General features: G+C 45.7%; 97 protein-coding genes and 4 tRNA genes (1 of these 101 running past the window's edge). 55 read left to right on the top strand and 46 right to left on the bottom strand.

What is annotated here, in order from left to right:
- From C943_RS16185 to C943_RS16175, 3 genes are all read left to right on the top strand, one after another.
- Positions 1–536, top strand: partial view of a LytR/AlgR family response regulator transcription factor gene (locus C943_RS16185; protein ID WP_008629950.1) — the 3' portion only. The gene continues 280 nt to the left of window position 1, outside the view; only the last 536 of its 816 coding nucleotides appear in the window; its start codon lies off the left edge, out of view; the stop codon is at positions 534–536.
- Positions 537–668: 132 nt separating this feature from the next.
- Entirely contained in the window at positions 669–1,331 is a 663-nt protein-coding gene (locus C943_RS16180; protein WP_008629948.1) for a DUF2306 domain-containing protein, read from the top strand.
- Between the two features lie 91 nt (positions 1,332–1,422).
- Positions 1,423–2,271 (top strand): carboxypeptidase-like regulatory domain-containing protein, encoded by an 849-nt coding sequence (locus tag C943_RS16175; RefSeq protein ID WP_008629947.1) that lies wholly within the window; start codon positions 1,423–1,425, stop codon positions 2,269–2,271.
- Positions 2,272–2,355: 84 nt separating this feature from the next.
- On the opposite strand, the gene C943_RS16170 is transcribed toward C943_RS16175, so the two are convergent.
- Both C943_RS16170 and C943_RS16165 read right to left on the bottom strand, forming a co-directional pair.
- Positions 2,356–2,682: a hypothetical protein gene (locus C943_RS16170; RefSeq protein WP_008629946.1), complete on the bottom strand. Its 327-nt coding sequence runs from the start codon at positions 2,680–2,682 to the stop codon at positions 2,356–2,358.
- A 34-nt stretch (positions 2,683–2,716) separates the two neighbouring features.
- On the bottom strand, positions 2,717–3,625 hold the full coding sequence (locus C943_RS16165; protein WP_008629945.1) for a sulfurtransferase: 909 nt from the start codon (positions 3,623–3,625) through the stop codon (positions 2,717–2,719).
- 180 nt (positions 3,626–3,805) lie between these two features.
- Between C943_RS16165 and C943_RS16160 the strand changes: the two genes are divergently transcribed.
- Positions 3,806–4,672 (top strand): alpha/beta hydrolase, encoded by an 867-nt coding sequence (locus tag C943_RS16160; RefSeq protein ID WP_008629943.1) that lies wholly within the window; start codon positions 3,806–3,808, stop codon positions 4,670–4,672.
- Positions 4,673–4,918: 246 nt separating this feature from the next.
- On the top strand, positions 4,919–7,672 hold the full coding sequence (locus C943_RS16155) for an outer membrane beta-barrel protein (RefSeq protein ID WP_040481038.1): 2,754 nt from the start codon (positions 4,919–4,921) through the stop codon (positions 7,670–7,672).
- 97 nt (positions 7,673–7,769) lie between these two features.
- Here the strand turns inward: C943_RS16155 and pfkA are convergent, their stop codons facing one another.
- Both pfkA and C943_RS16145 read right to left on the bottom strand, forming a co-directional pair.
- A complete protein-coding gene (gene pfkA, locus C943_RS16150) occupies positions 7,770–8,756 on the bottom strand; it encodes a 6-phosphofructokinase (RefSeq protein ID WP_008629940.1) in 987 nt (328 codons plus the stop codon).
- On the bottom strand, positions 8,756–9,130 hold the full coding sequence (locus tag C943_RS16145) for a methylglyoxal synthase (protein ID WP_008629939.1): 375 nt from the start codon (positions 9,128–9,130) through the stop codon (positions 8,756–8,758). Before C943_RS16145 ends, pfkA begins: the two co-directional genes overlap by 1 nt.
- Before the next feature lie 225 nt (positions 9,131–9,355).
- On the opposite strand from C943_RS16145, the gene mscL reads away from it, so the two are divergent.
- Positions 9,356–9,754: a large-conductance mechanosensitive channel protein MscL gene (gene mscL / locus C943_RS16140; RefSeq protein ID WP_008629938.1), complete on the top strand. Its 399-nt coding sequence runs from the start codon at positions 9,356–9,358 to the stop codon at positions 9,752–9,754.
- Positions 9,755–9,804: 50 nt separating this feature from the next.
- On the opposite strand, the gene C943_RS16135 is transcribed toward mscL, so the two are convergent.
- The 8 genes from C943_RS16135 to C943_RS16100 all read right to left on the bottom strand — a co-directional run bounded on the left by C943_RS16135 (position 9,805) and on the right by C943_RS16100 (position 18,478).
- Entirely contained in the window at positions 9,805–10,269 is a 465-nt protein-coding gene (locus C943_RS16135) for a Spy/CpxP family protein refolding chaperone (RefSeq protein WP_040481036.1), read from the bottom strand.
- Between the two features lie 10 nt (positions 10,270–10,279).
- Positions 10,280–10,651, bottom strand: a complete 372-nt coding sequence (locus tag C943_RS16130; protein ID WP_008629936.1) for a hypothetical protein — start codon at positions 10,649–10,651, stop codon at positions 10,280–10,282.
- A gap of 36 nt (positions 10,652–10,687) precedes the next feature.
- Complete coding sequence (locus C943_RS16125; protein ID WP_040481034.1) at positions 10,688–11,233, bottom strand: RNA polymerase sigma factor; 546 nt, start codon at positions 11,231–11,233, stop codon at positions 10,688–10,690.
- 121 nt (positions 11,234–11,354) lie between these two features.
- On the bottom strand, positions 11,355–12,278 hold the full coding sequence (locus C943_RS16120) for a universal stress protein (protein ID WP_008629933.1): 924 nt from the start codon (positions 12,276–12,278) through the stop codon (positions 11,355–11,357).
- Positions 12,279–12,808: 530 nt separating this feature from the next.
- Positions 12,809–14,287 (bottom strand): lipopolysaccharide biosynthesis protein, encoded by a 1,479-nt coding sequence (locus C943_RS16115; protein WP_008629929.1) that lies wholly within the window; start codon positions 14,285–14,287, stop codon positions 12,809–12,811.
- Positions 14,288–15,316 carry a glycosyltransferase family 4 protein gene (locus tag C943_RS16110; protein ID WP_008629928.1) on the bottom strand — a complete coding sequence of 343 codons (1,029 nt, stop codon included), beginning with the start codon at positions 15,314–15,316 and terminating at the stop codon, positions 14,288–14,290.
- Between the two features lie 25 nt (positions 15,317–15,341).
- On the bottom strand, positions 15,342–16,055 hold the full coding sequence (locus tag C943_RS16105) for a class I SAM-dependent methyltransferase (protein WP_008629927.1): 714 nt from the start codon (positions 16,053–16,055) through the stop codon (positions 15,342–15,344).
- The gene (locus C943_RS16100) at positions 16,052–18,478 is read right to left on the bottom strand and encodes a YfhO family protein (RefSeq protein WP_008629887.1); all 2,427 of its coding nucleotides are present in this window, start codon (positions 18,476–18,478) and stop codon (positions 16,052–16,054) included. Before C943_RS16100 ends, C943_RS16105 begins: the two co-directional genes overlap by 4 nt.
- A 211-nt stretch (positions 18,479–18,689) precedes the next feature.
- On the opposite strand from C943_RS16100, the gene ffh reads away from it, so the two are divergent.
- Positions 18,690–20,027: a signal recognition particle protein gene (gene ffh / locus C943_RS16095; protein WP_008629885.1), complete on the top strand. Its 1,338-nt coding sequence runs from the start codon at positions 18,690–18,692 to the stop codon at positions 20,025–20,027.
- Between the two features lie 62 nt (positions 20,028–20,089).
- Here the strand turns inward: ffh and dprA are convergent, their stop codons facing one another.
- From dprA to C943_RS16070, 5 genes are all read right to left on the bottom strand, one after another.
- A complete protein-coding gene (gene dprA / locus C943_RS16090; protein WP_008629884.1) occupies positions 20,090–21,211 on the bottom strand; it encodes a DNA-processing protein DprA in 1,122 nt (373 codons plus the stop codon).
- Complete coding sequence (locus C943_RS16085; protein ID WP_008629883.1) at positions 21,192–21,545, bottom strand: MerR family transcriptional regulator; 354 nt, start codon at positions 21,543–21,545, stop codon at positions 21,192–21,194. The genes dprA and C943_RS16085 overlap by 20 nt, the downstream gene beginning before the upstream one ends.
- 47 nt (positions 21,546–21,592) lie before the next feature.
- Positions 21,593–21,925: an L-rhamnose mutarotase gene (locus C943_RS16080; protein WP_040481031.1), complete on the bottom strand. Its 333-nt coding sequence runs from the start codon at positions 21,923–21,925 to the stop codon at positions 21,593–21,595.
- A 93-nt stretch (positions 21,926–22,018) separates the two neighbouring features.
- Positions 22,019–23,530: a flotillin family protein gene (locus C943_RS16075; RefSeq protein ID WP_008629881.1), complete on the bottom strand. Its 1,512-nt coding sequence runs from the start codon at positions 23,528–23,530 to the stop codon at positions 22,019–22,021.
- A gap of 15 nt (positions 23,531–23,545) precedes the next feature.
- Positions 23,546–24,112, bottom strand: a complete 567-nt coding sequence (locus tag C943_RS16070) for an NfeD family protein (protein WP_008629880.1) — start codon at positions 24,110–24,112, stop codon at positions 23,546–23,548.
- A gap of 412 nt (positions 24,113–24,524) precedes the next feature.
- Here C943_RS16070 and C943_RS16065 point away from each other — a divergent pair, with 412 nt between their 5' ends.
- The 9 genes from C943_RS16065 (at position 24,525) to C943_RS16020 (ending at position 35,723) form a co-directional block, all read left to right on the top strand.
- A complete protein-coding gene (locus C943_RS16065; RefSeq protein ID WP_008629879.1) occupies positions 24,525–27,653 on the top strand; it encodes a PKD domain-containing protein in 3,129 nt (1,042 codons plus the stop codon).
- A 127-nt stretch (positions 27,654–27,780) separates the two neighbouring features.
- Complete coding sequence (locus tag C943_RS16060; protein ID WP_008629877.1) at positions 27,781–30,918, top strand: PKD domain-containing protein; 3,138 nt, start codon at positions 27,781–27,783, stop codon at positions 30,916–30,918.
- A gap of 84 nt (positions 30,919–31,002) precedes the next feature.
- Entirely contained in the window at positions 31,003–32,025 is a 1,023-nt protein-coding gene (gene galE, locus C943_RS16055; RefSeq protein ID WP_040481029.1) for a UDP-glucose 4-epimerase GalE, read from the top strand.
- A gap of 118 nt (positions 32,026–32,143) precedes the next feature.
- Positions 32,144–32,217: transfer RNA gene (locus tag C943_RS16050), tRNA-Asp, on the top strand.
- Positions 32,218–32,242: 25 nt separating this feature from the next.
- A tRNA-Asp gene (locus C943_RS16045) sits at positions 32,243–32,316 on the top strand.
- Between the two features lie 186 nt (positions 32,317–32,502).
- Positions 32,503–33,450: an acetyl-CoA carboxylase carboxyltransferase subunit alpha gene (locus C943_RS16035; RefSeq protein WP_008629874.1), complete on the top strand. Its 948-nt coding sequence runs from the start codon at positions 32,503–32,505 to the stop codon at positions 33,448–33,450.
- Between the two features lie 83 nt (positions 33,451–33,533).
- On the top strand, positions 33,534–34,373 hold the full coding sequence (locus C943_RS16030) for an MBL fold metallo-hydrolase (protein ID WP_040481065.1): 840 nt from the start codon (positions 33,534–33,536) through the stop codon (positions 34,371–34,373).
- A complete protein-coding gene (locus tag C943_RS16025; RefSeq protein ID WP_008629872.1) occupies positions 34,363–35,166 on the top strand; it encodes a patatin-like phospholipase family protein in 804 nt (267 codons plus the stop codon). The genes C943_RS16030 and C943_RS16025 overlap by 11 nt, the downstream gene beginning before the upstream one ends.
- The gene (locus C943_RS16020) at positions 35,163–35,723 is read left to right on the top strand and encodes a 1-acyl-sn-glycerol-3-phosphate acyltransferase (RefSeq protein WP_008629871.1); all 561 of its coding nucleotides are present in this window, start codon (positions 35,163–35,165) and stop codon (positions 35,721–35,723) included. The genes C943_RS16025 and C943_RS16020 overlap by 4 nt, the downstream gene beginning before the upstream one ends.
- On the opposite strand, the gene C943_RS16015 is transcribed toward C943_RS16020, so the two are convergent.
- A complete protein-coding gene (locus tag C943_RS16015; protein WP_040481025.1) occupies positions 35,720–36,301 on the bottom strand; it encodes a hypothetical protein in 582 nt (193 codons plus the stop codon). The two genes, C943_RS16020 and C943_RS16015, sit on opposite strands and share 4 nt — an antisense overlap.
- Before the next feature lie 131 nt (positions 36,302–36,432).
- Here C943_RS16015 and C943_RS16010 point away from each other — a divergent pair, with 131 nt between their 5' ends.
- Entirely contained in the window at positions 36,433–37,302 is an 870-nt protein-coding gene (locus tag C943_RS16010) for a bile acid:sodium symporter family protein (protein WP_008629857.1), read from the top strand.
- Here the strand turns inward: C943_RS16010 and C943_RS16005 are convergent.
- A complete protein-coding gene (locus C943_RS16005; RefSeq protein ID WP_040481063.1) occupies positions 37,289–38,002 on the bottom strand; it encodes a pseudouridine synthase in 714 nt (237 codons plus the stop codon). The genes C943_RS16010 and C943_RS16005 overlap by 14 nt on opposite strands.
- 195 nt (positions 38,003–38,197) lie before the next feature.
- Between C943_RS16005 and C943_RS16000 the strand changes: the two genes are divergently transcribed.
- Positions 38,198–39,679, top strand: coding sequence for a S10 family peptidase (locus C943_RS16000; RefSeq protein WP_008629854.1), 1,482 nt, complete (start codon positions 38,198–38,200; stop codon positions 39,677–39,679).
- A 93-nt stretch (positions 39,680–39,772) separates the two neighbouring features.
- Here C943_RS16000 and C943_RS15995 read toward each other — a convergent pair whose 3' ends face one another.
- Together C943_RS15995 and C943_RS15990 are read right to left on the bottom strand one after the other, a co-directional pair.
- Positions 39,773–40,774 (bottom strand): helix-turn-helix domain-containing protein, encoded by a 1,002-nt coding sequence (locus C943_RS15995; protein ID WP_008629850.1) that lies wholly within the window; start codon positions 40,772–40,774, stop codon positions 39,773–39,775.
- 413 nt (positions 40,775–41,187) lie between these two features.
- Positions 41,188–41,733, bottom strand: coding sequence for a ferritin (locus tag C943_RS15990; RefSeq protein ID WP_008629849.1), 546 nt, complete (start codon positions 41,731–41,733; stop codon positions 41,188–41,190).
- A 257-nt stretch (positions 41,734–41,990) separates the two neighbouring features.
- Here C943_RS15990 and C943_RS15985 point away from each other — a divergent pair, with 257 nt between their 5' ends.
- Entirely contained in the window at positions 41,991–43,331 is a 1,341-nt protein-coding gene (locus C943_RS15985; protein ID WP_008629846.1) for a Gfo/Idh/MocA family protein, read from the top strand.
- A 2-nt stretch (positions 43,332–43,333) separates the two neighbouring features.
- Here C943_RS15985 and C943_RS15980 read toward each other — a convergent pair whose 3' ends face one another.
- The 3 genes from C943_RS15980 to C943_RS15970 are packed head-to-tail and all read right to left on the bottom strand — an operon-like array spanning position 43,334 to position 45,646.
- Positions 43,334–43,942, bottom strand: a complete 609-nt coding sequence (locus tag C943_RS15980) for a hypothetical protein (RefSeq protein WP_157198581.1) — start codon at positions 43,940–43,942, stop codon at positions 43,334–43,336.
- 17 nt (positions 43,943–43,959) lie between these two features.
- Positions 43,960–44,520: a GNAT family N-acetyltransferase gene (locus C943_RS15975; protein ID WP_008629844.1), complete on the bottom strand. Its 561-nt coding sequence runs from the start codon at positions 44,518–44,520 to the stop codon at positions 43,960–43,962.
- Position 44,521: 1 nt separating this feature from the next.
- On the bottom strand, positions 44,522–45,646 hold the full coding sequence (locus C943_RS15970) for a pyridoxal phosphate-dependent aminotransferase (protein ID WP_008629843.1): 1,125 nt from the start codon (positions 45,644–45,646) through the stop codon (positions 44,522–44,524).
- Between the two features lie 225 nt (positions 45,647–45,871).
- Between C943_RS15970 and C943_RS15965 the strand changes: the two genes are divergently transcribed.
- Positions 45,872–46,663, top strand: a complete 792-nt coding sequence (locus tag C943_RS15965; protein ID WP_040481021.1) for a hypothetical protein — start codon at positions 45,872–45,874, stop codon at positions 46,661–46,663.
- A gap of 63 nt (positions 46,664–46,726) precedes the next feature.
- Here C943_RS15965 and mgrA read toward each other — a convergent pair whose 3' ends face one another.
- The 5 genes from mgrA to topA form a co-directional block, all read right to left on the bottom strand.
- The gene (gene mgrA, locus C943_RS15960) at positions 46,727–47,746 is read right to left on the bottom strand and encodes an L-glyceraldehyde 3-phosphate reductase (protein WP_008629841.1); all 1,020 of its coding nucleotides are present in this window, start codon (positions 47,744–47,746) and stop codon (positions 46,727–46,729) included.
- Positions 47,747–47,798: 52 nt separating this feature from the next.
- Entirely contained in the window at positions 47,799–49,139 is a 1,341-nt protein-coding gene (locus tag C943_RS15955) for a YfcC family protein (RefSeq protein WP_008629840.1), read from the bottom strand.
- A 25-nt stretch (positions 49,140–49,164) separates the two neighbouring features.
- On the bottom strand, positions 49,165–50,499 hold the full coding sequence (locus C943_RS15950) for a flavin-containing monooxygenase (protein WP_008629839.1): 1,335 nt from the start codon (positions 50,497–50,499) through the stop codon (positions 49,165–49,167).
- Positions 50,492–51,184 (bottom strand): SIR2 family NAD-dependent protein deacylase, encoded by a 693-nt coding sequence (locus C943_RS15945; protein WP_008629838.1) that lies wholly within the window; start codon positions 51,182–51,184, stop codon positions 50,492–50,494. Before C943_RS15945 ends, C943_RS15950 begins: the two co-directional genes overlap by 8 nt.
- A 148-nt stretch (positions 51,185–51,332) precedes the next feature.
- The gene (gene topA, locus C943_RS15940) at positions 51,333–53,660 is read right to left on the bottom strand and encodes a type I DNA topoisomerase (RefSeq protein WP_008629835.1); all 2,328 of its coding nucleotides are present in this window, start codon (positions 53,658–53,660) and stop codon (positions 51,333–51,335) included.
- A 151-nt stretch (positions 53,661–53,811) separates the two neighbouring features.
- Between topA and C943_RS15935 the strand changes: the two genes are divergently transcribed.
- Complete coding sequence (locus C943_RS15935; RefSeq protein WP_040481019.1) at positions 53,812–54,285, top strand: SixA phosphatase family protein; 474 nt, start codon at positions 53,812–53,814, stop codon at positions 54,283–54,285.
- Positions 54,286–54,311: 26 nt separating this feature from the next.
- Here the strand turns inward: C943_RS15935 and C943_RS15930 are convergent, their stop codons facing one another.
- The 3 genes from C943_RS15930 to C943_RS15915 form a co-directional block, all read right to left on the bottom strand.
- Entirely contained in the window at positions 54,312–55,850 is a 1,539-nt protein-coding gene (locus tag C943_RS15930) for a M56 family metallopeptidase (RefSeq protein ID WP_008629831.1), read from the bottom strand.
- 3 nt (positions 55,851–55,853) lie between these two features.
- Positions 55,854–56,219: a BlaI/MecI/CopY family transcriptional regulator gene (locus C943_RS15925; RefSeq protein WP_008629829.1), complete on the bottom strand. Its 366-nt coding sequence runs from the start codon at positions 56,217–56,219 to the stop codon at positions 55,854–55,856.
- 298 nt (positions 56,220–56,517) lie between these two features.
- A complete protein-coding gene (locus tag C943_RS15915) occupies positions 56,518–57,267 on the bottom strand; it encodes an acyl-CoA desaturase (RefSeq protein WP_040481015.1) in 750 nt (249 codons plus the stop codon).
- Between the two features lie 305 nt (positions 57,268–57,572).
- On the opposite strand from C943_RS15915, the gene C943_RS15910 reads away from it, so the two are divergent.
- Positions 57,573–57,917 carry a phage holin family protein gene (locus C943_RS15910; protein WP_008629825.1) on the top strand — a complete coding sequence of 115 codons (345 nt, stop codon included), beginning with the start codon at positions 57,573–57,575 and terminating at the stop codon, positions 57,915–57,917.
- Here the strand turns inward: C943_RS15910 and C943_RS15905 are convergent.
- Positions 57,877–58,338, bottom strand: coding sequence for an AlbA family DNA-binding domain-containing protein (locus C943_RS15905; protein WP_008629824.1), 462 nt, complete (start codon positions 58,336–58,338; stop codon positions 57,877–57,879). The genes C943_RS15910 and C943_RS15905 overlap by 41 nt on opposite strands.
- A 128-nt stretch (positions 58,339–58,466) precedes the next feature.
- On the opposite strand from C943_RS15905, the gene C943_RS15900 reads away from it, so the two are divergent.
- The 8 genes from C943_RS15900 to C943_RS15860 all read left to right on the top strand — a co-directional run bounded on the left by C943_RS15900 (position 58,467) and on the right by C943_RS15860 (position 67,502).
- The gene (locus C943_RS15900) at positions 58,467–59,027 is read left to right on the top strand and encodes a hypothetical protein (RefSeq protein WP_008629822.1); all 561 of its coding nucleotides are present in this window, start codon (positions 58,467–58,469) and stop codon (positions 59,025–59,027) included.
- A gap of 65 nt (positions 59,028–59,092) precedes the next feature.
- A complete protein-coding gene (locus tag C943_RS15895) occupies positions 59,093–59,995 on the top strand; it encodes a histone deacetylase family protein (RefSeq protein WP_040481011.1) in 903 nt (300 codons plus the stop codon).
- A gap of 165 nt (positions 59,996–60,160) precedes the next feature.
- On the top strand, positions 60,161–60,784 hold the full coding sequence (locus C943_RS15890) for an OmpH/Skp family outer membrane protein (RefSeq protein WP_008629818.1): 624 nt from the start codon (positions 60,161–60,163) through the stop codon (positions 60,782–60,784).
- A 98-nt stretch (positions 60,785–60,882) separates the two neighbouring features.
- A complete protein-coding gene (locus tag C943_RS15885) occupies positions 60,883–61,854 on the top strand; it encodes a deoxyhypusine synthase family protein (protein ID WP_008629816.1) in 972 nt (323 codons plus the stop codon).
- 2 nt (positions 61,855–61,856) lie between these two features.
- Positions 61,857–63,581, top strand: a complete 1,725-nt coding sequence (locus C943_RS15880) for an OmpA family protein (RefSeq protein WP_008629814.1) — start codon at positions 61,857–61,859, stop codon at positions 63,579–63,581.
- A gap of 193 nt (positions 63,582–63,774) precedes the next feature.
- On the top strand, positions 63,775–64,800 hold the full coding sequence (locus C943_RS15875; protein WP_008629812.1) for a LacI family DNA-binding transcriptional regulator: 1,026 nt from the start codon (positions 63,775–63,777) through the stop codon (positions 64,798–64,800).
- 394 nt (positions 64,801–65,194) lie between these two features.
- A complete protein-coding gene (locus C943_RS21785) occupies positions 65,195–65,320 on the top strand; it encodes a 30S ribosomal protein THX (RefSeq protein ID WP_008629807.1) in 126 nt (41 codons plus the stop codon).
- A gap of 172 nt (positions 65,321–65,492) precedes the next feature.
- Positions 65,493–67,502, top strand: coding sequence for an alpha amylase C-terminal domain-containing protein (locus C943_RS15860; protein WP_008629805.1), 2,010 nt, complete (start codon positions 65,493–65,495; stop codon positions 67,500–67,502).
- A gap of 279 nt (positions 67,503–67,781) precedes the next feature.
- Here the strand turns inward: C943_RS15860 and uxuA are convergent, their stop codons facing one another.
- The 4 genes from uxuA to uxaC all read right to left on the bottom strand — a co-directional run bounded on the left by uxuA (position 67,782) and on the right by uxaC (position 71,851).
- A complete protein-coding gene (gene uxuA, locus C943_RS15855; RefSeq protein WP_008629804.1) occupies positions 67,782–68,960 on the bottom strand; it encodes a mannonate dehydratase in 1,179 nt (392 codons plus the stop codon).
- A gap of 86 nt (positions 68,961–69,046) precedes the next feature.
- Positions 69,047–69,379, bottom strand: coding sequence for a hypothetical protein (locus tag C943_RS22235; RefSeq protein ID WP_169334631.1), 333 nt, complete (start codon positions 69,377–69,379; stop codon positions 69,047–69,049).
- A 235-nt stretch (positions 69,380–69,614) separates the two neighbouring features.
- Positions 69,615–70,430: an SDR family oxidoreductase gene (locus C943_RS15845; RefSeq protein ID WP_040481005.1), complete on the bottom strand. Its 816-nt coding sequence runs from the start codon at positions 70,428–70,430 to the stop codon at positions 69,615–69,617.
- Positions 70,430–71,851, bottom strand: coding sequence for a glucuronate isomerase (gene uxaC, locus C943_RS15840; RefSeq protein WP_008629801.1), 1,422 nt, complete (start codon positions 71,849–71,851; stop codon positions 70,430–70,432). The genes C943_RS15845 and uxaC overlap by 1 nt, the downstream gene beginning before the upstream one ends.
- Before the next feature lie 191 nt (positions 71,852–72,042).
- Between uxaC and C943_RS15835 the strand changes: the two genes are divergently transcribed.
- Positions 72,043–73,059, top strand: a complete 1,017-nt coding sequence (locus tag C943_RS15835) for a LacI family DNA-binding transcriptional regulator (RefSeq protein ID WP_040481003.1) — start codon at positions 72,043–72,045, stop codon at positions 73,057–73,059.
- Between the two features lie 24 nt (positions 73,060–73,083).
- Here the strand turns inward: C943_RS15835 and C943_RS15830 are convergent, their stop codons facing one another.
- Both C943_RS15830 and C943_RS15825 read right to left on the bottom strand, forming a co-directional pair.
- Entirely contained in the window at positions 73,084–73,740 is a 657-nt protein-coding gene (locus C943_RS15830; RefSeq protein WP_008629795.1) for a metal-dependent transcriptional regulator, read from the bottom strand.
- A 386-nt stretch (positions 73,741–74,126) separates the two neighbouring features.
- On the bottom strand, positions 74,127–75,242 hold the full coding sequence (locus C943_RS15825; RefSeq protein ID WP_008629787.1) for a glycosyltransferase: 1,116 nt from the start codon (positions 75,240–75,242) through the stop codon (positions 74,127–74,129).
- Between the two features lie 26 nt (positions 75,243–75,268).
- On the opposite strand from C943_RS15825, the gene C943_RS15820 reads away from it, so the two are divergent.
- Both C943_RS15820 and C943_RS15815 read left to right on the top strand, forming a co-directional pair.
- Positions 75,269–76,084 carry a 2,3,4,5-tetrahydropyridine-2,6-dicarboxylate N-succinyltransferase gene (locus tag C943_RS15820; protein ID WP_008629785.1) on the top strand — a complete coding sequence of 272 codons (816 nt, stop codon included), beginning with the start codon at positions 75,269–75,271 and terminating at the stop codon, positions 76,082–76,084.
- Positions 76,085–76,094: 10 nt separating this feature from the next.
- Complete coding sequence (locus tag C943_RS15815) at positions 76,095–76,697, top strand: tetratricopeptide repeat protein (protein ID WP_008629783.1); 603 nt, start codon at positions 76,095–76,097, stop codon at positions 76,695–76,697.
- Positions 76,698–76,779: 82 nt separating this feature from the next.
- On the opposite strand, the gene C943_RS15810 is transcribed toward C943_RS15815, so the two are convergent.
- Positions 76,780–77,529: a tetratricopeptide repeat protein gene (locus C943_RS15810; protein WP_040481057.1), complete on the bottom strand. Its 750-nt coding sequence runs from the start codon at positions 77,527–77,529 to the stop codon at positions 76,780–76,782.
- A gap of 193 nt (positions 77,530–77,722) precedes the next feature.
- Between C943_RS15810 and C943_RS15805 the strand changes: the two genes are divergently transcribed.
- The 5 genes from C943_RS15805 (at position 77,723) to C943_RS15785 (ending at position 81,830) form a co-directional block, all read left to right on the top strand.
- Complete coding sequence (locus C943_RS15805; protein WP_008629775.1) at positions 77,723–78,175, top strand: hypothetical protein; 453 nt, start codon at positions 77,723–77,725, stop codon at positions 78,173–78,175.
- A 26-nt stretch (positions 78,176–78,201) separates the two neighbouring features.
- On the top strand, positions 78,202–78,609 hold the full coding sequence (locus C943_RS15800) for a DUF4332 domain-containing protein (RefSeq protein ID WP_040481001.1): 408 nt from the start codon (positions 78,202–78,204) through the stop codon (positions 78,607–78,609).
- A 96-nt stretch (positions 78,610–78,705) separates the two neighbouring features.
- Positions 78,706–80,241 (top strand): helicase HerA-like domain-containing protein, encoded by a 1,536-nt coding sequence (locus C943_RS15795; protein WP_008629771.1) that lies wholly within the window; start codon positions 78,706–78,708, stop codon positions 80,239–80,241.
- A 12-nt stretch (positions 80,242–80,253) separates the two neighbouring features.
- Positions 80,254–81,489, top strand: coding sequence for a BaiN/RdsA family NAD(P)/FAD-dependent oxidoreductase (locus C943_RS15790; RefSeq protein WP_051069626.1), 1,236 nt, complete (start codon positions 80,254–80,256; stop codon positions 81,487–81,489).
- On the top strand, positions 81,465–81,830 hold the full coding sequence (locus C943_RS15785) for a hypothetical protein (protein ID WP_008629765.1): 366 nt from the start codon (positions 81,465–81,467) through the stop codon (positions 81,828–81,830). Before C943_RS15790 ends, C943_RS15785 begins: the two co-directional genes overlap by 25 nt.
- Here C943_RS15785 and gap read toward each other — a convergent pair whose 3' ends face one another.
- Positions 81,831–82,826 carry a type I glyceraldehyde-3-phosphate dehydrogenase gene (gene gap / locus C943_RS15780; RefSeq protein ID WP_040480999.1) on the bottom strand — a complete coding sequence of 332 codons (996 nt, stop codon included), beginning with the start codon at positions 82,824–82,826 and terminating at the stop codon, positions 81,831–81,833.
- A gap of 189 nt (positions 82,827–83,015) precedes the next feature.
- Between gap and C943_RS15775 the strand changes: the two genes are divergently transcribed.
- Together C943_RS15775 and C943_RS15770 are read left to right on the top strand one after the other, a co-directional pair.
- A tRNA-Glu gene (locus C943_RS15775) sits at positions 83,016–83,087 on the top strand.
- A gap of 39 nt (positions 83,088–83,126) precedes the next feature.
- Positions 83,127–83,198, top strand: a tRNA-Glu gene (locus C943_RS15770).
- Between the two features lie 386 nt (positions 83,199–83,584).
- Here the strand turns inward: C943_RS15770 and C943_RS15760 are convergent.
- Positions 83,585–85,057 carry an SLC13 family permease gene (locus C943_RS15760; protein WP_008629757.1) on the bottom strand — a complete coding sequence of 491 codons (1,473 nt, stop codon included), beginning with the start codon at positions 85,055–85,057 and terminating at the stop codon, positions 83,585–83,587.
- Positions 85,058–85,302: 245 nt separating this feature from the next.
- Positions 85,303–88,176, bottom strand: a complete 2,874-nt coding sequence (locus tag C943_RS15755; protein WP_169334630.1) for a ligand-binding sensor domain-containing protein — start codon at positions 88,174–88,176, stop codon at positions 85,303–85,305.
- Positions 88,177–88,365: 189 nt separating this feature from the next.
- On the opposite strand from C943_RS15755, the gene C943_RS15750 reads away from it, so the two are divergent.
- The 15 genes from C943_RS15750 to C943_RS15680 all read left to right on the top strand — a co-directional run bounded on the left by C943_RS15750 (position 88,366) and on the right by C943_RS15680 (position 111,805).
- Positions 88,366–91,506 (top strand): glycoside hydrolase family 2 TIM barrel-domain containing protein, encoded by a 3,141-nt coding sequence (locus tag C943_RS15750; RefSeq protein ID WP_008629754.1) that lies wholly within the window; start codon positions 88,366–88,368, stop codon positions 91,504–91,506.
- Between the two features lie 30 nt (positions 91,507–91,536).
- Positions 91,537–92,940 (top strand): Ig-like domain-containing protein, encoded by a 1,404-nt coding sequence (locus C943_RS15745; protein WP_008629753.1) that lies wholly within the window; start codon positions 91,537–91,539, stop codon positions 92,938–92,940.
- Positions 92,941–92,969: 29 nt separating this feature from the next.
- Positions 92,970–93,803 (top strand): glycoside hydrolase family 16 protein, encoded by an 834-nt coding sequence (locus C943_RS15740; protein ID WP_008629752.1) that lies wholly within the window; start codon positions 92,970–92,972, stop codon positions 93,801–93,803.
- 26 nt (positions 93,804–93,829) lie between these two features.
- A complete protein-coding gene (locus tag C943_RS15735; protein WP_008629751.1) occupies positions 93,830–96,322 on the top strand; it encodes an immunoglobulin-like domain-containing protein in 2,493 nt (830 codons plus the stop codon).
- 91 nt (positions 96,323–96,413) lie between these two features.
- Positions 96,414–99,863, top strand: coding sequence for a hypothetical protein (locus C943_RS15730; protein WP_008629750.1), 3,450 nt, complete (start codon positions 96,414–96,416; stop codon positions 99,861–99,863).
- Between the two features lie 58 nt (positions 99,864–99,921).
- Complete coding sequence (locus C943_RS15725) at positions 99,922–101,673, top strand: glycoside hydrolase family 3 protein (RefSeq protein WP_008629740.1); 1,752 nt, start codon at positions 99,922–99,924, stop codon at positions 101,671–101,673.
- Between the two features lie 15 nt (positions 101,674–101,688).
- Positions 101,689–102,975: a glycosyl hydrolase family 17 protein gene (locus tag C943_RS15720; RefSeq protein ID WP_008629739.1), complete on the top strand. Its 1,287-nt coding sequence runs from the start codon at positions 101,689–101,691 to the stop codon at positions 102,973–102,975.
- A gap of 61 nt (positions 102,976–103,036) precedes the next feature.
- Positions 103,037–105,367 (top strand): MFS transporter, encoded by a 2,331-nt coding sequence (locus C943_RS15715; protein ID WP_040480994.1) that lies wholly within the window; start codon positions 103,037–103,039, stop codon positions 105,365–105,367.
- A gap of 5 nt (positions 105,368–105,372) precedes the next feature.
- Positions 105,373–106,257 (top strand): glycoside hydrolase family 17 protein, encoded by an 885-nt coding sequence (locus C943_RS15710; protein WP_008629735.1) that lies wholly within the window; start codon positions 105,373–105,375, stop codon positions 106,255–106,257.
- Between the two features lie 132 nt (positions 106,258–106,389).
- Positions 106,390–107,598 (top strand): GTP-binding protein, encoded by a 1,209-nt coding sequence (locus C943_RS15705; RefSeq protein WP_008629733.1) that lies wholly within the window; start codon positions 106,390–106,392, stop codon positions 107,596–107,598.
- Between the two features lie 113 nt (positions 107,599–107,711).
- Positions 107,712–108,275, top strand: coding sequence for a DUF4256 domain-containing protein (locus C943_RS15700; RefSeq protein WP_008629731.1), 564 nt, complete (start codon positions 107,712–107,714; stop codon positions 108,273–108,275).
- A gap of 87 nt (positions 108,276–108,362) precedes the next feature.
- Positions 108,363–110,210: a WG repeat-containing protein gene (locus C943_RS15695; RefSeq protein WP_008629729.1), complete on the top strand. Its 1,848-nt coding sequence runs from the start codon at positions 108,363–108,365 to the stop codon at positions 110,208–110,210.
- Between the two features lie 8 nt (positions 110,211–110,218).
- Entirely contained in the window at positions 110,219–110,836 is a 618-nt protein-coding gene (locus C943_RS15690) for a DUF2306 domain-containing protein (RefSeq protein ID WP_008629727.1), read from the top strand.
- A 149-nt stretch (positions 110,837–110,985) separates the two neighbouring features.
- Positions 110,986–111,372, top strand: coding sequence for a hypothetical protein (locus C943_RS15685; RefSeq protein WP_008629725.1), 387 nt, complete (start codon positions 110,986–110,988; stop codon positions 111,370–111,372).
- 1 nt (position 111,373) lies between these two features.
- Positions 111,374–111,805 carry a hypothetical protein gene (locus C943_RS15680; RefSeq protein WP_008629721.1) on the top strand — a complete coding sequence of 144 codons (432 nt, stop codon included), beginning with the start codon at positions 111,374–111,376 and terminating at the stop codon, positions 111,803–111,805.
- 162 nt (positions 111,806–111,967) lie between these two features.
- Here the strand turns inward: C943_RS15680 and C943_RS15675 are convergent, their stop codons facing one another.
- The 3 genes from C943_RS15675 to C943_RS22370 form a co-directional block, all read right to left on the bottom strand.
- Positions 111,968–113,356 carry a Gfo/Idh/MocA family protein gene (locus C943_RS15675; RefSeq protein WP_008629716.1) on the bottom strand — a complete coding sequence of 463 codons (1,389 nt, stop codon included), beginning with the start codon at positions 113,354–113,356 and terminating at the stop codon, positions 111,968–111,970.
- Positions 113,357–113,494: 138 nt separating this feature from the next.
- Positions 113,495–115,150: a M1 family metallopeptidase gene (locus C943_RS15670; protein WP_008629713.1), complete on the bottom strand. Its 1,656-nt coding sequence runs from the start codon at positions 115,148–115,150 to the stop codon at positions 113,495–113,497.
- Positions 115,119–115,343, bottom strand: a 225-nt coding sequence (locus tag C943_RS22370) for a hypothetical protein (protein WP_211208892.1), incomplete at its 5' end; no start/stop codon positions are given. The genes C943_RS15670 and C943_RS22370, both read right to left, overlap by 32 nt.

The raw sequence follows: 115,343 nt of genomic DNA, 5'->3' as shown, positions 1-115,343 counted from the left end.
TGTTCCAAATTGGTCTAGGCTTCAGCGGGTTTTTGATGTTCCAACTCTACACGATGGGCGTTGGCTTTTTTCCAATCCTCTTCTATATGATGTTGAAGTACACCCATTTGCTCCGTTCGAATATCAAGGAAGCAGATGAACTTTCGGGCAGCATCCAAAAAACCCATCCAGCCCCCGAGCATTCCGACCAGTCTAAAATCCGTATCCATTCCGAACTCAAGAAGGACGATCTTGAGATCAATACTGCCGATTTGGTCTATGCAGAGACTGCCGACAACTATGTGGCAATCCATCATCTGGAAAAAGGACGCCTGTCGAAAAACATGGTGCGGAGTACGCTTGGCAAAGTGGAGACTGACTTGGCAGGCCATATGCGTATTCTGCGCTGCCACAGGGCTTTTATTGTAAACTTGGATTTTGTGGAGAGCTTTAAGGGCAATGCACAGGGCCTGCAACTCCGGCTGAAGCACCTTGACCAAGAGGTGCCGGTCTCCCGCAATATGGTAGAAAAAATAAGGAACCTGCTCCAATCCTGATTGCCAATCGGCACCAAGACTCTTGCATTTTACCCCAAAGTTTGCTTTCTATCCCAATTCCTTTTCCTGTAGCCCAAGGATTTTTTCGGCTGTGGGAGCGACACTAGGTTTGACGAAAAATCGTACAAACCTATGTTCTACCAAGCCATTCTCATCATCCACATCGTCGCCGGGTTTTTGGCACTCCTGTTTGGCGCCATGGCAATTTCATCCCGCAAAGGCGAAGCAAATCACAAAAAATCCGGAAAGTGGTACGTTTTTGCCATGTACGTCGTGGGGTTTTCCGCGATCCTCATGACGCAACTCAAAGCCAACCCATTTCTATTCACGGTCGGAGTGTTCACGCTTTATATGACGCATGTCGGAAATCGTTCGATTTTCTATTTCCGCCTGAAAAACAGTTATCAAACGGGCTGGAAAGACATTTTGCCGATCGCCATAGCGCTCGTTGTGTCGGGATTTATGGTATTCAAACCAATTTATGAAATGTTGCAGCGGGGGAGCTTTTCGGTATCCGTCATGGCCGTTTTTGGCGGTATCCTGATGGGTTTTGCACTCAGGGATCTCCGGATGATTTTGAAAAACCCGGTATTCCAACCAAGCGATAAGACATGGTTGATCAAACACATAGGCATGGTTGGCGGTGCCTACATCGCGACGCTCACAGCATTTCTGGTGACCAATATCAGTTTCAATCCCAGTTGGCTGATTTGGCTGACGCCGACCCTCATTGGGTCGATCCTGATCGGGCGGGCCTCCAAAGCTTGGCGACAGAAGCTCAGGCTCAATCCGTGAACAGCCATTCGTGTTAAGAAAAGCCGAAGGTTGGTATTGCGAGAAATATCGAAGCCCATACCATGTTCCCTTATCATAAACCCTCGAAGACATGAAAAATCTTGGCCTTTTATTCCTACCCGTCTTGCTGCCATTCATGGTACCTGCCCAGGTGTCGATCAGCGGCAAGGTTACCGACCAAAATGGCCGTCCGATTCCTTTTGCCAACATCGGTTTTGTGGGAACGAGCATTGGTACGGTTTCGACAGTCACTGGCGAATTTGAACTCATCCTCGACGAAACTCGGCAAGATGGCAGCCTTTTGCGTTTTTCCTGTATGGGGTATGAAGCCGAAGAACTGGCGATTTCCCAAGCGGTCTCCACGGATCAACTGCATATCAAACTCAAGGAAACCACCTTGGTCCTGCAGGAAATGATCGTGAAATCGGGCGGCCTGCAAACCAAGGAATATGGCAACAAGGATGAAAAAACCTCCATGAAAACCAACCTCGCAATTAGCGAAAGGCCAAACATGAATCTTGGCGCCCAGATCGGCCGGAAATTCCGATTGGGCAGCAGGGCGAATTTTGTTTCAAAGCTGAAGTTCTATGTGGGGTACAACAACTTTGACTCGCTGCTCATCCGGGTCAATTTCTATGATTTGGAATCAGGTAAGCCAAGTAAGAACCTCAACCAAAGGCCAATCATTCGGCCCGTGATTGCCCACAAAAGAGGATGGGTGACTTTTGATTTGGAGAATGAAAACCTCGTCCTAAGCGGGACCATTGTCGCGGCTATCGAATGGATTGGTGCCAGTAGCCGGGGAAATCAGTTCGGCTTGAATATTTCGATGCCGGCCCTTTTTCAAACCCATTATTACAAGTATGGGGCCCAGAATGATTGGAAGGTTTTTCCAAACATGTCTACGTCGATGGTCCTCATCGTGGAATCAGCGGATTAGGCCAACAAAAACGATTGGAGGAATCTCGGCATTTGCCGGCTTGGATTGATTGGAAGATTTTTCTAAGGTCAAACCCTGCATCCGCTAATTCCACCTCCCGGCTCCAAAAATGAGGATGAAAATGGCAAAGATCAGGTATGCCAACACGAGCCCCAAGGGTAGAAAAACCAGCCATTTGAATACGGCAGGCAGGCTTGGGTGTCGGTAGGCATACCATCCGATCCCAGCAAAAAGTCCAAACACAAGCGTCAATACCAGGTAAATGATGTTGGTCACGTCACCAAAGTAATCATCCTCATGCCCAAGATTCATATTGGCAAAATGGACAAAAAGGGTCATGGCAAGCAGGTAAGCGATATAAAGAAATGAGACCAAGTACAAGATGGTAGTGACAAGCAGGGCGGTTTTCATGGGCTGATGGTTGTTAGGTTTGATCCGTTTTGGTCTAAATCTCTTTTGCAATGGTCTTTTCATTGCGGGACCATTCGCTCCATGAGCCGACGTACAGCTTCGGAATGTCCATTCCTGCTTGTGCAAAAGCCAATAAGGTATGGCAAGCCGTCACCCCCGAACCACAGTGGACGATGATGTTTTCGGCTTTTTTTCCCCCGACCAATTCAGCGTACTTTGTTTTCAGTTGTTCAGCGGGAAGATATAATCCCTTTTCATCCAGGTTGGAAAAATAGGGAACGTTGACCGAACCAGGGATGTGCCCAGCTACCAAGTCGATCGGTTCACTTTCACCGCGGTAGCGAAAATTCTCTCTGACATCGATCACGAGATAATTCGGGTTTTGTGATACGCGTTCTACTTCCTGAATATTGGAAAGGGGAAGGTTCCAGTTTTTGGCTGGATAGGTCGTGGACTTTGGGACTGGTCCGATTCCCGTTTCCAGCGGAAAACCTGCCGCTTCGGCAGCAGCCAATCCTCCATCCAGCACCTGTACCTTCTGATGACCGATGGCCCGCATCATCCACCAAAATCGAGCGGCGGCATTGGCTCCATTTTTGTCATCGTATACCAACACATGGTCTTCAGGTTCGATTCCAAGCTTGGAAAGCAGGCTACAAAAGGCATCAGGGCTTGGCAGCGGATGCCTGCCGCCATTTGCAGCATTTTCCTTGATATCCGAGAGGTCAGCATTGAGGTCGACGTGCAGTGCCCCCCTAAGGTGCTTCTTTTCGAAGTTGGCTTTGCCAAAACTGGCATCAATGAGTACATAGCTGCCCGAATTGAGGGTCAGCAGATCATTGGCTGAAATGATTGGGGTAACGTCCATGATGTCAAAAGAAAGTAGGGTAAAAATAGTAAGTGAGGCCTTAAGTCCTGACTTGCTGCCGCAATTCTTTTTCACTCACAGAACCGTTGGTCCGGCAATCACTGGACAATTCCATTTTGTCCATCCTTTCTCCCCAATAATCAACCGTATTTTTCCTATGTTCGCCATTTGTAGGGATATCCATGGTGTTTTTTGGCTTTTTGGAATAGTTTGAACTTATATTTCAAAACTTCTGCGCAAATAGTTCACACGATCATGAAGCACAAATTAACCTTAGCCCTTGTTGCCTTTTTAATCGGATTTTCTGCCTTTGCGCAGGAGAGCAAGGTATTTGATGACCTCAGCCTGCCCAGCAAAATCCTCGGTATGGATCGCAAATATGCGGTTTATCTGCCGCCAGGCTATGAAAGTTCCCAGCGTAGCTACCCTGTTCTATACTTATTGCATGGGGGAGGAGATGACCAAACGGGCTGGGTGCAGTTTGGAGAGGTGCAGCATATTGCGGACAAAGCCATCAGGGAAGGAATCGCGACTCCGATGATCATCGTCATGCCGGATGCGAATACAGGCCGAAGGGGATACTTCAACGATGTGAACAATGAGTGGCGCTATGAGGATTTTTTCTTTGAGGAGTTTATTCCAGAAATCGAAAAACGCTACCGCATCAAGGCTGAGAAGCGGTTTCGGGCTATTGCAGGACTTTCGATGGGAGGGGGTGGCACCTTTTTCTATGCCATGCACCATCCGGAGATGTTTTCTGCGGCCTGCCCTTTGAGTGCCGCCCTTCGGAATATTTCATTTGAGGATTACAAAAAAGGCCTTGCCGACAACAAGGTTGAAGTCAAAAACCCGTCTACATTGGAAGCATATTACCAAAGGCACAATGCCCTACAGCAAATCGCAGCCAACGATCCGAAAGACATGAAGTCGGTGCGTTGGTTTTTCGATTGTGGGGATGACGACTTCTTATATGAAGGCAATAGCCTAGTGCATATAGAGCTCCGCAAAAAGGAAATTCCTCATGAGTTCCGAATCCGAGATGGGGGCCACACATGGGGCTATTGGAGAACATCGCTTCCTGATGTCCTGTCTTTCGTCTCGGAGGGATTCCATCAGCGTTAACAAGCTGATAAACAGTTAATACTAATTCAAAATCTCCAAAATCAGTAGGGAATTCGTAAGGACATCCAAGTGGTTTGGGGGTGATTCCTTTGCTTCCCCAAAACGGAGGGTTCCTCTACAAATAGCACCATTCAGCAAAAATCGACTCAGCCTACGTAGCCATAAGGTTTTCTTTGTGGTTATAATCATGATGGTGTGTCCATCTGAATGACAGCCTTGAATGATTAAGAAAATAAAACCAAACCAATGAAGTATATTTTAATCTTTTTGTTGTTAGCGGGGTCAGTTTCAAGAGCTTTTTCCCAAGAATATTCGGTCAGGGGAACCATATTAGAGGCGGGTACCCAGTCGGCGATGCCTTTTGTCAATGTACTCATGTTGTCGGTTGCGGATTCTGCACAGGTAGCAGGAATGGTATCTGACATGGATGGCCGATTTGAGTTCACCCGGATCAGCGAAGGGGATTATATCTTGAAAGTGCAATACCTTGGTTATCAGAATTTTTTCCAGTCCGTATCCGTAAAGTCCAATCTTAATTTGGGGAATATTTTCCTCAAGGAGGACGCCCAGGCCCTCAACGAAGTGATTGTAGAGGCACGCCGTTCAACTGGCAGCCAAAAAAGCGATACGACCATGTTTAATGCCGATGCTTTCAAAACGATGAAAGACGCAAGCGCGCAGGCTTTGATCGAAAAACTGCCGGGCGTACAGACCCAGGATGGGATTATACAGGCGCAAGGGGAAAATATTGCCCAAATACTCGTGGATGGCAAGCCGTTCTTCGGAACGGATGTAAAGACAGCGCTTCAAAACCTTCCAGCAGAGGTAATCGATAGAATAGAGATATTTGACCAAAAAAGCGAAAAGGCCCAACTCAGTGGATTCGATGATGGAGAAAGGTTGAAGACAATCAATATCATTACAAAGAAAAACCGTAGGAAGGGCCAATTTGGCAGAGGAACTGCCGGCTATGGGACCGACGACAGGTATCTTGCGGGTCTCAGTTTGAATGTCTTTGACGAAGACCAGCGGATTACCCTGACGGGACTTAGCAACAACATCAACATCCTGAACTATTCCAGCGACCCCAACGCACAGGACAATTCAAATCCACAGCAGGGTATCATCACCACCAATATCCTTGGTTTGAATTACTCTGACAACTGGGGTGAGAAAATTAAGGTAACGGGGAGTTACGTCTATTCCAACAGGGAAAATGTCGGCATCGTAAATCGATTCCGGGACTTTGTCACAGCGGATGAATCGGACAAATTCTACTCAGAAACTGCCCGTGACGTACGTGTCAACAAGCAACACCAAGCCGATATGAGGTTGGAATGGAATCCAAATGAAAAGAACCGGATCCTGTACATTCCCAGATTTTCTGCTCGTTACGAAACAGAAAACTCGGGCTTCTACGGTGAGACTGAAGACGGTCAGGAAATTATCAATTCGGTTGAAAACATCAGGACCGGCTACTATCAAGACTACGATTTCGCCAATCGCTTGATATATGGACATAAGTTCGGCAAACCAGGTAGAAGCATCACATTTCGTGGAATTTCCACTTTGGGGTGGAATATCGACGATGCCCAACGATTGGCTAGGAATACTTTCTTTGAAGATGGAACTGAGAGGGAGGAGGTACTGGATCAAAAAATTACCCGCGAGCGAAACGGGAATTCTTGGCAGGCGAGGGTGTCCTACACGGAACCAATCGGGACGCGGGGCCAGACAGAGGTGGAATACCAAGTTGGAAATCGCAAAAATGACTCCGACAAGCTTACCTTCAATGTGGAAGATAGGGACGTAAACGGTGGCCGCATGGTAATTGATACGGCATTGAGTAATGTTTTTAACAGTAATTATCTTTTCCACGAAGTGGAGTTGGGTTATCAGTTCACGACCGAAAAGGCCAAACTTCAAGCGGAGGTTGAATTTCAGGACGCCACGCTTGAGAATATTCAAGAGTTCCCAAGTGCTACAACTTTGGAGCGAAATTTTGTGAACTTCTTGCCAACCGTGAGGTATGAGTACAAATTTTCCCCAAATGTCAACATCCAATTGGATTATGATACTTACACCAACGAGCCGCAAATCAATCAACTCCAAGAGGTCATCGACAACACGAACCCACTGCAGTTGCGTACCGGAAATCCAAATTTGGACCAAGCCTACACCAATCAATTTCGCTTGCGGTTTAGGGGTAACAATCCGGATACTGACAAGAACTGGTTCGTTTTTGCCCAATCACGACTTACCAACAATTTCATAGCAAACAGCACCTTTATCGCCAACGAACCTACTGAGATCCAGGATGGGATCATTTTGGAGCGCGGGTCGCAGCTGAACAAACCGGTGAATTTGGATGGTTTTATGGATTTTCGCTCTTGGTTCAGTTATGGAATGCCATTGGGATTTATCAAGTCGAATTTCAACCTCAATGCGGGCCTCGGATTTACCCAACGCCCCGGTCAAGTGAATGACGCGATTGGCTTTAACAATTCGACGCGTCTCAGCACCGGCTTCTCGATCAACAGTAGCATCAGTGATCAGATTGACTTTAATATCTGGTCACGATCATCCTTCAATGAGGTCCGCAACACGCTGAATCCAAACTTGAACAATGAGTTTTTCCAACAGCGATTTAGGGTAAATTTCAACTGGATCATTTGGGAAGGTATCATTTACCGACTTGATCTCAACCACCAGATCAATACTGGTCTCTCGGAAGGATTTAATGCCAATTTTTCTCTGATCAATATGAGTCTCGGTAAAAAAGTCTTCGCCAACCAAAGAGGAGAGATCAGTTTGATGGTATATGATCTTTTGGGACAAAACGCCAACGTTAACCGAAACATTACTGAAACCTTTATCGAAGACATCCAGACCAATGTGCTTCAAAGGTATTTCATGCTCAGTTTTTCATACAACCTGAGAAGGTTTAGCAAAGGAATGGATGAAAAAACATACGAGGAGATGTACCAATCGAATCAATAAATCCGAAGAAAATCAAGCCCAATAAGGGCAAAAAAGAAAGCTGTTTTTCGATTCCGAAAAACAGCTTTTTTCTGCTGATATACAGTGGCTTGGATATCTACGTTGAAAGTATTTTTGCAACTCTGAAATCGTCCTCGTCCACGTCTTTATGTCCTACAATCGCTTTAGCAATTGGCGTGTAGACGATTTTGTTGTTGATGATTCCAGCCATAACGTCATATTTCCCCTGGATCAATCCCTCGACCGCCGCAACCCCGAGTTTACTGGCCAAGACCCGATCCAAAGCGCTTGGCGCGCCGCCGCGTTGAAGGTGTCCGAGGATAGTCACTTTGATGTCGTAGTATGGGAGTTGTTTTTTGATTTTATCGGCGATTTCTACGGCACCGCCACTTTTTCCGCCTTCTGCGACGATCACAATGTTGGATTGCTTCATTTGGGCTGTTCTCGCCTTGAGCCGTTCGACAAGTCGTTCGATGGGCATTTTTTTCTCTGGGATCAATGTCGCCGCGGCCGCACTACCTATTCCCGCGTTGATCGCTATGAATCCCGCATCCCTTCCCATCACTTCCACAAAGAACAATCGGTCGTGGGAGGTCGCTGTGTCCCTGATTTTGTCAATAGCTTGAATGGCCGTATTGCAAGCAGTATCAAAGCCGATAGTCAAATCGGTGCCTGCCAGGTCATTATCAATCGTTCCCGGGATTCCGATTGACGGGATCCCGTATTCATTGTAAAAAAGATGGGCACCCGTCAGCGAACCATCACCACCGATAATCACGAGGGCATCAATACCGTGTTTGGTAAGGTTTTCGTATGCTTTTTTCCTTCCCTCCGCAGTTTTGAATTCCTCACTTCGTGCTGACTTCAGAAAAGTCCCGCCTCGTTCCAGGACGTGGTAGATATGTTTGGTTTCGAGTTTCTTTATCTCATTACCGATCATACCCTCATAGCCACGGTAGATGCCGTACATCTCCAGGTTGTAGTAAAACCCTGCGCGTACAGTGGCCCTAATGGCTGCATTCATTCCCGGCGCATCTCCGCCTGATGTCAATACGCCTATTCTTTTGATAGTCTTTGGTTCCATTAAATTTTTGCAATTAATTGTTTGATCATGAGCTCCGCAGACGCTGGATTGGTGGCCAAGGGAATGTTGTGGACATCGCAAAGCCTCATCAGCATCTGCACGTCTGGCTCGTGTGGGTGTTTATCTAAAGGATCACGGAAAAATATGACCATGGATAACTCTTTTTGGGCAACCATGGCCGCAATCTGGGCATCACCACCCAATGGTCCCGATAGCAATTTTTTGACAGGAATTCCCGATTTTTCGATATGCGATCCCGTGGTTCCTGTCGCATACAGTTCAACGTCCGTGGAGATCAACCTTTTTCTAAATCCACTGAGGAAATGTACCATATCGGCCTTCTTTCCATCATGGGCAATCAATGCGATTTTCATCAAAAGGGTGTTTAATAGGTTTTCAGCGCTAAATTTAGAAATTTTTGTAGGTTTCACCCTTTCAGATTGATATTTAATATTGCCTCAATATCGTGGGTATTAAATTGTCTTTCGAGAATCAGGCGATGAAGTTGAAATCAGAAAAATCTTCAGGAACCTGTAAGTGTTTCCTTTTTTGACTATTTTAATTGCATCAAACATTCTAACAATCAAAACTATCAACTTATGAGTCTATTAAAGGAATTTAAGGAATTTGCCCTCAAAGGCAACGTAGTCGACCTAGCTGTTGCGGTCATCATCGGTGGCGCGTTTGGAAAGATCGTGTCATCATTGGTCAATGATGTGATCATGCCACCTATTGGCGTGATCCTGGGCGGTGTTGACTTCAAGGATCTCAGTATTACGATCAAGGAGGCTGAAGGGGATTTGCCGGCAGTCGTGCTCAGCTACGGAAATTTCATCCAAAATGTGGTCGATTTTGTGATTATCGCCTTTGTGATCTTCATGGCCATCAAAGCGATGAACTCATTCAAGAAAAAGGAGGCTGCCGCTCCCGCCGCACCACCTGCACCAACGCCTTCTGAGAAACTTTTGGAGGAAATCCGCGATTTGCTGAAGAAATAACAGAAACCCATCCAAAAATAAAAAGGAGGCCCAAACATGGCCTCCTTTTTTTATTTCTCCGTTGATTGCCCTCCTCCGTGCCGTCGACCTTGGTTCATGCGATATACCTGTCTTGTAAATTCCCGATTGACCCCGCCGAGTTTCACCGCCTGAACAGGCGTGATGACTTTCATAACGTCGTCCATAAATAGCTTTTCCCTATCCAGCATTTTTTGCTGCAGCACAAATCGTTGTTGGACAATTTCTTTGGCCTTGGCGTCACTGGTTTCATTCATAGAACTTCGGTTAAGCGACGACAATTGTTCCATCATTTGGCTGCGTTCGTCATTGTACTTGTTGAAGAGCGGCCAGAATTTTTCCGCTTGTTCCGGCTTAAGGTCAAGCCTGTTTGTTATGAATGCAACCCTGGCTGATTCAAGTTTTTCCTTGTCGTAGGTAGCATCAGGTCTTTGGGCCAAGGCCAATCCTGGCGCCAGCCACAATGTCATGAAAGCTATGATGAGTATTTTCTTCATATTCTTTGGGTCAAAACCAACCATCTTCTTGTTCTTCTTCGGGTGATTCGCCTGCACCCCATTCAGTAAGGATTATTTCCTCCAGCAGTTCATCGGGGTTGTCTGCAAAAGAAAGGATGTCCTCGGCCTGCCAATGGCCCGAATTGATGTACATTTCGATTTCGGGTTGCAGGTTTGCTTCAAGATCCACCTGTTCCTCAGGAGTTTGTTGTAGGAAAATCGTCAGCATAATCGCGAAAATCAATGCCGCAGCTACCGCACCATACCAATAGATTTGCTTTGCTGAATGCTGTTTTTTATGCGATTTCGCCAGTATTTCCTCCGGTAGCCTTTCGAAATAGCCTTCTGGAGTGTGGAATATATTTCTCTTGGGTGGTGTCATCTCGTTGGAATTTAGACAATTTATGTTTGAAATGGTTTACTCTGACTGAACATCAACTTCTATTTTTTTCACCGCGTGGTGGTAGCTCGCTTTAAGTGCACCGACCGAAGTCCCGGTAATTTTGCTGATTTCTTCATAGGACAAATCCTCAAAATACCGCATGTTAAATACCAACCGCTGTTTGTCGGGGAGTTTGAGCAATGCTTTCTGAAGCTTAATTTCTATGTAGTCTCCGCTCACCAAGTGACTCGAAGACAGGTAGTTTTCCATCGCTTCATAATGGTCCTCGATCGGAAGGAAAAACCTCCGCTTCTTTTTTTCGAGGAAGTTCAGGCTTTCGTTTATGGCAATACGATACAGCCAAGTGAATAGGCTGGAGTTACTCTGGAACTTTTGGATATTTCGAAACGCCTTGATGAAGGTATTCTGCGTGACATCGTCGGCATCCTCATGGATAATGACCATCTTTCGGATTATGCCATAGATTCTTTTCTGGTATGAAAGGACAAGTGCCCTGTACCCGGTTTCTCGTGTACTGGGATTGCCGATCAGTTCCAAAATTTTTTGATCTGAATATGTCATGTTGATGCCTTTGGACTTGTTAAGGCTACCAAAAGTTTAATCAAACCTTTTAAAATTCCTGAAAATAAAAATTCCGATCCTTCAGGAGGATCGGAACGAATTGGGGTATCCAATCTGAACGTTATATCTCCAGTATATAATCCAAGATGCCTGCATTTTTTCCTTTTGGCCTGGTTACTAACAGTGGAAATGTGTCATTTAACTGAATGAGTCGCTCCGCCATGCTTCCTATAAAGAGTGCTGTGGCTGCTGTACGTCCTTTGGCACCAATGATGATTGCATCGGCCTTGATATCCTTGGCTTTGGCGATGATTTCCTCTACAGGGTCATCATCGTCATCTTGGGTGTAAACGGGCGTGATTTTGACTTTCTTTACATCAATCTTTCGGATAAACTTCTTGTAATTGATCTCCGCATGCATGAGCATGATTGAAGTGAATTCCTCATAACTCTTTCCCGTAAAATGATAGCCTGAAGGAATCGTAAATACGTTTTGAACGACAATCTCTGCTTTACCTCCATATTTTTCCACGATCATGATCGCTTCTTCAAGCGCATCCTTGGAATAGTCCGAGAAATCCGACGGTACAAGGAGTGTCTTGATATTTGGGATGGAGTTCTCAGGAATTATTAACAAGGAGCAACTGGCCCTTCTGGCCAATCTTTGGGACACAACACCCGTCCCAGGCAAAGTCACCTTTCGTCCAACGATGATCATGTCCACTGACTTTTCGTGGGCAAGCTTGAGTATCTTTTTGCTCAATTGCCCTTCCTTGACTACAAAAGCAAACTCGACATCCTCATTCCTTCCAAAGCTCCGCTTGACTACCTCCTGCATTTGGGTTTTGCGTTCCTCGACCATGTTGTCGATCAGGTTGGGGAATTCCTCCAAAACCTCCTTGGGTATTTGCAGATTGCGGATGACGTTGGTAAAATATATCTTCTTCGTTTGGTTGACGCTGGCAATGAATGAGGCAAAACGAACAAGTGTATCGTCCATTTCGGTTTGGTCCAGGCAAACGATAAGTTTCTTTAATTGGTACATCACTAAAAGCCTTTTCGGAAAACAAAATTAAAATAAATGGAAGAAAACTAACTAGAATTTGAAATTTTATTTCGAATAATCAAATCTTGTTAATCTTGATCAGTCGAAAATTTTGAATATTACTTACAGCGACCATCGGATTCCGGGCAGGATAATTTATTTCAGAATCCGGATGCTGAATAAAGAAATTGATTTCCCGTTAAAAATACAACTATCAAAAGCCCTCGCCAAAGTTTTTTGGCTGAATTGAAGCCGCTCGTCACAAAACTTCAGCATAAATTGTTCCGATTTCACTGGCTGCGAAAACCACTTCACGGGTATTTCGTATATTCGCAGCATAGGCTCAGGTCGCTGACATGTTCCGACTTCACAATTAAAAAACAATACCGAGTGAAGCCCTTTCCAAAAACAGGCCTCATCCCGTTCCGATCCTATCGGCGGGACCTCGTATCCAAGGATGCAGGTTAACAGTGGACGTTTGCGGACTTCAGGCAGCTCAAAACTTGTCTATGAAGAGGTTTGGTAACACTCTAAGACCTGAGCTTTTTTATTTTTTTGATCAGTTGCTGTTGACTTTGGAAGGCAATCCGCAGTCCATAAATTCCGGCAAGGTAGGAGATCGTAATGAAAGCTGACCGCACCAAGATATCCACGATTCCTTTTTCGAATTCCCCAAAGAGGTAAAATTGGGCGATGTATACCACGCAGCCCAATACGAATAACTTGCCAATATCCCATGAAAATGGGTCAAAATCCATTCTGATCTTGATATGCAAATACTTGATGACATTGTATAGCAACATCGCCAAGAAGGAGGCAAATGCAGCTCCTTCGATTCCATATTGGGGTATAAGCAGCAGATTGAAGCCAATGACCGCTATGCTCATGATAAATGTCGCCGTGATGTTGAAAATATAGTACTTTGAAAAAACGATGATCTCACTGTTGATCGAAAAGAGAATATCCACCAGCTTCGAAAGTCCGATCCAAAGCACGACCCATTTTCCCGCTTCATAGATTGCCTTGTTTGGCACAAAGTGATACAGGCTATCGATGTTGGACCAAATACCTAGAAAGAGTAGCAGACAAATCAAAAACTGGTGGGTTGCGATTTCCTTGTACAGTTTCTGAATGGCAGGAAGGTCATTGTTGGCAAAATGGTCCGCGACGAGCGGCATAGCTACTTGGGAGATGGCGCGCTTGGGCAGCTCGATGACGATGGCGATCGAAAAAGCGATGGTGTAGATCGCATTCGCATCAAGCCCAATCATGGAACTCACCATGAGGCTGTCGATTTTCATGATCAGCATAGAGCCTGTGGTACCCAAGAGAGTGATCAAACTGTACTTGAGAAAATCGGTTTTGATCGGCTGTGGAATCCGTCCAAAGTTCCAGTCCAACTGGAATAAACCGAGCCGCTTGACATACACGGTGATGCCGACAAGTGAGATCAGGTAAACGAGGGACATGCCTCCGATCATTTGCTCAAAATCGATCCAGCCGAAGAAGTAAACACCCACCAAAATACTGGCAAGGAGTCTATTGACCACTTCCCTGAAAAAAGACGGCACTGCTACCTTCACAAAAGACCTACAAACTGAATCCAAAATCGAATTGAGGACCGAGAAAAGTAGGATGAAAACGACAACCCACAAAAAATTTATGACCTCCGGAGCGTTGGCAGCAAAGGCGTCGATGATCGTCTGTTTGAACAGCCAGAAGATCAGGGAAACCAAAACAAATCCCAAAAACGCGAGCGCAAGGCTAAATGTCAGGAAAGAATTCTTGCTATCGGCGGCCAATGGAAAAAACCGCGTGATTCCATTTCCAAGGCCAAGCTGGGCGACCGGGACGAGTAGCAATGCCATATCTTGAATCGTTCGGTACAAACCGATTTGCCCGGGGTCCAATACATAGGGAAGCAGCCAAAGTACATTGAAATAGCCAATCACCACGCCGAGGTACGAGGAGAGTGTGGTGAGGAGGGATTGGCGGGCGATTTTCTCCATTTAGGCGTTTTTTACAGCTTGGATCAATTCAGACTGTCTTTTGGAATAGGGATAGTCGTTGACAATTTTTTGTCTCGCTCGCTTTCGATACCCCTCAAAATCCATTGAGAGTGCCCGATCAATAAGCTCAATCAACTTGGTAGGATCCTTTTGCGGGAGCACCAACGACTCATCACCGATGATGGCCGGCACGTCGCCAACTTCCGAACCTATCGGTATACAACCACAGAGCATCGCTTCGGCCAAGGCATTGGGAAAGCCCTCGGACATGGAAAGTTGAAGGTAATAGCGATGTTCGTTCAGTATCTGGCGAAGGCCATTCAAATCCATCGGTCCCAAAACAGCAACATTAGCGGATTTTGCCTGATAACCAATATCTCCGACCAAAGTAAACTTGCAATCGGGCAGGAGCGGAGCAATTTGCTCGATCAAATCGATTCCTTTCACGGTTGCCCGACTGGCTTTTGAAATTCCCTTTGCGACTGTAATGAAGGTTTTCGGTGCCCTTGGTGTGTAGAAATCAATCCAAAATTTTGAATCGAAACCATTGTGGATCACTTTGATCGGCGTCCGCAGGTCAGGGATCAAATTCAAAAGGCCTTGTTTCTCGGGCACATCGGGTGCAAATCTATATTCATTTTTGACCAATGAATCAGCAACAGGGAGAATCAAACTGCAGTTTTTGAAACTGAAAATGGTGGCCTTTTTGAGCCAAATTTTCCGATAGTTTCCGTATTGAATGCTGGGCATGTTTACCGCATCAGTGCCACCGCAAAGGATGACACATTTTTTTCCGGTAATCCTTGAGAAAAAACTCGGGATGACGGTATGGTACCCGCCAAAAAAACAAACCCAATGTGTGGTCCATGGCATCAAGAAGATGATTTGGAGGAATTGGATGAGAAAAAAAGGCAGAAGTAACCATGCATTTTGGGTAAAGACCAGAGGCCTGACCTTAAACCCGGATCTCAGCATCTCTATATCCCTGTCTGTAAATGCGGTCCTAACGGGATAGATATAGATTACCATAAGAGAGATTGCTATTCTTGGGGAATTAAATGAGGCCGTTTCTTACCCGGATCAGCAATCGCTCGATGAAGACCGGCCATTTCTTCCTCAGGGTGCTTTTGTTGATCTTCGTACTCCTTTTTAGGATAAAATACTGGTAATCCTTTTCCTCGTAGAATACCGGATAGGTTTCCATTTTCTCTAGGTAGAAGCCATTATCCCGCCAAGCCGCCAATAAGTTTGCCGTGTCCAAAGGCTGGTCTATGATCTGAAGCTTGTCTGGTTCCTGTCGAATATTGTATTCCAGAAACCTTGGCGCGGGGATATGGATAAAGACAACCGAATCCGCATGTGCGTGCCTGTTGATTTTTTCAAAAAGTGCCGGATGTTGCTCCACGGGGATATGTTCCAAGACATCGGGAAACACAAAGAAATCAAAGGTCTGTCCAGGCTTGTTGAAATCACTCATATCCGAAACCTCAAATGCCAGATTGGATAGGCCTTTCCAAAGATTCCGTGCCTTCTCAATGCTCTTTTCACTGATGTCTACAGCCAAAACTTTTCCTTTCGGGGCTTTCCGCGCGATCAGTTGACTCACCGTCCCAATGCCACAGCCCACTTCCAAAACACGGTGATCGGACTTCAAGCCAGCCTTTAACAACTTGTCAATAATGCTCAAATGCCGGGAATTGATGCCTATCTTTTCCTGTTTGCCGACGTAATGGTCGTAAAACTCCTTTACCTCTTGGGTATCACTCATGATTTGCTTGGTTTGAAGTAAAGAACGAGCCCGCCAATCAGTACCAACACGACCAAATACTGAAACAACACCGTCCACAGCTTGGTCTTGTAGAAACTGTCAGGTTCGAAGCTTAGTTGAATGGTATGCTTGCCTTGGGGGATCTCGATGGCGCGAAGCAGGTAATTGGCGCGCATAATGGCCGTTTCCTGCCCGTCGACCGACGCTTTCCAGCCAACGGGGTAGAAAATCTCTGAAAACACCAACATTCCTGCTTGGTCCGCCTGGACTTCGTAGGTCAGTTGGGAAGGGTTTTCTGCTTTGACCGATAAAACCTGTCCGCTTCCAGTTTTTGGAGCGCCAAATTCACTTGAATTCACCACAGCAACATCACTGGAAGGCAAGGTCTTGATCGCCTCCATCTCCTCGTCGTTGGACGTGACGGTCTTGATAGCGGTTGGAAACCAAGCGGCGCCAAAGTTGGCCGGGTTTTGGAAAACCGCATTCTCCGCCGATCCGGCGACTATGTACTTGGTATTGAGCATGTTCAAAATCGGAATCTCATTCCACGCAAAATCACCCGCTTGTGCTTTTTGGATAAAGTTTTGGATCTCTTGGCCCAAGGCATTTTCGACCAATTCTTGGTACCGTTTCATCTTGGCGCCATGATAGCCCCCGACACTGTTGAAATAGTAGCTTGTCCGGGCTTTGTTGAATGGATCATCGAGGTTCAAAACCCGAAAATGCCCTGTGTCCTTCTGGATGGCCTTGTCTGCGGGCGTTGCAGCAAAATACTGTTCAGAGGGATTGAATTGCAGGGACTCTTCGTTGACATAGCGTTTGTTGATGATCCACAGATCCAAGCCAATCAGCAAGGCTATTCCAATCCCCGCCAACTGGGCTGATACTTTTTCCTTGAAAGCAGCAAATACCAATCCCGCCGCCAACCCGATGAATATCAAACTTCGCAAAGCGCTGCTCCGCAAAATGGCTTTACGGTCATTCTGAAGCGGTTCGACCAACCAATCTGGCAGGTTCGCATCCACACTTCCCCTAAATCCAAACATGCCCGCCAATATCCAAATCACAAGTGCAAGCCCGCCAGTGCTCAAAAATGCAATTCCCAGTTTCTGAAGTAGTTTCGGATCTTTGGAATTCCTGAATGCATGCTCCAATCCCAAGCTGCCCAAAACCGGAACAGCAAACAGGGTCATCGAAAAGGCCATGGTTACGGCCCTGAACTTGTTGTATCCGGGAAGAAAGTCGAAAAGTGCATAATTGAACCAAGCGAGGTTTTTTCCCCAAGCCAATAAAATGGACAAAAACGCAATGCTGACAAAAATGTACACGTCCTTCTTCGGTGCGAAAACAATTCCCAGCACCAGCAGGAACAACATCACCGCACCGCCATAAATCGGTCCGCCTGTACCCGGTTGCTCGCCCCAATAGGTGGGCGCTTGCTTGATGAATCCATTCAACTGGGCATTGTCCACACCGTTGGCACGGAGCGCCTGCTCGGTTTGGGAGTTTTCCGGAAGCGGTTCGGTGCTCGCGCCGCCGTAAATGTAGGGCACGAGCAGCGTGAGTGTTTCCAGTTTTCCTTGGGACCAATTGAAGGCGTAGTCTTTGTCCAATCCACCTTGTCCCTCGGCCGCTTGGCCGATATTGGAAGCACCTCTCGTTGAATATTTGCCATATTCCAACACGGTCATGAACCTGGTGAGGTTGGCACCAACGGCGAGTATGGCCCCAATGATAAGTATCCCAATGGCCTTGGCGAAATGAGGTACTGCTTTTTCCCTGATTGCCCAAACCAGTTCACCCAACCCATAAATCAGGACGATCAAGACGGTGTAATAGGTGATCTGCAAGTGGTTGAACTTAAGCTGAAGCATCAATCCCAAGGCAAACAAGGCCAGACCCAAAAGTCTTTTTCCTTGGAACGTCAGGTGAATCCCCGCCAAAATCAAGGGAATCAGGCAAATCGCCCAGATTTTGGCGTTGTGGCCAGCTTCGAGGCTGATGAGGTGAAAGGTATTGAACGCAAAGGCGATCGCTCCTGCAATCGAAAACTCAGGCCTCACCTTGTAACCCAACAGGAGGATATACATGCTGACCATGCCAAAAAACAGCGAATTGATCGGGTGGGGGAGTCCCAGCGTGATGACTTTGATCAGTGTGTTGGTGATATCGCCCGGGATTTCCAGACTGACAAGGTAAGCAGGCATGCCGCCGAACATTCTATTGGACCAAAGTCCTTCCTCACCCGTCGCTTTCCGGTAGTCCAAAAGCTCCTTGGCTGCTCCTTCCCACTGAAGGATATCGTATTGGAACATGATCTTTCCGTCAAACACGATGGGGGAAAAATAAAACAGCACGAACAGGTAAAATATCAGAATCCCCAAAGCATGGGGCATAATGTCTTTCTTGAAATTCAGTGGCATGAAATATCGCTGTGTGAATGAAGCTGCAAATTAAAAAAATAAACGAACCCGAGGCATTCCCGAGCGAGATAGAAACTTGCCAAGGTCTTCGAATAGCCACAAATTACGATTCGGCACCTATCTGCTACTGGAAATCTTGGTCAAATGCCTCATGATTCCCAGTCCCCATTTCCCAAATTAATTCCTATTTTTGCAGCAAATCGATCAAAGTATGTTTGATAATCTTAGTTCCAAGTTAGACAGGGCCTTCAAGACACTGAAGGGCACCGGAAAGATCACCGAAATCAACGTCGCCACCACCGTCAAGGAAATCAGAAGGGCCTTGATAGACGCCGACGTCAACTATAAAGTAGCCAAAGAAGTCACAGATACCATCAAGGAACAGGCGCTCGGAAGGGACGTGTTGATCGCCGTTTCTCCTGGCCAATTGTTGGTAAAGATCACCCAAGAGGAGCTCACCAAATTGATGGGTGGATCCAAAGTAGACATCAATATCAAAGGTGACCCGGCAGTGATTCTGATTTCCGGTTTGCAGGGTTCTGGTAAGACGACATTTACAGGAAAATTGGCCAGCTTGCTCAAAAAGCAAGGTAGGCAGGTGTTGTTGGCGGCTTGTGATATTTATCGACCAGCTGCGATCGACCAGTTAAAAGTATTGGGCGAGCAAGTCGGCGTGGAAGTCTATGCCGAGCCTGAAAACAAGAATGCACTTCAGATTGCCAGCCGGGCGATCGAGCACGCGAAGAAAACCGGTAAGAAAATCGTCATCGTCGATACTGCGGGCCGCTTGGCTGTGGACGAACAGATGATGCAAGAAATCGAGGCTTTGAAGAAAGCCTTGAATCCATCCGAAACCCTTTTCGTGGTCGATTCCATGACTGGTCAGGACGCGGTGAATACTGCGAAGACTTTTGACGAAAGGCTGAATTTTGACGGCGTGGTGCTCACAAAGCTCGACGGTGATACGCGCGGTGGTGCGGCGATTTCGATCCGCCACGTAGTCAATAAGCCGATCAAGTTCATTTCTACGGGTGAAAAGATGGAAAACATTGACGTTTTCCACCCTGATAGGATGGCCCAGAGGATTTTGGGCATGGGCGACGTGATCTCGTTGGTAGAGCGTGCACAGCAGTCTTTCGACGAAGAAGAAGCCAAGCGCATCAACGCCAAAATCCGCAAGAACCAATTCAATTTTGATGACTTCTTGTCGCAATTGGAACAAGTCAAAAAAATGGGAAATATCAAGGATCTCATGGGCATGATTCCCGGTATGAACAAGATGATGAAAGGATTGGATATCGACGACGATTCGTTCAAGCCCATTGAGGCAATCATCCGCAGTATGACACCGAAGGAGCGTGAAAATCCCGACATCATTGACGGCAGTAGGCGGAAAAGGCTTGCGGCGGGTTCGGGCCGAAATATCACCGAGGTCAACAACCTGATGAAGCAATTCGACGATATGCGGAAGCTGATGAAGCAGATGAACAAAATGGGCGGTGCTCAAAAGGCCCTCGGAGGCATGATGCCGAAGATGGGAAGAAGATAAAAAACCTGGTTGATCCAAAGTCAAATCCTGCCCGAATCGTGTTTTGGGCAGGATTTTTTTGTTCAGCAAAGCCGATACTTTTTCCCTGGAAGTGATTTTATAACTCCCTCAAATTCAAGATTTAATAGTATCATTGCTAAAGTAGATATCGAGATATCTGATAGAAACGCCAGTTGGTCGATTTCTAGTTCGTTTTTTTCGATCAAAAATCCCAGCACCTTCTTTTCGTCTCCCTGATACTTTGAAAGATCAATGGATTTTGATGTTGGTTTGTTTTCGGCAAAATTGTCTTTCGACCAAGATAAGGACTCTTCAAGGACTTTCGGTCCCGTGTAGATGCCGGCCTTCAGTGTTTGGATGAGGTTGTTGCAGCCTTCGCTGTAGGGAGACATCAGATTTCCGGGAACTGCAAACACCTCCCTGTTGTAGCTGTATGCGATTTCGGCGGTGATCAAAGCACCCCCTTTTTGAGCAGCCTCGACGACGATGATGGCATCGGAAAGCCCTGCTATAATTCTGTTTCTTTTCGGGAAATTCGTAGGATGCATTTCGGAACCCGGCGAGAATTCGCTTAAGATCCCACCATTTTCCAACATGGCCTGCGCTGTGGCTTTATGTGCAGCGGGATAAATCTGATCGATCGCCGAACCCATGATCCCAAGTGTCGGGATTCCGGCTCCTAGCGACGCACGGTGCGCCTCGATGTCAATTCCATAGGCAAGTCCGCTGATAATTGTCGGTCGGTAAACTGCAAGGTCTTCGATGATTTTGCGGGTGATGCTGCGTCCATACTCGGTAGCTTTCCTGGTACCGACTATCGCGACCGTTCGCAGCGGATGTAGATCAAAGTTTCCCTTCGCATACAGCACCATGGGGGCATCCTCCATCAATTTCAACCTGCCAGGAAATTCAGGATTAGCTAAAGTCAGGATCCTAATCCCCTTCTTTTCGGCGGATTGTATGATTTCGTCTGCCCTTCGCAAGTAAGTTTCTTTGTCTTGGATGGCTTCCCAGAGGGTTTTGGTCACACGGGTAATTTTGCTTGCCTTGCCAAACTTCCAGGCAAAAAACTCCTCTACCGATCCTGCATGGGCAAGGATACCTCTATAAATCGAAGGGCCGATTTTAGGAATTAAACTGAGCGCAAGTTCGTGTCTGAGGGACTCAATGCTTGGTGCTTGCATGCATATTGTCCCTGATTTCGATCAAAAAACGGCGGATCTGATGCAGTCTATCCACCATGGCTGCTTTGTCAAAAACCTGTTGTTGGTCATTTTTGATGACTTCTTGGGCACCTTGCAGGGTATAACCTTTGATCTTCACCAACTGATAGATGTAGCGGATTTTCTCAATATCCTCCTTTGTGAAGCGTCTATTTCCCTTCTTGTCTTTTTTGGGTCTAATGATGTCAAACTCCCCCTCCCAATACCTTATCAGTGAGGGTGCTACCTTGAACATGCTGGCTACTTCCCCAATGGAGTAGTATTTTTTCTCGATTTCTTTTTCTTTGTAGGGCACGGTGTTTAAGCTTTACTTTAACCAAAAATAGTAAAAATAATGGTTTGTCAAGTGCTGAAGATTTTTTTCATCAAAACCCATTTCTCACCCGGCGCAGAATTTGGAAGCGGTTTTTGATAAGTGGACATGAGTTTTTCCCATTCCTGGATAACTGGATTTGATTCGTCGATTAGCTTTTTCCGCTCAAAAGAGAAGGAATCATCCACCTCAAAAATCATCACAAGTCTTGTTTCCCAGCGGTAAAGCTCCAATTTCAAGATGCCCGCATCGACAAAACTCTGCCGCACCTCCGGCCATATCGCCTCGTGGTGTTTTTCATAAGCCAGGATCATCTCCGGGTCATCGACCAAGTCCAAAGTGAAACAAAATCTTCGATTCATGCTGGGTACATGCAAACAGGTTTTCGAAAAGGAATACTCGGAAAAGCCGGGATAAGTCAATTTTTCCGAATATTCCTTATTGGTGAAGACGGATTACTTTTTATCTGTTGGTTTGTTTTCTTCCGTCGGATCAGGATCGTTTCCTTTTAGGTAGGAAGGAAGGTTAAGTCCAGCCATATTGAACAAGTCATTGAGTGGCGGAACAGTCTTCATCAGGCCGGAGACAAAATTGGCAGTGGATCCTTGGCCATTTTCTCCATTATTCGCACCGGAGTCCCACACAGTAATCTTATCAATCTTGATGTTTTTGACTGCTTCCACTTGTGTTCTGACCAAGTCAGGGAGCTTCTCGATGAGCAACAGTTGGAAGGCTTTGTTTGGATCACCGCCTGCCGCTGCTACGACATCCCTGTAGCCTTCGGCCTGCTTGGTAAGGATTTCGTAAAGACCGCGAGCCTCGGCATCCATTTTTGCAAAAATCGCATCAGCTTCGCCTTTCGCCTGTACCCGGATTCGTTCCGCCTCTGCTTCCGCCTCGATGATCGCTTTTTGTTTTGCGATTTCAGTAGGCACCACGACGTTGGCTATTTGGGTCGATCTTTCCCTCTCAGAACGGGCAGTTTCCGCTTTTTGCTCGGCGAGGTAAGATTCCTCAAGTGCTTTTGCCTGCTGGACTTTCTCTGCGGCCAAGGCTATCCTCAGGGCCTCTGCCTCCTTTTCGCGCCGGATGGCGTCGGATTGGGCGATGGAAATCTTGGCCTCATTTTCCCCTTTTACCGCAATGGCATTGGCCTCTGAGGTCTTGACACGGGTATCCCTTTCCGCTTCGGCCTTACCGATAGACTCGTCTTTTGCAGCTTCAGCGATACTGATTTCCCGGTCCTTATTGGTGATGGCGATCTTCACATCCCGGTCTCGGTGTGTTTCGGCAATCTGCACGTCACGTTCCCGATCTGCCAAGGCCTTACCTGTCTCACCGATTTTTTCCTGTTCAGCCACGGAGATCTTGGCTTCATTGATCGCCTTCGCAGCTGCCTCTTTTCCCAAGGCTTCGATATAACCAGACTCATCCTTGATGTCGGTTACGTTGACGTTGATCAATTTGAGGCCGATTTTCTTAAGTTCCGTATCCACATTCTTGGAGATATTGTCCAAAAACTTATCGCGGTCGGAGTTGATTTCCTCGATCGTCATTGTAGCGATCACAAGCCTCAACTGACCAAATAGTATATCCTTTGACAATTCCTGGATTTGGTCGGGAGAAAGTCCCAAAAGTCTTTCCGCGGCATTGCCCATACTGTCGACATCCGTGGAGATGGCGATGGTAAAGCGACAAGGTACGTCCACACGGATATTTTGACGGCTCAGTGCGTTGGTGAGGTTTGCTTCAATCGAAATCGGCTTGAGGTCAAGGTAGGCATAGTCTTGGATTACTGGCCAAATAAAGGCACCACCGCCATGAATACACTTTGCTGAGGTTCCACCAGTACGACCGTAGATAACAAGAATCTTGTCGGACGGACACCTTTTGTACCGAGAGACCAAGGCGGTCATCGTGACGAAAACAACAACTACTGCTGCAATAATTAAATAAATGGGCTCCATATAAGACTAGAAAGTTTAGATTTTTTCGACGACCAAAATGTTTTCCGAATCAATAGATTTCACTTTTACCAAGGCACCTGTGGGGATTGATTCGAAATCGGTCACGGCTGCCATTTCCTTAAACGTACCTTTGACGCTGATTTGGATCTTTCCGGTTCCGGACCGCTTGGCAGGTACGGTCAAATATACCTCTGCTGTCTTCCCCAGAGCTTCCTGCACTTTGAAAGTATTATCCTCAGCAAGGCGCTGCAGTTGCTTAATGATCACGAAAAATATCAGCACAAAGCCCAATCCGATAAGAAAGGCCAAGGCAACCAATAGAAACTCGCTTTCAATAAACTGATAAAAAGCAACCCCAGCCCAGCCAAAACCCATCAGAAAGTTGATGAGATTCCTGAAGGAGAAAAACTGAAACGGTCCACCAGCATCGTCCAAATTACCGTCAAAGTCAGCTTCCAGACCTTCCCCTGCATCCACGCCGATAAATGTCATCACCATTTGGATTAGGAATACAAGCGAACTCGGGATCGCGATGTACCAGAACACTTTGAGCAAGGGCTCCATTTCATTGAACATTTCCATATCTCAAATTTTAGTTTTCTAAACTAATTAAATTAAAACACAGACAAAAAAATCCCCACAAGATTTTTTTGGAATCTTGAGAAACCCGTTTACGCATATTCTTTTCAAGTAGCGAGAAATCGGGCATGAAGGTGGGATAAACCTGTCGTAACTCACTCTTTTTTGGCACGGAATTGCGAAAATCCTGTTCGCTTAAATGATCTTTTTCAGTTCGAATTCAAGATTTCTAGCGTGGTAATATAAGTGACTGAATATCAATAATTAATGAATATTAATTCCTCGATTTTTGGACATCTGATGTGGATTTTATCGATATTCCAGAGCTTCTTACATGTTAAAAATTGCATTTCGTAGACAAAAAAGTTTTGATACCAAATCGAAAAACCTATATTAAGATCGAATTTGGAGTAGTATGGTTAGTTTTAATTATCCCTGTAGATTTTTTGCGGTGGCGCTTTTGCTGCTGATTATTTTTTTTGATACGCATGGGCAAGTCACCACGATGGGAAAAGAGTTTTGGTTCGGGTACATGGAAAACAATGGTGTACCACCGGATGCGCCTGATAGGGGAGTTGTTGTGATTACTGCGGCGGAAGCGGCATCCGGCACTCTTGAATATGACGGAAAAACTGTTAATTTTTCATTGAACGCTGGTCAGCAGTTCATGTACCAAATCAACGACTCCGACATGTTGCACCGAATTTCGGGAATGGTGCAGAATAAAGGTGTGTATATCCAATCCTCGGGCAACGTATCTGTGTATGCTTTCAATGAGCGATTCCGTTCAGCAGATGGGACGGTTGTCCTGCCTGTTTCAACGTTGGGAAAGGAATACCTCGTGACCTCCCATTTTGAAACGATGACCTACCCAGTCAATTACAATGCCAATGCCAATAATGAAAGTCTGCTGCTCGTAGTGGGGGTGGAAGACAATACCAAAATAGAGATCATACCCTCAGTGTGGACATGGACCGGCCAAGCTCCGAATGTTCCCTTTACCATTTCCCTCAATCGGGGACAAAGCTACCAAGTCAAGGCAAGAGGTGACCTTACGGGCACCCGAGTAAGGGTAATTGGCGAAAACGTGGAAGAATGTAAAAATATTGCGGTGTTTGGAGGCAACAAATGGACGAGTGTAGGAGACTGCGGTCAGGCAAACGACCACCTTTTTCAACAAGCCTATCCGATCAATACTTGGGGTTCTGAGTTTTTTCATATCCCCTTGGCCGGAAGAAGCTCAGGTGAGCTTGTTAAAGTCCTTGCTTCTGAAGACCAAACCCAGGTATGGGTCAACGGGGTAAATCGGGGCACATTGAATGCGGGTAAGTTCATGACCTTGAATTTCCAGCAAGATGAGGTAGCTTCCATCAAGACAGATAAGCCATCCGCTGTGACGGTTTTTGCAAAGAGCCAAAACTGTAATGACCGAAATCAGCCCTTTTTCGACCAAGGTGATCCTTTTATGATCACCTACAGCCCAAATCAACAGCTACTCACCAGTATCACGTTCAATGCACTCCAGTTGCCGTCAATTGTAAATCACTATGTCAACGTGATCGTCAAGACAGCCGAAGTGGACGCGACCCGGCTCGACGGCAACAACATTGGAAATCGGTTTTCTCCGATTCCCGGAAGTTCCGAGTATTCTTATGCAAGAATCAACATAGGCGCAGGTGTACATTCTTTGAATAATAGGGGAGGTTTGATAGCCTATGTGTACGGCTTTGGGTATATTGAGTCTTATGGATTTGCCGTTGGTGCAAGCTTGGACAATTTGAATTTCCTAACAAACAGCGATTATGAGTTTGAAGTCGTGGGAGATCGAGTCGCTTGTCTCGGGCAAGAAGGAATGTGGGAAATCGTACCAGAAAATGAGCTTTTCACCTTTTTTACATGGAATTTTGGCGACGGAACTGATGAGAAGAAAGGGAAGGAAGTGGATCATGTTTTTTCCACTCCAGGTGAATACGAAGTAAAAGTAATAGCGGCAGTCAGCGAAAATTCCTGCGATCAACAACAGGAAGTCATCTTCAAGGTGAAAGTCGAAGAAGTAACCGGTGAAATAAGAGGCATTGCCAAGGTTTGTCCCAATGTCGAGGAAATCACCTACGGACTCCTGACCGAAGCTGAGATTTCAAAAGTCGATTGGGAGGCAATAGGAGGAGAGATCATTTCAGAAGACCCGGCCAATAATCGTGTTACGGTACTTTGGGGACCAGCAAATCCGGCAGCCCAGATCATTGCGAAACCTTACAATATTGAAGGTTGTCCAGTGGCCCCGATTGCCATGACTGTAGTTATCAATCCACTGATTGAGGCACTTATACCGGTCGGGAAAACTGAGATTTGTTTTGATGCTGAAGCGGAATGGACTTATGAAGTTGGTACTTTCACGAGCGGACGAGGATACGAATGGTTTATCGAAGGAGGGGAGTTCATCGGTTCCAATGAGGTAAACAGAGTGAAGGTAAAATGGAATAAACCTGGCGTAACGGGTCAAATCTGGTACCGGGAATATAGCCTCAAGGATGATTTTTGTGAAGGGCTTTCGCCAAAGCTTTTTGTGTTGGTAAATGCGGAGTTGTCAATTGCGCTTCAAAACAAGCAGGATGTCATATGTTTTGGAAGTCAAACCGGAGAGATATCTGTTCTTGCAACAGGTGGAAAACCACCTTATGTCTACACTTGGAGTCACAACACTAATCTGAATAATGGGACGGCTGGAAACTTGGGAATTGGTAACTACTCAGTTTCCGTCCGGGATGCATTTGGATGCAATGTTGAACTAACAGGAATATCTATAACCCAACCGGATCTTCTAACCATTGCAAACATCAGAACAGAACCGACTTCGTGCTTTGGAAGGCCCGACGGCAATGCACTGGTTGAGGTCAAAGGAGGCGTACCTCCGTATTCAATCGACTATGATGAGTTCAGCTTTGGAAATTCCGAGATCGCCCTTAACGGATTGGAGGGGCGGAATTATACCTTTATCGTAAAGGATGCCAACGGTTGCTCGATTCCTGCGAATTTTCGGATCGAGTCCCCAATGCCTGCTGAGGTCGACGTGAGAATGGTTAAGGCCACCTGCCCGGGCGGTTCTAATGGGGAATTGGTGGTCGGGTCGGCAAAAGGACTGGCTCCGTTCAGCTATGTTTGGGCATACGATAACTCCACCGGTACCAACCTGACCGGATTACCAAAAGGTCGGTATGAGGTAAAAGTAAGGGACGGATTGGGGTGCATCAGCATTGGCTCTGGGGATCTGTATGAGGAAGTTCCTAAAGCGCGCATGCCGACCGGATTTGATCCACGGGACGGGAATTTTGGCCCAGTAGCCAATTGCGAAGTCAATTATACGTTAAAGGTCTTCAATAGATGGGGTGGAATGGTTTATTCAGGACGAGAAGGCTGGGATGGGACCTACAATGGTGAGGATGCGCCACCCGGCACCTATACCTACCAAATAGTATATGAGGCTACTGTCAACGGAATATATACAGTTGATGAACAAAGGGGAGTCGTGACACTACTTCGATGACAACCTCAATAGACAAAACACTTTGGTTAGACAACAATCTTGCTAAACAAACCCTTTAAACAAAAACTAGTCTGGATAGACAAAAATTTATTGATAAATTAGGAAGTTTAGAAATCACCGGGTTTGGATGCGTACTGCCATTAAAGTCCTTGTTTTGATTTTGGGAATTCAGGTTTGTACTGTTTTTCATTTTTCCGCGTTTGCCCAACTTTCGACGATTGGACGTGAGTTTTTTGTTGGTTTCATGGAAAACAACCGTATCGTCCCAAACCGCATGGATCAGGCGACGATAATAATCTCGGCCGCTGAAAATGCGAACGGTTTTATCCAATACGCGACAGGTACGCACCTTTTCTCGATCCAAGCAGGGGAGCAATATGTATACAACTTCCCGAAGGATGGACTTGACGTGATTCACCGCAGCTCAGGGCAAGTTGAAGATTTGGGCATTTATATATTCTCTGATGGCAACATTGCGGTTCATGCCTTCAATTTCAGGGAACGAAGCGCTGACGGTACGGTGGTGTTGCCTCTCTCTTCTTTGGGGAAAGAATACATCTTGACAGCACACTACGAGGAATTTGCACCAGGTGTAAATCCTGGAAGCAATGTAAACTATGAAAGTACGATGCTTATCGTCGCCGTGGAGAATGATACAGATATCGAAATCGTCACCACTGCACCCACGGTAAATACCATTCCTCCAGGGGCCCCAATCAACATCACATTGCAAAAGGGTCAATCTTATCAGATTAAAGCAAAAGGCGATTTGACCGGGACACGGGTTCGTGTCCTTGGAAGCCAAGATGGTGATTGTAAGAACATTGCGGTTTTTGGTGGAAACAAAATGACGGCCGTGGGGAGGGATTGTGGGGGAACGACTGGCGATCATTTGTTTCAACAAGCCTATCCGGTGTTTTCGTGGGGGATGGAATATATACACATTCCCTTTCGTGGAAGGTCCTCGGGTGAAATGGTGAAGGTATTAGCTTCAGATAATAATACTGAAGTCTTCGTCAACGGTGTTTCCCAAGGAAGAATAAATCGGGGGAAATTCCTGACTTTCAATTTTGGCGAAAATGAAATCGTTAACATCAAAGGCTCCAAGCCGATAGCTGTCACCACATTTGCCAAGAGCCAATGGTGCAACATCCAGAACGGTCCGTACGCGAGCAATGGGGATCCAACGATGGTGACGCTCAGCCCCAACAATCAGCTGATTAAAAATGTGGCATTTTCGGCAGTAAGGGTTGTGGGCATTGTTAACCACTATCTGAATGTCATTGCAAAGCGGGGATCGGAGTCACAGACTATCTTGGACGGGGTATCTGTCGGGAACGAGTTTTTGCCTGTGCCCGGAAATCCAAACTATTCCTATGCTAGAATCGAGGTAAAGGAAGGTGTGCACATGCTCTCCAATGCTGAGGGAATAATCGGCTATGTCTATGGATCTGGATTCATTGAGTCCTATGGATATTCGGCGGGGGCAAGCCTTGCCAACCTCAATTTCAGGACGGAGGTTGACTATGAATTTGAAGTAGAGGGAGACAAAGTGGCTTGCTTGGATAAACTTGGAACATGGAATGTGATCCCTTTTGATCCGAAGTTCCAGATATTCGAGTGGACTTTTGGTGATGGTACTCCAATGCAGGAGGGAAAAGTAGTTGATCATAAGTTTGAGAATCCCGGTAAATATGAAATCCGAATCACCGCCTTTACGGGAGACAGGGCTTGCGACCAAATTCAGGAAGCGGTATTCGAGGTAGAGGTCGTGGAATCCGAAGGTGCATTAGAAGGCCCAGATACGGTTTGTCCCTTGATTGATGTGGCAACGTACACCTTCGAAAATATCGAGAACACGGCAAAAGTGCGTTGGGAGGTGAGCGGGGGACAGATTGTCCAAACGACTGACTACACCGCCCAAGTGAAATGGGGAGTGCCAAACCCCAACGCCAAGATAGTGGCCTATCCCATGACCAAGGAAGGTTGCGAGGGTGAGCCTTTGGAAATCAAGGTACTGATCACCGAGTCCATTCAGCCGGGTGCGCCAAAAGGAAAATCGCAAATTTGCTTTGGTGAAGCGGATACCTTCAAATACCAGGTAAAGGACCTTCTTCCCAAGCGAGGCTATGAGTGGTTTGTAACTGGCGGGGAAATCATCTCGGGACAATCCACAGCTGAGATAACTATCAAATGGGGCGGAATCGGATCCTCTGGCGAAATTTGGTACCGTGAATACAGTTTGGAAAACCCCACTTGTGATGGATTTTCCACTCGTCTGCCCATCAAGGTCAACCAACCTTTGGCTTCCTCGCTAAAGACGATGACTACCGAAATTTGCGAAGGATCCACTTTTGGACGAATTGAAATCGAATCCACCGGTGGTACGGGTGATTTCACTTACAAATGGTCACACAGTACTACACTGAATGCCCCGATAGCCGAAGGCCTGCCCACCGGGGTGTACGCAGTGACGATTACGGATAAAGGAGGATGTGAGATTGTTATTGAAAATCTGGAGATCAAAACTTCGATACCTTTTTCTCTACTCGGCCCGCCGAAGATCACCCATGCAACCTGTTTCGATTCAAATGACGGGTCGGTTTCGTTTGAGCTGGTTGGCGGAACGAAGCCCTATAGAATTGAGGGATTTGAATCCACCATCACGGGAGGCAAAGTTGACGTCAGTGGCTTGACCAGGGGTCAATATGATATGGAAGTGAAGGATGCTGTGGGATGTTCGTTCATCGTTCCTGTCGTTATCGATTCTCCAGAACCATTATCGATAGAATTTGAGATAGAGCGCTTCGCATGTGGCGGCTTGGCCAACGGTACGCTGCTGTCGATTCCAAAAGGGGGCGTTTCTCCTTATATATTATCTTGGGAAGCGGATGCAAGCTCTGATATACGCCTCACCAACATTGCCTCTGGCAGATATGGCTTGCTGGTAGAGGATCAAAATGGCTGTCAATTGCGTGCCTTTGGAGAAATGCGGGACGGCGCACCCACATTGCGAATGCCAACTGGATTTAATCCCTCTGATGGGAAATTTGAAGGAGTGAGCAATTGCCAAATCAGTTTCGAACTTTGGATCTACAACAAATGGGGCCAGTTGGTCTACGCGGGTGCAGACGGCTGGGACGGTAAAATCAGGGAGTACGATGCGCCCGCCGGGACATATACTTTCATGATCGAATACGCCTTTGAGATTGACGGCCAAAAGGAAAAACTGCAGCAAATCGGTGCATTCACACTTTTGAGGTGATTTTTTTTATCAAAAAGCGAGTGATTCGCATGACAAAATGCCAATTAACATTATTATTGCAGGGTATTTTTAACTTAATCACCCATGAAAAAAATTTTGATCACAGGAGGAGCAGGATTTATCGGCTCCCACACGGCAGTTTCCTTGGTTCAGTCTGGCTTTGAACCTGTTATTTTGGATAATTTTTCCAATTCCGATCACTCGGTCATCGGTAGTCTCGAACGAATCTTAGAAACAAAGATCAAATGGTATGAGGCAGATTGCTTGGATGGAGATTCGGTCAGGGAGATTTTCTCCGAAAACGAATTTGCTGGTGTAATTCATTTTGCTGCGTCAAAAGCAGTTGGAGAAAGTGTAGCCAATCCTTTGAAGTATTATCGCAACAATGTGGAGTCATTGCTTATTCTAATTGACGCAATGGCTGAATACGGGGTTAAGGATTTGGTTCTCTCATCCTCCTGTACCGTATATGGGCAGCCTGAGATACTTCCAGTATCGGAATCAACGCCAAGGCAAGAGGCTGAAAGTCCTTATGGTAACACCAAAAAAATATGTGAGGACATTCTCAGGGATTACATCAAGAGTGGCGCAAAATCAAGAATAGTCGCTTTGCGCTATTTCAATCCAATCGGTGCCCATCCGAGTTCTGAAATAGGAGAATTGCCAAAGGGAGTGCCTGCCAATTTAGTTCCTTTCATCACGCAGACTGCGGCGGGAATTCGCCGAGAGCTTACCGTTTTCGGAAATGATTACGACACGCCCGATGGGACCTGCGTGCGGGATTACATCCATGTGTTGGACCTTGCTGACGCACACGTCAAATCAATTCAATATCTCTTCAAACAAGAAGAAAACTTCTACGATGTTTTCAATGTAGGGACAGGAAATGGAAATACAGTGCTTGAAGTGATCAAAGCGTTTGAGAAGGTTTCAGGGAAGCATTTGAATTATCGAATTGGACCCAGGCGGGAAGGAGATGTCGTGAAGACTTGGGCCAATACGGATAAAATCAAGAATCTGCTTGGCTGGACACCAAAATACAGCCTGGAAGATTCGATGCGGGATGCTTGGAATTGGCAGGTGAAGCTGGGATCGGCTGGGAAGTAAAAAAAATATGTTTCTGAGATAGAGGCAGGTAATTTGCCAGACGGGAAATTTTCTTGCTCGATTTTGCAAAACACGTTCAATTCCCTACATTTGCACCACTTCAAAAGAGAAGGGTCACGGAGTGGTAGTTCAGCCGGTTAGAATGCCTGCCTGTCACGCAGGAGGTCGCGGGTTCGAGTCCCGTCCATTCCGCTTTAATTTAAGAGTTTCACATATTGGAGTGGTAGTTCAGCCGGTTAGAATGCCTGCCTGTCACGCAGGAGGTCGCGGGTTCGAGTCCCGTCCATTCCGCATCAAGCCTCAGCAAAACGCTGGGGCTTTTTTGTTGACATTTTTCGATTTTTCTTATTTGGAGATGGATGTCTATTATGCTGATTGCAACTTGATCTTGAAGTTTAGGCACATCAAACAAACGGCAAGGCCAAGTAGCGGTTATTCATATTATTTCTATCTTTGCCAAAGCCAAAAAAACCAATTATGCTGTTAGAATTCGAAAAACCGATTGCTGATTTGGAGTCCAAACTTCAGGAAATGAAGGATTTGGCTAAGGGAAAAAGCATTGATTTGACCTCAGATATTCAATCGTTGGAAGAGAAGATTCAAGCCCTGAAAAAAGAGACTTTTCAAAACCTTACCCGTTGGCAACGGGTGCAACTTTCCCGGCATGCCGACCGCCCCTATTCCTTGGATTACATCTACGAAATGACCAATGATTTCATCGAACTGCACGGTGACCGTACCGTAAAGGATGACAAGGCGATGGTGGGTGGACTGGGCGATATAGATGGTCGTACGGTCATGTTCATTGGTCAGCAAAAAGGAAGAAATACAAAACAACGTCAGGAGCGAAACTTTGGAATGGCAAACCCAGAGGGATACCGGAAGGCACTTCGCTTAATGAAAATGGCGGAAAAATTCAATAAGCCTATCATTACGCTAATTGACACACCGGGAGCATTTCCTGGTTTGGAAGCCGAAGAGAGGGGTCAGGGTGAAGCAATAGCCCGCAATCTCAAGGAAATGTTCATGCTCAAGGTCCCGGTCATTTGTATCATCATCGGAGAGGGTGCATCCGGCGGCGCCCTTGGAATTGCGATCGGAGATAAGGTCTACATGCTTGAGAATACTTGGTACTCGGTGATTTCTCCTGAATCCTGCTCCTCCATTTTATGGAGATCTTGGGATTATAAGGAGCAGGCTGCGGAAGCATTGAAATTGACAGCTTCTGATATGCAAAAGAATGGGCTTATAGACGGAATCATCGAAGAGCCACTTGGCGGTGCACATAAGGATATGAAATCCATGGCCAAAACTATCAAAGCGACCATTATCCAGGCCCTCAAAGAATTGGATAAACTTGCCCCTGAGGACAGAATCAACCAAAGGATAGACAAGTTCTGTTCGATGGGCGTTGTTGTGGAATAGGAATTCTAATTTCAGCCGCAGAATAGGGAATTTACCATAACCGGATCCCCATGTTCTGCGGTTTTTTGTTTGAAAAGCAGGCCATGAATCTATTTACTGTCAATACGGGTTTTTTCAAATTGGACGGAGGTGCAATGTTCGGAGTCGTGCCCAAGGTGATTTGGTCACGGACAAATCCCGCAGATGACAACAATCTTTGCACTTGGGCGATGCGTTGTTTATTGGTCGAAGACAATGGTCGTATCGTATTGATTGACAATGGAATCGGGGATAAGCAGGATGCCAAGTTTTTTTCCCACTATTTTCTCCATGGAGAACATAGTCTCACCAAAAGCCTGAGAAGTCTTGGCGTCGGTTTCCATGATATCACGGATGCCTTCTTGACACATTTACATTTTGACCATTGTGGCGGAGGGATCAAATACGGCTCACATGGACAATACGAACTGACATTTCCCAGAGCCACCTATTGGTCCAACTCCGATCATTGGAATTGGGCGACAGTGCCAAATCCACGGGAAAAGGCATCTTTTCTCGAAGAGAATATCCTTCCCATTCAAGATCACGGAGTATTGGAATTTGTTGATTTGAATAGTAGAAGGCTTTTTGAAGGATTTGAGATCATTACGGTAGATGGCCATACCGACAAGCAGATGCTTCCGAAGATAGAATACAAAGGCCGGACTGTTGTCTTTGTGGCCGATTTGTTGCCTTCAGTCGGTCATATACCACTTGCTTATGTAATGGGTTATGATACGCGGCCATTGATTACAATGGAGGAAAAAAGGTTATTTTTGGAGGAAGCCGCACGCAAGGAATGGGTGCTCTTCTTGGAACACGACCCTATCCACGAATGCTGTACCGTAAAAATGACCGAAAAGGGCGTACGCTTGGACCAAACATTTGCATTGCATGAGCTCTGATCTTAAGATTGGTATAGCGCTGTCCGGCGGCGGCGTGAGGGGGGTGGCCCATCTGGGAGTACTGAAAGCGCTCAACGAATCCGGTATTTTCCCAAATCGGTTTTCTGGAAGCAGCGCAGGTGCGATTGCGGCAGCATTGTACTGCAGCGGACATACCCCGGAAGAGATATTGGAAATCATCCTTAAGACCAACTATTTCAAGTTTTTGAAACCGGCAATTTCCTGGACGGGAATTTTGAAAATGGACCTGGTCGAGGAGCTTTATCGTAAATATTTGACATCCAACAGTTTTGAATCACTTCAGATTCCGCTCAGCGTCACGGCTACCGATGTCCGGCGTGCCAAAGCGGTTTACTTTTCTGAAGGTGAATTGATCAAGCCATTGATGGCCTCCTCCTGCATTCCCGGCATGTTTGACCCGATTTTAATAGACAACCATTACTACATCGACGGCGGTGTATTGAACAATCTGCCCGTCGAGCCATTGGATGGTGTATGCGATGTTGTCATTGGCGTAAATTGCAATCACCTTCCTGTTGAACACAACATCAAGAATATAAAAAGTCTGATCGAACGGTCCATCATCATGACGATGAACTACAACGTGTACAGTCGAAAGCATGTATGCGACTATTTCATTGAGCCGCAAGGGCTGGCGCGCTACGGTGTATTTGATACCAAAAAGGCAAAGGATATTTTCCAAGCTGGATACGAGACCGCCGTCAAATTCGTAGAGGACAATCCGAGTATTTTAGAATTGAAATCAAAAACAGGCAAAAAGAAAATCAAATGATGAAGTTCCTCTCCAGATTGGTATTTTGGATTTCTGGCTGGTCCCTGAATGTCGGTTGGCCGAAGGACCTTAAGAAGGCTGTGTTGATTGCCATTCCCCATACGAGCAACTGGGATATTTTATATGCGCGGGCTGCATTCTTTCTGATGGATATTCCCGTGAAATTCACGATAAAAAAAGAAGTGATGGTGGGCCCATTGGGCTGGTTGCTAAAAGGACTCGGCGGAATTGCCATCGACAGGCAGCGTATTCCTGGTGGAAGGAAGCAAACCTACACCGAGGCAATGACCAGAATGCTTAAGGAATCGGATGAACTTGTGATCATGGTCACACCAGAAGGAACCCGCGGCTATGCTCCAAAATGGAAAACTGGCTTTTACCATATAGCCTTGGGTGCAAATGTGCCCGTAGTCATCGGGTATCTGGATTACAAGAAAAAAGAAGCAGGCATAGGGCCCATCATCTATCCCGATGGAAACATGGACGCCCAAATTGAAGAAATGAAGGCTTTTGGAAGAACCGTCACGGGAAAGCATCCCGAAAAAGGGATTCGTTAATCCACCGTCAAAGTAATATCATCGAAATAGACTTTTCCGGATGTGCGCGGTGCCATGGCCAGGTAAACGACAAGGTACTCGACTTCGGGTGGCATTTTGTTGAGCACCAACTCGATCGGTCTCCACGTAAACGTGCTGTCTACAAAGATCCGCTCCTGAGAGGTGATGTACCTGCCTGCCGTGTTTCCGTTGCTGTCCTCGACTGGAAACGCCCGCAAACTGATAAAAACATTGCTTCCCGGGGCAAATCTTTTGATTTCTTCTCCTTTCAAATAGGCTCGCAGTGTAAGTCTTTGGCCCTCTCTGGGCAATGGGGAATTGATGGTCTGTCTCCAAGTGGTCGGGTCGATGTTGGTGCTATCGCGACTTTCGATAAAAAGAGAAGCCGAAGCTGACCTGAATTCATCCCTACTCAATCCAAGTAGAAAACCTGGACTAGTCACAGAGACCCAAGGTTGTGGGGAATTGGGGGATGAAATATCCGAATTCCGCAACAACTGAGTTCCGGCAGGCACTTGATCGTCCAGTTGATTGCATCCGAGCAGGGAAAGGAAAATGATGAATAGCGTACGACGCATGAAACGGGGAGTTCAAAGTTTGATACGAAACGGTTTGCCCTAGGTTGGCAATTCAAATTTGGGGGAATGGTTTGAATTCGAATAATTTTCTTAAATTTTAAAAAAACATCCCAAAAGAACCGACCACCAACATGCAAGAAAGTATCCTCACTTCTGTCTTCCTACCCCTAGCCTTGGCATTTATCATGCTCGGCATGGGACTCTCCCTTACGATCAAGGATTTCAAGAATATTTTTATTTACCCAAAAGCCATGTTTTTGGGCCTATTCAACCAAATGATCCTGCTTCCAGTATTTGGCTATGCATTGGTTCAATTGTTTGGTTTGACGGGTGCACTCGCTGTTGGCGTGATGATTATCGCCGCCTGCCCCGGAGGCGCAACATCCAACTTGATCACCCACCTGTCCCGGGGGGATTTGGCGTTATCGATCTCTTTGACGGCATTCAGCTCCTTCCTGACGATCTTTACGATTCCTTTGATCGTGAACTTTGCGATTGCACATTTTGGGGAAGCGGGCTCGGTGTCACTACCGGTTTTTGAAACAATCGTCCAAATCGCCGGAGTAACAGTTATTCCTGTTTCGATCGGAATGTTGCTTCATTATCGCTTTCCGAAGTTGTCCAAAAAAGCAGATAAACCAGTCAGAATTGCTTCTGCCGTATTTTTTGTACTTATTCTCCTTGCAGCGATTGTGAAAGAAAGGGCAAACATCATCGATTATTTTATCATTTCCGGCCCGCTCACCTTGCTGTTGAATCTTTTGACGATGACCGTTGGCTTTTTCCTTGCCGGGACATTTCTCCTTTCCAACAGACAGCGGATTACCATCGCCATTGAGTCCGGAATCCAAAACGGGACCTTGGGAATAATGATTGCTGCGACGCTGCTGAAAAACTCAGAAATGACCATCCCAATCGCGATCTACAGCTTGATCATGTTTATGACTTCTGCAGTGGTGGTTTTTTTGGCCAATAGGAATAAGGGACTTATAGAGGCTTAAATTCCAAAGAAAGCTTCTGAAGCATATCCGTAAAATGGGTTGGCAAGTCTGCTGTTATGTCTATTTGTTGCCCTGTATTTGGCTCCTTAAAAGCCAGCTTCCAGGCATGGAGGTACATTTGTGTTGAACCGAAGCGATCTCTAAAGAAATTGTTCTGTTTGTTATCGCCATGCGTTGTATCACCGATCACATAATGCCGCGCCTTTGCCATGTGGCGACGGATTTGGTGCATCCTGCCGGTGTGAGGATAGACTTTCAGTAGGGAATATCGACTGGTCAAATACCGATCGGATGAAGAAAAAGGAATCTCTGTCTCCGACAATGTCCAGAACTCTGTCCTAGCCTCCCGGAGTTCTCCCTCTAGTTTTTTTGATAAAGGAAAATCCAAAATGCCATGCGCCGTTGGCATATGTCCCCGGACTATACATAGGTAGAGCTTTTTCACCTTTTCGGTGGTAAACTGGGGCTGGAGTGCTGAGGCAGCATCAGAAGATTTTCCAAAAAGTACAATTCCCGAAGTCGGCCTATCGATACGATGCAGTGGAAAAACCTTGAAACCAAGTTGCTGCTTCAATATCCGCTCGGCGATCAATGCATGTTCTTCAAAAGCGATATTTGTCCTGTGCACAAGCATTCCGACGGGTTTGTTGATGGCGAGGTAGTTTTCGTTTTCAAAAATGATATCAATCGATTCTTCCATAATAGAAATGAGCTGCCCAATTTTAGATTCCAAACAAACAGGATTCAACATTGATATCCAAATGCGACGCAGGTTTGCAACGGCGTTCACTATTGCTTGCTTCCATTTATCCTTTCCTAAGGATATTCATATAAATCGAAAGGTTGAAGCTGGCAAATACCGTAAATTCCCGAACCAACCAATCGGAATATACCCATGAAAAAACCATTACTGTTGCTATTAATTATGGCATTTACTTGCCAATTGGCCTGGTCCCAAGAAGAGAGGGCCATCAAAATCGAATCTTCCTCCGTGACCAACGGTGAAGTCACCATTAAGGGAAAACGTGTGCCTTACAAAGCTACTGCGGGTACCATGCCCGTATGGAACGAGGCTGGAAAACCGATCGCGACACTGTTTTTTACCTACTATGAGAGAACGGACATCAGCGAAAAAGCAAGCCGCCCCTTGGTTTTTTCCTTCAACGGAGGTCCAGGATCGGGTTCACTTTGGATGCATTTGGCCTACACGGGCCCATATGTGCTTAACATCGATGAAGAAGGGTATCCACTTCAGCCTTACGGCGTCAAACAAAATCAGCATTCGATCCTTGATGTGGCCGATATCGTCTACATCGATCCTGTGAATACTGGTTATTCGAGAATCGTGGATAAGGATGTTCCGAGAAGTACATTTTTCGGCATCAATGCGGATATTAAATATCTGGCGGATTGGGTAAAGTCATTCGTCACCCGTCAAAATAGATGGGCTTCTCCAAAATACCTGATAGGGGAGAGCTATGGTACCACCAGGGTGGCCGGTTTGGTCCATGAGCTTCAAAATGCCCATTGGATGTATTTCAACGGAGTGGTGCTGGTATCACCGACGGGTCTCGGTTTGGATCGGGCAGGTGCGGTCGCCAAAGCAAACTACCTACCGTACTATGCAGCGACTGCCTGGTATCATAAGGTGCTTCCCGCTGAGTTGCAGAGTAAAGATTTGGACCAAATCCTTCCCGAAGTGGAGAAGTACACGCTTGAGGTCGTGATTCCCGCCATCGCCAAAGGTGGTTCCCTCAGCGCTTCCGAACGTGTCCAGATCGCTAAAAAGATGGCTTATTATTCTGGATTGAAAGAAGAAGTAATTTTACAACATGCCTTGGCGGTACCAACGAGCTTCTATTGGAAGGAACTATTGCGTGATCAGGGAATGACAGTTGGTCGCCTTGATAGTCGTTACAAGGGAATTGACCAGACGGATGCAGGCGAAAGGTTTGATTTTGATCCAGCTCTGACTTCTTGGAACCACGCGTTTTCTCCTGCAATGAACATTTATGCCAAAAACATTCTGAAGTACGACACCGACTTGACCTATTACCTGTTTGGACCTGTGCAGCCATGGGACCGTACCAACGAGAACACGGGCAACCAATTGGCGCAGGCCATGCTCCAGAACCCTTATCTGCATGTAATGACCCAATCCGGTTATTTTGATGGAGGTACCGACTACTTCAACGCCAAGTACAATATGTGGGCTTTGGATCCTGCAGGAAAGCTTCAGGACAGGCTTTCATTCAAGGGCTATAGAAGCGGACACATGATGTATCTGAGGGCGGAAGACTTGGCGACATCTAACGAGGATATACGCCAGTTTATCCAAAAATCGTTACCTGGTAAAGGGGTCCCGGCGAAGAACTAAATTTGAAAGGAAAACAAACGAAAAAGCCACCATTCAAATCGGTGGCTTTTTCCTTGGTAAGCTATTTTAGAATCGAGCAAGATTTTTTGTGCGTTATACCAGAAGGTTCATTTTTTCCTCAATTTTTCTACGGAGTCGGTTGAAGAACTGACGGCGTTCCTTTTCACCCACCGAACTAATGAGCGTTGATTTTTTCATCAAGTTATCAAGGTTGAAGAACAATGCATCGTTGAATTTCGGGTCCATCGAACCGATAAAGTACATCACGGAATGGTTGAGATAAGTGATTCGGATGTTCTCCAACTGAGCCAAAAACGTGTTGTCCCCAATTACCATTTCATTTACAAACATGTTGTAAGGTGCCGAATCGTTTGTTGGCTGCTTTCCGATATCAAATTTTTTGCCTGATTCGGCCATTTTCTCGAGGTGGTTGACCAAATCCGTCAGTTGACTATAGAGCAATCTAGCATCATCGGCTGATTGGACAATCCCCATTTCATAATACATGAATATCTGCTTGATCGTCACGTTGATTCCTTCTTCGTTCCAGATCTCCGTAGTAGGAATCATGTTGTACACTTGGATGATTTTAAGCCCGGTTTCTTTCAGAGGCTGAAACATTGGGTTGTTCATCGAGAACCTCTCATTCCGAAGATTTTCGAGGTTCAAAATCGACTTCATCCAAAAAAAATACTTAAATGAGGCCAACTCCGGATAGTAGAACTGATAGAATGGCGGCATGTCCTTTACAAGGTAATAGATATGCTTGCTCTTTTGCGAGTAAATGAACTGAAGCTGCTTCAGCGCATCCGCCAACCAATCCCCAAAGCTATCCTTTGTAAATGAATTGAGTTTCCCATGAAAGACGATAGCGTTGCTTTCCAAGTTAAAAACCTGGTCAAGAGAAATGTGAAAGTGTTGGCTGATTTTTTTGATTTCTTCCAGATCAATGAACTTCTCGCCGCGAATACGTCGGTAAGCCGAATCATTACTGATTTCGAGCAAGTCCGAGATTTCATCCACGAGGGATTTATAGGGAGGGAGAAGGTTTTTGACATGTTGAAAAAACTGTACTTGAATTTCCGAGGTACCCATAGTTCAAAAGATTTACAGCATTATTTGTTAAAAACAGACGGTAAATATTAGTTGGGCTAGTCAGATGGGGCGCCTACTTGCGTCCGGTCCAGATTTTATGACTAAGAATTTCCAGCTTGGATTAAGTTACAAAATTCAAATCCAAATTTCCAAAAAATCGCTAATAGTAGCTATACGATTTTTTTATCCAGTTATTGAAGAAATCAAAAAATAATATTGTAAAAAATAGAAAAATCTATATTTTAATCTCTATGGCTTCAAATGGTATCATTGATTTTTAGTTAAACAATTTATTTTTTTTGACTCAAGGTGTTTACGTCGCTTTTTTTTTTTTTGTGTGTGTTCCACGGCGTAATTGCAATCTTCACAGGATTATCATTTTTAAAAAAAAAGCGGGTTTAATCCCGCTTTCATTAAGCTCCTTCTGCCGCAGCAGCGGAATGCAATTTGCCCAGTTCTTGGTCAATCGTCCAAAGGCCAATGCCTTCCTCTCCGATAATATCAAACAACTCCAATGCCCTACGGGACATGGTTTCTTCTTCCCTCTGTTCAGTCACATACCATTGCATAAAGCTGAATGTGGCAAAATCTTTCGCAGAAAAAGCATGGTCAACGATGGCGTTGATGGACTTGGTCACTTTGATCTCATGCTCAAGGATCAATTCGAAGACTTCCCTCAGGGAGTTGAAGTTATGGCGAACGCCAGTAATTTCGGGCTGGATTGCATGGCCACCTGCTTCGTTTACATAATGGAAAATCTTCATCATGTGCATTCTTTCCTCGTCGGCATGAGTGTAGAGGTACTTTGCAGCGTTGGCATAGCCCATCATATGACACCATGATGCCATCGATAGATAGTAGGCAGAAGATTTCCCCTCCATTTCTATCTGTTGATTGAGGAGTTTTTCGGTATCGTGTAGCAATGAACGCTGTAGCGTTACGATTTCTTTCTGTTTCATAGCAAATGCAGTTTATACACAAACTTAACCCAAAAATGGCGAGATGGTTCCCAATAACCGCGTAATCGAGAAATTTAGATTTGGTATAAGTAAAAATCTAAAAACCCGAGTAAGGGTGGACTATTCATTTACTTTGGTGACATCGCCTGATTTTTGACCGATGGTTTTTCCATTGTTAAAGTTTAGGCCTATTTTTATTCTTGACCAATCGTCCACGAAATTTTCTAAAAACAATAAACCTGAAAACCTATCAATTCATGGCAACAAGAAGAGATTTTATTCAAAAAAGCATTTTAGCCGGTGCGGGGATTAGCCTTTCGCCCTTCGTCAGTGCCGAGTCGCTTCATTCATTTTCAAATCGAATTGCGCCTTCCGACCAATTGAACGTGGCGGTAATCGGCTGCAAAGGTATGGGCTGGTCCAATATGAATGCCCATTTGAAAATTCCAAATGTGAATTGCATCGCTTTGGCGGATATCGACCAATCAGTGCTGGCACAACGGTCGGAAGACGTGAACAAACTTCGGGGCAAAAAGCCTCAAGTGTATGGCGATTATCGAAAAATGCTGGAAAATAAGGACATAGATGCGGTCATTATCGGCACCCCGGACCATTGGCACTGCCTCAATATGGTGGACAGCCTATCCGCGGGCAAGCATGTGTATGTCGAGAAACCAATCGCAAACACAATTGAGGAATGTAACCTAATGGTGAAAGCCAAGCAGCGCTATGGCAAAATGGTACAAGTGGGGCAGTGGCAGCGAAGTGGTTCGCAATATGCCGAAGCTATCGCCTATGTGAAGTCAGGCAAATTGGGCCAAATACGCCTCGTGAAGACTTGGGCATACCAAGGCTGGATGAAGCCCGTGCCGAAAGTAGGCGATGGTCCTGTACCCCAAGGAGTCGATTATGACATGTGGTTGGGTCCTGCGCCAAAGCGTCCATTCAATTCGAATAGGTTTCATTTTAACTTCAGGTGGTTTTGGGACTACGCAGGTGGATTGATGACTGACTGGGGCGTGCATGAGATTGACATTGCACTCTATGCCATGGGTGTGACTGCGCCAAAATCAGTAATGGCCTCAGGAGGGAAATTTGCATACCCCGATGACGCCTCTGAGACACCCGATACCCTCCAAACCGTGTATGAATACGATGGATTCAACATGCTTTGGGAACACGCGACCGGAATTGACGGTGGAAATTATGGAACGACAGAAGGTATTGCCTTTATTGGTAACAACGGAACACTTGTTGTCAATAGGGGTGGATGGAAAGTCATTCCCGAAACGGAAAACAAAGATGGTCAGCGGGTAAGCAAAATAGAGGAAGTACCGCATACACGGCCCTCAGGAAGTGCGCTGGAGCTCCATGCACAGGGATTTGTCAATTCTATTCTGCAAAACGATGCATCCAAACTGACCTGTGGAATCGAAACAGGTAGTATTGCCGCAATTAATGCACAAATGGGGAACATCGCTTTCAAAACGGGAAAGAAAGTCTATTGGGATGCTGCCAAAGGTCAATTCACGGACAAGGAAGCCAACCAACTCATGAAGGCAAACTATCACAATGGATGGAAGCTACCAAGCGTATGATTTCAAGGATTAAAGGAACTGAGGTTGAGCGGTAAGGTATTGCTGCCGCTCACCTTTGTACCTTCTGCCGTGAGGTAGTCATAGGTGATTTTCACCAAAGAAGTTCTTACATCAAACAAGAGCTGAATCGTCCCTGATGAAGATTCATGCACTGTGCCAAAACTCGTCAAATTAGGATTGTAGCCTATGCCGATCGAGGGGCCGTAGCTGAAGCTCGTTCCCTCCAGCGTTCCGATGACATTTGGATCGGAAAATCCAGTCGGTGGAAAGACATCATAGACCCCATTTGCCAAAGGGAATTTGGGAAGGTCAAAGCCGTTGTTCACAGACATCAATGTAATAGACATGATGTTGGTGTTATCTGCGAATGGTTCTTGAAAAACGGGAGCGCTTGAGAGTTCCAGCTTGGCGCGTACGTGGGAATTAACGCCCGTAATATTTGCAGGCCCTGTGATAGAAAGCCTTGCTGACTTAAAATCCAAAATCTGCGTTCCAACAAACACCGCGTTCAAATTCTGCAAGGGATCGGTTCCTGTATCTTCTATGGTACATGAGACCATTGACGACAAAAGAAAGGTTGCGACCACAATATTCAAGAGGACTTTTTTCATTTTTCGATTGAATCTACCTACCACTCATTTTCACGTTTTACAAACTCCCATTCATTTTTCAAAATGCTGTAGTAGATCGTGTCCCGCCGTCGTCCTTTTGTCATCAAAGTATGACTCCGCAAGACACCTTCTTCTATGGCATTGATATTTCTAAGCGCCTTCCTTGCTGCCATATTCAACACATCCGTTTTGAATTCTACCCGTTCCAAACCCAGCGATTCAAAACAATAGGTCAGCATCAGCTTTTTCATGGATTGGTTGAATCCATGTCCTTGGTAGCTTTTTCCAAGCCATGTCCATCCAATTTCGATGCGTCCATCCCTCGGTGAAAAATTGCCCAATGCGCTGCTGCCGATAATTTTGCCGGATGTTTTATCTACTACGACAAATTGGAGGCGCTCTGACAGAAATGCAGGCAAACACCATGCCTCAAGTTCTTCCCTTTGAGACAAATCATGGGTGTAATATCTCCATAAATCCGGATCGGATGCAAGTTCCTCCAATTCCCCAATGTCTTCTCTCGAAAGCGGACGTAAAACTACTTTGTCGTCCTCCAGCTGAATATTAAAATCAAGCATATCAGCTCAAAATTTCCCTGAGGGCAGCATTGAACATTTGGACTTCTTCTACCGTGCCTGTACTAACGCGGCACCAGTCATTAAGCGGCGGGAAAGGACGGCCGACAATGATGCCTTTTGCAGCCATTTGCGAGGCAAGTTCCTTGACATCCCGGTTGGCATGGAAAAACACAAAATTAGCCTGGGAAGGCAAATAGGTCAACTTCAATTCGTCCAAGGTTTTTTCGATGAGTTTTCTGCACTCCAAATTCTTTTTCAGGCTAAACTGATAGAATTCGTCATCCTTCCATGCAGCCTTTCCTGCCTCGATTGCCATGATATTCGTATTGGCCACGACCCTATCGGATAGCTTTTTGGCAATATCTGGCCTAGCGACCATATATCCCAACCTAATCCCGGCAAGTCCATATACTTTGGACAAAGTCTTTGAGACGATCACATTTTTTCCCTCTTTGACCAGCTTGACCATGGAAGGGTAATTCTTGTCCTCGATATAGTCGCAATATGCCTCGTCGCTGAATACCATCGTCTTTTTACTCACCGTTTCGCAAAAATCGAGTACCTGATTCGCAGGAAGTAGTTTTCCCGTCGGATTGTTGGGATTACAGAGAAAAACGAGTTTGGTCTTTTGGGATACACGTTTTTCAATTTCGGGTAGATCATAATTCAAGTCCTTATCCAAAGGCACCCAATTGATACTGGCCCCCCAGATTTCGGCATAAGTCATCATCGACAGGAAAGTAGGCAATCCGGAAATGATTTCATCTCCCGGGCCGGCAAAGGTGATACCAGCAACCTTCAAGCCCTCCGTGGAACCTGCGACCAACACAATATGGTCAGGGGTGACACCCTCACGCTCGGCGATCATTTTTTGAAGTTCCGAATTGTAGGCCCAAGGGTACCGGCATCCGAGATCAAAGCCATCCTGCATTGCCTTCCGCACCTTTTGGGAAGGTCCGTATGGGTTTTCATTGGAACCAAGTCTAACGGGCGTATTTAGGGGTCTGGGATTGAATTTCTTGATTTCCTCCTCAGTCAAGGAGGCGAATGAATTCGTTCCTGACAGCAGCGCAAAGCCACCTGCCAAGGATGCGCTTCTCAACCAATCTCTTCTCGAAAATTTCATTTTGACACTGATTTTTGGTCAAAATCTACTAAGTATTGGCAAGCTTTCCTAATCGAGGTTTCTATTCTAGGGCACGAGGGGTAGTTTCTACCAGGCAGGACGACCCTTTTACCATTTTTCCAAAAGAGAGAAAAAATCTTCCTACAATATTGCCAAAATCAAAATAAAATTCCTAAATTTTAAAGAAAACTTACGAGTTCAATTATTTCCCAAAATAACAAAACCATGAAAAAAATATTATTGCTTCTGGTTTTGGGTATATGGAGCCTTTCATTGACTCATGCCCAACAAACTCGCTATTTGGTCTTTGAATTTATCAAGGTGGAATCGAACCAAACGTACGACTTCATAGAATTCAAGGATTTTATGGAAAAGGTCTACCGCGTGGCGATCAACGAAAAGAAGATCCAAGGATGGGATTTTTGGTCTTTGCAGTCCGGTGCGGATCCAAGTGAATTCCAATACATTACCATCATTTACTACAAGGACCCCGTCTCAATGATGAACGGTATCTCTGAAGAGGAGATGATCCGCTATTCGATGGCTGCCTTCCCCGACCTAAAGGAAGCCCAAATCAGGGAGAAAATCGCCAATGCGGCACAAAGTAGGGATTTGGCGCAACGGGCTTATATGGTCGAAATCGCCTCTACGAAAGACAATTTTCAAATGAAAAAGGGCACTCTTGCCTCATTTGACATAATGAAAGCCGCGGAGGGACAGTTTCAGGCTTATGAAAACGCTGAGAAGGAGGTTTTCCTTCCCATTCACCAAAAGAGGATAGAAAAAGGCCTTATGGGTAGTTGGTCCTTTTTGAGAACTGCATTGCCGCTGGGGAGCGAAGCCAAACTCACCCATATGACAATGAATATTTTCAAGGACTATATGCAGTTTTTCAACAATCAGCAGTACGAAGACATGGAATCCACAGCGGAACAGAAGGCAGCAGTAGAAAAAGGCCTGAAGGCCCGCGACCAGAAAAATATTTATCTGTCCACCTTGGAAACAGCACTGCGGTAAGAAGTCTTTTGATGAAAAAGTCCCGTCCTTCTGGTTTCAAATGAGACAGAAGGACGGGATTTTTTATGCTTCTATGATTTCCCTGATCTCGGACAGCTCGCCTGCAGTGAAGTTGATATTCTGAACCGCCTTTACATTGTCTGCGAGTTGTTCCGCTCTGCTGACCCCAACAAGTACGGTCGTGATGCGAGGATCCTTTAGCAGCCAAGAAATCGCCATTTGTGCCATTGTTTGTCCCCTTTTTTTGGCTATCTCATTGAGCGCTGTCACTTTGTCGATCACCTTTTGGGAAATTTGATCTTGTTTCAGATATCGGCCGTCCTTTGCGACGCGACTGTCTGCCGGAATCCCCGACAAATACCGATTTGTCAAAATACCCTGTTCCAAGGGAGAAAAAGCAATTGAGCCGACACCCTTGTCGCCCAATACATCTAGCAATCCGTTTTCCACCCATCTATCAAGCATGCTATATCTGGGCTGATGGATCGATAGCGGTGTCCCCAGACTCTTCAATATTTCATATGCTTTTGCAGTGTCTTCAGCGTTGTACTGTGAAATTCCCACATAAAGTGCTTTTCCCTGCCTTACGATATGATCCAAAGCGCCCATTGTTTCTTCCATAGGCGTCTCAGGGTCTGGCCTGTGGTGGTAGAAAATATCCACATAATCCAAACCCATTCTTTTGAGACTTTGATCCAATGAAGCGATCAAATATTTTCTCGATCCAAGATTTCCGTATGGACCCGGCCACATATCCCACCCAGCTTTGGTGGAAATAATCAACTCATCACGATACTGTCTGAAGTCCTTGTGCATGATTCGACCGAAATTTTCCTCAGCCGAGCCGTAGGGAGGACCATAATTGTTGGCCAAGTCAAAATGCGTAATTCCAAAGTCGAAAGCCTGACGCAGGATTGTTCTCGCATTTTTGAAATCAGCGTCGTGCCCGAAATTATGCCAAAGGCCTAACGAAATCATCGGTAACTTGATGCCGCTTTTTCCGCACCTCCTGAATGGCATATTGTCGTATCTATCTTCTTTCGCCACGTAGGATGGCAAGGGTTGGTGGTCATTGATGCGCATAGGGATATTGTTGATTGTTTTAAATCGTCAATTTAGAAATTTCGGGGGAATTTTATTGGAAATACCAAACGGCGCAAACGATCGACAGGGCACCAAAACCAAACAATACCAAGATCGGTTTCCAAGCCTGTTTGATCCAATCGTTGTAGGAAATCTTTCCAGCCGCCAATATCGCCATGATCGCTCCGTTACTCGGGGTCACCAAATCCATCAGCCCCGCGCCATATTGATAAGCTAGGACAACTACTTGCCTTGACATCCCAGTCAAATCCGCAACCGGTGCCAAAAGCGGCATCGTCAATACCGCTTGTCCCGAAGTGCTAGGGACTGGAATATGGAGTAGTGCCTGTGACGCCATCATACCCAGGCCTGCGGCACTTGCGGGGAGGTTTTGAACAGGGGTAAAAAGGCCATAGATGATCGTATCGATGATTTGACCTTCGTTCAAAACCAGATATATGCTCCGAGCTAGCCCTACTATAACACCAGCGAAAATCATCTCGGAAAAGCCCTCAGAATAAGCCTTTGCTGTCCCATTGACACCCAATTTTCCAATCCAACCTACCAAAAGTCCCATGGCAAAAAAGATCGCAGACATCTCATTATAGCCCCAATTCCAATTGCTGAGTCCAACGATCATAATGGCGAACGTCGCAGCAACCAGCAATAGAATCAACTGATGAAATGGAGCAAGCTTGGTTGATTTCAATAGATTTCCTGAAATTGGATTGACACTATCTTTGCCTGTCCGTAAAAAATAAACAATCCAGAACCCAAGTGCCAAAACAAGAAATATCATCCGAAAAACGCCACCAGAAAAGACCTCAACATCCGCGACTTTTTGGGCAATCAAGACAGAAAAGGGATTCGACGGACCAAACGATCCGCCGATGACGGCGCTTCCAAGGGAAATTGCAATGACGGAAATTGAACTGTAGCCGATATTTCGGGCTAAAATCATCAAAACGGGTACCATCGCGATGATTTCCTCCTGTAGGCCGTTCAACGCACCGGCAGCTGCAAAAACAATTCCCAACATAGACAGCAGGAGGGAAGTCGCACTTTCAAACCTGGTGACGAGGAATTCCAAGCCAGCCTGAAAGGCCCCTGTCTTATCCACAATATAAAACGCCCCGCCCAATATCAGGATCAACACGACGACGTCGGCACCTGCGATAATGCCCTCGGGAACCTTCACCAGCATATTCCAAAATCCAACGGGACGGCTCTCCGTTTCGCTATAGCTTCCAGGGATTACGATTTCACGTTCCGAAGTGGGGTCGAGTCTTCTTTCAAACTTGCCCGCAGGAATCACATAGGTGAGTATTGTCGCCAAGACGACAAAAGCTAACATGATAACCATAGGGTGGGGGAAAGTCGCTTTTTTTATCATATTGGGTTTGTTTCGGGGAAAAGGACTAGGCGGTTTCCAGCTCCTTTTTTGTGATTGGCTGTTTTGAGGTATAGTTTTTCGGCAAATGCTTTTTCAATGCTTTCTTAAACAAATGAAAATCCACCGTGATCGTGTGCCTAGGGGTATCCACTTGCCGGTAATGGGGATGAGTCACCTCACGTTCACACAGCTCTCGGATATTTTTCGGCCGGGTCCATTTTCCTGCAATTTCACGTGCTATGATTTTGGCTTGTAATTCAGCGCCTGGCCAAATACAACCCAAGGGCTGGAACATGCCGATAAAATAGAGGTTCACAAACTCGGGATGGAACATCTTGAGGTACAATGGTACTGGACCTGAACTGTAGTCAATAAGCTTTTTATCAAAAAATGGATGAGAAAGAAAATATCCCGTACAAGCGATGATGGTATCGTACTCTTCCTCAAGCCCATCTTCAAAAACAACTTTCTTTCCGTCAAAAGATTTGATATCCAATCTGGGTTTCACCTTTCCATGTCGAATCTTGTAAAGGAGTTCATCATTGATGGTAGGGTGGGTTTCTCCAAATTTGTTGGTGACTTTTCTGAGTCCATACAGATTGTTATCGCCAACCATGATTTTAAGCAGCAGGTCAAAGAGAAAATTTCTGATCGGAAGGGGCACCCATTTACTTCTTTCGCCGATTTTGTCCGAAGGAAGGCCAAAAAAGAATTTGGGAATGATCCGATAGCCTCGTCGCCAAGAGATCGCTGTCATTTCGCTTACCCGACTAGTTTCAACAGCCACGTCACAGGCAGAATTCCCGCCTCCTATCACGAGTACTTTTTTGCCGCGAAATGGCTCGGCTTTTTTGAAATTGTGTGAATGCAGCATTTCTCCAGAAAAAGTGCCCGGATAGCTTGGCCAGCGGGGATTCCAATGGTGGCCGTTGCAGACGACCAAGTCGGTGAAAATGGTGGTCGATTGAATCCCTTCTCTTTCTGTGGTTACTACCCAATTGCCCTCGGAATTCCTTTGACAGTCCAAGACCATAGTCCCAAAATGTATGTAGGGATACAAATTAAAATGTCGGGCATAAGCCTGGAAATACCGCCTCAGTTCGTTATGGGAAGGGTAATCGGAGATTGAAGGATCAAAATCATCGAATGTGAAGTCCTCGTATTGGGACAGCGTTTTGGAACTGATAATATGTGTCGTTTCGAAAACGCTCGAGTGACTTTCATTTTCTGTATAGATCCAGTTTCCGCCCACTTCCTGGTTCCTGTCAAAAGCCACTGCGTCGAGCCCTTGGTCCAACAAGTTCTTGAGTGCAGTGATTCCGGACGGACCTGCACCTATGACGGCGATTTTCCTACGCATATTTCCGAATGATTTCTTTTGCCATGATTACCGTACCAATGGTAGCAGGTTGCCGGATTTTCTGAAGCATCGGATCAGGATTGACGGCAGGTATTTGCTTGTCGATGATGTATTTGGGAATATCTTTTTGCGTGTATTCGATCAGTCCAGCTGCGGGATAAACGAGCAATGAAGTTCCAATCACCGCAAAAATATCGGCGGACAGGGCATGTTCAATGGCGGATTCCATCATTGGGACCATTTCGCCAAACCAAACGATATGTGGACGAAGTTGACTCCCTTTCTCGCATTTGTCGCCCAGCTTCAATTCCCAACCATCCAAGTCGTATATCAGGTTAGGGTCAAGTGTGCTGCGTACCTTGAAAAGCTCGCCATGTAAATGGATAACTTTGGATGATCCGGCTTTCTCATGTAAGTTGTCCACATTTTGGGTTACAATCGTCACTTCAAAATGCTCCTCCAGTCGGGCGAGCTCGAGATGGGCTGCGTTGGGTTCACAGGAGAGTGCTTGTTTTCGACGCTGATTGTAGAAATCGAGTACGAGTTCTCTGTTTTTTCTCCAACCTTCGGGCGATGCGACTTCCATCACATCATGACCTTCCCAAAGTCCGCCGCTGTCCCTAAAGGTGCTGATGCCACTTTCAGCAGAGATACCCGCACCTGTCAATACAACCAGTTTTTTCATATTCCTAACCGATCCAATTTATCGGTGATCGATTGAATTTCAAAATCATTTTGGGTTTCAATTGTGTAGTTGGTAAATGTACCAAACTTCTGATGGGGCTAGCCGTCTGCCTTAAAAATAAAAAGCGGGAAATTAGTCCCGCCTTTGCTCATGCTTTCTTTTTGACGAATTTCCCCTTCTTCTTGGAGGTATCTGGCTGTTTTTCAATGATTTCAGTCACCTCTGCGAAAGTAATACTTTCAGGTTCGGTTCCTTTTGGTATTTTGAAATTGTCTTTGCCAAACTTGATGTAAGGCCCCCATCTGCCGTTTAGTATTTGAATATCTGGATTTTCAGAAAAGGTCTTGATCATCTTTTTGTCATCAGCGTCACGCTTGTCGAGGATCAATTGGATTGCTTCACTCTCGCTAATACTCAGAGGGTCCATTTCTTTTCCGAGAGAAACAAATTTGTTGTCGTGGCGGATATAAGGCCCAAACTTCCCGACGCCGGCTACGATTTTCTTGTCTTCAAAAAAGCCTACGTCCCGAGGAAGTTTGAAAAGTTCCAATGCTTCATCCAACGTAATGTTCTCGATGAATTGGCCTTTCTTCATACTGGCAAACTGCTTGGCTTCATCGTCTTGTTCACCGATTTGCACCAAGGGACCAAATCTCCCCAAACGTGCCACCACTGGTTTTCCCGATTTAGGATCTATACCCAAATGCCGCGAACTGTTGATTTCCGAACGGTTGACGGTGGCTGTAGCTTCCACTTTGCTATGGAATTTTCCATAAAAAGAGTCAATCATATCCTGCCAATCTTGACCGCCGTGGGCTATGTCATCAAATTCCTTCTCTACTTTGGCGGTGAAAGAATAGTCGATGACATTTGGGAAATGCTCAACGAGGAAATCGTTGACGACCATAGCTATGTTTGTCGGAAACAACTTGCTCTTGTCAGCCCCTGCGATCTCCATTTTTGAATCCTTTCGGAAGTTCCCTTTTGAGATCTTCATTTCCACGTATTTCCTTTCCTGGCCTTCTCTCGATTCCTTCACGACATAATCCCGCTTTTGGATCGTGGAAATGGTCGGCGCATAGGTTGAAGGTCTGCCTATTCCCATTTCTTCAAGTTTCTTGACAAGGGAAGCTTCCGTATATCTCGGTGCTGGCCTGCTGAATGTCTGCCTGCCTTTCATTTCGGTCAAATTCAGGACTTGACCTATAGTCAATGGGGGAAGAAGCCCTTTGTTTCCATTTTCCTCATCATCCGGTTCGTCGTCCGTATCTTCCAAATAGACTTTAAGGAAGCCTTCAAACTTGATCACTTCTCCTTGGGCAATCAATTTCTCAGGCACAGTCGAAATGCTGATGGTCGCAATCGTCCTTTCCAACTGGGCTTCGGCCATTTGCGAAGCAATCGCACGCTTCCATATCAAGTCATACAGGCGCTGCTCGTTGCGGTCACCCGAAACCTGTTGTTTTGAAAAATCGGTAGGACGGATCGCTTCGTGCGCTTCTTGGGCACTTTCAGACTTTGTTGAAAACTTGCGCTGTTGGTGGAAATCAGGCCCAAAACTATTCAGGATTTCCTTTTTGGCTCCCGCCAATGCCTCTTCCGAAAGGTTGACACTATCGGTTCGCATGTAGGAGATTTTCCCCGCTTCATAAAGTTTTTGGGCTACAGACATGGTTTGCGCTACAGAAAAACTCAACTTCCTGCTTGCTTCCTGTTGCAGCGTGGACGTGGTGAATGGTGGGGCAGGGGATTTTTTGCTCGGTTTTTTCTCAAGATTCTCAATATTGAAAACAGCACCGATACAGTTTTTCAAAAATTGTTCAGCGTCTTCTTCTGTTTCAAACTTTTTGGGGAGTTCAGCCGAAAGCGTTTTTCCGCTTACATCAAAAAGCGCTGTGATTTTAAATGATGATTTAGACTTGAATTTTTCGATTTCCCTTTCTCGCTCCACGATCAACCGGACTGCAACAGACTGCACCCTGCCAGCGGAAAGTCCTGCCTTTATTTTTTTCCAAAGAATCGGGGACAGTTCAAATCCAACCAAACGGTCCAAAATCCTTCTTGCTTGCTGGGCATTGACCAAGTCTATGTCTATCTGACGCGGACTTTCAATTGCCTTTAGGATCGCATTTTTGGTGATTTCCCGGAACACGATTCGTTTGGTTTGGGAATCTTTCAGATTAAGTACCTCTTTGAGGTGCCAGGAGATGGCTTCTCCCTCACGGTCATCGTCACTTGCGAGGAAGATTGTCTCTGCATCTTTGACTAGGCTTTTTAGCTGTTTGATGACTTCCTTTTTATCTGGAGTGATTTCGTATGTCGGCTTGAACCTGTTTTTGATGTCGATTGCATTGTCCCCCTTTGGAAGGTCCCTAACGTGGCCATAGCTGGACGCCACTTTGAAGTCCTTTCCCAAGTATCCTTCGATTGTTTTCGCCTTGGCGGGGGATTCTACGATTACAAGATTCTTCGACATACTTCTAAATTTTAAACAATTGAACGCTTAAGCGCTCCAAATAAAGCGCTAAAAATAGAATCCATCTACATGCCATCCAAATAATCCTTTTATTCATCTTTTTAATTGCCACCAAATTCCCCAACTTTCGGTGGTCTAGATCTATGCCAGCATGCTTGCTTTATACCTTTTAAGACATGGTGAATCCACGCCGGTAAACAGTGTTTCGGGCGATATCGGCCGGAATTTGACGTCTACTGGGAGGGAGAAGTTATTGCAGCTTGCAAAACTTTTGAAAAGGAAAAATATAAATTTTGATCACTTGTTGGTGAGTCCAGCCAAGAGAACTTTGGAAACCAAATCTGTCTTGGAGTCAGAATTGGGTGATTTGGACTTCGAAATAGATGAGAGCCTATATGAAGGAATTCCCCGTGCACTCATTGACGCGATTTGTAGGCAGCCAAAGGAATTTAAATCAATCCTACTGGTTGGGCACAATCCCGGGATATCGGCGGTTGCCTCTTACTTTTCAGGAGATAATTTTATCATCTTGTCTCCTGGGATGATGGCAATAATCTACTTCAATTTGGAAGATTGGAAAATGCTGTCGGCAAATTCGGGTACCTTGATGGAAATTTTGCATTGACAAAAAGAGTCAATATCCAGTGATGGTCAATAGGAGCTCGGATAGAATCCAAAACTAACTGATTGAACAGATTTGACAGGCGTATTTTTGTAAATGGCTGGCTTCCAACGCGGCAAGTTTGAATCCAACAAAGCATCGAGGAACTGCGAGTCCAATCCACCACCTATACTGCGTTTGATGATTGGATCGGCAATGCGTCCATCTCTTTCGACCACAAATTCTATCTCAATCACTCCGCCCAATCCCATCTTGAGTTCCCAATCCGGCAAATTGACCATGTCCAGCACTCGTTCCTCCCATTCACCTGGCTTGCCGGGGAAATATGCACGTCGGTCGATAGGTCCGTGTGGTCTCAAAATTTCGTCATCCAAAGGTAGGAGGCTGTTTTCGCGAAGCCTATCAATCAACTGCCTTACTTTCCGATAATCGCCCTCACTTCGTATGCCATCAAAAGCATATTCGAACATGCCGATCTGTGCGACGATTTTTTGCCCCTCCAGTTCACTGATGTATTCAAAATGTTGCGGATCAGTCAATTTCTTCATATTGATCCCAATCGTCAGGCTATCCTTTGATACGAGGAGTTTCTGCTTTATGACATCGATCGTAGATGTAAGTCGGTCAGGCATTTGACGAATATCGTCCGGTGCCCGTAATGAAATCAAACCCATCAAAAGCACGGTGATCGGAAGTATCGCAATCAGCTTGATGAGACTTATGTTTTTACCGTTTTTGATCATTTGAATTCGGGAGAGTGTCAAGGATTTTGCGAAATGACTTCCAACGGAGAATTCTATGCCGCGAATTGCCTGCGCAGCGATTAACTTGATATAGGAGTTGGTCTCATCGTTCCGTTTCACCATTTGATCGTCAGCGAGATATTCATGCAGTTCGGTAATCGCGAGACGCATGAGGTGGATGAATGGATTGAACCAAAACAAGACGCTTAGAACCTGGAAATAGACAACATCCCAAGAGTGGCGTTGTCGTATGTGGACAAGCTCGTGCCCGTAAATCATTTCCTTTTCCTGGGGTTCCAAATCGGCGGTATCGTCCCAAAAAAGGCTATTAAAAAATGAAAACACGGGACTTTTCCCGAAAGTAGGAACGACCAGACATTTGTTGATACTGTCATAATGTGCCTGAAACCAACCACGCTGATACAGGGCTCTGATTTGCGCGAGACCCCAAATCAACCTCGTCAACAGCACCGTTGCGACAAAAATGTAAGCGAGAAAAAGATAATCCTTAATCTCCAGAATGATTGGCAATTTGGTGCTGTGTACCGTTACCTCAGGAAGCCCATAACTGGCTACAAAAACTTCGGGCGCCTCCTGTTCGGAGAGCGCCCGGAAAAACTCAGTCTGATTGAGAGAAATACCTGGCTTTTCAAATTCGACCGGAATATTGATCAAAGGACAGATTAACGCGATAATTGGGCTGAGTATTAGGTACGCCCTAGATACGTTAAATGCTTTTTGTTTTTTCAATAAAACCAGATAGACTCCATAAAATACGAGGAGGCCGAAGGTGGATTGCCAGATATAATCAATCAAAATAGCCATAGGCTATTTTTTAACATCTTCTTTCACTTCAGCCATGATCTTGTCAATTTCTTTCAGATCAAGGTTTTTGTCTTTAGCGAAGAAAGAGGCAAGCTTGGAGAAAGATCCACTAAAATATCCAGTGAGGAGATTTTTAATGGAGAAGCTCCTGTACTCGTCTTTCGATACAATCGGGAAGTACTCGTGGGACTTTCCGTAGGCTTTGTGATTGACGAATCCTTTTCTTTCCAAAATCCTTACAATGGTCGAAACCGTATTGTAAGCTGGTTTTGGTTCGGACATTTTCTCAAGGATATCTTTGACGAAACCTTTCTCGATATCCCAAAGGATTTGCATGATTTGCTCTTCAGCACGGGTTAGTTCTCTCATGATTGTGTTTAAGTTTAAATTCGTTTCCAACTTATCCATTTAGTTCCTTAATTCCAAACATGAATGCCAAATCTTTTTATCTGAAATGCGATTTTTTTTTTCAACGGTAAAATGCCGAAAATTGGGCTTGAGACTGAATTTACACAATCGATTGAATATGTGTGAAATAATGTTTTTGGTTGCAGTTTTGTTGCAAAATAGCATGATTAGATATAAACTTTTGATCTTTTGGGTTTCTGTCAACTAACAATCGAACCAAAAAAAAGAAGCCCCGAGTTCGGGGCTTTATTTGCTGGTGTCATGCTGTCCTCAGGCGGATAATCCCTGAGGCGTGAAGCAGTTTTACCACTGGATAAGTCGGATCAAACTCATACCATTTGACCGCGAAGTTCGCCCGGTTAGGGAGTTTGTGGTGATTATTTTGGAACAATTCTCCCAACATAAGTACGTCAAGTAGGAGGCTGTTTTTGGACATGTCGTTATTGTCAAAATTGGCATAGCCATATTTATGTCCGCTCCAATTGACTATCGCACCATGCACAGGGCCCATCAAAAAATGGATTGGCAACAGGAAATACATCCACCAATGAGTCCCTGGGAGCTCAAAAACGGAAATACTCAACACATATATAAGTACATAAAAAACTCCCCATCCAACCCTTACGGTCATTGAATCAGCAAAAAGATCAAACTTACCCCAATCAGGAACATCCTTTGAGAACCTGTCTTCTGGCTTCAGCTTAAAGGAGAAATAGTCGTTGTAGATGTTTTTTGTTTTCCACATCATAGTGAAGAGATTCTCTGTATGGTGTGGACTGTGGGGATCTTTGGGTGTATCGCTGTAGGCATGATGCATTCTATGGAGAATAGCATAAGCCCTTGGTGATAGGTATGAACTGCCTTGGCAAATCCATGTAAATACGTAGAAGAAGCGCTCCCAGAACTTGTTCATGGAAAACATTTGATGGGCAGCGTAGCGGTGGAGGAAGAAACTTTGGCAAAACAAGGAGAAATACCAATGCAGCAGGAAAAGGACAATCAGAATCACGTTTTCTTATTCTTTTAATGTTAATCTGTCCAAAGATAGAGGCATAAATCTGAAACTTGAAAATCGAAAAGGTAAAATCACGACCAAATGTGATAAATATCAACTTTTGGGATTAGGGTGGTCGGGAATCTCGGTTTCAGGCATTTTAACATTTGCCATGCATTAAAAACCTCCACAATGGGCATGGGGCATAATCTAGGCTCAATTTACTTACGAAAGAGAGTCTTAGCATTTAGTCTTCAAAATATCACTAACTTTCCCACGTAAATCTCCCTATAGGAATCATGGCAAAAACTCATCAGGCAATGAACATTTTGTTACAATTGGTGCTTGGCGCAGTAGCTGTACTAATCGTTCAGTACATTCTTCCAGGTGTCGTTGTGAAGGATTTTTGGACAGCTTTGGTAGTCGCTGCATTGATAGCGCTTTTGAACATGACTGTCAAACCACTCCTTATTATGTTGACCATCCCGATCACGGTGCTGACGCTTGGGCTTTTTCTCCTTGCTATCAATGCAATTTTGATCCTGCTGACTGCCGAATTGGTTCCAGGATTCTCTATTGATGGATTTTGGTGGGCCTTGGTGTTCAGCATTTTACTCAGCTTGGTCAATTCTCTGCTTGGGGTGAATTTGGGTCCGAAGGCATAGGCACCATTGCATTTCGGTCACCGATTCGATGGAATAGGAAAAAGCTTCCGTCACGAGCTTTGAAATAGCAATTATTTTTCGACTTGTAAACCCTGATCAGGAGTAGGTTTATGTCTTCTTCCGATTCACCATAGTCCGCAGCCGTTTCATAAACTTCATATTCAAGCCCTAGACTGGGCGACAGAAATGTGGCATTGGCAAGCTCCACCATATGCATTTCTTCATCCACGTCGACGCCGATGATTTTTCTCTGATCGTTGATTCCTACCAGGATGATTCCTCCTGAGGTATTGGCAAAAGCAGCTAGTGTTTTTGCAATTTTTTGGGGGCTATTGATTGCCATTTTGAAGTCGAGGTTTTCACCTTCGCCCCGTTTGATCAGGGCTTTGATAATATCATCGTTTTTTTTCGGGATAATCATTTTTTTTTATCCTAATTACTTGTATTTTAAATACTTAAATTCAAAAAACAAAAATTACATCTTTCCTCGCTTTTATGTTAGGCAAAAGGATTGTATGTTGTTATTCTTTCCACCAATTTTTGATTGTCATGTACCCAAATCAAGGTTTCAACCCTGAGGTCATAGAAAACCTCAAAAAAGAGCTTGCCTCGAGCAGGAAAAGTTACAAAATCGTCGAAAGCGAGGACAATTCTGATGAGTTTGTCAATTTTTATTTCGTAGGAATGTACGAAGGCCGTGAAGTCATTTATGATGCAGCATTGTATACCCTGCGATTGCACCATTCCTCAGAGGTTTACGATATGGCAGAACACCTTGCGGCAAAGAAGTTTCCCAACTTTAAGGGTATAAAGTATGAGGAGGACGAAAACGGAAATCTAAAACCGCTTACCAGCGAAGAGGAGGAAATCGGCTGGTTTATGACCGAGATCATCATGGAGATTGAAGAAGAAGAATCTGTGAAGGTTCAGGAGTTTGTTGACATCGACACCAACCATGACTACGGTATTGGCTTGGATGCGGCTATCAATGTGGAAGAAATCAATGACAAAGTCATCAGCAAGTTTGTGAAGGAATTCAACGAAGATACATTGGTGCTTGACGACACACTTTATACTTTTCAATCGGAGGAAGAGGACGTGGACGATTAGTTCGATCTCCGACAAAACATTTTCTCCTAACTTGCGCTTGTCCAAAAAACAAGCGCTTTTTGTTGATGCTGAAAATTGCCTGGTCACAACTTTATTGTCATCCACTTCCTGCCGGTCATCGCTTTCCGATGGAAAAATACGATTTGCTTCCAGAGCAGTTGCTGTATGAAGGGACAGTGAAAGAGGAGAATTTTTTCCAACCGGCGAAGCTTGATGACCGATGGATTAAAAATACCCATTGCAGCACCTATTTAGAAAAGCTCAGGAACCTATCGCTTTCGAAGTCAGAGATCAGGAAAACCGGATTTCCGCTCAGCCAGCAGTTGGTCGAGCGCGAGGTCCATATTATGGCAGGTTCGGTACAGGCTTCGCTTTATGCATTGGAACATGGAATCGGGATGAACATAGCGGGCGGAACGCATCATGCCTACGCGGAAAGGGGAGAGGGATTTTGTCTGCTAAATGATATCGCCATTTCAGCCAATTATCTTTTGGACAATGCATTGGCAAATAAGGTACTCGCAGTAGATCTTGACGTCCACCAAGGCAACGGAACTGCCAAGTTATTTGAGGAAAATACCAGCGTGTTTACGTTTTCTATGCATGGCGCGGCCAATTATCCCATGCACAAAGAAAAGTCTGATTTGGATATCGGTCTGCCGGATAAGACTGGTGATCAGGTCTATTTGAATATTCTTTCCGAAAATCTCAAACGGCTCATTGACACGTTTCAGCCAGATTTCATGATTTACCAATGCGGTGTCGATGTACTTGAGACCGATAAAATCGGAAGGCTGGGGATGTCGATTGGCGGGTGTAAGCAACGCGATAGAATCGTGCTCGAAGCTGCAAAAGCCAACCAAATCCCCATCATGTGCTGTATGGGTGGTGGATATTCGGAAAAAATCAGCCATATCATAGAAGCGCATGCCAATACTTTCAGGCTGGCCCAGGAGGTTTTTTTCTAGGTCTTTTGGCGGGAAAAAGGAAAGGAAGTCCGGGAATTGGCTAAATCGGAACTTATTCAAAAGTCTTTAGAAGGCATTAACCGAATTTAACGTAGCCCTCTTCAAATAAAATTTGCATAAATCTAACTTTGTTTATATTTGCGCCATTCAAAAAGACAAACCCACGTGAAAAAATTACTCAAATCATTGGTTATCGCGGGAGTGGCTGTTTTCGCCATTTCTGCTTGTAACAAATCCACCGAATCTACTGACACAGCTACAACTGAGGAAACGACAGCCGCTGCGAAAACCGATATCAAGATTGCCTATGTCCAAACAGACAGTTTGATTGCCAAATACACCTTCTACAAGGAAAAATCCGGCGAAATCACAGAGAAAGGGAAGCGCTATGAAACCGAATTGGGAACAAGGGCGCGTGGATTTGAACAGGAAGTTGCCAATTTCCAGCAGACAGCCACTTCCATGACCATGAACCAAGCGCGAGCAAAGGAGGAAGAATTGGCCAAGAAGCAAAACAACCTCGTGACTTACAGGGATAACTTGATGCGCGAGTTGTCTGAAGATGAAGCGAAATTGTATGCCGATGTTTATGACCAGGTACAAACTTACTTGACAGAATACGCAAAGGAAAATGGAATAGACATGATACTTTCTTACACCAGAGGTGGTGCGGTTTGGTATTCTGATGCCGCTTTTGACGTGACTGACAAAGTTTTGGAAGGGCTAAACAAAAAATATGAGGCATCCAAGACTGCGCCGGCACCCGCCGCAACCCCGGAGAAGAAATAGTCAATAACAGCAAAACACCAAAAGCCCGGAGTTCCTTCGGGCTTTTTTTATGTGCTTGATTTTGGTACTTTTGCCCCCGAAAATCAACAACAGGATTCATGAAAATCACAGAATTTTTGAAGCACAACTTCCGTCACTTCAATGCTGCCGCCTTGATTGACGCTGCTGAAGGGTACAAAGCCCATTTGGACAACAACGGTAAAATGATGGTGACCCTGGCAGGGGCGATGTCCACGGCGGAGTTGGGGATTTCACTGGCCGAAATGATTCGTCAAGATAAAGTCCATATCATATCTTGTACAGGTGCCAACTTGGAGGAAGACGTTTTTAACCTTGTTGCACACAACTATTATGAAAGAATTCCACATTACAGGGATTTGTCTCCAGAACAGGAACAGGATTTGCTAGATAGGCACCTGAACAGGGTGACCGACACGTGTATTCCAGAAATGGAAGCCATGAGACGCATCGAAAACGTTATTTTGGAAGAATGGGTGAAGGCTGACAAAGCGGGAGAAAGGTACTTTCCGCATGAGTTTTTCTATAAAATCTTATTATCCGGAAAAATGGATGAAAGCTTCCAGATAGATCCGAAAAACTCATGGCTACTTGAAGCTGCAAAGAAAAACCTTCCGATGATCGTTCCCGGCTGGGAGGATTCCACTTTGGGCAACATGTATGCCGGCCACGTCATCTCGGGAGATGTCAAAAACGTGCACACCGTCAGGACGGGAATTGAGTACATGATGTTCCTTGCCGAATGGTATACAGAAAACGCGAAGGACGACAGCACCATCGGTTTCTTCCAGATTGGAGGCGGTATTGCCGGAGATTTTCCAATCTGCGTGGTACCGATGCTTCACCAAGATCTACAGAGGGACAATGTGCCACTTTGGGGATATTTCTGCCAGATTTCGGATTCGACCACTTCTTATGGATCCTATTCGGGTGCAGTTCCAAATGAGAAAATCACTTGGGGCAAGTTAGGATTGGACACTCCTAAATATATTATCGAATCAGATGCGACCATTGTGGCACCACTGATTTTCGCCATTGTCCTAGACCAATAAAAATGTACGAAAAGAAACGTCAAATTACGAAAAAAGCAAGCGGGCTCGCCCTTCTTGCTTTTTCCTTTTTCTCAGGTGTTGTTGCTCAGCAAATAACACCCCTTAAAGTACTCAATAGCCCCTATGATGAGCAGCATCCCGTATTTTCACCCAACGGAGAGTTGTTTTTTACCGTGGGCTTTCATCCGCAAAATACCGGAGGGGCCACTGATTTCGGTGATGTTTGGATGAGCTCCAAAGATGCACAGGGAAATTGGCTCGCTCCGAAAAGAGTGGAAGGATTATCGACAGCTGGAAATGATGTGGTCGTTGGTTTTTCTGATGCTTTGACCGTGTTGGTGTATCACAGTGGAGGGACTACCATCCGTCAAGGAATCCACCAATATGCGAGATTCGGCAGCACATGGAACTACGTCAGATCCTTGGAGATTTCCAATTTCAAGAATAACTCAAGCTACTTCAGTGGCAGACTTTCACATGATGGAGAAGTCATCGTGATGTCTTTGTCATCGTTTGGTACTTACGGGAATGAAGATATTTATGTCACAATCAAAAAAGACGACGGGACATGGACTGCGCCATTGAATCTTGGTTCTTCGGTGAATTCCTTTGCCCAAGAGCAGACTCCCTACCTTTCCAAGGATAACATGACGTTATATTTTGCGTCCAACAAACTGGGAAACAGACAGGGAAAGGATATTTTCTATTCACAACGAAGTGGGTCGGGTTGGGAAGATTGGGCAGAACCGGTACGTGTGGAGTCCGTGAATTCACAGGGATCTGAAATGAGCTATGTCACCTATGGTCCAAATCCAGCGATGGCGCTGTTTTCAACGACTCAAAACAGTGAGGGCTTTGGAGATTTTATGTTGTCTGATTTCCAAAAAGTTGAACCGCTCAATGCACTCGAGACCGAGGCTCAAGCGGCTGAAATTGCAGTTCCTGAGGAAGTTTCACCAGCTGTGCAAGAGGCGGCAGTGGTCACGGCAGCGGTTGCTGAGCCAGTGGCACAACAGCCCGTAGCCGAGGTGAAGCCAACAGAAGTAGAAGAACTGAAACCCGCCGTTGTCCAAGAAGTAAAGCAAGAGGTTGCTCCTCCGAGTTTGGAGGTAAATGAGCCTGTATACACAAAGAAAGAATGGCTGTCGGTGAAGGTAGTCGACGCTTTTACCAACGAAGAAATCGGCTATCAAATAGAAGTTTCCAATGAAAGGGGAGTCAAAAAGGCAATCTCGACCCAACAAGAATGGCTTGAACTCGCAGAAGACCCACAGTGGACGAATATCCTGATACAATCTAAAGGCTTTATCCCACAACTTTTGTCAAAAGAAAACTGGGAAAGCCTGCAAGGCAAAGAGTTGGCACTGAAGCCTGCGAAGGCTGGGTCGGCAATAGTCCTGGAGAACATCCAATTCAACCGGGGAACCTCGGATTTTGCGGATTCCAAGTCGATTCAGGTGTTGGATAATCTTGTCGCCTTCATGAAGGAAAATCCAGGTATCAAGATTCGTTTGGAAGGGCATACCGATAATGCGGGAGACCCGAGCCTCAACAAAGATCTATCCATGAAAAGAGCATCAAAAATCCGAGGATATTTGACCATCAACGGAGTCGAGTTCGAAAGGGTGAGAATCTCAGGTTGGGGTGGCACTAGGCCTGTCGCTGACAATAATACTGAAGAAGGTCGCGAAAGGAACCGACGCGTAGAGATGGTGATAGAGAATTGATTCAACGGCCCATGGTCATATAGAAACCATGGGCCGTTTTCTTTTTACTTTTCGATTAGGATACGGCGTATTTGATTTTGGCGCATCATTTTTTTGTGATTCAATACGACGTGCAGGTTGTGATTTAGAATTTGACTTCAAATTCCTATCTTCCGAAACATTGACCCAAAAAACCCATAACAAGACATCTGTCATGTTTGAAAAGAGAAAGATCACGCTCAAGGATATTGCCAAGGATCTGGGAATTTCTGTTTCTACCGCCTCCCGCGCGCTACGGTCCCATCGCGATATTAGTCCCGAAACGATCAAGATGGTCAAAGACTATGCTGAGCAGCATCACTATGTTCCCAATTTTCAAGCTGTAAATTTCAGGAAAAGCAGGACCTTTTCAATTGGATTGATTGTGCCGGAGCTGGTTCATCATTTTTTTTCGACGGTAATCAGTGGTGCTATCAGTGCTGCAGGCAAACGTGGATTCAACGTACTCGTGAGCCAGTCAAACGACACGCTTGATGGCGAAATCGTCGCTGCCCGTTCGATGCTGGCGGGAAGCGTGGATGGGCTATTGGTCTCGATATCAAATGAGACTTTGGGAGGTGCTCACCTCTTGGAGTTTTTGGAGGAGGGAAAGCCGGTGGTACAATTTGACAAGATATCTGACCAATTGCCGACGCCAAAGGTGATCGTCGACGATTTCGAAGGTGCCTATCAAGCCGTTTCGCATTTGATCCATCAAGGGTTTTCAAAAATCGCGCATATCCGTGGACGGCTCGACGTAAAAAACTCCATTGATAGATTTGAAGGATACGTACAAGCATTGACCGATAACACATTGAAATTCAATGAAAAATGGGTAGAGGTTTGTAAGGATATTTCCGAGGAAGAGGGCTACCTATTCGCCAAAGAGTTGATGGAAACCGAAAATCCTCCGGATGCTATTTTTTGCATCACCGACTTGGTTGCCTGGGGTGCGATCAAATATTTGAAGGAGAAGGGATTCGAGATTCCCGCCCAAGTTGGCGTAGTCGGTTTCAGTAATTGGAAACTCGCCGAAGTGATGAGTCCAAGCCTGACGTCCGTAGACCAACATGGCTTTGAGATAGGCGAGCAATCAGCACATGTGCTGATTGACCTGATAGAAAGACAAAACCTGGAAAGTCAAGAAACTCATCAAATAAAGACCAATCTAATAATTCGTGAGTCGTCCAAACGACGTTGAGATAACATTATATTCATTTTTGATTCACATTAATTTAATATCTGTTGGTCTTTTTGTCTTTCAAATGTATATTTGTGTATTCAAAATGCATTATGGAGACTTTCTTTTCGCTTGTGATCCTCACGGTTTCGTATAGCCTCCTGATTTTGGCGATTTTTCCGGAAAAATATCTCAGAAAACTCAGCCACATTCTTCATCATAGAAATTCACCGGACTACATCAAAGTTTCCTTAGCAGCGCCGATATTTTTTTCATTTCTAATTGGATATTCCCTTGCTTCCACCATGCTTTACCTATTCATCTATTGATATTATTTCGCATTTTCATTGGACTTCATTTCCAATAATTTCTATTTTAGGGTTATAATTATCTCAATATAAATCAATAAACAACTATGGGAAAAGGTGATATCAAATCCCGGAAGGGCAAAATCAACAGAGGCTCATTTGGGGCCAGCCGACCAAGGAAAAAAAGAAATGTGGCGACCAGAAAAGCCAAACTTGGAATGGCCAAGAAATAAATTCCCAAAACACCGCACTGCGGTGTTTTTTGTTTTTGGCGGAATGGGGATTTACCCAAAATATGTTTCACGTTTTGCTTGGGAGCCTTCAAATTTGTTTCTCTAAGTTTTGAATCCCTTTTGATTGGCAGCCAATATTTGCCTATTTTAGTCTCAACCAATTTGATTTTTCGTGGATAAATCCCTCATTCCCCAACTCGTCAAAGATTCTCCTTGGCTGGAGAAGTATGCATCAAATATTTTAGACAGGCTTGAAATGTACAAGGCCACCTTGGGCCATATAGAATACGAATATGGCAGCCTTTTGGAGTTCGCCCGGGCGCATGAGTATTTCGGAATCCATTTTGAGCCTTTCCGCAATGGGTGGATCTACCGTGAATGGGCACCACAAGCGTACAATATCTTCCTAATGGGCGATTTTAACGGCTGGAATAAATACAGCCATCCCCTCAAGAAAGACGTCCGCGGCTATTGGGAGATATTTCTCCCTTATGAGCAATACAAAGACAGTTTTGTTCATGGAAGCAAAATAAAAATCCATGTTGAAGGAAAAAACGGTGCGCTAGACAGAATCCCTGCCTATATCAGAAGGGTCATACAAAACGAGGAAACCCACGACTTTGCGGGTCAGCTTTGGTTCCCAAATGAAGCGTTTAAATGGACAGACCAAGATTTCGACCCGCGTTCAAATTATGCTCAACCTTTGATCTATGAATGCCATGTAGGTATGGCCCAAGAAAAAATGGGCGTCGGTACCTATATGGAGTTTGCTGAGAACATTCTTCCTAGAATCAAAAAGGCAGGCTACAACACCATCCAAATGATGGCCATCATGGAACATCCCTATTATGGATCGTTTGGTTACCATGTTTCCAATTTCTTTGCACCGACATCAAGATTTGGTACACCCGAGGAACTCAAGTATTTGGTTAACAAAGCCCATGAAATGGGAATTTCCGTGATCATGGACTTGGTACACTCACATGCGGTCAAAAACGTCTATGAAGGCTTGAATGAATTTGACGGTTCGGACCACCAATATTTTCACCCAGGAGAACGGGGATACCATGAGGGATGGGATTCAAAATTGTTTGATTACGCTAAACAAGGAGTCCGTCATTTCCTTCTCTCCAATGTCCGCTATTGGTTAGAGGAGTTTCATTTTGATGGTTTCCGCTGGGACGGAGTGACGTCCATGATCTACCTTCATCATGGACATGTGTCTTTCGATGATTTAGGTAAATATTTTGATGCCGGAGTTGATGTAGACGCACTGATCTACATGCAGTTGGCAAACAAGCTGATCCATGATTTTTCCCAATTTGCCATTTCCATTGCAGAGGAGGTGAGCGGCATGCCCGGACTGTGTAGACCGCAGTCTGAAGGCGGAATTGGATTTGACTTCAGGTTGGGAATGGGCATTCCTGATTTTTGGATCAAGACGCTCAAGCACAAGCCCGACGAGCATTGGGACATGTTTGAGATGTGGCATGAATTGACCAATCGACCAAAGCATGAAAAGACCATAGCCTACGCAGAATCCCATGACCAAGCTTTGGTAGGGGACAAGTCGATCGCATTTTGGCTGATGGACAAGGAGATGTATTCGAGCATGTCCAAACTCCAGACCAGCTTGGTAGTCGACAGGGGAGTAGCCCTTCACAAAATGATCCGGATGATTACAATTTCATTGGGAGGGGAAGGTTACCTCAATTTCATCGGAAATGAATTCGGCCATCCAGAGTGGGTTGATTTTCCCCGGGAGGGCAATAAGTGGAGCTACCAGTATGCCCGGAGGCAATGGACTTTGGTAGATACCGACCACCTGAGGTATCATGATTTATTCGAATGGGACAAAGCGATGATTAGCCTTATCAAGGCTCATAAGGTATTGGAATCGGGCCATGCAAACCAACTTTACTTGGAACCCGACAAAAAAGTAATTGCCTACGAAAGAGGAGGTTTGGTGTTTGTATTCAATTTTCATGTGACAGAATCCTTTTTTGGATTCAAATTGCCTGTTCCACAGAAAGGCAACTATCATATCGTGCTCCATTCGGACGAGAAAAAATTTGGTGGATTTGAAAGGATCGAAGGAAATCCAATTTTCCCGACGGATAGAAAAAATAATATCCAAATCTATTTACCCAACAGAACCTGTGTCATTTTTGGCAAAAAATAAAAGGAAAAGGGGCTTTGCGCCCCCGTTTCCAACCACACAATGACATCTATCAACCAAACTAAAAGAGAAAAGCCTTACTCTCCGTGTGAGCAGTAGGATTCACCCCTGCCATTGCATTTGAAGAGTATAACGACCCCAAAAAGTGTTGGTTTTCTTAAAAGGCCTAACTGGCAGAATAATCGGTTGGACGGTCAAATTTCTAAAGGATAGGCAAATTTTATTTGGCCATCGTTTTTTGATATCCCAGTTGTAAGATTGGAAAGCCGTCCAGGAAATCCTCTAAACTACCCCTGCCCAAATCAGCCCGGATTCAACGCCCCTGATTTCAGCCAAGCCTTTCAATCTTCCGATCGCCGTATAACCAGGATTCACAATGGGTTTTGCGATATCATCCAGCATTTGATGCCCATGGTCCGGGCGCATAGGAAGTGAGATTTTTCGGTGCTTTTGGACTTTCAGAATTTCGGCGACTACGGCTTCCATCGGTACGTCACCCGTTAAATGGTCATCCTCATAAAAATTGCCTTCTGCATCCCTGCGAGTTGCACGGAGGTGTATGAAGTGAATGTGGTCTCCGAATTCCTTGACCATTGCCGGCAAATCATTGTCAGCACGAACACCATAGGAACCGGTGCAGAAAGTGAATCCATTGTGCGGACTTGGATTATCCCGTATGAGCCGCTTCATATCATTGGCCGTACTCATAACCCTCGGCAAGCCAAAAATGTCAAATGGCGGATCGTCTGGGTGGATAGCCATCCTGACTCCGTTCGTTTCAGCTATTGGCAGGATTTCGTCCAAAAACAACCTCAGGTGGTTTTCAAGCTCACTGTGACCAATGCCCTTATAGGTATCCAAGGCGTTTTGAAACTGCTCCATCGTGTAACCCTCTTCAGAACCGGGAAGGCCTTTCAAGATATTGTCCTGTACCCGCTTTAAGTCGGCTGGTGAAGCGTTCTCGAAAAAATCCTTCGCACGTGTGATTTCCTCGGCTGAGTAATCCAAATCTGCACCTTTCCTTTTTAGTATGAACAAATCAAACGCAACTACCTCCTTTTTTTCAAATCTCAAGGCTTTTGCGCCATTGGGAAGTGTCCAGGCCAATTCGGTGCGGGTCCAATCCAAGATAGGCATGAAATTATAACAGACTGTAAATATTCCCTCGGCCGCAAGGTTGGCCAAGGTCTGCTTGTAATTTTCGATGAACCGCCTGTAATCTCCAGATCGGGTTTTGATGTTTTCGTGAACAGGAACCGATTCGACAACCGACCAAACCAGCCCTGCTGCCTCGATTAATTCTTTTCTTTTTCTGATTTCATCTCGCGACCAAACCTCGCCATTTGCAATATGGTGAAGTGCAGAAACGATACCGGTAGCGCCAGCTTGACGGATATCCATCAAACTTACCGGGTCTTTGAGACCATACCAACGCATGGTCTGTTCCATTTTATATGCCATAGTTATTTAGATGTGAGATTTGAGAAAGGAGATATGAGATTTGAGAAACGAGATTTGAGAACCGTGATTCGGATAATTACATTTTGTCAGCGCAGGTATTTTCGTCGTAAAGTTTGCAATTCCATCACTATGTTCGGAATACTGTCCTTATCATTCTTGCATTCGGCTATTGTTTTCAAAGAAATCAATTTCGATTCTCGTCCACTTTTGTATTCAACGTAGATTGGCGTCATCCTGGAACAAAAAGCAGTGTCAATCGACATTGCGAGAGTCTCATAGTCAGTTAATTTCTTTTTCAGGAACTTCGTAGTCTCAGGATAGTTGTCCGATTTTTCAACACCACGCTTTATGAAGTCCTTATTTTCGAAATCATAATTGCTGTCAATTATTATAGATTCATTTTGAAGTTTGAAACCCATGTAGATTAGTTCAAAATTTGTCCAATCAACATACCTTCCAGTCGGAAAAATCAAAGTCACATCGTCCGAGCGTTGTTGACCACAACTTGTCAAAATTGAAATAAAAAGAATGGTCTTAATAACTCTCATATATCCAAAAACGGACGTTAAAAACACCCATTTACGAAATCTTAAACAACTCCAAACTAGGATTAATCTCATATCTTGGATATCATCTCTTGCTTCCTATGCCTTTCTAAACTCCTGAGTAGGCGGAAAAACCTCCATCGATCGGAATAATGGTGCCTGTAACGAATTTTGAAGCGTCTGAGCAGAGCCATTGCAGTACTCCCAACAGGTCCTCTGGTTTACCAAATCGATCCATGGGGGTATGGCCGATGATCTTTAGGCCTCGGTCAGTGAGACTTCCATCGGTTTTTGTCAATAGATTTCTATTTTGTTCGGTGAGGAAAAACCCGGGAGCGATAGCGTTTACCCGAAAGTTTTCCCCATGTTTTTGGGCAAATTCCACTGCGAGCCACTTGGTTAGGTTGTCGATCGCCGCCTTTGCCGATGCATAACCGACTACTCTTGTCATTGGCCTAATGGCAGCCATAGAGGATATATTGATGATATTTCCAGCCTTACTTTCAAGCATCAATGGAAATAGACATTTGATCGGGACCAAAGTACCTTTATAGTTCAAATCCATCACTTTACTTACAGCCTCTACGGACAAATCGGAGAGTACTTGCTCAGGCCCGACGATTGCCTGGGGCATATTTCCCCCTGCCAGGTTCACCAAAATATCTATGTAAACATGTTTTTGGCCAATCTGCGAAGCGACCGATTCCACCTGGTTTTCATCGGTCACATCCGCAATAAATCCTTCGGCTTGACCACCTGAAACCCGGATAGATTCGACAAGCGCATTGATCTTATCGGGGGTACGACCAATGATCAACACTTGCGCTCCTTCGTTTGCCAAATGTTTGGCCATGGACTCGCCCAATACGCCCGTGGCACCCGTAATGACGATTTTTTTATTTTTGACGGAAAACATTCCCTTCATCATGCGTTGTGAAAGCCAAAGAAGTTTTTGGCGTTGAAGTAACATATGTCCTGGACAATCTTCCCAATCCAATCTTCATCCTGAGGCAAAAGTCCATTTTGCATGTCTTTCCCAAATAAATTACAAAGAATCCTACGGAAATACTCGTGTCTTGGAAAAGAAAGGAAGCTCCTCGAATCCGTGAGCATACCGATAAAGCACGAAATCAATCCCATGTTGGAGAGGGTATTGATCTGTGCTTCCATTCCGTCCTTTTGGTCCAAAAACCACCATCCTGATCCAAATTGGATTTTGCCTTTGACCGAACCATCGTTGAAGTTTCCAACCATCGTAGCAAATACCTCATTGTCCGAAGGATTCAAATTATAGAGGACAGTTTTTGTAAGTTGATCTGTGTTGTCCAGTTCGTTAAGAAACTTCGAAAGCGCTTGTGCCTGGCTGAAATCACCAATTGAATCAAAACCTGTATCAGGACCCAATTTTGCCAATATACGGGAATTGTTATTGCGGAGTGCTCCCAAGTGAAACTGTTGTGTCCATCCCTTCTCGTGATACATGTGGCAAAGCTGCAGTAATACTGCATACTTGAAATAGGCGGCTTCCTCGGCCTCGAGAGGTTTTCCTTCTTTCGATTTCTGAAAAATGCGTGCCTCATCGTGTTTATAAGCCTCAAACCAATAAAGCCTTTCGAGCCCGTGGTCCGAAAGACGACATTGGTTTAGGTGGAAAAAATCAATCCTCTTTCGCAGGGCTTCCAAAAGCGCTGGATAGTCGACGATATCCACCCCCGAAGAAATACCCAATTTTTCCAAATAGGCCCAATATCCCGGTTGATCGATTGCAAACGCCTTATCAGGCCGAAAAGCCGGAAACATCTTGAATTTTTCGGATTCGGTGGAAAATGCCTGATGGTGTTCCAAACTGTCAGCTGGATCATCTGTGGTGCACACCACTTCGACATTCATCCTTTCCAACAACCTTCTCGTACTGAAGTCGGAGGAATTTGTAAGCTCGGAACACTGGTGATAAAGCCGGGTTCCATTGGATGGGCCGAGGAGCTGATTGATGCCGTAATATCGCGACAACTCCATGTGAGTCCAATGGTAAAGCGGATTTCTCAGGGTATATGGGACAGTTTCAGACCACTTCTCAAACTTCTCCAGATCACTCGCATCGCCTGTGATATACTGCTCTTGAATCCCCAAAGTCCGCATCGCCCGCCACTTGTAATGGTCCCCGGCGAGCCAAATTTTGGTAATATTTTCAAATATGCGGTTGGCAGCAATCTGGTCAGGGGGTAAATGGTTATGGTAATCAATTATGGGAAGAAATGCCGCGAAATCATGGTAAAGGATCTTGGAATATTTGTTTTCCAGCAAAAAATCTTCGTCCAGAAATGAAGTCGGATAATCCTTGCTCATGTATCGCGGCGTTAGGGTTTAATAGGTTAAGAGATACTTAAAATTAGGCGAATAATGAGGCAGTCGACTTACCGGAGTTGGAAAAGCATGCAAACGTTTTCGAGATTTCGTTTTTTTCAATTCCCTGTTTCATTCAAGAAAATAAAATTGAATCTTAGGGCACTGAATGCGATCTGTACCTATAAGCCACTATGTCCGAAATCAATATAAAACACCTCGCGAAAATGCTCAATTTGGCCCCATCGACCGTTTCGAGGGCGCTGAATGACAGTTACGAAATTTCGCAGGCAACCAAAGACCGTGTACAGGAGTTGGCAAAATCGCTTCACTACCAACCCAATCCGTTTGCAAGAAGCCTCCGAGCCCAAAAAAGCAAAACGATCGCCGTCATCATTCCCGAGCGTATCAACAACTACTTTTCGCAAGTAATCGAGGGGATTGAATCCATTACCCAGGAATTTGGCTACCACCTGCTTGTGTACAGCACACATGAAAACTTGGATACAGAAAAAAAGATCATTTCCTATCTGGTGAATGGGCGGGCGGATGCCATTGTTATGTCCGTTTCGAGTCAAACAAGGGAGATTGACCATCTTGAAAATGTCTTCCAAAACAAGGTTCCCATTATATTTTTTGACCGGATTTGCAGGGAAATACCGACTACAAAATTCATCACAAACGACTACCAAAGCGGCTACAATGCCACGATGCACTTAATTGAAAAAGGTTGTAAAAAGATCTTTTTTCTGCTTTTGTCCCGAGATATCTCGATTGGAAAGGAGCGACTTCGCGGCTACATAGATGCAGTTAAGGACTCAGGTTTGGCCTTCTCGGAATCTTGGGTGGTACAATGTTCGCAAGATGAGGCACGCAATTTGGCATTGATCAAGCATTTCCTTTATGGGATGGATCGTCCGGATGGGATACTCGCTTCGGTTGAGAAACTGGCAATTTCGACCTATCAAGCAGCCAAGGAGATGCGTTTGAACATGCCCAAGGATTTCAAGATGATTTCCTTTTCAAACATGAAAATTGCGGGCCTACTCAATCCGCCACTTTCGACCATTTCACAGCCGGCATTTCAAGTCGGTGCAGAATGCGCCAAACTGCTGATGCAGAAGCTCACCAAACCAAAGCAGCCGCCCTTGGAAGACCGAGTCATCGAAATTCCCTCAAAAATGGAACTCCGGGAGTCATCAGGGGATTAGATTAATCCATGCAAATGATTTTGGCTATTGCATCACCAAAATATTCATTGCCACATCCTTTGACATAAAGATGGATTTTTTGCCATCGACCAAGATCTCAACAGAGCCGTCAAATTCAACTTTGTCCAAAACCTTAATGCGCGCGCCAATGTACGCGCCAACTTTGTCCAGGTATTTCAGGAATGCGGCACTGCTGTCCTTGACCGCCACAATCTGCCCCGATGCACCTACCTCCAATTCCGAAAGGGGGAACCGAGGACGAGATTTCACTTCGCCAAACTCGTCAGGTATCGGATCTCCGTGGGGGTCAAACTTTGGATAACCCAAATATTCGTCGAGTCGCTGCACAAGGATTTGTGACCGTACATGCTCCAGTTCATCGGCGACCTCGTGCACCTCATCCCAGGAGAATTTCAATTTTTCTACCAAAAAGACTTCCCAAATCCGCTGTTTTCTGATGGTTTGCAGGGCTAGTTTTCTTCCATCTTCAGTCAGGTGGACGCCGTAATATTTCCTGTATTCGATGACGCCTTTTTCACCTAGCTTCTGCATCATATCGGTCACGGAGGCAGGTTTTGTGCGCATCGCATGCGACACATCATTGGTCGCGACACCTTTTTTTCCGCCATCGGATAGGTGATAGATCGCCTTCAGATAATTCTCTTCTGCAAAAGTCAGCACAGGTGGTTCAATTTGGAATTACGGCAAAAATACCATTTTAGACTATACTAAAAAATAATTTTCTTCAACCTAAATCGAGTGTGGATAAGTCAGAATAGATTGTGGGGCACGTTTTAGAATTGGATAAAAATATTTTTTGGAGTGACTAAAAAATGATGCATATAATTGTTTTCCAAATATTTATGAATTTAAAGAGCATTCGAAAACTCGAAATTTCAGGAAGAGATGGCAGTTTCCTTGGTAGCAAACCCAGTTTCCAACGCGGGGTATTTGTGGATATCTTTTTGAACCGAGGATATGGAACTGGCAAAGGCACCATTGGGAAACAGTGCCTTAGAACAGGTGACGCGATCAGAAAGAATTCACAACTATTACGAGTCAAGGATTCACTTCACAAAAGATGCTATTATGTCTAAAAATTCGGTTTCCTGACTTTTCCAAGTAAGACTCACGTCAGGATTTTTAGTGAAAAATGAGCGGTTATCCAATTCAAGAACTACATTCGGAATGCCTGAAAAATCTCGGAAATCAACAGCAAAACCTCCACCAAACGATTTTACGATTTCATCCCACTTTGGATTCGGGCTGAATAGGCAAATTTTTCCAAGCGCCAGTGATTCATACAGCTTGCTTGGAACCTTATCCCGGATGCTTTCGATTTGCCAATAGGGTAACAACACAATGTCTGCTTGATGGTAAGCCTTGAGTATCCGCTCATAGGGAATAGGGCTGGATGCAATTTCCAAAGTCAATCCATCAAAAGGCATCTCTTCTTTCAGCTTTTCCAGGAAGCTTTGCTTCGGGAAGTGTCCGATCACATGGAGTTCACTATTAGGCCTCCGTTTTTTGAATTCCTTAAACCATTGAATTCCGGTCAATGTCCCGTATACCTCTGTAATCGTACCAGAAATTATAAAGCGAAGAGGACGTTCTGTTGAAAGTTGATAGGATTGGATCGATACGACAGGATTAAAAAACCTATTCTCCAATAGCGTGGCGGGCCTAAATTTTGGCAACTCTTCCAAATAACAGCGTTCTGCCAAAAAGAAATGGTCCACAAATGGCCTCGAACATGATTCAAAAATTCCAACAATCTCCTTTGTAATCCACGTTGCAAAGCCGCCAACTGTTCTGTTTTGACTAATATTCAAAATATAATTTTCCTGTACATCGTACACCAATTTGTACTTGAGTATCCACTTCGCCAGGACGGAGACGGGCAAGAGTTCATAAGTGGTGACGATTAGAATTTCAGGCCTGATTTTCCAGATTTTCACCAGAAATGCCCATGAAACCAATAGCCTTTTGGGGTGGGTTCGTCGCTTTGAAAATAAAGTTTGAAAATGGATGTCTCCCTCGGGCGGTTCACTTTTTGAAGAAAATCCTATGATGTTAATCTCGTATTTATTTGTTTCACGCAGCGAAAAACCAAACCTGAAGTAGGCCCGGGGGTCTTTGACTGGTTTCAGGACAGAGGCAATCGCAACGCTGTTTTTTCGCATGTAAAAGTTTCGAATCAACCAAAAATATGGATTTACAATCGATAATTGAAAACGCTTGGGTAAACAGGGATTTACTGAAAGAGAAGGATGTCGAAATCGCCATCAAGACTGTCATCAATGAATTGGACACGGGCATGCTACGTGTGGCCGAGCCTTTGGAAGACGGTTCTTGGAAGGTAAATGACTGGGTCAAAAAGGCCGTAATTCTCTATTTCCCAATCCAAAAAATGCACACAATCGAAGTCGGCCCATTCGAATTCCACGATAAGATGGCTTTGAAAACCAATTACGCCAAGCAAGGTGTTCGGGTCGTTCCCCACGCGGTTGCGCGTTATGGGGCATTCCTTGCAAGTGGTGTGGTGATGATGCCTTCCTACGTAAATATCGGTGCATATGTCGATAGTGGCACGATGGTTGATACGTGGGCAACGGTCGGTTCCTGTGCCCAGATTGGAAAGAATGTCCATCTCAGCGGAGGTGTCGGTATCGGAGGGGTTCTCGAACCTGTCCAAGCTGCACCCGTGATCGTGGAAGATGGTGCATTTATCGGGTCAAGAGCCATTATCGTCGAAGGTGTAAGGATTGGAAAAGAGGCAGTAATCGGAGCCGGGGTCACATTGACGGCGAGTTCAAAGATCATTGATGTGACTGGACACGAGCCTGTAGAGCACAAAGGATATGTTCCGCCACGTTCGGTGGTCATTCCTGGTTCACTGACAAAAAGATTTCCGGCCGGTGAGTTTCAGGTGCCATGTGCCCTCATCATCGGACAGCGAAAAGCTTCAACTGACCTCAAGACTTCCCTCAACGACGCGCTGAGAGAAAACAACGTGGCAGTATAAATATCAAAGAATGAAAGTATCACATTGGGTTTTTGCCGCCCTGATTGGCATCATGAGTTTGGTTTCTTGTTCTGAAAACCTTTCCAATAAAGGGGATCAATTGTACAGTGAGGGAAAATTCCAAGAAGCAGTCATAGAATATGACAACGTCTTGAAAAATAAACCCAAATATGTGAAGGCGCTTTACAACCGTGGTAGGGCCTATGAGGAAATGGGGGATTTTTCCAAAGCGGAGAAGGATTTCTTGGCAGCATATGCGCAGGATAATAAAAATACCCAAGTACTCTTGAGCCTTTCCAACATTTACCAAAAACAAAAAAACCATAACTCAGCACTCCTATATGCGGATGCTGCAACCCAAATACCGGGGGCTCCGGCCATGGCGTTTTTTATGAAAGGCCGCGCACTCCACCAAATCGGAAGCACCGAAGATGCAATGAAGGAATACAGCTTGGCGATTCAGATAGACAAGGATTTTGGTCAAGCCTACTATTACAGGGGCATGCTCAAAATAGCGACGGATCGAAAAAGGTCAGGATGCGAGGATATTCGAGCTGCGATCAAACTTGACTATGCGGATGCTAAACCCGCATTGGAAAAGTATTGTAAGTGATGGCAAAAAAAAGCCTGAATCGTTAAGATTCAGGCTTTTTTAATCAATTGATTTTTTGATACTTATATAATATTAACCAAACTTATGGATGAAGTGAATTTCGCAATTTTTCAAATCCATTGAAGTACCGGGGATTGTTGGAAGATTGGTGGTTGCACAGTTCCTCAGTTGTCAGTCTTCCCTCACCTTTACAGGTTCTGCAATCAGATTTTTCGGTCAGCGTTCCCTCGCATTTTGGACAGGTAACTTTGCCTTTTCCTTCGCATTTGTCGCAGTCATGGTATTCGACGATATTGAAAATATTGCGCACCTTCACGATTCCCGTACCCATACATTTATTGCAGCCGACCATTCCTATTTGGCGACAAAGGCTACAGGTTTGCTGAATTTGCCGGTCACCATGGCAGGTAGGGCAGTACTCGTACCGATATCCGCGACGGTCGCAAAGTCTACATTCTGCTATCGCTGCCAAATGAGATTGAAGCACGGCTTCAAGGTTTTTTGCCTTTTCATAATTGTCACCGCGGAAGCCATTGATTTCGAGATATTTATTTAAAAATGCGGCTGAATTATCGTATTGGCCAAGTTCAAAGAGTGTTTCCGCGAAAAAGTACGGCATCTCCGGAGGAATCGCCAATCCATTTTCGATGATTTGTCTGAAGTAACTGTTGGCTTTTTCAAAATTCCCCTTTTCCATTTCCGCAAGTGCGCTGTTCATCAAGCGCGTGGAGTTGCCGAGATTTGGCCTCACTTGTGAAAACGCCAAATCAGGGCTACAAAACAGGATAATAGACAATAAGAAATAAACAACGGGTCGGGTAACTCTATGCATGCTAAGCTTTTCCAGCGAGACTGATTTGTCCGAAAATTGAAAGATTTTGTTCACTATTCCTAACCACAGGAAAAATTCCGGTTTTTCAAGATTTTTTTGTTAATTGAGGATAGTTCGGAGAAAAAACGGGCAATTTCACTAGATGGAACCGAGCTTGGTGGATTTTTCATGTAAAAACCAAAAATTAATTATTATGTTACAGGACATCATTAATCAGACGGAAGACGGCTTGCTTTCGGATCTCAAGGGCAAAATCGGCTTGGATGAGGACAAGGCAAAAGAAACATTAAATGTCTCAAAAGACAGCCTGATTTCCTCCTTGGGAAAAGAGGTTGGGTCGGGAAATATCGACGGGATACTCAATATGCTGAATGCAGGACCGGGGGCTCAGAATACCGATTTGTTCAAAAACCTGATGGCGGGACTGAACTCAAGCTATATTTCCAAACTAGGCATAAGTCCTGAAATGGCTTCCAAAATCGGAAATTTGGTCTTGCCAATGATCGTCTCGGCGATTTCGGGATCCAAATCGGGAGAAATCGGGAAAGTCGATCTGATGAAAATGTTGGGCGAGGGATTCGGCGGGTCCCTAATGGGGAAAGCCGGTGACCTACTTAAAGGAGGACTTGGAAATTTGTTTAAATAATCACTTCACGCTTAAATTTAAAAATCATGTCAAAAACAATCACCATGATCGAGGGCATCGGCCCTGCTTACCAAGAAAAACTTGCTGGTGCAGGTATAAAGACCGTAGAAGCTCTTTTGGAAAAAGGTGCCTCAAAAAAGGGAAGGTCGGAAATTGCCGCTGCCAGCGGAATCAGCGAAACATTGATTTTGGATTGGGTAAATATGGCTGATCTGTTCAGGATCAACGGCATTGCCAGCCAATTTGCGGAGCTCTTGAAAGCAGCAGGCGTCGACACGGTCAAAGAATTGAGAACCAGAAACCCAGAAAACCTGCACAAGGCGCTTACCGAGACAAATGATGCTAAAAAGTTGACGAGAGCGGTTCCCGCTTTGTCCCAAGTGGAAGACTTTATCAACCAAGCCAATTCTTTGGAGCCAGTTGTGACACATTGATGATTGAAACCAGGAAAATAATAAAGCCTGAACACCGATTAGAAGTGTTCAGGTTTTTTTATTTTGCTTCCATAATTCCCTTTTTATTCTACGACAATGAGCAAATCAGACGAATTCAAGCAGCACTTAGAGCAGGGTTATACTTTCAAAGGCCCGTCCATTATTCTGGGAACGGGAATCCTCAACAACGAGCCGATCTCCCATGCCCAAGTCAAAATTCCGCTGAAAACCCTCAACCGACATGGTTTGATTGCCGGTGCAACGGGTACCGGAAAGACCAAGACGCTGCAAGTGATTGCCGAACAGCTTTCACTCAATGGTGTGCCCTCTGTGCTGATGGATTTGAAGGGTGACCTTTCAGGCATTGCGATGCCAGGTTCCGTTAATCCCCATGTCGAAAAGCGCCGTGACCTAATAGGTATCGACTATGATCCGACCGGACTTCCCGTTGAGTTGATGACCATCAGCCACGAGAATGGCGTGAAGCTTCGGGCAACTGTTTCTGAATTTGGGCCCGTACTTATGTCCCAAATCATGGAATTGAACGATACCCAGCGGGGCGTGATGGCATTGGTGTTTAGATATTGCGACACCCATCATTTGCCTTTGCTTGATCTGAAGGATCTGAAAAAGGTCCTGCAATACGTCACCAATGAGGGCAAAGAGGAAATTACAAAGGAATTTGGTGCAGTATCACCAGCAACGGTAAATACCATCATGCGAAAGATCATTGAACTCGAACAGCAAGGGGCGGAGGATTTTTTTGGGGAACCTTCCTTTGAAGTAGAGGATTTTGTGCGGACGGTGGATGGAAAAGGAGTCGTATCGATCATTAGATTGACCGATATTCAAAACCGCCCGAAATTGTTTTCCACCTTCATGCTTAGCTTGTTGTCGGAGATTTATGAGACATTTCCAGAACAGGGCGACGCGGAGAAACCCAAACTTTGTCTGTTTATTGACGAAGCACATTTGGTTTTTTCCAACGCCTCAAAGGACCTCTTGGAAAAGATCGAAGCAATTGTCAAGCTCATCCGTTCCAAAGGAGTTGGAGTGTTCTTCTGCACCCAAACGCCAACAGACGTTCCGGACAGTGTCTTGGGGCAGTTGGGCTTGAAGGTACAGCATGCATTACGGGCATTTACCGCTAAGGACAGAAAGGATATTTCAAAAACAGCCGAAAACTATCCGATTTCCGCATTTTATAAAACAGACGAGACATTGACCTCTATGGGAATAGGGGAGGCTTTGGTTACGGCATTGAACGAAAAAGGAATTCCAACACCCTTGGCCCATGTGCTGCTGCGTCCTCCTGTATCAAGGATGGATATTTTGAGTGATCAGGAAATCCAAACTTTGGTATCTAAGTCTCCTTTGGTGAGGAAATACAATGTCGAATTGGATCGAGACAGCGCTTTTGAGTTGTTGGAAAAGAAAATCAGCAGGGCAGAGGCTGCTGCTGAACAGGCTTCCGCACCCGTTCCAAAGAAAACCACGTCAGCAAAAACTGCCAAAGAGACATCTCTGATTGATGAACTCAGCAAAAACACAATGGTGAGGCAAATCGGCAGAACTATTTTCAGGGAATTGACGCGGGGAATTTTAGGTTCTTTCTCAGGCAAAAAGCGATAATCCTTGGCCAAGATAAAGATAGGTGTGATTGGTGCGGGTGCGGCGGGATATTTCGCTGCGATTCATGCATCCTCATCCAATTCGGAAGTCACCATTTTGGAAAAAACATCCAAGTCACTCGCCAAGGTGAAAATCTCGGGAGGGGGCAGGTGTAATGTGACCCACGCTGCGTTTGAGATTAGCAAGTTGGCAAAGAACTACCCAAGAGGGGAAAAATTCTTGAAGAAAGTATTTCGGCATTTCGCCGTGAGCGATACGGTCGAATGGTTTGAATCAAGAGGCGTGTCGCTAAAGACTGAGGCTGACGGGCGGATGTTTCCGACCACTGACGATTCCCAAACCATCATCGATGCACTTGAAAAAGAGGCTTCGGAAAAAGGAGTGAAATTGATTTTCAATTTCCCGGTGCAGCAAGTGAAGAGGGTTGCCAAGGGATTTGAAGTTCATGGAAAAGACAACAATTTTGTATTTGACAGACTTATTGTGTGTACAGGTGGGAGCCCAAAAATCGATGGATTTAATTTTATTAAATCATTGGTTACCAATATAATAAATCCAATACCTTCACTATTTACTTTCAATACTCCGACCGAGCCAATTCGCAGATTCATGGGCCTTTCGGTACCTGATGCCCATATTAGATTGGAAGGTACCAAACTTGCCTACCGTGGCCCTTTACTGATTACCCATTGGGGTCTAAGCGGTCCCGCTGTATTGAAGTTATCTGCATTTGGCGCGGATTGGCTTCACGCGCAACAATATGTGGCAAATGCCCATATTCGTTGGCAGGCAGATTGGACGGAAGATTTCCTGGCAGCCCAGATGGGTCAATTCCAACAGAATCATCCAAAAAAGAAAATAAGTGGCAACCCGCTTTTTGGAATTCCTGCGAGGCTTTGGGAACATCTTGTAGAAAAATCAGAAATCTCCGAGGAACTTCTATGGCAAAACCTTCCGAAAAAAAACTTTCACAAACTGCTTCAAAATCTTTTTTGCTATATTGTCCACATAGAGGGCAAGACAACCTTCAAGGATGAGTTTGTGACCGCAGGGGGAGTTGATTTGGCTGAAGTTGACCCAGACACGATGATGAGTCGTACCTGCCCGAACCTTTTCTTTGCCGGAGAGGTTCTCAACATCGACGGAATTACCGGGGGCTTCAACTTCCAAGCTGCCTGGAGTACCGGTTATCTTGCGGGAAAAAGCGCTTTATCAATCTTAATATGTCAACCAATCCACCACCTGTAAACTTCGACCGCGTAGAAGAGATGGCTGAAGGGGATGCTGACTTCAGGGCAGAACTGATTTCCGCACTTTTCAAATCTCTATCGGAATTGAAAGAGAAATACCTAGAGGGTGCCGAGAAGCATGATTTGGAGATCCTCTCTCAAATTCGCCACAAGGTAAAACCCGCTTTGGCATTGTTTGAAATTCAAACGGTCGAGAGTATTATACAGGAAGGAAAACAAATTCTTCAGAACCAGGGTTTTGGCGAGGCTTTCCTGGAGCATTTGGCCCAATTTCTTGACGCTATCGATGATGCCGTTGCGGTTGTTGAAGCAGAATTGGGAAATACTCCGGAAGCATAGTCAGGCAATTTTTTCGACCAAATCGACTAGGCGGTTGGAGTAACCCGCCTCGTTGTCATACCAACCAACCACCTTGACCAAATTTCCCTTTGCAGAAGTCAGGCCAGCATCCAAGATGCAGGAATGTGGATTTCCGATAATATCAATCGAGACAATAGGCGCAGTTTGGTATTCAAGTATACCTTTCAGATTGTTCATCGAAGCGGATATGAATGCGGCATTCACCTCTTCTGTGGTGCATTCTCTTTTCAACAATACAATGAGATCGGTCAGCGAACCATCAGGAACGGGCACACGCATAGCCGAAGCCTCGATCTTGTCTTTCAAATGCGGCAATACGACTTCCATGGCCTTCGCGGCATGGGTGGTCGTCGGGATGATCGAATAGGCCGCGGCACGAGCCCTGCGTAAATCCCGATGTGGCGCGTCATGTAGGTTCTGATCGTTGGTATAGGAATGGACGGTAGAAACGAAGCCTTTTTCGATTCCAAACGCTTCGTCCAATACCTTAACCATAGGCGCAAGACAGTTGGTGGTGCAGGATGCATTCGAAATGATAGTCTCATTTCCAACCAAAATCTGCTCATTGACTCCCAGGACAATGGTAGGAACTTCCGGGCTTGGAGAGGGGGCGGTGATTATCACTTTTTTCGCGCCCGCTTGGAGGTGTGCAGCGGCAGATTCCTTTGACGTGAATTTGCCTGTCGATTCCAAAACGATATCGATATCCAAATCCCTCCATGGGATGATCGCGGGATCCTTTTCCCCAAAAATCTTGACACGCTTACCCCCGACGACAATGTTTTGACCTTCAGCCACAACTGAATCCCTGTATTTCCCATGAATAGAATCGAATTGAAGAAGGTGCGCGAGCGTGGCGGGGTCCGTTAGGTCATTGACTGCAACGAGCTCGAGGTTGGGCCTTTCCAGTAGCAACTTGAAAGTCAGCCTGCCAATGCGGCCACATCCGTTGATAGCAACGCGGGTTTTTTTCATGGTAATCAAAAGGTGATGATCTCGCTGCGAAATTAGATAAAACGCATAGAAGTAATCCCAAATTTTTTCGATTCTGATTCAGCGGGTTGGGACAAAATTCCAAATATTTTTCTGTCTAGTTTTGCAGAAAGCCCGAAAGCCTCTATATTTGCAACACCTTTTGAAAAAGAGGCCCAAAAACCCAAAAATGGTCGGTTCGTCTAGGGGTTAGGACGTATCCCTTTCACGGATAAAACACGGGTTCGATTCCCGTACCGACTACGCAGACACTGATATTTCAGTGTTTTATTTTTGAAAAATGGTCGATTCGTCTAGGGGTTAGGACGTATCCCTTTCACGGATAAAACACGGGTTCGATTCCCGTATCGACTACAACAAATTGATGTTTTTCATCATTCGGATTGCGAAAGCAAGACGAATTTGTTTTATGGTTGTTAGTGGTTAAAGTGAGTGAAAACCCGATCTTCTTAGGTCGGGTTTTTTTCTTTATGGCGAAGTGGGGAAGCGATTATCGCAAAGAAAATAGTGGTGCAAAGAGCGCAGAAAAAGTAAAATCTCGCCAAGACGCTAGGACGCCAAGAAGTGGGTTTCAAAATGCCAAATAGTGTTTTTTCCGTCTCGGAGGTCTTTGGGTGAGATCCATTTCCACAAATGCTCGAAATACTTTCTGGCATCTGCGACTGAACACTGTTTCCTTAGCGTTCTTTGCTCCTTTGCCGTCTTTGCGAGAAACGAACTTTCCTAGGCTACGCCACCTGCTAGAAAGGATACTTATTCAAGTCAATACCCCATAAATAGGGGAGCAGGAAGAGAATAAAACCTGTGATGAGCAAGATCGAAAGGATGTTCATCCAAAAGCCCGCTTTCACCATATCGTTCATCCGCAAATATCCTGAGCCAAATACCACTGCATTGGGAGGTGTCGCAACGGGCAGCATAAATGCACAACTCGCTGCCAAAGTAGCGCCGACCATCAATCCAAAGGGATGCACGCCTAGTGAAGATGCCACCGCGGCCAAAATCGGCAATATCATCGATGCAGTTGCCACGTTTGATGTGACTTCAGTCAGGAAATTGACTGCAGCCACTACAATCAATAAGAACAATCCAAACGCCAGGTAATCCAAGAACACAAACTGACTGCCTATCCAATCCGCCAAGCCGGTGACTTTGAAACCTTCAGCCAAAGCCATACCGCCACCGAAAAGCAAGAGAATTCCCCAAGGAATGCGCTCTGCTGTTTTCCAGTCTAATAGGTTAGTTTTGGGTTTGGAAGAGGGGAGGACGAAAAGAAGGAGCACGCCCACAAAGGCAATAATCGTATCATCCAATGCTGGAAGCCATTGCTGAAGCAAAAACGTCCGTGTAATCCAAGCGATGCTGACAAGTCCAAAGACCATTGATACCCGTTTTTCCTCTATACCCATAGGACCAAGGATATCCAATTGGCGCTTGATTTCCTCCTTGCCACCGGAAATTTGAAGGTCATTCGTCAGCGGGAATCCGACCCTGACCAAATACTGCCAACAAAGCAGAAGCAGGACGACCGAAACCGGAAAACCGAAGATAAACCAATCAAAAAAGCTGATTTCAAAGCCATAAAGCTCCTTGACCAATCCGGCCAAAATAATGTTGGTAGGAGTACCAATCAACGTCGCCATACCGCCAATGGAAGCGCCATAGGCAATGCCCAACATCATCGCCTTACCCAAATAATTGTCAATCAATGGATTGGTAGGGGACTCAGGCGAGAGTTGGTTGACTACGGCCATTGCAATGGGGAGCATCATCAACGACGTCGCGGTGTTGGATATCCACATCGAGATAAAGCCCGTGGCCACCATAAAACCGAGCAATACAAATCGGAGGTTTGTCCCGATCCAGCTGATGATCGTCAAAGCAATGCGCTTGTGCAGGTTCCATTTCTCGATCGTCACAGCAATCATAAACCCGCCCATGTACAGCAAAACCATTGGATGGGAATAGGATGCCGCAGTATCCCCAATCGGCAAGGCACCCAACAACGGCAATAAAACAAGGGGAAGCAGGGAAGTCGCCGCTATCGGGATTGCTTCTGTTATCCACCAGATAGCGATCCAAAGTGCCACCGCAAGCATCGCCTGTGCGCTTGGCGGCAAACTTTCCGACTCGAATCCGAAAAGCACTAGCAAAAACAACAGGGGCCCAAGGAACAATCCGAGCTGTGCGGTATTGATTTTTTTTTGCTGCATTAGTCCATATGAGTCTGAATGTTACCGAAAATTCCATGCTTTAACAATAGCCTAGTGATAAGTGGATGTGCCAAAGGAATCTCATCGATCCAGTGTGGAAGGGAACCAGGAATTTGTACATATTTGAAAAAGTGAATCCTTTACCGTGTTGTTTCAATATTTATTTAACATAATGTAAATTATATAACAAAAGTCAACGAATTGGGCTGATTTGGGTTCCCGTCGTTCGTACCTCGATTTAATGGCTAATACTCCAAAATAAACTTCGACAGATTCTGATGGGAATCCAAGCCAAGTTTCTTACGCAGCCGATAGCGCGACACTTCCACGCCGCGCAGCGTAATGCCCATAAGGTTCGCGATTTCTTTGGTGTCCATATTGAGACGCAGAAATGCGCAGAGTTTTTGTTCTCCAGGCGTCAGGTCCCGGAACTCCGCGGTCAGTCGTGAAAGGAAGTCTCCATGTACGCGGTCAAAGTGATATTCGAATTGCTTCCAGTCCTCATGAACCTTCAGCGTGGAATCGATTTCCTTGAAAATACGCTCCAGTGCAAGTTGCTTGTCTTCAACCTTGTCCGTTTTCGTTGCCACTCGGATTTCCTCTTTGATGTTTTCCATGAACTCGTTTTTCACAACCAAGTTCATTGTCGATGCCGCTAAAAGCGTATTCAAATGCTGCAGTTCGGATTTAGTCTGTTCTTCCTTGACCTGCTGCAGTTCCTTCTGTTTTCTCTCGATCTCCAGTTTTCGTGATTGTTCGAGTTCTGCCTGCTTTCCCCTGTAGTATTGCCGCTGTAGGCGGTACAACAGGTATAAAACCGTCAAGCCTAGCAAAAAATAGATAACCTTCGCAAATACACTTTTATAAAATGGAGGCATCACGATCACTTTGAGTGGCTTGCTTGTAACGATTTCTCCACGCGAACCAAAGGTCTGCACCCGAAATTCATATTCTCCGACTTTCAAGTTGGTGTACTCTTTGACAAATAAATTTGTCCATTCGCCAAAATCCTTGTCAAAACCGCTGAGTTGATACCTGAAATTTTGATTATTGGCATCACCAAAGATGAAGGACTCCATCACAAACTGTAAAACCCGCGTGCCTTCCGTGATCCGAATCGGCTGAATCTCATCAGGCCTCGCACTGAATGGCTTTCGAAAATAGAAAGTGCTGTCGTCTGCGACACTGATGATTTTGTCAATCAAGGGTTCTTTCGCAAAGGATGCCCTGTCTTCCAACCCGGGATCATAGTAGATAAACCCTTCATTTGCGTTGAACAGAACCCCGTTTGTAACGTTCGTGGAAACGCTTAGCAGGTCGTTGTTGAAGGATTGGCGAAGTTGAAACAACGACGATGGCACGTCTACGTAATTTCCCGGCCCAACTTGTTTGAATAGCGCCATGGCGTTTTCAGACTGGACATAGACATTTTTCCGCTTATCCTGCACAAACTGATAAATCCAGTTCCTTCCTACGATTTTGGAAAACACCTGCTCCTCCTCTATCGTGTCGGTTATTTGGTTGAGTTTATAAATCCCTTTGGTTGTACAAACGTAAATTTCATCATCCACCCTACTTAGAAAGACATACTGCTGAATCGGCAGCTGACTAGATTCCGATATCTTTTCGACATCTGCTTCCCTGAGCGTATTGTTCAAACTAATCAGATAGAGGCCTTTGTAATATTGGCCTACCCAGATTCTTCCCTTTACATCTTCTTCGAAAAACCGACTTGATTCATTAAATCCCTTGATTTTTTGGACCTCACGTAATACGCCTTTTTCATCGATCTCAAACAAATGAAGACCTGAGTAAGTACCTCCAATCGCATACTTTGGATTTGCCTGCAAAGGCTTCACCTGCCAAAGCCCGTCACTCTTCAAAATTCTGGTGGCTTTTCCATTTTCCAGCATAAACAAACCGGTATGGTGCCCCGCATACAACTTCTCGTTTATTTGTTGCAGACCATAAGCCGGACCTTCTGTACCTGTAAGAAACATGCTCTCAGCCTTGCCTATCGGTCGAAAGTAAATGCCATTCGATGTAGTGAAATAGATTCCCTCGCCTGTCTCAAAAGCCTCATATCCACTCCCCTCCAAGCCAATATTTTGGTTTATCAGTCTTATTGGAGACCTTATATCTATAAGTGCAATCCCGTTCTGCATACCCACCCATAGGCTGCCGCCGTTATCTTGAAACACCCGGAGACAGGCATTCGACAGCAGACCACCGTCTACTGTGATGTTTTCCAACTGACCAGATTGCATATCAAAAATATACAAGCCAGCACGTTGGGTAGAAATTACGAGGCGCCCGTCTGAGATTTGGGCTACATGGTTGACATATTTTCCCGACAATGCATTTGCGAGATCAGGGAAAATCCCCTTTGAACCCGACGTGTCCAAGAATTCGACTTCACCAGAGTTATAGACGACCACGTACCCCGTTTCTTTTCTCACGACACCTGCCACCACCTGGTTCACCCGTGAATTTCGGCCAAGCGGCATCAATTTGTTTCCGTCAATCTCAAAAAGTTCTCCGGACTGAGACTGGGTAAACAACTTGTTATTGACCAAAAAAGCCCTGTTAAACCCATGTGGATGGCTGATTAAAGAGACACCTTGGCCGTCATAGCGATAGATGCCTTGGAAAGTGCAGAAAAACACATTCGAACCCAAAATGAAAACATCCCACACCTCATCAAAGTCGCGCTCATCTTCCGGAATCTTTTCCAGCAAAGAAACATAACGCCAATCGTCCTCAAAAAAACCGAAATCGCCTTGAGACCCGACGTACAATCGGTCCAATCCCACATCAAATGCCAATGAACGCTGCTTCTTCCCGGTGTTTCGGGCGTAGGTTTTCCATTGATTTCCATTGAAGGACAATACACCAAGATTATTGGCCACAAATAGGTTCAAATCCCTGTTCTGCGCGAAGTCGATATTCTGAATTCCAGCACCATATTCGGCTGGCGTAAAATTCCGAATCGGATATTTTCCCGAAAAGGCATGGGTAGCCGATATCACCGACAGAAATAAGGAAAATACTAGCCAATTCTTCAAAAAAAACCGAGAATCAGAGGTAAATCGTTTTAGTCTTCTTGTTGTAGTACTCATATCTGGCAAATGTATTCAGAAAAATCGATTGCACTGCGCAATTTTAAAGTTTTGTAGTAGTAATGAGAAAGAATTGACGTAGTCTTTTTTTTCTTTTTTTCAGGTTGAATTGGGTAATTACAATCGATTTCGGAAACCGCGCCTACCACGCGGTGCTTCGGATCGGTTACGATTAACACCAAAATAACTATGAAACATATTTACCTTTTGGCGCTTACGCTACTATTTTTTAGGGTGAGCGGTTACGCACAATCTTCCCAGGTGACTGTTGTCCAAGATGACAGCGGGATGAAGCTCCAGGTTAATGGGAAGGATTTCATGGTCAACGGAATGAACTGGGATTATTTTCCGATTGGCACCAATTTCAACTACAGCCTATGGAAACAGCCGGATGACATCATCATGGCTGCCCTGGATGCAGAAATGCCGATGTTGAAAAACATGGGCGTGAATGCGGTCAGGCAATACACCGGCGTTCCGGCGAAATGGATCACATATATATATGAGAAGTATGGGATCTACACCATGCTCAACCACTCCTTCGGGCGATACGGATTGACCCTTGACGGTACTTGGGTTGCCAACACAGAGTACGCGGACCCACGCGTCAGGAAGTTACTGTTGGCGGAAGTGACACAAATGGTAAGCGAGTATCGCGACACTCCGGGTCTCCTACTCTTCCTTCTCGGCAACGAAAACAACTACGGCTTGTTTTGGGAAGGTGCCGAAACCGAGGACATACCTGTTGAAGACAGAAAGTCCACGGTCAGGGCAACTGCCATGTACAAGTTGTTCAATGAAGCGACCTTGGCGATGAAAAGCATTGACTCAAGTCGCCCCATCGCAATCTGTAACGGCGATTTGCTTTTTCTCGAAATCATCAAAGAAGAGTGTAAGGATGTTGACATATTCGGGACCAATATGTACCGAGGCGTGTCTTTCGGTGACGCATTCGAGCGAGTACGCCGAGAACTGAACAAGCCAATTTTGTTCACCGAATTCGGCGCAGATGCCTTTAATGCTGTCGAAAACCGGGAAGACCAAGAGTCCCAAGCGTTTTTTATGGTTGGCAACTGGAAGGAAATCTATGAAAACGCTGCAGGTCTTGGAAAAGCCGGGAATTCATTGGGTGGCTTTACTTTTCAGTTCAGCGACGGATGGTGGAAAACAGGTCAAACCACTGACCTAGACGTGCACAATACGGAAGCTTCTTGGTCGAATGGTGGTTATTTTCACGACTTTGTACAGGGTGAGAATAACATGAACGAAGAATGGTTTGGAATCTGCGCCAAAGGCCCGACAAGTCCCCGCGGTCTTTACACCCTTTATCCGCGAGCTGCCTACTACGCACTGAAGGAAGCTCACAACTTGAATCCATATTTACCGGGAATGACTGCGGAAAACGTAGCAACCCATTTTGCATCGATTCAGGTGATCGATGCAGCCATGAGGGCCCGTAGCGATCAAGCTGCGCTGGCTGGCGAGCAATCCAAGCTACTATCGGTCAGTCAATTGCGCGCTGAATTTACGACTTTCAATACAGGAGGTTACCTGACTACTACCCCAAAATCTCCCGATCCGGACAACGTTACTTTCCCAAACCAGCAGGGCTTTGACCACCTTCAATCCTTTTTTGTGGGAGTAGAAGCAAACCCCACCTCCAATGTCCGCGCAAACGTCGTCATGAACGTTCTCGGTAACGTGGCATTGAATCCAATCGATGAAATTTTCTACGAAAACAGGGGGCGACCTCTCAATATCCAGACCCAAGCGGGTACCCAGGTATTGGAGTCACTCAACAGAGTGGCAATCTACCAGGCCGAGTACACTTGGAATCATAAGATATTTGACCTGAAGGGTTTTTATCGAACAGGCCACTACCATTGGGAATATGAAGGGGACTTTTTCGGACTTTATCCTGAGGCAAATTACGGCCCAAACATAGATATCTATAATGCGCTTGCGCCATCGGGCGTAGAGATCACGGGAAAAAAGGCCCTAAAAGGCGTGAAGGTTGCTTTTGGCCGTGAGCTTTGGTGGGGTGCCAACCCAGCCGTCTTGGTCAAATACCAGCGCAAACTTGGCAAATCAACCGTTATAGGTATTTTCCACGAGGACTTGGATGACCCAGGCCAAGCGATAAGCTCCATCGCAATTCCACAACCTAGAACCCGTCGGGTGACCCTTCAAACAGAAACAAAGCTCTTTGAAAACCTGACACTTCAAGCAGGAGGTATTTGGGGTGGACAACCACTCGTGGGTCGTGAATTCCAAGTCGTCCGCGGTTCGGAAGGGAATTACCAAACATATATCGACCAAATCAATATGGCCGATACATGGGGAGGAAAGGTCAAACTCACCTATGCCGCCGGAAGGATTAACTGGTATGCACAAGCAGCCGCCCAAGGATTGGTAGCTAATGGAGGCGGTGACTATACAACCACATTCACCGGCTGGCAGCTCAAAGACAGCGGAAGCGGCAATAAAAACCTTTTATTGACCGGTTTGACCTATACGATGGGCAAATGGCAGGTAGCACCCAACTTTATGTGGCAAAAACCGCTGGTCGATCCTATATCCAAGGAAATTGGTGGTCCCGCACGCCCAAGGAATATCTTGGACGATCCATTCGTAGTGAGATCCAACAGAGAAACCATTGGTGGTGAACTTCTTTTGTCATTTGATCCTACGCCGGGGACTTTCATGTACGAGTGGGATAATGACCGCGCTGAGGATGCTACGCTCGCGGCTAATTTAGGATTCGTCTATCGCCACTTGCCTACTGTGATGGATGCGGCAATCATTTTCCCTGGAACCGGACGTACACCCGTGGCCGCAGACGGTGCGCCACCTGCTTTGGACCTTTGGGAAGTAAGGAGCCGCATTGTCTCCAAAGTGAATCCGAGGCTCGGCTTTATAGTCAACCTGTATGGTGGAAATGGCCAAGCCAATGGTCCTGACCCGAGAACGGTGGAACGCTTCGGCGGGGATGTCAGAATGATCTACAAGACAATCAAAGTCTCCTCCCATGTCAAATTCAATGATTGGGGACCTTTTGACTTCCACAGGGACTTTAACCTAACGTTCCCACTGCAACTAATGGCAGATATCTCCACATCCGTGGGCAAACAAGAATGGTACATCCTACCAAATACAACCATGGGGATGCGCTTCACTTGGCGTTCTTTGGATCAATACTCGCCCCGTTACAATCCAGCACAAACGGTTGATATCAGCGGCAACGTGGTTCCAGACCCCAAAGCCATCGGTTATCCAAATGGCAACGAATGGGAATTCAGAACTTATATACATATCAACGTTGGGAAGTAGATTATGCTAAAAAGGATGAATACAACGATTATGAAAAACTTTAGATATACATTATTTACACTTCTTGTGTTTGCGTTTTTAGGATGCACGAGAGAGGAGGTAGAGGACCTTCCAAGGGCCAGATTCAGCAGAAACCCTGAAATATTCACTGATACCTTCATTGGTTTAGGGAGTGATTTTTACTTTCCTTATGCAGGCGCAAAACCCGATGTTTTCTCCGTGGATAACCGCGTCGCCTACAAAGGAATATCTTCTATCAGAATCGACGTTCCAAATGCGGATGATCCGGGGGGAAATTTCGCGGGTGCCATATTCAGAATTGACGGCGCTGGCAGGGACTTGCAAGACTTCAATGCACTGACCTTTTATGCCAAGGCGAGTCAGGCTGCAACGATTGCAGAAATAGGATTTGGGCAGGATTTTCTGGGTGATACATACCGCGCGTACATGACAAACGTGGATTTCACCACCCAATGGAAGAAATTCATTATCCCAATTCCTGATCCCTCCAAACTTTTGGAGGAGCGGGGTGTGTTTCAATTTGCCGCAGGAGGAATCGGCCCCGTCGGTCAAGAAGTCGGGTATACTTTTTGGATCGATGAGCTGAGGTTTGAAAAACTTGGAAAAGTTGCCCAACCGCTACCCAGGATCTTCAATGGGGAAAACCCAACGACTTCATCATTCAATGGAGTCACCATCCCCGTCACGGGGACCAACGTTGTCTTCAACGTGGATGGTTTGGATGTATCTGTGAATGCAGCTCCGGCCTATTTCAATTTCCGCTCTTCAAATCCGAGCGTAGCTACGGTAAACAATCTCGGGCAGATTTCTGTCCTCAGCGCCGGCACTACGACAGTCACGGGAACTGTCGGAGGAGGCAGTAACCCCATGAATGCCTTGGGGTCATTGACGGTGAACTCTGCCGGACAATTCAATTCCGCCCCTACCCCGCCAGCGAGAAATCCCGCCAACGTAGTCTCCATCTTCAGCGATGCATACCAAAACGTCCAAGTGGATAATTTCAACGGATTCTTCCAATTCCAGACTACACAGGGAGGCGCAATCAATATCGCAGGCGAAAACATCCTAAGCTACACACAGCTGAATTTTGTGAGTATTAACATGTTTCAGTCGCCTGATGTCAACGCTTCCGCCATGACCCATTTGCATTTGGATGTTAATGTAAGGGAAGCGCTCAATCCAGGAGATTTTTTAAGGGTCGTGATTATTAACAACAACGGGCCAAACGAGACATCGGGATCTGTAAACCTGGTTAGTTACAAGCCTTTGGTAAGGGATAATTGGGTCAGTTATGACATTCCGATCAGTGATTTTGCAGGCTTGGGGGTGCCGAATGACGTCGACCTGATATTCTTCGTGTCAGATGGAACCATTTCCAACATCTATGTGGACAATGTCTATTTCTACAGATGATCCAGTACAAAAAATTAAAATTGAGAAAGATGAAGATCAACATACATAAATTATGCTATCCCTTATTGATGCCAATATTGGTGGGGATACTGTTTTTCGGCTGTGACAATGGCGAAGAAACTCCCGGAAGTGTTTACAAGACCTTGGTGTGGTCTGATGAATTTGATGGCACAACGGGAGATGCGCCAAACCCAGACTTCTGGGCTTATGACATCGGCACCGGCTCCGGCGGATGGGGCAACAATGAACTCCAGTATTACACCAATCGTCCGCAGAATATCTCTTTGGATGGTCGCGGCAACTTGGTGATTACTGCCATCAAAGAGAATTTCCAGGGAAGCGGCTATACCTCTGCCCGTATCAAAACAAAAGGACTAAAAGAGTTCAGGTATGGTCGGATCGAAGCGCGATTGAAGACCCCATTTAGCCAAGGATTGTGGCCGGCATTTTGGATGCTCGGCGCGGATATCGATCAGGTAGGATGGCCCCAGACAGGAGAAATCGATATCATGGAGCTTCGAGGACAGCAGCCACGGGTGGTACATGGATCGATTCATGGCCCAGGATATTCGGGCGGAAATGCGATAACAGAGTCTTTTGAGCTGGTTGATTCCAGATTCGATACAGAATACCATGTTTTTGCCGTGGAATGGGGTCCGGACAACATCGACTTTTTCGTCGACAACAGGCTTTATCAACGGATAACCCCAGAAAGTCTGCCCACAAATGCTGAATGGGTCTTTGACAAGCCATTTTTCATCCTGCTCAACGTCGCCATAGGAGGAAATTTCGTTGGAGCACCCTCTGCGAATTCGAGATTTCCGCAAACGATGATAGTCGATTATGTAAGAGTTTACCAGTGATTTTAGTACAAATAAACCAAAATAATATGTTCAATAAATTCAGAATTACTCAGCTTTTGGGGGCCTTATCGCTTGCTGCGGTTGCGGTCTTCTGGGGGTGTAAGGAAGAGGAAACGATTCCAAAACCTACCGCCAGTTTCACCTATTCAATTGATGCTGATACGGGAGGTGTCGTAACCTTTACGAATACTTCAAAAAATGCCGATTCCTACCAATGGGATTTTGGAGACGGTACTTTTTCGACATTGAAAGATCCAGTAAAAACCTACATGGAAGATGGGGATTACACAGTTTCGCTTGTCGCCACCAATTTGGGGGGATCAACCGAAGCCAAAGAGACTATCTCCATTGAATTGAAAGTGATCATTACCGACGACGAAGCTCCGGTAATCACGCTCTTGGGACCTGCGAGCATAGAGATTGAAATCGGTGAGGATTTCACCGACCCCGGTGCTACCGCAAACGACAACGTAGACGGTGACATCACTGCAAACATTGTAGTGACCGGAACAGTCAATAAAATGAACCCCGGCGAATATGTACTTGCATACAATGTGAGCGATGCGGCCGGAAATGCCGCCACAGAGGTAAAGAGAACTGTAAAAGTAACGTTCGACGACGGCTTGCTGACAAACGGTGATTTCCAAGCGGGTGCTACAGGTTGGATAGGCAATGGTCTAGATGTGAGGGAAGATGGTGGAAACAAGTTCTCATTCTCCAACGTCACCGTCGCTGGAAATCCATTTGATGTAAACGTAAGCCAAGTGCTTCCACTGAGAAATGGAAACAAATACAGGCTCTCATTCAACTCATCTACAGATAAAGCCGCAGGCCGAAAAATAATTGCTGGCATTGGTTTGAACGAAGCACCTTGGACGAATGTGACGCAGGAATTCACCATTACCCAAACTGTCCAAAGATTCACTGCTGAATTTGTTGCCAATTTTGATAGCGACAACAGCCGCGTAATATTTGACCTTGGAGCAGATGTAGGCGTTGTGGTCTTGGATAACGTCTCTCTCGAACTGCTTGAATCAAACACTTCTAAACTTCCATTCAATTTTGAAGACGGTAAGGAAGTATTCTCGGTGTTCAATGGTGCAGCCTTTGAAGTGGCCGCCGATCCGGCGAACGCTTCAAACAAGGCCGGGAAAATCACAAACTCAGGTGCACAATGGGAAGGTGTTGCATTTGCGATGGGAACTGCGGTTAACTTCGCTACGGATAAAGTAATCACGATGAGATTCAACTCATCTAAGGCAAACGTACCGGTATTATTGAAATTCGAAAACGGCACGGCAGACCCGGTAGAGACAGTGGCAACGGCAACCACCACGGGATGGCAAGACCTGACATTCAATTTTAGCGCTGCATCTGCATCCTACAGCACGATGGTCATATTCGTTGATGGTCCAGGAAATACCGCTGGTGCGTTCTACGTCGACGATATCACGCAGAAGAGCGATGGTGGTAGTGGCGGAACTGGCGGCTGCTCCGGTACACCAGTTGCAGCTACAGCGTTCCCGGTTACTTTCGAATCCTGTGAGTCGTTCATCAGCACTTTCAATAATGATGGAAGCATCACAACACAGCTTGCCGAGAATCCATCCAAGACAGGAATCAACACTTCAAACAATGTGCTCAAAGTTGTCAAGGCTACAGGTACCAATAGATGGGCTGGCTTTCAAAATGCATTTCCTGACAAATTTGATGCTACCCAGACTTTAAAATTGAAAGTCTATTCATCAAAGGCCAACGTGGTGATGAGATTCGAATTGAACAGCGAACCACAACCTCCAGGATCTGGAAATCCTCCTCCACAGTTTAGAACCATTGCCCAAGCCAATACTTGGGTTGAGGTTGAGGTGAAGTTTACGGATATCCCAGGAAGCAACACCGGTTTGAATCAATTGGTAATCAAACCAGACAATCCTGATGGTTCAGATGGCGGATTGACTTCATCGACCGAAACCTATTATTTCGATGACATCAGGTTTGAAGGTGGAGGCCCGGGCGGAACAGGAGAAGCATTTTTCTTGGAGGATTTTAACAACGCCACTTCACTTGACAAATGGGCAAGGCTTGCCAATGCTGCAGATAACACGAAAGCAACCGTAACGCACAGCGCAGACGGTGGAGTTGGCGGATCAGGAGCAATTCTGCTCACCCTGACAGATCCAGCGGCAGGCGCGTTTATTTTCAGGTACACCAACGACAATGTCGATTACAAGGGGAATACCAAAATCAGGATAAAGTATGACGCCAAAGTGGTGACCCCGATCGTGGCTTCGGCACTACACATGCAGACTCAAACTCCAAATCCTGGAGGCGGAGTTATCACAACCAACACATTTGATACACAAGGATCAATCAGCACTTCAAACTTCACGACCATTTCCCAAGAGGTAGATGCTATTGATCCCGCTGGTAAGCTTTTCATCATTGACTTCAACTTTGCTACTGGCGGAGGTGGTGCCGGTGCGGTTCTGATTGATAACGTCAGGATAGAAAAACTATAGCCACCACAGAAGTGAAATTTCAATTTACAACGAACCGAGCCCTAAAGCTCGGTTCGTTTTAAGTCCCCCACTTAACCATACCAGCAGTCTTATGCATCAAGGCATCAGCAAGCAAAACACAAAGCAGGTTACGCTTGAAACAGTCAAAATAGGTCAGGAAGAATATTTGAAAATATCCAATTGCGACAAGATGCGACCATTTTTTATGAGCATCGTGAGTGATTCCAACCATTGGATGTTCATCGGGAGTAACGGCGGTCTGAGTGCAGGCAGGAAAGATCCAGAAAATGCACTTTTCCCTTATTACACGGACGATAAAATCATAGAATCCAATGAAATGACGGGTTCTAAAACCATCGTTCGGATTGAGAATAACGGCCAATTTCAAATATGGGAACCATTTTCCGTTCACTTCGCCAACCTTTACCGACTCAAGAGAAACCTCTACAAAAACGTTTACGGAGACAAGATACTTTTCGAAGAGATCAACGAGGACTTGAATCTTACTTTCCGATATCAATGGTCCACGAGTGACAAATTTGGATTTGTGAAGACAAGCTCCTTGACAAATCTCGGTGCTGAGGAGGCTCACATTTCAATATTGGACGGTATTCAAAACATCATGCCCTATGGCGTGGGAAGTGCGCTTCAGGGAATCCGAAGCAACCTTGTGGATGCTTACAAAAGAAGCGAGCTGGAAAAGGAAAGCGGCCTCGGAATTTTTGCCTTGAGTGCCATCATTGTGGACAAAGCTGAACCCAGTGAAGCATTGAAGGCGAGTGTTGCCTGGTCATTGGGGATCCCCAATGCAAAGAGACTCCTCTCCTCCTCCCAACTCGAGCCTTTCAGGAACGGCCAGCATGTGGTCGAGGAAACGGACGTAAAGGCCGAAAAAGGAGCATACTTTGTCCAAACAGAACTCACTCTGTCGGCAGGCAACCAAAAAGAATGGATGCTCATTGCTGATATCAATCAAAACGCTTCACAAATTGTCGCCTTGGCAGAGGCGATCAAAAACGACAAGAACTTAGCATCCGCCGTCAAAGAGGATATCAAATCCGGAACCCGACAGCTCGTCCAACTAAACGCAGCGGCTGACGGACTTCAATTGACCGCGGATCATATGAAAGATACCCGCCATTTTGCCAACTCCATGTTCAACATCATGCGTGGGGGGATATTTGACAAGGATTATCAAATCGAGAGAGGTGATTTTTTGACCTATCTCAAAAATGCAAACACACAGGTATTCGGGAAACATATCCAAACCCTGAAAACTCTTCCAAACGAGTTTTCCAGAACACAACTCCAGAATCTCACTTCCAAAACCGAGGACAACGACCTGAAAAGGCTATGTCTCGAATATTTGCCACTAAAATTCAGCCGCAGGCACGGCGATCCCAGCAGGCCTTGGAACCAATTTTCCATCAACACCCGCAACGAGCACGATGGATCGAAAGTCCTGGATTACGCAGGCAATTGGAGGGATATTTTTCAGAACTGGGAAGCCCTGGCCCTCTCCTATCCGGAGTTTATTGACGGCATGATCTTTAAGTTTCTAAATGCCTCAACATTTGATGGTTATAATCCCTACCGCATCACCAAAAATGGCATCGATTGGGAAAAAATCGAAGCCGACGACCCATGGTCCTACATCGGGTATTGGGGTGATCATCAGATAATTTACCTCTTGAAATTCCTGGAGTTTTCGGAACGCCACGCGCCCGGAAAACTGGAAAGTTATTTCGATCAGGACATGTTTGTCTATGCAAATGTGCCCTACAAGATCAAACCCTACGAAGACATCCTTCGCAATCCAAAGGATACGATTGATTTTGACCACAAGCTGGACCACGCCATCCAACATCGATGGTCTCAATTAGGGGCTGATGCAGCTTTGCTCCAAAACAAAACCGGGGCCATCCACCATGTAAACTTCCTGGAGAAAATCCTTGCGACCGTTTTGGCGAAGGTGTCAAATTTCATCCCAGAAGGAGGCATTTGGATGAATACGCAACGCCCGGAATGGAATGACGCCAACAATGCCTTGGTCGGCAATGGTGTATCCATGGTGACACTTTTTTATCTCCGGCGATTCCTTACTTTTTTCAACAGCATCCTGGCTAAAAGCCCCGTCTCAGAAGTACATGTTTCTGAGGAAGTGCTGACCTTTTTTCAGCAAATCCATCAAGCACTGATTACATATCAGCATTTGCTTTACGGTCCAATCAACGATAAAAACCGCAAAGCAATCCTGGACGCATTGGGAACTGCAGGAAGTCAATTTAGAAATAATATCTACAGTAATACTTTCAGTAATCATCAAAAAACACTGAAACTCAGTGATATAATTGAATTTTCGAATGTATGTTTAAGCTATCTTGAGCATTCGATTCGCGCAAACAAACGACGCGACAGCCTGTACCATTCGTACAACTTGATGACGGTCGAAAACGAAACTGAAGTCTCCATTTCATACCTCAGCGAAATGCTCGAAGGTCAAGTGGCGGTCCTGAGTTCGGGCTATTTGACATCCTCGGAAGCTCTTGAAACCCTTGAAAGTCTCAAGAAAAGTGATCTTTTCAGAAAAGACCAATACAGCTATTTACTGTATCCCAACAAGGATCTCCCAGGTTTTCTCCAAAAGAATAATATCCCAAAATCGGAAGTGGCAAAGTCAGCTTTGCTGAGCAGCCTATCGAAAGACAAGGACAAGCGTATCATCGAACAAGACGTCAAAGGGGATTTCCATTTCAACGGCAATTTCAAAAATGCCTCCGATCTCCAAAGCGCATTGGATTCCTTGGAAATTGACGGCCAATCGGTTTCGGAATCAAGTAAGAAAGAAGTACTCCAAATCTTTGAAACGGTATTCAACCACAAGGCTTTCACCGGTCGCTCAGGCACATTCTACGGATACGAGGGGCTTGGCTCGATTTATTGGCATATGGTATCCAAACTCCAATTGGCGGTCATGGAATGCTGCCAAAAGGCGATCAAGGAGAAAGCGCCTGAATCAGTCGTAAATGGACTTATAGCCCACTACTATGAGATCAATGAAGGAATCGGCGTTCACAAATCTCCCTCGCTTTATGGTGCCTTCCCGACGGACCCATATTCCCATACACCAGCCAACAAAGGTGCACAACAGCCCGGCATGACGGGACAAGTGAAGGAGGATATAATTTCCCGCTTTGGGGAATTGGGGGTTTCCGTTGTTGAAGGACGGATTTCATTTGAGCCGCGCATGCTAAGAAAATCTGAATTCCTCTCAAGCGGACAAACGTTCCGGTACGTTGACCTGTCTGGGGCCTCGGTCGAGTTGGCATTGAAAAAGAATTCTTTGGCCTTTACCTACTGTCAGGTTCCTGTGGTTTATCATTTGGCATCAGAAAACAGGATTGAGGTGATTTTAAAGGATGGTTCTAGCTCACAAATCAAAGAACTTAGCTTGGGCGAAGAAATAAGCGCGGGTATTTTCAGTCGAACTGGTAATGTAATTCAACTGGAGGTTCACTTGGAGGAGGCGATGTTGAGGTAGCAATTCCAATTTCTTTGAAAACAAACCCTAGGACTAAACCTATTTTCAAACCCTCAGCATGGATAAGAAAATCAAAACGGACCCAATAATCGAGCAAAAGATCGATGCGCTGCTTGCTCAAATGACCCTTGAAGAAAAAATCGGTCAGATGTCACAGGTACGCCATTTTGATGACGTTACTTTAGAGGATGTCAAAAACAAATACATCGGTTCTGTAATCCATACCCAAGGTCCGCTTCCAGGCAATGATGCCACGGAATGGCAAGCCAAATTTACCGAGTTCCAAAGACAGGCTTTATCCACCCGCCTTGGCATTCCTTTGGTATTCGGCGTGGATGCAGTACATGGCCAAAACACCTACGAGGGTGCCACCATTTTTCCCCACAATATAGGCTTGGGAGCTTCCGGAAACACGGAGCTTGTCGCGAAAGCGGCAGAGATTACAGCCATAGAATCAAAGGCTACCGGTTTCAATTGGGTCTTTTCGCCCTGCGTCGCCATTCCTTTCAATGAAAAATGGGGACGGGTGTATGAAGCATTTTCGGAAAGCACCGAAATCACTACGGAAATGGCAAAAGCATCTGTGATTGGGCATCAGGGCGAGTTCTTTTCGCTTATGGCCACGGCCAAGCATTTTATTGGAGATGGGGCGACGGATTTTGGTGTGGAAGGAGGTAATACCTCTCTGACCCATGAGGAAGTAATCCAACGGCTGCTTCCCCCCTATCGTGCTGCCGTCGACGCGGGCGTAGGCTCGGTGATGGCTTCATTCAACACCCTAAACGGTGTATCCATGCATGCCCATCGGGCGATGATCACGGATATCTTGAAAGGTCAGTTGGGATTTGACGGCATTGTGGTGTCCGATTGGAAGGCATACTCACGTTTTGGACAAAACGCCATCATCAATGCGGGTATCGATATGGTGATGGCTGTGGATGGCGATCTGGACATGTTTCAAGAGGGCGTCCGGAACGGCGTCTTGAATCAGGAAATTCCCCAAGATCGAATAGACGACGCCGTAAGGAGGATTCTGAGGCAGAAGTTTCGCTTGGGATTGTTCGAAAACCCTTATCCAGACCCCAAACTGATCGAGAAAATCGGTATCCAATTCCACCGGGATATTGCCCAGCAGGCGGTTCGTGAATCGCTGGTTTTACTTAAAAACGAAAAAGGTGTCCTTCCCTTGAAAAGGGATGCCAAAATCGCCGTGGTGGGTGAGTTCGGCGACAATTCAGGACTACAATCCGGGGGTTGGACCGTCAACTGGCAGGGAACAACCGAAAACTACAAAGGCGCTACGACGATTCTCGAAGGAATCAGAAAACATGCTTCTAATGAAGTCATTTACGATCCTACCGGTACGGCTGATGCTGCAGACGTGGATGTCGCCGTGATTGTGGTCGGGGAAGCTCCCTATGCGGAGTTTTTCGGGGATGTGGACGGACCAATGAATCTATTCCAATTGACATTGACCGAAACCCATCAAAATTACATCAATGCATATACAGAAAAGGGAATCAAAACTGTGGTGGTGCTGATTTCCGGGAGGCCTTTGGTAGTGTCTGATCAAATCCAGCAGGCAGATGCCTTTGTGGCCGCCTGGTTGCCTGGTTCGGAGGGTGATGGGATTGCGGAGGTTTTGTTTGGGGAATATGATTTCAAAGGTAAGCTTCCCCACTCTTGGCCTAAATCGACAGATGACTATCAGGAGAAATATGGTCCGAACTTCTGGCAAAGCAAGCCCGAACCGCTATTTCCCATCGGGTATGGACTGAGGTACAAAACATGGTCATCATCGGGACAATAACAAAACGATACAGGTATGACACCAATGGGTTTTAAATCGATCATCAATACGGTTTGCCTCGGAATAGCTTTCATGACGGGAGTTTCCTGCAGCCAAAGACAAGTGGACAACCAATCAGAAAACCTACAAAAACCAAAAGAAGTGACAGCAAAAGATATTTTAGGCAATCCCAATTACCAAGCAATATGCTACGAAGGATACCGGGAAAAATCCAGGGAAATTCAGCCTACCATTGATCAGCTAAAGGAAGACTTGAGGATATTGGAGGCGATGGACATCAAGATCGTCAGGACCTACAATGTGCAGTTTCCCCATGCTTCCAACCTGCTCAAGGCCATCCATGAGCTAAAAACGACCGACCCCAGTTTTGAAATGTACGTCATGCTGGGTGCATGGATTGATTGCAAAAATGCCTGGACGGATCAAGAACCTGACCATGAGGTAGAAAGCGAACAAAACGCCGGAGAAATAGATCGCGCTGTGGCACTCGCCAACCAATATCCCGACATCGTCAAGGTTTTGGCAGTGGGCAACGAGGCGATGGTACGCTGGGCGACGAGCTATTTTGTGCAGCCTTCGGTCATCTTGAAATGGGTCAACCACCTACAATCTCTCAAGGCCAAGGGGAAGCTCCCGAAAGACCTTTGGATTACGAGCTCGGACGATTTTTCGTCTTGGGGCGGCGGCGATTCAAGTTACCATACAGCCGACTTGGCGAAGCTGGTAATGGCTGTAGATTACATTTCTTTCCACACCTATCCGTTCCACAATTCCCATTACAACCCCAATTTCTGGAAAGTGCCTGTAGAGGAATCGAAGCTATCTGAGATCGAAAAAGTCGACAAGGCGATGCTCCGTGCCAGGGATTTTGCGAAGGCACAATATGACTCCGTCGCTAGCTATGTCAAAAGCCTCGGGCTGGAAAAACCGATCCATATTGGCGAAACAGGCTGGGCAAGTGTGTCCGATGGGCTTTATGGAGCTGATGGTTCGCGAGCGGCAGACGAATACAAGCAGGGCCTCTATTACAAGCACATGCGCGAATGGACAAACGCCGCCGGCATTTCCTGCTTTTTCTTCGAGGCATTCAATGAGCAATGGAAAGATGCCGCTAATCCAATCGGTTCTGAAAACCACTTTGGACTCTTCGGTCTCAAGGGCGAGGCAAAGTTTGCGCTTTGGGATTTGGTGGACAAGGGTGCCTTTGAAGGATTTACCAGAGGTGGCAACCCAATAGCCAAGACCTACAACGGCGATAAGGAAAGCCTTTTGAAAACTGTCAGCGCACCGCCAACCAAGTAGGCAACTCTATAAAGACATTAATAAAAATCCAAACAGTATCCCCACAATAAACTCATCTACCATGTCAGCAACCCATAGTAAAGTCCCGATGGGCCAGAAGATCGCTTTCGGAGTCGGAATGTTAGCCAACCAAATGTTTCCAGCATCCCTTGGAATATTCATGGTGGTGTTGGTGCAGAATTTGGGATTCCCGGGATGGATGTGGGGAACCGTGTATTTTCTCCCCCGTATCCTCGACGCAGTGACAGACCCTATCATGGGTTTCATCTCCGACAATACCAAGTCCGTTTGGGGAAGACGGAGGCAATACGTCTTTATCGGTGCTATTCTTATGGGAATTACCTTCTCTGTAATGTGGCAACTTTACGGAGATAACAGTGTGAATTATAACTTTTTCTACTTTCTGATGGGCTCATTTGCCTTTTACATCGGGCTTACCATTTTCAGTGTACCCTATGTAGCCATCGGTTATGAAATGAGTGAGGATTTCCACGAGCGTACACAGATCATGGCCATTGCCCAATGGATTGGGCAGTGGGCATGGGTGATAGCTCCTTGGTTTTGGGTCATCATGTACGAACCGAGCTGGTTCCCAAGTCCGGAAGCCGCTACTCGTGAACTGGCGGTTTGGGTTGGAGTGATTTTCGCCATTTGCGCCATGATTCCTGCCATTTTCATTCCCAGCAAATCCACCAAAAATGCGAATTTTTCGCCGCTTACGTTCAATGCAATCGGTGATAGTTTTAAGCAAATCATCAAAGGATTCAAGGAAGCCTTTTCTTCCATACCCTTCAGAAAACTATGCCTTTCCACATTTTTCATCTTCAACGCATTCAATACCGTGGCAGGCTTTGTCTTCTTTATTGTCGTTTGGCATCTTTTCAATGGTGATGCTGGCGCGGCAGGGTACTGGACGCCAATTTTCGGCAGTGTAGGCGCCCTGGTCACTACGTTTATTGTCATTCCCATCGTCGCAAGGATGTCCAAAAAGATCGGAAAGAAAAATGCATTCATGGTATCCCAAGGCATCGCCTTGATTGGCTATGCTTCATTGTGGTTCCTGTTTGTACCAGGGAAACCTTGGATGTTTATCTTTTCGCTCCCATTCCACTCTTTTGGGATCGGAAGTTTGTTTGTGTTGATGATGTCTATGACTGCCGATGTCATTGATCTCGACGAGTTGAATTACGGTATCAGAAGAGAGGGAGTCTTTGGTGCCATATATTGGTATATGGTCAAATTTGGATTTGCCATTGCAGGGGGCTTGAGTGGACTGATATTGACGGTGGTAGGTTTTGATGGAAATGCAGCCGTACAACCTGAAGGCGCGGTGGATGGGCTGCGGTTGTTTTTCTCCGGTTTTCCAATGCTGGGAACCCTCGCCGCTATGTACCTTATGCACGACTACGATGTGGATGAAGCCAGGGCCAATCAAATCAGAGCGGAATTGAACGCACGAAAAACCGGGAAAACCGAAAAAACCGCTTCCGTTTACCAAAATCCTTTTCCTTTGGAAAACAAAATGGTGGCTGCGCTCAAAACCGATATCGACCTTAGCAAGGCTTCTTTGGCACAAATCAAAAAACAATTTGCAGAGACCCTGCAAAAAGGGTTTCACGGAGTCTGCTTCAGCCCCTATATGGAGGGGCAAAATATTGGGGATATTTTGTCAAAAGCGCAAATCAACAGGCGTATGGCAATCGTAGCACCCTACACTAAATGGGTTCGTTCGTTCTCTTGTACCGAGGGAAATGAGCACATCCCGGTTGCGGCCAAGGCTTATGGCCTAAAAACCATGGTCGGGGCATGGATAGACAGCGACAAAGCAAGTAATGAAAACGAAATTGAAGCTTTGATCCAATTGGCAAAAGCAGGTCATGTCGATATCGCTGTGGTCGGGAATGAGGTATTGCTTCGCAGAGAACTGACGGAACAAGAACTGCTCGACTACATCGCCAAGGTGAAAAAGGAACTGCCACAAATCCCTGTCGGCTATGTGGACGCATACTACCAATTCCATGAGTATCCAGCATTGGTCGATGCCTGTGATGTGGTGTTGGTCAACTGTTACCCATTCTGGGAAGGTGTAAACATCAATCAAGCATCCGCTCATTTGAGTCAGATGCATGCCTTTGCCAAAAACATTGCAAAAGGCAAAAAAGTCATTGTAACCGAAACGGGCTGGCCAAACAGCGGAACCAATACCCATGAAGCCCAACCTTCGGAGGAAAACGCCATGGGCTACTTTATCAACACCCAAAAATGGGCCCAAGATGAAAATGTCGATGTATTCTATTTCTCTTCGTTCGACGAATCGTGGAAAGTGCGGCATGAAGGAGACGTAGGCCAAGCTTGGGGAATTTGGGACAAAAACGAAAACTTAAAATACTAATCAATATGTCGTTCAATGCAGACAAAGTTTTGGCACTTGCTGGAAATGATTTCCAGGGAGTTTCAAAAGATGAACTAGCGGAAGTATTCAATGAAGTCCTCAAAGGCGGGATGCATGGACTCTGCTTTAGTCCCTATGTCGAAGGTCAACAACCCGGAGACCAACTCACCGAAGAACAGGTTCGCAGAAGGCTCGAAATCATTCGCCCCTACACAAAATGGGTGCGCTCCTTTTCCTGCACCGAAGGCAATGAACTGATACCGATCATCGCCAAAGAATTCGGGATGAAAACACTCGTAGGCGCTTGGTTGGGAAAGGATGACAAGATCAACCAAGCAGAAGTCGAAGGTTTGATCCAGTTGGCAAAGGAAGGCTACCTCGATATCGCCGCTGTGGGCAATGAAGTGATGTACCGAAAAGACCTCAAGGAGGATGAATTGTTGGGATTCATCCATCGGGTGAAAGAAGCACTTCCTAAGATTCCGGTCGGCTATGTAGATGCCTATTATGAGTTTGAAAAAAGACCTCGAATCACCGAGATGTGCGATGTCGTGCTCGCCAACTGCTACCCCTATTGGGAAGGATGCTCACGGGAATACTCCCTGCTGTACATCAAGGATATGTATAACCGGGCCATGCGGGCCGCAAAAGGAAAAAAGGTCATCATCTCAGAAACGGGATGGCCTAGCCAAGGTACCAGTCTCTATGGGGCCGTTCCTTCCGATGAAAATTTCATGAAATACTTCATCAACATCCAGACCTGGTCCAAACAGGAATCCATCGACATCCACTACTTTTCGTCCTTCGACGAATCATGGAAAGTGGGCGCCGAAGGTGATGTCGGGGCCTATTGGGGCATTTGGGATAAGGATGAGAAACTGAAGTATTGAAGCATAAGGGTCTTTTCTGAACTTAGCTGGGGAATAAATTTCCCGCATAGTTCCAAAAAGACCGTTGTCAATACAAAATGAAGTCCTATTTTTGCAACAATATTGCATTAATAGGACTTCATTCTTCATTTCATGCCAACGACCAAAAAACTTCCAGTCACAGTCCTCAGTGGCTTCCTCGGTGCAGGTAAAACCACCCTACTCAACCACGTTCTCCACAACAAAGAAGGGATGAAAGTCGCCGTCATCGTCAATGACATGAGCGAAGTCAACGTGGACGCGCGCCTCGTGGAAAGCGAAAACACGCTTTCTCGCACGGAAGAGCGATTGGTGGAAATGAGCAACGGCTGCATCTGCTGCACGCTGCGGGAAGATTTGATGATTGAGGTCGAGAAACTCGCCAAGGAGGGTCGCTTCGATTACCTGCTGATCGAGAGTACGGGTATCAGTGAACCGGTACCGGTAGCGCAGACTTTTTCTTTTGTAGACGAGGAAAAGGGCATCGACCTGTCCAAATTCAGCTATATCGACTCCATGGTCACCGTGGTGGATTGTTTCAATTTCTTCAAGGACTTTGGCACGGACGAGACATTGATGGACCGCAGTCTGACGGACATCGAAGGTGACCACCGCACGATTGTCAACCTGCTGACTGACCAAGTCGAGTTTGCCAACATCATCATCCTCAACAAGACGGACCTTGTCGATGACAAATCCCTCGGAATGCTGCGGGCCACCATCCAAAGGCTCAATCCTGGCGCAAAGATCATCCAATCGCAGTTTGGCAAGGTCGCCCCCAAAGAAATCCTGAATACCGGGTTGTTTGACTTTGACGAAGCCCAGACCTCCGCTGGATGGCAAAAAGAACTCGAATCCGAAGGCCATACACCCGAGACAGAGGAGTACGGCATCAGTTCATTTGTCTTCCGGGACCAAAGACCGTTCCACCCAAAACGCTTCTGGAAATACCTCAACGAATCCTACCCTGCCGGCGTCATTCGCGCCAAGGGACTGTTTTGGTTGGCCTCACGCCCCAATGAAGCCCTGAACTTTTCCCAGGCCGGCGGATCCGTAAGGATGGAATCCGCGGGCGTTTGGTGGTGCAGTATGCCTTATTCGGACAGGATTCGCTACGAATCCTACGTCCACAACCAAGCCTACATCGAAAGCAAGTGGAGCAAAAAATGGGGCGATCGATTGAATGAACTGGTATTCATCGGCCAAAACATTGACGAAGATAGAATGGTCGCTGACCTGAAGAAATGCCTGCTACAGGGCGATGAGCTTCAATTGTACGAAAAAGGAATCCGGTTTTCGGATCCATTTCCCACTGGGATTTGACTTGAAAGTCGCTGTTGCCATCTAGATTTTTTGATGAAGAGGGACAAATGTTTGTCCCTTTTTTGTGTTTTCCGATCGGGAGGTGTAGATTCATTTCATCTAAATACTGCATCATGGCCCACTACACACCGCTTTCGGAAAATGAACGCGAGGTACTTTTTCAAGTTCTCAAGACGCGCTTCGCAAAATACCATCACCGCCATGCCGGCATCACCTGGGCGGAGGTCCAAAACAAATTGGAAAGCTCGCCCGGTAAACTTTGGTCTTTGCAGCAAATGGAAGTTACGGGTGGCGAACCGGATGTGGTGGGACGAGATGAAGAAAGCGGTGAATTCATCTTCATGGACTGTGCGCCGGAAAGCCCAAAAGGCCGTCGCAGCGTCTGTTATGACCCTGCGGCCTTGGAATCGAGAAAAGAATACAAACCCGCCCATAGCGCTGTGGGTATGAGCGAAGACATGGGAATCCAAGTGTTGAACGAGAGTCAATACCGGTATTTGCAGCAATTTGGCCCTTTTGATACAAAGACCTCGAGTTGGCTTGCTACGCCGACGGAAATCCGGAAACTCGGGGGAGCGATTTTCGGGGATTGGCGATACGGGCAGGTTTTTATCTACCACAACGGGGCCGAGTCGTATTATGGAGTCCGTGGTTTTCGAGGAATTATGAGGGTTTGAGCAGCGGTTTTTCCGCCATTGTTAATTTTTCATAACACCATTTCCAATCGGGAATAATTTTGTAGTTTTAGACATTTCCCTGCATTTATGACACGTTTCCGTTTTTTCCCAATACTCACGATCCTGTTTGGGCTATTCGCTTTCTATTCCTGCAAGTCTGAGGATAAGTCCAATGCTGCCAACGAAAACTTGACCTTCCTCAATGAATTTGTCGAGCAATTCAAGGAAGGATTGTCGGCGGAAGAGGACAGGAAGCTTTTGGGTATGCTCAAGTTGGAACGCTCGCAGGAAGCCCTGACCGAATTGGTTAAGGTGCTCAAAAACACCCACCATTCCATCAAATGCGAGTTTGACTTCGGCAGGACAACCTTCCAGAAAATCGGCGAAAACCAACTCCAAGTATGGTTTCCGGTCAGTTTGGTAAATACGAATTATCCCAACCAGGAACCGGAAATCTTTATCGTTTCGGCAAAAGTCGAGAAACTGGACAATTCTTTCGTGATCAGGGAAATGGATGCGGATTTGCTCTACCATAAGTTCACCGCATTTGAAAACCGTGATTTTTGGAAACTCGAACTCGAAGCCGAATACGAAAAACGTAAGCTGGTTTACGAACTTGTGGAGCGTCTGCAGGCAGGTGTGGATTCCGTGATTTGGTTCACGCGCTACCAAGATCAACTGTATTTTTATTTTGTCCAGGGAGAATGGGACAACCCAAAGTCATTTGACAACTATCGCGCTGATGCTGAGAAAACGGTACCCAAAGTAGGTTCCTATAAAATGGGCCTGCTCAACGCCGAGGGCAAGGTCGTCATTCCGGCGGATTACGATTTGATCGGTACCCTGGGATTTGATATGGAAAATCTCGTGGAGGTCAAGCGCAACGGCAAATACGGCATGTATCATCTCCAATCGCGGCTTCCTGTGATTCCGGCGGTTTATGACGTGTTGATACCCTTCACAACGACTGATGACAAGAAATTGATCCTCACCCAGGAAGGCAAACAAACCGGCTATTTCAACAGTGATTTCCTGCGTTTTGAAGGCCTTCCACCCGTCCAGCAGATCGACGAATACCTGGCCGGCTACAAGTATTTGGACAAGGGACTCCTCATCAAAAACGGCCAACAGGCGATGATGGAGGTTCCCAACAAGGAATACCTTGGCAACGGCTATGTGGTCCCTCCCTCCTATCTGTCGAATCTACAGGTAATGGACAGCATCGAGTTTGGCTTCACGACCACAGAACTCGGATTCAATGCCGGCAATGAAAGTCGGGAATTCCTCGGCCTCAGTTGGCAAAAGATCAGCGATACCTTCAATGGGCTCATAGTTCTGATCAAGGATCGCTATATGGATGGCAGGGAGGAGTTTTATTATCGTTCGAGAGTCGCAATCTTGGACAAAGAGAATACAGTGAAGGCGAATGCCGACTTCAATGGGTCGGATTTGGTTTCGATCAGATTTCTAAGGGATTTCGGCTATTATGAGGCTAAAACAAATCATTATGAATATCTGATAGATGTAGATGTCGACCAAATAAACCTGCATAACTTTTCATATTTTAAGTTGTCAGAAAATGGCGAAATAAAATACTTGGAGACGAGAAGAGTGTTTCCTGAAACCAAGTTCTCGAAAATGGACAGCAGCTATGTGCGCGGAGATTTCTCACTTTTCGTCGGTAATGGAGAATATGAAAATTCAGATTTTCTCTCCGAGAAAACCATCCAATTCATGTTGGACGGCATTTTGGCTGATAACGGGTACGTTTTCCCTGATGAAGACCGGGAAATGTTTTTTTCCTATTACCGAAAGGAAGGCGATAAAACCACCGGCAAAATTGAAGAAGCCATGGCAAATTTTTCCGAAATCGACCGCCATAATTATGATTTCTTGTCGAGCCTATTGCCCAAGAAAGCCATCGCAAGCAGGTAAAAGGCCAAATGAAAAAGTGGGTAGCGCGGTTTTTGGTCTTTTTGGGCCTGTTGTTGATCCTTCCGTTGACATGGACCACGTTCACCTATTTCAATTTTGATCCAAATTTCGGTTTCCTAAGGATCAAACAGGAAGCCGTGGCATCCGGATGGTACTTGCCATTCTATTACTTGCACGTATTGCCGGCTGGGCTGATTTTGTTGGCAGGATTGTTCCAAATCATCTCCGGGTCAAAGCCGAAATACCGCAATGCACACCGTTGGCTGGGAAAGTTCTATATGATGACTGTTTTGTTGTTGGTGGCACCCGGGGCATTAGGCATGAGTTTTTTTATCGATCGTGGGGTGATGGTTTTCTTGAGTTTTTTGCTGCAAAACATCCTTTGGTTTGGATTTACCTGGCTTGCACTCAGGGCGATCAAAGCGGGGAATTTGGATTCCCACCGCAGATGGGCGATCAGGAGTTATGCCTTGGCCTTTGCCGCGGTTACACTGCGTCTTTACATTTTTATCTTTAACTGGGACTTTGACCTATCGACCGTCAATGCCTATGCGACCATCGCTTGGGCAAGCTGGCTGGGGAACCTGGTCGCGGCCGAACTGTACCTCAAACTTTCCCAGCACTAGCAATGTCGCAGTTTTGGCGAATCAACGCGCCTCTAGGCTTTCTGGTATCGTCATTTCGAATTCTGGATTTCTCCATGCATCTTATCCCCCACATTTTCAGTCTCTTCCAAAAAAATCCGTAAATTCAGCTCAAAGCAATGGGATGAAACATGGATTCTTCACAGTACAGTTTGGTCGTTGATATCATGATCGGTCTTGCGATTGCGTATTTCGTGCTCGAAGTCCTCCTCAACCTCAATGACATCGATAACGACACCTCGAATCTGCTCCTGTACGAATGGTCCAAAGGAAAATTTTTCTTCATCCCCTTTGCACTTGGAGCCATTGCAGGGCATTTGTTTTTGGGCACTACGGACAGCTCGTTCAAAATGACCAATGGAATGTATCCTGTTTTGATCCTGTTTGGCGCTGTCATTGCCATGGTCGTCATTGGGTACAAGGTCAAGTTTGAGAAATCGAAACTGTTGCTCACCATCCTGTTGGCAGTGGGGCTGGTCTATGGTCACCTTTTTTGGTCTATGAACTATCAACTTTGACATGATAAGCACCAAACGATACCTGAAAAGACACCTATCCGACATCCGTACGGTCAGGATCATCGTGGCCTCCCTGTTGGGTTTAATGGTGGTAGCCGATATTGTGTTGGTCGCTTTGGCCGATAAGGATTTTCCCAGCTTCAGTTATGTGGTGCGGGATTACCGACACAAAATGATCTGGTTCACATTCCTGTTTGGTGGATTGGTTTCGAAGATTTTCTACAATCGAATTGCAACAGAAAAAGAATCAGAAGTCACGGGTTTGATTGCATTTTTTTCAATGGTGTTGCTGCTTTTTGTAATCGGAAGGCAACTGGAATCTCCGCCAACATTGTTGCTGCAGGTATTGCTTTTGGTTTGTGGGGGAATTTTGGCCTACAGGGCTTGGCCTCAGTATCAAATACGGCCGAGGAAGATACGCGAGGGGAAGTAAGCGGTGAGGGATGCATGGTACCCAGTAAAAAGTACGAAGTACAATGTAGGGGCAAAGCATATGATGTATTGATTGCCGAAGTCATTCTATGGACTCTGGTCTTTGGACTATTGAATCCATATAACCATCAACTCAATCACCAATAACTATTCAAGCTCCCAACTATCCCACCAACTTCATCCCAACCGGATCCCAAAGGATGGGTTTTCCCTGCTCGACGCTCAGGTTGCAAGCCAAAGACGGCGCCGCGGCCCTCAATCCAAATGACGCATCTTCCAATACTTCTGTGTTGTTACGGACTGCGTTGAAAAATACGACCAAATGGTCCAACCTGTCATCATAGCCAATCGGAGCACTGTAAACCTTCTGCCTCCCGATCTGGTAGCCACTTTGCTCAGTTCCATAAGTTTCTTTGTACCATTTCTGGAACTCGATCTTTTGAGGCCTGGAGAAGCTTTCAAAAGCATCATATCCCCCAAATCCAGGAGCTTTTCCACGCTTGACAGTGGACACCTTGAATTCATGCCAACCAATATCGATCACACCTTCCGTTCCATACATTTTCATTCCGAAACCGCCCTTTCCTTCCCCATCCGCCAAATTAGCACGGGTGTACACTTGGAAAGAATTATGTTTGTCGGTAGCAGGGTAATCCATCAATGCATTGATGATATCATAGGCTTCCCGACCGTCCTGCCAATATTTCAAATCGCCAAGGCTGAAAATCCGTGTCGGACCAAGGGAATCTGTAATCGTATGAATGCCGGTCAACAGGTGCACGATCAAATCGCCCGCAGCCCCGGTACCGTAATCCTTGTAATTTCTCCAACGGAAAAACCGCGTGGCATCGAATGGCACCTTTGGCGCATCTCCCAAAAAAGTGTCAAAATCCACCGTATCGGGTGAGGCATCACGCGGGATCGAATACTGCCAGGCGCCTCGGGCATCGGTACGGTCACAAAAGGCTTGAATGTAAGTCAACTCCCCTATCATACCGCTTTGCAGTACCTTTTTGGCTTCCAAAACGGCCAAGGCACTTGCCCTTTGGCTACCAACCTGAAAGACCTTTTTGGACTCCTTTTGGGCATCGATGATAGCTTGACCTTCTTCGATCTTCTGCACCATGGGTTTTTCGCAGTAGACATGCTTGCCAGCTTTCAAGGCATCGATCGCAATCCGCTGATGCCAATGGTCCGGCGTACAGATCAACACCGCGTCCACATCCTCCCGTTCGAGCAGCTCTCGGTAATCCCGCGTGGTAAACATATCCTTTCCCCACTTTTCCTTGGCATATTCCAGGCGGCCAGTATACAGATCACAAACAGCAACCAGTTCCACACCAACCACTTTCAAGGCTGTGTCGGTATCGTAGTGACCAATAATGCCGGCACCGATCAATCCGATCCGGATGCGGTCGTTAGCGCTAGGTTTGATGTCACTCTTTAGTGTAATGGAGTCCGCATGTGCATTCGCTTCAAAAGCGGTTCCTAAACCTGCCAAAGCCAACGAGCCTCCAACTTTCTTCAAAAACTTCCTGCGTTGATTTGTCATGGATGATAATGGTTTGGGGTGATAAAGCGGTAATAGATTTCAAGTTCAAGATTTGAGGTTGAAATTTTCAAATCAATCAGCTTTCTGGAGACATTCTATCGGCTATGGTCTAAAGACTATTAACTAGTAACCAACCTCCTACCTCAATCGAAAACTCCCAACATAGAAATCCGGGTCTACTGTTAGTGTACCAGATTGTTTCACTTTGGCTTGTTGCCAATGCGTGGTGGGTGAAATACGCATTGTGTCTTCTCCTATAGAGACATCCACGGGCATATCGAAGGTTACGAGACAGTTGGACCAGCGATAGTTTAACGTTTGTTGATCCGAAAAATAATACTCAAAAGTTGGAATTGAAACATTTCTCAAATATTGATCAAAGAAATTTTCCAAATTCAAGCCGCTTTGCTCTTGGATATAGGCTTCCACTTGCTCAGTCGTAACTGTCTGATGGTAAAATACTTCGTTCATCCCCCTCAGGATAGACCTCCATTTTTCATCGTCCGCGATCACTTCCCGGAGGGTATTCAGAAGGTTGCCGCCTTTGTAGTACATGTCTCCGGAACCCCGCCGATTGAGGCCATAGATCCCGATAATGGGGATCTTGTTTTCAATCCTCGACCGGGTACCGCGCACGTATTCCTGTCCGGCTTCCTTGCCATAATGGTATTCGAGAAACAAGCTTTCAGAGTAATTGGTGAAGCTTTCGTGGATCCACATATCCGCCACGTCTTTGTAGGTGATGTTGTTGGCAAACCACTCGTGTCCAGCCTCGTGGATGATGATGAAGTCAAACTTCAGCCCCCAGCCCGTACCGCTAAGGTCGGTTCCTTTGTAGCCTTTTTGATAGTCATTGCCATAGGTTACCGAGCTCTGATGCTCCATGCCGAGGTAGGGAACTTCCACCAGTTTGAACCCGTCCTCATAAAATGGATACGGGCCAAACCAATGCTCAAATGCCTCCATCATCCGTCGGGCATCGTGGAAATGGATTTTGGCTTTCTCTAGGTTGTCCCGCAGCACATAGTAGTCCATGTCCAGCGTGCCTTTTTCGCCTTCGAATTTTTCGCCGAAGTGCACATAATCCCCGATGTTGATATTGACCCCGTAGTCGTTGATGGGATTGGAGACAAACCAATCCATGGTTACGGTGTTTTCCCTTACTTCCCCGCGTCGCGCACGGCCGTTGGAGACATTTTGCAATCCTTTGGGGACGGTCACAGTGATCAACATGCTGTCCACCTCATCCGCAGGATGGTCTTTGGATGGCCACCAAATACTCGAACCGATGCCTTGGTTGGAAGAAGCGATGAAATGCTTGCCATTGGTGTCCCTGGTCCAAGTAATCCCGCCGTCCCAAGGCGGGCGCACGGCTTCCTTGGGTTGGCCTTCGTAGTTGATCAGGATTTTCTCAAAAGTACCTGGCACCTGCTTTTTCTTCAGCGTGATAAAATGTGCAGCGCCTTCCCTCCTGACTTCCAAAAACTCTCCTTCCTGTGTTACCGAAGTGATTTTCAAAGGTTCCTGCAAATCAATCTGCATGACCTGATGTGGCGATGTCACTTTGTATCTGACGAGGTTTGTGCCTTTGAGGGATTTGGTTTCAGGAAAAACTTCCACCGACAGGTGGTAGTAATTCAAATCCCACCATCCCCTTTCAGGCGTTATACTTCCGCGCAAAGTATCCGCACGGGTGAACGGGCTTTGGGCACTTACTTCATTTTCGAAACAAAAAGCGACGGCCAGAATCAATAAAACATATTCAATCTTCTTTTGAAGAGACATTTCCAACATCGGTTTTTTCATCAAGTAAATTATTAATGATATATTCTAAATATCTGTAAGTCAGTGTTATTTGAATAATAAATAAAGTCGCAGAAATTCTCAATTGGCTGCTAATTTCATGCACCAGTTTTTTACGGATGGATACATTCACTCTAAAGACCGCGAATCGACAAACTTTGTGTGTGCCTAAAATAGGTTGACG

Source organism: Mariniradius saccharolyticus AK6 (assembly GCF_000330725.2).
Lineage (GTDB): Bacteria > Bacteroidota > Bacteroidia > Cytophagales > Cyclobacteriaceae > Mariniradius > Mariniradius saccharolyticus.
The sequence above is the reverse complement of the archived record's forward strand: the minus strand, read 5'-3'. Positions and strand labels throughout refer to the sequence as shown.

Bases quoted from the DNA above. Each gene is read 5' to 3' on its own strand.
- C943_RS15795 (WP_008629771.1), top strand. From the start codon at position 78,706: ATGAGCAAATCAGACGAATTCAAGCAGCACTTAGAGCAGGGTTATACT.
- C943_RS15930 (WP_008629831.1), bottom strand. From the start codon at position 55,850: ATGGCTATTTTGATTGATTATATCTGGCAATCCACCTTCGGCCTCCTC.
- C943_RS16130 (WP_008629936.1), bottom strand. From the start codon at position 10,651: ATGACACCACCCAAGAGAAATATATTCCACACTCCAGAAGGCTATTTC.
- C943_RS15845 (WP_040481005.1), bottom strand. From the start codon at position 70,430: ATGAAGGGAATGTTTTCCGTCAAAAATAAAAAAATCGTCATTACGGGT.
- C943_RS16120 (WP_008629933.1), bottom strand. From the start codon at position 12,278: ATGTACCAATTAAAGAAACTTATCGTTTGCCTGGACCAAACCGAAATG.
- C943_RS15760 (WP_008629757.1), bottom strand. From the start codon at position 85,057: ATGCAGCAAAAAAAAATCAATACCGCACAGCTCGGATTGTTCCTTGGG.
- C943_RS16025 (WP_008629872.1), top strand. From the start codon at position 34,363: ATGAGCTCTGATCTTAAGATTGGTATAGCGCTGTCCGGCGGCGGCGTG.
- C943_RS15700 (WP_008629731.1), top strand. From the start codon at position 107,712: ATGGCCCACTACACACCGCTTTCGGAAAATGAACGCGAGGTACTTTTT.
- C943_RS16005 (WP_040481063.1), bottom strand. From the start codon at position 38,002: ATGGAAGAATCGATTGATATCATTTTTGAAAACGAAAACTACCTCGCC.
- C943_RS16180 (WP_008629948.1), top strand. From the start codon at position 669: ATGTTCTACCAAGCCATTCTCATCATCCACATCGTCGCCGGGTTTTTG.
- ffh (WP_008629885.1), top strand. From the start codon at position 18,690: ATGTTTGATAATCTTAGTTCCAAGTTAGACAGGGCCTTCAAGACACTG.
- C943_RS15985 (WP_008629846.1), top strand. From the start codon at position 41,991: ATGGCAACAAGAAGAGATTTTATTCAAAAAAGCATTTTAGCCGGTGCG.
- C943_RS15875 (WP_008629812.1), top strand. From the start codon at position 63,775: ATGTTTGAAAAGAGAAAGATCACGCTCAAGGATATTGCCAAGGATCTG.
- C943_RS16175 (WP_008629947.1), top strand. From the start codon at position 1,423: ATGAAAAATCTTGGCCTTTTATTCCTACCCGTCTTGCTGCCATTCATG.
- C943_RS15990 (WP_008629849.1), bottom strand. From the start codon at position 41,733: ATGAAACAGAAAGAAATCGTAACGCTACAGCGTTCATTGCTACACGAT.
- C943_RS15945 (WP_008629838.1), bottom strand. From the start codon at position 51,184: ATGAAAAAACTGGTTGTATTGACAGGTGCGGGTATCTCTGCTGAAAGT.
- C943_RS15725 (WP_008629740.1), top strand. From the start codon at position 99,922: ATGGATAAGAAAATCAAAACGGACCCAATAATCGAGCAAAAGATCGAT.
- C943_RS15675 (WP_008629716.1), bottom strand. From the start codon at position 113,356: ATGACAAATCAACGCAGGAAGTTTTTGAAGAAAGTTGGAGGCTCGTTG.
- C943_RS15690 (WP_008629727.1), top strand. From the start codon at position 110,219: ATGAAAAAGTGGGTAGCGCGGTTTTTGGTCTTTTTGGGCCTGTTGTTG.
- C943_RS15740 (WP_008629752.1), top strand. From the start codon at position 92,970: ATGAAGATCAACATACATAAATTATGCTATCCCTTATTGATGCCAATA.
- C943_RS15715 (WP_040480994.1), top strand. From the start codon at position 103,037: ATGTCAGCAACCCATAGTAAAGTCCCGATGGGCCAGAAGATCGCTTTC.
- topA (WP_008629835.1), bottom strand. From the start codon at position 53,660: ATGTCGAAGAATCTTGTAATCGTAGAATCCCCCGCCAAGGCGAAAACA.
- C943_RS15950 (WP_008629839.1), bottom strand. From the start codon at position 50,499: ATGCGTAGGAAAATCGCCGTCATAGGTGCAGGTCCGTCCGGAATCACT.
- pfkA (WP_008629940.1), bottom strand. From the start codon at position 8,756: ATGGAACCAAAGACTATCAAAAGAATAGGCGTATTGACATCAGGCGGA.
- C943_RS16070 (WP_008629880.1), bottom strand. From the start codon at position 24,112: ATGGAAATGTTCAATGAAATGGAGCCCTTGCTCAAAGTGTTCTGGTAC.
- C943_RS15980 (WP_157198581.1), bottom strand. From the start codon at position 43,942: ATGAAAAAAGTCCTCTTGAATATTGTGGTCGCAACCTTTCTTTTGTCG.
- C943_RS15805 (WP_008629775.1), top strand. From the start codon at position 77,723: ATGTTACAGGACATCATTAATCAGACGGAAGACGGCTTGCTTTCGGAT.
- C943_RS15900 (WP_008629822.1), top strand. From the start codon at position 58,467: ATGTACCCAAATCAAGGTTTCAACCCTGAGGTCATAGAAAACCTCAAA.
- C943_RS15755 (WP_169334630.1), bottom strand. From the start codon at position 88,176: ATGAGTACTACAACAAGAAGACTAAAACGATTTACCTCTGATTCTCGG.
- uxaC (WP_008629801.1), bottom strand. From the start codon at position 71,851: ATGAGCAAGGATTATCCGACTTCATTTCTGGACGAAGATTTTTTGCTG.
- C943_RS16110 (WP_008629928.1), bottom strand. From the start codon at position 15,316: ATGGTAATCTATATCTATCCCGTTAGGACCGCATTTACAGACAGGGAT.
- C943_RS15965 (WP_040481021.1), top strand. From the start codon at position 45,872: ATGAAAAAAATATTATTGCTTCTGGTTTTGGGTATATGGAGCCTTTCA.
- galE (WP_040481029.1), top strand. From the start codon at position 31,003: ATGAAAAAAATTTTGATCACAGGAGGAGCAGGATTTATCGGCTCCCAC.
- C943_RS15820 (WP_008629785.1), top strand. From the start codon at position 75,269: ATGGATTTACAATCGATAATTGAAAACGCTTGGGTAAACAGGGATTTA.
- C943_RS16155 (WP_040481038.1), top strand. From the start codon at position 4,919: ATGAAGTATATTTTAATCTTTTTGTTGTTAGCGGGGTCAGTTTCAAGA.
- dprA (WP_008629884.1), bottom strand. From the start codon at position 21,211: ATGCAAGCACCAAGCATTGAGTCCCTCAGACACGAACTTGCGCTCAGT.
- C943_RS16125 (WP_040481034.1), bottom strand. From the start codon at position 11,233: ATGACATATTCAGATCAAAAAATTTTGGAACTGATCGGCAATCCCAGT.
- C943_RS15895 (WP_040481011.1), top strand. From the start codon at position 59,093: ATGCTGAAAATTGCCTGGTCACAACTTTATTGTCATCCACTTCCTGCC.
- mscL (WP_008629938.1), top strand. From the start codon at position 9,356: ATGAGTCTATTAAAGGAATTTAAGGAATTTGCCCTCAAAGGCAACGTA.
- uxuA (WP_008629804.1), bottom strand. From the start codon at position 68,960: ATGGCATATAAAATGGAACAGACCATGCGTTGGTATGGTCTCAAAGAC.
- C943_RS15955 (WP_008629840.1), bottom strand. From the start codon at position 49,139: ATGATAAAAAAAGCGACTTTCCCCCACCCTATGGTTATCATGTTAGCT.
- C943_RS16105 (WP_008629927.1), bottom strand. From the start codon at position 16,055: ATGAGTGATACCCAAGAGGTAAAGGAGTTTTACGACCATTACGTCGGC.
- C943_RS22235 (WP_169334631.1), bottom strand. From the start codon at position 69,379: ATGGGTTTCAAACTTCAAAATGAATCTATAATAATTGACAGCAATTAT.
- C943_RS15670 (WP_008629713.1), bottom strand. From the start codon at position 115,150: ATGTTGGAAATGTCTCTTCAAAAGAAGATTGAATATGTTTTATTGATT.
- mgrA (WP_008629841.1), bottom strand. From the start codon at position 47,746: ATGCGCATCAATGACCACCAACCCTTGCCATCCTACGTGGCGAAAGAA.
- C943_RS15680 (WP_008629721.1), top strand. From the start codon at position 111,374: ATGATAAGCACCAAACGATACCTGAAAAGACACCTATCCGACATCCGT.
- C943_RS15695 (WP_008629729.1), top strand. From the start codon at position 108,363: ATGACACGTTTCCGTTTTTTCCCAATACTCACGATCCTGTTTGGGCTA.
- C943_RS16020 (WP_008629871.1), top strand. From the start codon at position 35,163: ATGATGAAGTTCCTCTCCAGATTGGTATTTTGGATTTCTGGCTGGTCC.
- C943_RS15800 (WP_040481001.1), top strand. From the start codon at position 78,202: ATGTCAAAAACAATCACCATGATCGAGGGCATCGGCCCTGCTTACCAA.
- C943_RS16075 (WP_008629881.1), bottom strand. From the start codon at position 23,530: ATGGAGCCCATTTATTTAATTATTGCAGCAGTAGTTGTTGTTTTCGTC.
- C943_RS16115 (WP_008629929.1), bottom strand. From the start codon at position 14,287: ATGGAGAAAATCGCCCGCCAATCCCTCCTCACCACACTCTCCTCGTAC.
- C943_RS15685 (WP_008629725.1), top strand. From the start codon at position 110,986: ATGGATTCTTCACAGTACAGTTTGGTCGTTGATATCATGATCGGTCTT.
- C943_RS16065 (WP_008629879.1), top strand. From the start codon at position 24,525: ATGGTTAGTTTTAATTATCCCTGTAGATTTTTTGCGGTGGCGCTTTTG.
- C943_RS16030 (WP_040481065.1), top strand. From the start codon at position 33,534: ATGAATCTATTTACTGTCAATACGGGTTTTTTCAAATTGGACGGAGGT.
- C943_RS21785 (WP_008629807.1), top strand. From the start codon at position 65,195: ATGGGAAAAGGTGATATCAAATCCCGGAAGGGCAAAATCAACAGAGGC.
- C943_RS16010 (WP_008629857.1), top strand. From the start codon at position 36,433: ATGCAAGAAAGTATCCTCACTTCTGTCTTCCTACCCCTAGCCTTGGCA.
- C943_RS16170 (WP_008629946.1), bottom strand. From the start codon at position 2,682: ATGAAAACCGCCCTGCTTGTCACTACCATCTTGTACTTGGTCTCATTT.
- C943_RS15925 (WP_008629829.1), bottom strand. From the start codon at position 56,219: ATGAGAGAACTAACCCGTGCTGAAGAGCAAATCATGCAAATCCTTTGG.
- C943_RS16015 (WP_040481025.1), bottom strand. From the start codon at position 36,301: ATGCGTCGTACGCTATTCATCATTTTCCTTTCCCTGCTCGGATGCAAT.
- gap (WP_040480999.1), bottom strand. From the start codon at position 82,826: ATGAAAAAAACCCGCGTTGCTATCAACGGATGTGGCCGCATTGGCAGG.
- C943_RS15815 (WP_008629783.1), top strand. From the start codon at position 76,095: ATGAAAGTATCACATTGGGTTTTTGCCGCCCTGATTGGCATCATGAGT.
- C943_RS15880 (WP_008629814.1), top strand. From the start codon at position 61,857: ATGTACGAAAAGAAACGTCAAATTACGAAAAAAGCAAGCGGGCTCGCC.
- C943_RS16160 (WP_008629943.1), top strand. From the start codon at position 3,806: ATGAAGCACAAATTAACCTTAGCCCTTGTTGCCTTTTTAATCGGATTT.
- C943_RS15975 (WP_008629844.1), bottom strand. From the start codon at position 44,520: ATGCTTGATTTTAATATTCAGCTGGAGGACGACAAAGTAGTTTTACGT.
- C943_RS16000 (WP_008629854.1), top strand. From the start codon at position 38,198: ATGAAAAAACCATTACTGTTGCTATTAATTATGGCATTTACTTGCCAA.
- C943_RS15910 (WP_008629825.1), top strand. From the start codon at position 57,573: ATGAACATTTTGTTACAATTGGTGCTTGGCGCAGTAGCTGTACTAATC.
- C943_RS15810 (WP_040481057.1), bottom strand. From the start codon at position 77,529: ATGCATAGAGTTACCCGACCCGTTGTTTATTTCTTATTGTCTATTATC.
- C943_RS15935 (WP_040481019.1), top strand. From the start codon at position 53,812: ATGCTTGCTTTATACCTTTTAAGACATGGTGAATCCACGCCGGTAAAC.
- C943_RS16060 (WP_008629877.1), top strand. From the start codon at position 27,781: ATGCGTACTGCCATTAAAGTCCTTGTTTTGATTTTGGGAATTCAGGTT.
- C943_RS15735 (WP_008629751.1), top strand. From the start codon at position 93,830: ATGTTCAATAAATTCAGAATTACTCAGCTTTTGGGGGCCTTATCGCTT.
- C943_RS16100 (WP_008629887.1), bottom strand. From the start codon at position 18,478: ATGCCACTGAATTTCAAGAAAGACATTATGCCCCATGCTTTGGGGATT.
- C943_RS16135 (WP_040481036.1), bottom strand. From the start codon at position 10,269: ATGAAGAAAATACTCATCATAGCTTTCATGACATTGTGGCTGGCGCCA.
- C943_RS15745 (WP_008629753.1), top strand. From the start codon at position 91,537: ATGAAAAACTTTAGATATACATTATTTACACTTCTTGTGTTTGCGTTT.
- C943_RS15730 (WP_008629750.1), top strand. From the start codon at position 96,414: ATGCATCAAGGCATCAGCAAGCAAAACACAAAGCAGGTTACGCTTGAA.
- C943_RS15710 (WP_008629735.1), top strand. From the start codon at position 105,373: ATGTCGTTCAATGCAGACAAAGTTTTGGCACTTGCTGGAAATGATTTC.
- C943_RS16145 (WP_008629939.1), bottom strand. From the start codon at position 9,130: ATGAAAATCGCATTGATTGCCCATGATGGAAAGAAGGCCGATATGGTA.
- C943_RS15825 (WP_008629787.1), bottom strand. From the start codon at position 75,242: ATGCGAAAAAACAGCGTTGCGATTGCCTCTGTCCTGAAACCAGTCAAA.
- C943_RS16035 (WP_008629874.1), top strand. From the start codon at position 32,503: ATGCTGTTAGAATTCGAAAAACCGATTGCTGATTTGGAGTCCAAACTT.
- C943_RS15750 (WP_008629754.1), top strand. From the start codon at position 88,366: ATGAAACATATTTACCTTTTGGCGCTTACGCTACTATTTTTTAGGGTG.
- C943_RS16080 (WP_040481031.1), bottom strand. From the start codon at position 21,925: ATGAATCGAAGATTTTGTTTCACTTTGGACTTGGTCGATGACCCGGAG.
- C943_RS15705 (WP_008629733.1), top strand. From the start codon at position 106,390: ATGCCAACGACCAAAAAACTTCCAGTCACAGTCCTCAGTGGCTTCCTC.
- C943_RS15995 (WP_008629850.1), bottom strand. From the start codon at position 40,774: ATGGGTACCTCGGAAATTCAAGTACAGTTTTTTCAACATGTCAAAAAC.
- C943_RS15720 (WP_008629739.1), top strand. From the start codon at position 101,689: ATGACACCAATGGGTTTTAAATCGATCATCAATACGGTTTGCCTCGGA.
- C943_RS15905 (WP_008629824.1), bottom strand. From the start codon at position 58,338: ATGATTATCCCGAAAAAAAACGATGATATTATCAAAGCCCTGATCAAA.
- C943_RS15835 (WP_040481003.1), top strand. From the start codon at position 72,043: ATGTCCGAAATCAATATAAAACACCTCGCGAAAATGCTCAATTTGGCC.
- C943_RS15785 (WP_008629765.1), top strand. From the start codon at position 81,465: ATGTCAACCAATCCACCACCTGTAAACTTCGACCGCGTAGAAGAGATG.
- C943_RS15885 (WP_008629816.1), top strand. From the start codon at position 60,883: ATGAAAATCACAGAATTTTTGAAGCACAACTTCCGTCACTTCAATGCT.
- C943_RS15970 (WP_008629843.1), bottom strand. From the start codon at position 45,646: ATGAAATTTTCGAGAAGAGATTGGTTGAGAAGCGCATCCTTGGCAGGT.